The organism is Streptomyces sp. NPDC101194, from assembly GCF_044767885.1.
In the GTDB taxonomy this organism is placed as follows: domain Bacteria; phylum Actinomycetota; class Actinomycetes; order Streptomycetales; family Streptomycetaceae; genus Streptomyces.
In genome coordinates this window covers 537,826-634,301 of record NZ_JBIWOS010000004.1, presented here as the reverse complement: position 1 = coordinate 634,301, position 96,476 = coordinate 537,826, and the positions used below count along the sequence as shown (strand labels likewise).

Annotated in this window: 79 protein-coding genes, 2 tRNA genes and 5 pseudogenes; 32 read left to right on the top strand and 54 right to left on the bottom strand. The window is 70.6% G+C overall.

Going from position 1 to position 96,476, the window contains the following annotated elements:
- Positions 1–199 precede the first annotated feature (199 nt).
- Positions 200–1,894 carry a bifunctional 3'-5' exonuclease/DNA polymerase gene (locus tag ACIRP2_RS19485; protein ID WP_404251780.1) on the top strand — a complete coding sequence of 565 codons (1,695 nt, stop codon included), beginning with the start codon at positions 200–202 and terminating at the stop codon, positions 1,892–1,894.
- Positions 1,895–1,906: 12 nt separating this feature from the next.
- Here the strand turns inward: ACIRP2_RS19485 and ACIRP2_RS19480 are convergent, their stop codons facing one another.
- The 3 genes from ACIRP2_RS19480 to ACIRP2_RS19470 form a co-directional block, all read right to left on the bottom strand.
- Positions 1,907–2,152 (bottom strand): hypothetical protein, encoded by a 246-nt coding sequence (locus tag ACIRP2_RS19480; protein ID WP_404251778.1) that lies wholly within the window; start codon positions 2,150–2,152, stop codon positions 1,907–1,909.
- 313 nt (positions 2,153–2,465) lie between these two features.
- Positions 2,466–3,305 carry a carbohydrate-binding protein gene (locus ACIRP2_RS19475; RefSeq protein ID WP_404251776.1) on the bottom strand — a complete coding sequence of 280 codons (840 nt, stop codon included), beginning with the start codon at positions 3,303–3,305 and terminating at the stop codon, positions 2,466–2,468.
- Between the two features lie 221 nt (positions 3,306–3,526).
- Positions 3,527–4,897 carry an alpha-lytic protease prodomain-containing protein gene (locus tag ACIRP2_RS19470; RefSeq protein WP_404251774.1) on the bottom strand — a complete coding sequence of 457 codons (1,371 nt, stop codon included), beginning with the start codon at positions 4,895–4,897 and terminating at the stop codon, positions 3,527–3,529.
- 127 nt (positions 4,898–5,024) lie between these two features.
- Here ACIRP2_RS19470 and ACIRP2_RS19465 point away from each other — a divergent pair, with 127 nt between their 5' ends.
- On the top strand, positions 5,025–6,116 hold the full coding sequence (locus ACIRP2_RS19465) for a DUF2804 domain-containing protein (protein ID WP_404251772.1): 1,092 nt from the start codon (positions 5,025–5,027) through the stop codon (positions 6,114–6,116).
- Positions 6,117–6,154: 38 nt separating this feature from the next.
- The gene (locus ACIRP2_RS19460) at positions 6,155–6,835 is read left to right on the top strand and encodes a phosphotransferase (RefSeq protein ID WP_404251770.1); all 681 of its coding nucleotides are present in this window, start codon (positions 6,155–6,157) and stop codon (positions 6,833–6,835) included.
- A 132-nt stretch (positions 6,836–6,967) separates the two neighbouring features.
- Here ACIRP2_RS19460 and ACIRP2_RS19455 read toward each other — a convergent pair whose 3' ends face one another.
- Positions 6,968–7,576, bottom strand: coding sequence for a TetR/AcrR family transcriptional regulator (locus ACIRP2_RS19455; protein ID WP_404251768.1), 609 nt, complete (start codon positions 7,574–7,576; stop codon positions 6,968–6,970).
- Positions 7,577–7,657: 81 nt separating this feature from the next.
- On the opposite strand from ACIRP2_RS19455, the gene ACIRP2_RS19450 reads away from it, so the two are divergent.
- Complete coding sequence (locus ACIRP2_RS19450) at positions 7,658–8,068, top strand: DUF4345 domain-containing protein (protein WP_404251766.1); 411 nt, start codon at positions 7,658–7,660, stop codon at positions 8,066–8,068.
- A 194-nt stretch (positions 8,069–8,262) separates the two neighbouring features.
- Here the strand turns inward: ACIRP2_RS19450 and ACIRP2_RS19445 are convergent.
- The 12 genes from ACIRP2_RS19445 to ACIRP2_RS19390 form a co-directional block, all read right to left on the bottom strand.
- Positions 8,263–8,336: transfer RNA gene (locus ACIRP2_RS19445), tRNA-Thr, on the bottom strand.
- Between the two features lie 150 nt (positions 8,337–8,486).
- Positions 8,487–10,019 carry an alpha/beta hydrolase gene (locus ACIRP2_RS19440; protein ID WP_404251764.1) on the bottom strand — a complete coding sequence of 511 codons (1,533 nt, stop codon included), beginning with the start codon at positions 10,017–10,019 and terminating at the stop codon, positions 8,487–8,489.
- Between the two features lie 126 nt (positions 10,020–10,145).
- A complete protein-coding gene (locus tag ACIRP2_RS19435) occupies positions 10,146–11,351 on the bottom strand; it encodes a DNA polymerase III subunit delta' (RefSeq protein ID WP_404251762.1) in 1,206 nt (401 codons plus the stop codon).
- A 351-nt stretch (positions 11,352–11,702) separates the two neighbouring features.
- A complete protein-coding gene (gene tmk, locus ACIRP2_RS19430) occupies positions 11,703–14,906 on the bottom strand; it encodes a dTMP kinase (protein WP_404251760.1) in 3,204 nt (1,067 codons plus the stop codon).
- A gap of 276 nt (positions 14,907–15,182) precedes the next feature.
- A complete protein-coding gene (gene topA / locus ACIRP2_RS19425) occupies positions 15,183–18,050 on the bottom strand; it encodes a type I DNA topoisomerase (RefSeq protein WP_404251758.1) in 2,868 nt (955 codons plus the stop codon).
- A gap of 330 nt (positions 18,051–18,380) precedes the next feature.
- Entirely contained in the window at positions 18,381–18,578 is a 198-nt protein-coding gene (locus ACIRP2_RS19420) for a hypothetical protein (protein WP_351076972.1), read from the bottom strand.
- 459 nt (positions 18,579–19,037) lie between these two features.
- Complete coding sequence (locus ACIRP2_RS19415) at positions 19,038–20,552, bottom strand: methyltransferase (RefSeq protein WP_404251756.1); 1,515 nt, start codon at positions 20,550–20,552, stop codon at positions 19,038–19,040.
- Positions 20,553–20,663: 111 nt separating this feature from the next.
- Positions 20,664–21,287 carry a small secreted protein gene (locus ACIRP2_RS19410; protein ID WP_404251754.1) on the bottom strand — a complete coding sequence of 208 codons (624 nt, stop codon included), beginning with the start codon at positions 21,285–21,287 and terminating at the stop codon, positions 20,664–20,666.
- 397 nt (positions 21,288–21,684) lie between these two features.
- The gene (locus ACIRP2_RS19405; protein ID WP_404251752.1) at positions 21,685–24,156 is read right to left on the bottom strand and encodes a sodium-translocating pyrophosphatase; all 2,472 of its coding nucleotides are present in this window, start codon (positions 24,154–24,156) and stop codon (positions 21,685–21,687) included.
- Between the two features lie 59 nt (positions 24,157–24,215).
- Positions 24,216–24,428 carry a hypothetical protein gene (locus ACIRP2_RS19400; RefSeq protein WP_404251750.1) on the bottom strand — a complete coding sequence of 71 codons (213 nt, stop codon included), beginning with the start codon at positions 24,426–24,428 and terminating at the stop codon, positions 24,216–24,218.
- A gap of 28 nt (positions 24,429–24,456) precedes the next feature.
- On the bottom strand, positions 24,457–24,939 hold the full coding sequence (locus ACIRP2_RS19395; RefSeq protein ID WP_404251748.1) for an ATP-binding protein: 483 nt from the start codon (positions 24,937–24,939) through the stop codon (positions 24,457–24,459).
- 502 nt (positions 24,940–25,441) lie between these two features.
- The gene (locus tag ACIRP2_RS19390) at positions 25,442–25,795 is read right to left on the bottom strand and encodes an STAS domain-containing protein (RefSeq protein ID WP_003967428.1); all 354 of its coding nucleotides are present in this window, start codon (positions 25,793–25,795) and stop codon (positions 25,442–25,444) included.
- A gap of 78 nt (positions 25,796–25,873) precedes the next feature.
- On the opposite strand from ACIRP2_RS19390, the gene ACIRP2_RS19385 reads away from it, so the two are divergent.
- Complete coding sequence (locus ACIRP2_RS19385; RefSeq protein ID WP_404251746.1) at positions 25,874–28,354, top strand: DEAD/DEAH box helicase; 2,481 nt, start codon at positions 25,874–25,876, stop codon at positions 28,352–28,354.
- On the opposite strand, the gene ACIRP2_RS19380 is transcribed toward ACIRP2_RS19385, so the two are convergent.
- Genes ACIRP2_RS19380 through ssd form a run of 7 tightly spaced genes read right to left on the bottom strand, consistent with a single transcriptional unit; the run spans position 28,351 to position 33,428 of the window.
- Complete coding sequence (locus ACIRP2_RS19380; protein WP_404251744.1) at positions 28,351–28,842, bottom strand: Rv3654c family TadE-like protein; 492 nt, start codon at positions 28,840–28,842, stop codon at positions 28,351–28,353. The two genes, ACIRP2_RS19385 and ACIRP2_RS19380, sit on opposite strands and share 4 nt — an antisense overlap.
- Entirely contained in the window at positions 28,839–29,240 is a 402-nt protein-coding gene (locus tag ACIRP2_RS19375; protein ID WP_404251742.1) for a TadE family type IV pilus minor pilin, read from the bottom strand. The genes ACIRP2_RS19380 and ACIRP2_RS19375 overlap by 4 nt, the downstream gene beginning before the upstream one ends.
- Positions 29,227–29,427 (bottom strand): DUF4244 domain-containing protein, encoded by a 201-nt coding sequence (locus ACIRP2_RS19370; RefSeq protein ID WP_351076989.1) that lies wholly within the window; start codon positions 29,425–29,427, stop codon positions 29,227–29,229. The genes ACIRP2_RS19375 and ACIRP2_RS19370 overlap by 14 nt, the downstream gene beginning before the upstream one ends.
- 59 nt (positions 29,428–29,486) lie before the next feature.
- Positions 29,487–30,281 (bottom strand): type II secretion system F family protein, encoded by a 795-nt coding sequence (locus tag ACIRP2_RS19365; protein WP_404251740.1) that lies wholly within the window; start codon positions 30,279–30,281, stop codon positions 29,487–29,489.
- Positions 30,278–31,159, bottom strand: coding sequence for a type II secretion system F family protein (locus ACIRP2_RS19360; RefSeq protein ID WP_404251738.1), 882 nt, complete (start codon positions 31,157–31,159; stop codon positions 30,278–30,280). Before ACIRP2_RS19360 ends, ACIRP2_RS19365 begins: the two co-directional genes overlap by 4 nt.
- Positions 31,156–32,304 (bottom strand): TadA family conjugal transfer-associated ATPase, encoded by a 1,149-nt coding sequence (locus tag ACIRP2_RS19355; protein ID WP_404251736.1) that lies wholly within the window; start codon positions 32,302–32,304, stop codon positions 31,156–31,158. Before ACIRP2_RS19355 ends, ACIRP2_RS19360 begins: the two co-directional genes overlap by 4 nt.
- On the bottom strand, positions 32,301–33,428 hold the full coding sequence (gene ssd, locus ACIRP2_RS19350; protein WP_404251734.1) for a septum site-determining protein Ssd: 1,128 nt from the start codon (positions 33,426–33,428) through the stop codon (positions 32,301–32,303). The genes ACIRP2_RS19355 and ssd overlap by 4 nt, the downstream gene beginning before the upstream one ends.
- A gap of 500 nt (positions 33,429–33,928) precedes the next feature.
- On the opposite strand from ssd, the gene ACIRP2_RS19345 reads away from it, so the two are divergent.
- Complete coding sequence (locus ACIRP2_RS19345) at positions 33,929–34,768, top strand: HAD family hydrolase (protein ID WP_404251732.1); 840 nt, start codon at positions 33,929–33,931, stop codon at positions 34,766–34,768.
- 591 nt (positions 34,769–35,359) lie between these two features.
- Here ACIRP2_RS19345 and ACIRP2_RS19340 read toward each other — a convergent pair.
- Entirely contained in the window at positions 35,360–36,184 is an 825-nt protein-coding gene (locus ACIRP2_RS19340; protein ID WP_404251730.1) for an oxidoreductase, read from the bottom strand.
- Positions 36,185–36,286: 102 nt separating this feature from the next.
- Here ACIRP2_RS19340 and ACIRP2_RS19335 point away from each other — a divergent pair, with 102 nt between their 5' ends.
- Positions 36,287–37,282, top strand: a complete 996-nt coding sequence (locus tag ACIRP2_RS19335) for an ATP-binding protein (RefSeq protein ID WP_404251728.1) — start codon at positions 36,287–36,289, stop codon at positions 37,280–37,282.
- Between the two features lie 220 nt (positions 37,283–37,502).
- Here ACIRP2_RS19335 and ACIRP2_RS19330 read toward each other — a convergent pair.
- Positions 37,503–38,493, bottom strand: a pseudogene (locus ACIRP2_RS19330) (hypothetical protein).
- 285 nt (positions 38,494–38,778) lie between these two features.
- Between ACIRP2_RS19330 and ACIRP2_RS19325 the strand changes: the two are divergent.
- The 6 genes from ACIRP2_RS19325 (at position 38,779) to ACIRP2_RS19300 (ending at position 47,675) form a co-directional block, all read left to right on the top strand.
- Positions 38,779–41,829 carry a SulP family inorganic anion transporter gene (locus tag ACIRP2_RS19325; RefSeq protein ID WP_404251726.1) on the top strand — a complete coding sequence of 1,017 codons (3,051 nt, stop codon included), beginning with the start codon at positions 38,779–38,781 and terminating at the stop codon, positions 41,827–41,829.
- A 193-nt stretch (positions 41,830–42,022) separates the two neighbouring features.
- Positions 42,023–44,023, top strand: a complete 2,001-nt coding sequence (gene acs / locus ACIRP2_RS19320) for an acetate--CoA ligase (RefSeq protein ID WP_404251724.1) — start codon at positions 42,023–42,025, stop codon at positions 44,021–44,023.
- A gap of 236 nt (positions 44,024–44,259) precedes the next feature.
- Complete coding sequence (nhaA, locus tag ACIRP2_RS19315) at positions 44,260–45,666, top strand: Na+/H+ antiporter NhaA (protein ID WP_404251958.1); 1,407 nt, start codon at positions 44,260–44,262, stop codon at positions 45,664–45,666.
- Positions 45,667–45,713: 47 nt separating this feature from the next.
- Positions 45,714–46,247: a phage holin family protein gene (locus tag ACIRP2_RS19310; protein ID WP_404251722.1), complete on the top strand. Its 534-nt coding sequence runs from the start codon at positions 45,714–45,716 to the stop codon at positions 46,245–46,247.
- Positions 46,244–47,365, top strand: coding sequence for an alpha/beta fold hydrolase (locus ACIRP2_RS19305; protein WP_404251720.1), 1,122 nt, complete (start codon positions 46,244–46,246; stop codon positions 47,363–47,365). The genes ACIRP2_RS19310 and ACIRP2_RS19305 overlap by 4 nt, the downstream gene beginning before the upstream one ends.
- 106 nt (positions 47,366–47,471) lie before the next feature.
- A complete protein-coding gene (locus ACIRP2_RS19300) occupies positions 47,472–47,675 on the top strand; it encodes a hypothetical protein (protein WP_351077145.1) in 204 nt (67 codons plus the stop codon).
- 64 nt (positions 47,676–47,739) lie between these two features.
- Here ACIRP2_RS19300 and ACIRP2_RS19295 read toward each other — a convergent pair whose 3' ends face one another.
- The 5 genes and pseudogenes from ACIRP2_RS19295 to nth form a co-directional block, all read right to left on the bottom strand.
- A complete protein-coding gene (locus ACIRP2_RS19295; RefSeq protein WP_404251718.1) occupies positions 47,740–48,060 on the bottom strand; it encodes a M55 family metallopeptidase in 321 nt (106 codons plus the stop codon).
- 44 nt (positions 48,061–48,104) lie between these two features.
- A pseudogene (locus tag ACIRP2_RS19290) lies at positions 48,105–48,590 on the bottom strand (IS5 family transposase); the annotation flags it as partial.
- Positions 48,591–48,666: 76 nt separating this feature from the next.
- Positions 48,667–49,872 carry a MarP family serine protease gene (locus ACIRP2_RS19285; protein ID WP_404251716.1) on the bottom strand — a complete coding sequence of 402 codons (1,206 nt, stop codon included), beginning with the start codon at positions 49,870–49,872 and terminating at the stop codon, positions 48,667–48,669.
- 88 nt (positions 49,873–49,960) lie between these two features.
- Positions 49,961–50,800: an NUDIX hydrolase gene (locus tag ACIRP2_RS19280; RefSeq protein ID WP_404251713.1), complete on the bottom strand. Its 840-nt coding sequence runs from the start codon at positions 50,798–50,800 to the stop codon at positions 49,961–49,963.
- A 62-nt stretch (positions 50,801–50,862) separates the two neighbouring features.
- Positions 50,863–51,876 (bottom strand): endonuclease III, encoded by a 1,014-nt coding sequence (gene nth, locus ACIRP2_RS19275; RefSeq protein WP_404251711.1) that lies wholly within the window; start codon positions 51,874–51,876, stop codon positions 50,863–50,865.
- Positions 51,877–52,162: 286 nt separating this feature from the next.
- On the opposite strand from nth, the gene ACIRP2_RS19270 reads away from it, so the two are divergent.
- Positions 52,163–52,837, top strand: coding sequence for a Crp/Fnr family transcriptional regulator (locus ACIRP2_RS19270; protein WP_073756902.1), 675 nt, complete (start codon positions 52,163–52,165; stop codon positions 52,835–52,837).
- A gap of 117 nt (positions 52,838–52,954) precedes the next feature.
- Here the strand turns inward: ACIRP2_RS19270 and ACIRP2_RS19265 are convergent, their stop codons facing one another.
- From ACIRP2_RS19265 to ACIRP2_RS19250, 4 genes are all read right to left on the bottom strand, one after another.
- The gene (locus ACIRP2_RS19265; protein ID WP_404251709.1) at positions 52,955–53,788 is read right to left on the bottom strand and encodes an MBL fold metallo-hydrolase; all 834 of its coding nucleotides are present in this window, start codon (positions 53,786–53,788) and stop codon (positions 52,955–52,957) included.
- Positions 53,785–54,699: an NUDIX hydrolase gene (locus tag ACIRP2_RS19260; RefSeq protein ID WP_404251707.1), complete on the bottom strand. Its 915-nt coding sequence runs from the start codon at positions 54,697–54,699 to the stop codon at positions 53,785–53,787. Before ACIRP2_RS19260 ends, ACIRP2_RS19265 begins: the two co-directional genes overlap by 4 nt.
- Before the next feature lie 194 nt (positions 54,700–54,893).
- On the bottom strand, positions 54,894–55,364 hold the full coding sequence (locus tag ACIRP2_RS19255; protein WP_404251705.1) for a RidA family protein: 471 nt from the start codon (positions 55,362–55,364) through the stop codon (positions 54,894–54,896).
- The gene (locus tag ACIRP2_RS19250; RefSeq protein WP_003967454.1) at positions 55,364–55,522 is read right to left on the bottom strand and encodes a DUF4177 domain-containing protein; all 159 of its coding nucleotides are present in this window, start codon (positions 55,520–55,522) and stop codon (positions 55,364–55,366) included. The genes ACIRP2_RS19255 and ACIRP2_RS19250 overlap by 1 nt, the downstream gene beginning before the upstream one ends.
- Before the next feature lie 71 nt (positions 55,523–55,593).
- Here ACIRP2_RS19250 and ACIRP2_RS19245 point away from each other — a divergent pair, with 71 nt between their 5' ends.
- Both ACIRP2_RS19245 and ACIRP2_RS19240 read left to right on the top strand, forming a co-directional pair.
- Positions 55,594–56,580: an ArsA family ATPase gene (locus ACIRP2_RS19245; RefSeq protein ID WP_404251703.1), complete on the top strand. Its 987-nt coding sequence runs from the start codon at positions 55,594–55,596 to the stop codon at positions 56,578–56,580.
- A gap of 242 nt (positions 56,581–56,822) precedes the next feature.
- Positions 56,823–58,265: an ArsA family ATPase gene (locus tag ACIRP2_RS19240; RefSeq protein WP_404251701.1), complete on the top strand. Its 1,443-nt coding sequence runs from the start codon at positions 56,823–56,825 to the stop codon at positions 58,263–58,265.
- A 13-nt stretch (positions 58,266–58,278) separates the two neighbouring features.
- Here ACIRP2_RS19240 and ACIRP2_RS19235 read toward each other — a convergent pair whose 3' ends face one another.
- Positions 58,279–58,629 carry a WhiB family transcriptional regulator gene (locus ACIRP2_RS19235; RefSeq protein WP_187438703.1) on the bottom strand — a complete coding sequence of 117 codons (351 nt, stop codon included), beginning with the start codon at positions 58,627–58,629 and terminating at the stop codon, positions 58,279–58,281.
- Between the two features lie 532 nt (positions 58,630–59,161).
- Here ACIRP2_RS19235 and ACIRP2_RS19230 point away from each other — a divergent pair.
- Entirely contained in the window at positions 59,162–59,647 is a 486-nt protein-coding gene (locus ACIRP2_RS19230) for a DUF4265 domain-containing protein (RefSeq protein ID WP_404251956.1), read from the top strand.
- Positions 59,648–59,679: 32 nt separating this feature from the next.
- Here ACIRP2_RS19230 and ACIRP2_RS19225 read toward each other — a convergent pair.
- Positions 59,680–60,438: pseudogene (locus ACIRP2_RS19225) on the bottom strand (transposase); the annotation flags it as partial.
- A gap of 489 nt (positions 60,439–60,927) precedes the next feature.
- On the opposite strand from ACIRP2_RS19225, the gene ACIRP2_RS19220 reads away from it, so the two are divergent.
- A complete protein-coding gene (locus tag ACIRP2_RS19220) occupies positions 60,928–63,174 on the top strand; it encodes a transglycosylase domain-containing protein (protein WP_404251699.1) in 2,247 nt (748 codons plus the stop codon).
- 108 nt (positions 63,175–63,282) lie between these two features.
- On the opposite strand, the gene ACIRP2_RS19215 is transcribed toward ACIRP2_RS19220, so the two are convergent.
- Entirely contained in the window at positions 63,283–63,747 is a 465-nt protein-coding gene (locus tag ACIRP2_RS19215) for a GatB/YqeY domain-containing protein (RefSeq protein WP_404251697.1), read from the bottom strand.
- A gap of 79 nt (positions 63,748–63,826) precedes the next feature.
- Here ACIRP2_RS19215 and ACIRP2_RS19210 point away from each other — a divergent pair, with 79 nt between their 5' ends.
- Both ACIRP2_RS19210 and ACIRP2_RS19205 read left to right on the top strand, forming a co-directional pair.
- A complete protein-coding gene (locus ACIRP2_RS19210) occupies positions 63,827–64,765 on the top strand; it encodes a metallophosphoesterase (RefSeq protein ID WP_404251695.1) in 939 nt (312 codons plus the stop codon).
- Positions 64,766–64,877: 112 nt separating this feature from the next.
- Positions 64,878–64,951: transfer RNA gene (locus ACIRP2_RS19205), tRNA-Pro, on the top strand.
- Between the two features lie 390 nt (positions 64,952–65,341).
- Here the strand turns inward: ACIRP2_RS19205 and ACIRP2_RS19200 are convergent.
- A complete protein-coding gene (locus ACIRP2_RS19200) occupies positions 65,342–65,914 on the bottom strand; it encodes a TetR/AcrR family transcriptional regulator (protein WP_404251693.1) in 573 nt (190 codons plus the stop codon).
- 97 nt (positions 65,915–66,011) lie between these two features.
- Between ACIRP2_RS19200 and ACIRP2_RS19195 the strand changes: the two genes are divergently transcribed.
- The gene (locus ACIRP2_RS19195; RefSeq protein WP_404251691.1) at positions 66,012–67,619 is read left to right on the top strand and encodes a carboxylesterase/lipase family protein; all 1,608 of its coding nucleotides are present in this window, start codon (positions 66,012–66,014) and stop codon (positions 67,617–67,619) included.
- 52 nt (positions 67,620–67,671) lie between these two features.
- On the opposite strand, the gene ACIRP2_RS19190 is transcribed toward ACIRP2_RS19195, so the two are convergent.
- Complete coding sequence (locus ACIRP2_RS19190; protein WP_404251689.1) at positions 67,672–68,175, bottom strand: FBP domain-containing protein; 504 nt, start codon at positions 68,173–68,175, stop codon at positions 67,672–67,674.
- A 233-nt stretch (positions 68,176–68,408) separates the two neighbouring features.
- Between ACIRP2_RS19190 and ACIRP2_RS19185 the strand changes: the two genes are divergently transcribed.
- Positions 68,409–68,579: a hypothetical protein gene (locus tag ACIRP2_RS19185; protein WP_404251687.1), complete on the top strand. Its 171-nt coding sequence runs from the start codon at positions 68,409–68,411 to the stop codon at positions 68,577–68,579.
- 628 nt (positions 68,580–69,207) lie between these two features.
- Positions 69,208–70,014 (top strand): SGNH/GDSL hydrolase family protein, encoded by an 807-nt coding sequence (locus ACIRP2_RS19180; RefSeq protein WP_404251685.1) that lies wholly within the window; start codon positions 69,208–69,210, stop codon positions 70,012–70,014.
- Between the two features lie 277 nt (positions 70,015–70,291).
- Here ACIRP2_RS19180 and ACIRP2_RS19175 read toward each other — a convergent pair whose 3' ends face one another.
- Together ACIRP2_RS19175 and ACIRP2_RS19170 are read right to left on the bottom strand one after the other, a co-directional pair.
- A complete protein-coding gene (locus ACIRP2_RS19175; protein ID WP_404251683.1) occupies positions 70,292–70,681 on the bottom strand; it encodes a nuclear transport factor 2 family protein in 390 nt (129 codons plus the stop codon).
- 79 nt (positions 70,682–70,760) lie between these two features.
- Entirely contained in the window at positions 70,761–71,597 is an 837-nt protein-coding gene (locus ACIRP2_RS19170; protein ID WP_404251681.1) for a class I SAM-dependent methyltransferase, read from the bottom strand.
- A gap of 71 nt (positions 71,598–71,668) precedes the next feature.
- Here ACIRP2_RS19170 and ACIRP2_RS19165 point away from each other — a divergent pair, with 71 nt between their 5' ends.
- Positions 71,669–73,672 carry a S9 family peptidase gene (locus tag ACIRP2_RS19165; protein ID WP_404251679.1) on the top strand — a complete coding sequence of 668 codons (2,004 nt, stop codon included), beginning with the start codon at positions 71,669–71,671 and terminating at the stop codon, positions 73,670–73,672.
- 448 nt (positions 73,673–74,120) lie between these two features.
- Complete coding sequence (locus tag ACIRP2_RS19160; protein WP_404251677.1) at positions 74,121–75,002, top strand: SURF1 family protein; 882 nt, start codon at positions 74,121–74,123, stop codon at positions 75,000–75,002.
- 83 nt (positions 75,003–75,085) lie between these two features.
- On the opposite strand, the gene ACIRP2_RS19155 is transcribed toward ACIRP2_RS19160, so the two are convergent.
- The 4 genes from ACIRP2_RS19155 to ACIRP2_RS19140 all read right to left on the bottom strand — a co-directional run bounded on the left by ACIRP2_RS19155 (position 75,086) and on the right by ACIRP2_RS19140 (position 79,909).
- Complete coding sequence (locus ACIRP2_RS19155) at positions 75,086–76,264, bottom strand: hypothetical protein (RefSeq protein WP_404251675.1); 1,179 nt, start codon at positions 76,262–76,264, stop codon at positions 75,086–75,088.
- A gap of 380 nt (positions 76,265–76,644) precedes the next feature.
- On the bottom strand, positions 76,645–77,217 hold the full coding sequence (locus tag ACIRP2_RS19150) for a SigE family RNA polymerase sigma factor (protein WP_351086048.1): 573 nt from the start codon (positions 77,215–77,217) through the stop codon (positions 76,645–76,647).
- A 359-nt stretch (positions 77,218–77,576) separates the two neighbouring features.
- The gene (locus ACIRP2_RS19145) at positions 77,577–78,641 is read right to left on the bottom strand and encodes an aspartate-semialdehyde dehydrogenase (protein ID WP_404251673.1); all 1,065 of its coding nucleotides are present in this window, start codon (positions 78,639–78,641) and stop codon (positions 77,577–77,579) included.
- A complete protein-coding gene (locus tag ACIRP2_RS19140; protein WP_351086044.1) occupies positions 78,638–79,909 on the bottom strand; it encodes an aspartate kinase in 1,272 nt (423 codons plus the stop codon). The genes ACIRP2_RS19145 and ACIRP2_RS19140 overlap by 4 nt, the downstream gene beginning before the upstream one ends.
- Positions 79,910–80,416: 507 nt before the next feature.
- Here ACIRP2_RS19140 and ACIRP2_RS19135 point away from each other — a divergent pair.
- Positions 80,417–81,196, top strand: coding sequence for a DUF2785 domain-containing protein (locus tag ACIRP2_RS19135; protein WP_404251671.1), 780 nt, complete (start codon positions 80,417–80,419; stop codon positions 81,194–81,196).
- A 623-nt stretch (positions 81,197–81,819) separates the two neighbouring features.
- Here the strand turns inward: ACIRP2_RS19135 and ACIRP2_RS19130 are convergent.
- From ACIRP2_RS19130 to ACIRP2_RS19120, 3 genes are all read right to left on the bottom strand, one after another.
- The gene (locus ACIRP2_RS19130) at positions 81,820–82,479 is read right to left on the bottom strand and encodes a DUF5063 domain-containing protein (RefSeq protein WP_404251669.1); all 660 of its coding nucleotides are present in this window, start codon (positions 82,477–82,479) and stop codon (positions 81,820–81,822) included.
- 227 nt (positions 82,480–82,706) lie between these two features.
- Complete coding sequence (recR, locus tag ACIRP2_RS19125; protein ID WP_404251667.1) at positions 82,707–83,306, bottom strand: recombination mediator RecR; 600 nt, start codon at positions 83,304–83,306, stop codon at positions 82,707–82,709.
- Positions 83,307–83,367: 61 nt separating this feature from the next.
- Entirely contained in the window at positions 83,368–83,703 is a 336-nt protein-coding gene (locus tag ACIRP2_RS19120; RefSeq protein WP_266365457.1) for a YbaB/EbfC family nucleoid-associated protein, read from the bottom strand.
- A gap of 380 nt (positions 83,704–84,083) precedes the next feature.
- Here ACIRP2_RS19120 and ACIRP2_RS19115 point away from each other — a divergent pair, with 380 nt between their 5' ends.
- Complete coding sequence (locus tag ACIRP2_RS19115; protein ID WP_404251953.1) at positions 84,084–84,863, top strand: SLATT domain-containing protein; 780 nt, start codon at positions 84,084–84,086, stop codon at positions 84,861–84,863.
- Positions 84,864–84,996: 133 nt separating this feature from the next.
- On the opposite strand, the gene ACIRP2_RS19110 is transcribed toward ACIRP2_RS19115, so the two are convergent.
- The 3 genes and pseudogenes from ACIRP2_RS19110 to ACIRP2_RS19100 all read right to left on the bottom strand — a co-directional run bounded on the left by ACIRP2_RS19110 (position 84,997) and on the right by ACIRP2_RS19100 (position 88,222).
- A complete protein-coding gene (locus tag ACIRP2_RS19110) occupies positions 84,997–85,647 on the bottom strand; it encodes a hypothetical protein (protein WP_404251951.1) in 651 nt (216 codons plus the stop codon).
- 385 nt (positions 85,648–86,032) lie between these two features.
- Positions 86,033–86,734: pseudogene (locus ACIRP2_RS19105) on the bottom strand (GntR family transcriptional regulator); the annotation flags it as partial.
- A gap of 114 nt (positions 86,735–86,848) precedes the next feature.
- Entirely contained in the window at positions 86,849–88,222 is a 1,374-nt protein-coding gene (locus ACIRP2_RS19100; RefSeq protein ID WP_404251665.1) for an aspartate aminotransferase family protein, read from the bottom strand.
- A gap of 145 nt (positions 88,223–88,367) precedes the next feature.
- On the opposite strand from ACIRP2_RS19100, the pseudogene ACIRP2_RS19095 reads away from it, so the two are divergent.
- From ACIRP2_RS19095 to ACIRP2_RS19085, 3 genes and pseudogenes are all read left to right on the top strand, one after another.
- Positions 88,368–88,544, top strand: a pseudogene (locus ACIRP2_RS19095) (glutamine amidotransferase); the annotation flags it as partial.
- On the top strand, positions 88,541–89,032 hold the full coding sequence (locus ACIRP2_RS19090; RefSeq protein ID WP_404251663.1) for a MarR family winged helix-turn-helix transcriptional regulator: 492 nt from the start codon (positions 88,541–88,543) through the stop codon (positions 89,030–89,032). The pseudogene ACIRP2_RS19095 and the gene ACIRP2_RS19090, both read left to right, overlap by 4 nt.
- 259 nt (positions 89,033–89,291) lie before the next feature.
- Entirely contained in the window at positions 89,292–91,121 is a 1,830-nt protein-coding gene (locus tag ACIRP2_RS19085) for a protein kinase (protein WP_404251661.1), read from the top strand.
- Here ACIRP2_RS19085 and ACIRP2_RS19080 read toward each other — a convergent pair whose 3' ends face one another.
- Together ACIRP2_RS19080 and ACIRP2_RS19075 are read right to left on the bottom strand one after the other, a co-directional pair.
- Complete coding sequence (locus ACIRP2_RS19080) at positions 91,122–91,319, bottom strand: hypothetical protein (RefSeq protein ID WP_404251659.1); 198 nt, start codon at positions 91,317–91,319, stop codon at positions 91,122–91,124.
- Between the two features lie 24 nt (positions 91,320–91,343).
- Positions 91,344–92,090 carry a helix-turn-helix domain-containing protein gene (locus tag ACIRP2_RS19075; protein ID WP_404251657.1) on the bottom strand — a complete coding sequence of 249 codons (747 nt, stop codon included), beginning with the start codon at positions 92,088–92,090 and terminating at the stop codon, positions 91,344–91,346.
- 111 nt (positions 92,091–92,201) lie between these two features.
- Here ACIRP2_RS19075 and ACIRP2_RS19070 point away from each other — a divergent pair, with 111 nt between their 5' ends.
- Positions 92,202–93,428, top strand: coding sequence for an MFS transporter (locus ACIRP2_RS19070; RefSeq protein WP_404251655.1), 1,227 nt, complete (start codon positions 92,202–92,204; stop codon positions 93,426–93,428).
- On the opposite strand, the gene dnaN is transcribed toward ACIRP2_RS19070, so the two are convergent.
- Entirely contained in the window at positions 93,337–94,464 is a 1,128-nt protein-coding gene (gene dnaN, locus ACIRP2_RS19065) for a DNA polymerase III subunit beta (RefSeq protein ID WP_404251653.1), read from the bottom strand. The genes ACIRP2_RS19070 and dnaN overlap by 92 nt on opposite strands.
- Before the next feature lie 412 nt (positions 94,465–94,876).
- On the opposite strand from dnaN, the gene ACIRP2_RS19060 reads away from it, so the two are divergent.
- Positions 94,877–96,367 (top strand): helix-turn-helix domain-containing protein, encoded by a 1,491-nt coding sequence (locus tag ACIRP2_RS19060; RefSeq protein ID WP_404251949.1) that lies wholly within the window; start codon positions 94,877–94,879, stop codon positions 96,365–96,367.
- Positions 96,368–96,476 lie beyond the last annotated feature (109 nt).

The window sequence follows — 96,476 nt, the reverse complement described above, 5'->3', positions numbered from 1 at the left end:
CGCGGCCCGCTCGGGGGGGGGGGGGGGGCGGGGGGGGGGGGGGGCCCCCCCGGGGGGGGGGGGCCCCCCCCCCCCGGGGGGGGCCCCCCCCCCACGCCGCATCACCTGCCGCCCCGCGTCCCCATGCGGTCCACGGCCTCCCGCCGACCCGCGCCGCGCCACCGCGCCCGTGTCAGTGCCGGGTGCCAGACTCGACCACATGACCGAACGTTGGGCTCTGGCCGCCACGGAGACCGGCGGCGCCCTGCTCGCCCCGCTGGACTCCACCGGCCTGCCCACCGCCCCGGTCCTGACCGAGACGGACCTCGTGGAGGCCGTCCGCTCCCGCCCGGAGGTCACGCGCTGGGTCTGGCGGTCCACTGCCGAGATCTACCCGCGCCTGCTCTCCGCGGGTGTCCCGGTGGCCCGCTGCTACGACGTCGAGGTCGCCGAATCCCTCCTCCTCGCCCATGAGGGCCGCCTCGGCGAACCCCGTTCCGCCGCCGCCGCCCACGCCCGTCTGCACGGCGCCCCCGTGCCCCCCGATCCGCCGCAGCGCTCCGCCGAGCCCGGCTCGCAGTCCTCCCTCTTCGAGCCGCGGTCCGGCACCGGCCTGCCGTTCGACGGCCTGCTCCAGGTCTACGCCGACCAGCTCCGCCGCCATGACGCCACGGCGCACCCGGGCCGGATGCGCCTGCTGACGGCCGCCGAATCGGCGGGCATGCTGGTCGCCGCCGAGATGAACCGTTCCGGGCTCCCCTGGCGCGCCGATGTCCACCGGGACGTGCTCCAGGAGCTGCTCGGCGAGCGCTACGCGGGCGGCGGCGAGCCCCGCAGACTGGCCGAGCTGGCCGACGAGGTGTCGGCCGCCTTCGGCAGACGGGTCCGCCCCGACCTCCCCGCCGACGTCGTGAAGGCCTTCGCACAGGCCGGCATCAAGGTGAAGTCCACCCGGCGCTGGGAGATCGAGGAGCTGGACCATCCCGCGGTGGAGCCCCTCATCCGGTACAAGAAGCTGTACCGGATCTGGACGGCGCACGGCTGGAGCTGGCTCCAGGACTGGGTGCGCGACGGGCGTTTCCGCCCCGAGTACCAGCCGGGCGGCTCGGTCAGCGGGCGCTGGACGACCAACGGCGGAGGGGCGCTGCAGATCCCCAAGGTGATACGTCGGGCGGTCGTCGCCGACGAGGGCTGGCGCCTGGTCGTGGCGGACGCCGACCAGATGGAACCCAGGGTCCTCGCCGCGATCTCCCGCGACCGCGGTCTGATGGAGGTGGCGGGCCATGACGGCGATCTCTACACCGCGTTGTCGGACCGGGCCTTCCACGGCGACCGGGACCACGCCAAGCTCGCCCTGCTGGGCGCGATCTACGGCCAGACCTCGGGCGACGGCCTGAAGAATCTGGCCGCCCTGCGCCGAAGATTCCCGCTGGCCGTGGCCTATGTCGACGACGCCGCGAAAGCGGGCGAGGAGGGGCGCCTCGTACGGACGTATCTGGGCCGGACCAGTCCCCCCGCGGCCGGGAGCGGTGACGACGACGAAGCCGGCATTCCGCAGGAGAGCGCCGAACCGCCTTCCGGCGACGGTCGGTTCACGCCGGGATACGCGTCGTCCCATGCCCGCGCACGGGGCCGCTTCACCCGCAACTTCGTGGTGCAGGGCAGCGCGGCCGACTGGGCGCTGTTGCTCCTCGCCGCCCTCCGCCGGTCGCTCCTCGCCGCCGGGCTCCGGGCCGAACTGGTCTTCTTCCAGCACGACGAGGTGATCGTGCACTGTCCGCAGGAGGAGGCCGAGGCGGTCGTGGAGGCGATCCGGTCGGCGGGTGACACCGCCGGGCGAACCGTCTTCGGCGACACGCCGGTGCGCTTTCCGTTCACGACTGCGGTGGTGGAGCGCTATTCGGACGCGAAGTAGCCGGTCGGCCGCTCACGCACCGGAGCCGGGCGTGCCGGACTCCCCGCGCCCCCGCTGTTCTCCCGTACCCGGCCGCGCGTCGGGTCCCGGCGCGTGCCGGGCGCCCCGAGCGGTCTGTTCGCCGAATCCGGCCAGCCCGTGGTCGTAACGCGCGGGACGCAGATGCTGATGACGATGCCGGGCATTGAGCCGATGGATGACGAACGCCGCGATCGCGATCATCGCGAGGACGACCACGACGGTGACCAGGGTATTCATTGCAATACCGGCCCCCTTCGACACGCAGGCCGACAGAAGCGGCTCGTCGGGAGCCGTACACATCCAGGCTACTCCGCGGCCGGCCGGGCGCTCGTCGGCCGGACGGACGGGCGCAGCCGCGACCGTGTCCTCCTGGTCCGTTCCCGTTCCCGTGCCCGCGCCCGTGTCCTCCCGGTCCGTGTCCCTCTGCGGAAGGGGAAGGGTCCGGACCGGATGAGAAGCTCCGGTCCGGACCGGGCGCGGCGTGCGCCCCGCGAGGGAAACCCCGGGGCACACCCGCGCAGCGGTGGTACGCCTTTGCCGTGCTGCGTGTCTACCCGCGTTCCCACAGCGCGGGGACGTTCGGCGGTTCCCAGCCGGTCATGGCCGAGTGCGCCTGCAGACAGCGGTACGCGACCCCGCCGTAGGTGACGCGGTCTCCCGCGTTGTAGAGCGTTCCGGCCGCCCAGGTGGAGCCGGGCGGGTCGGTCGGCGGATCGGTCGGGTCGGTCGGGTCGGTCGGGTCCTGGGCGACGTCGAGGACGAAGTCGAAGGTCCCTTCCTCGGCGGAGCCGACGGCCCGGACGTTCATGAGGAGCGCCGGGTCGAAGAGGGTGTCCGTGTTGTTGCGCGGCTCGTCGGGGAAGTACAGCTGGGTGGTCAGGATGCCCGAACCGGGCGCCTGAGCCTTGACATGGATGTGCCGCGTCCGGCCGGGGTACAGCCCCGGCACGATCGTGGTCAGGGTGAAGGCCCCCGACCGGTCGGTGAACTGGTGGCCGCGGAACGCGTACCCGCCCATGTCGTACGCGCCGTTGGTGTCGGCCTGCCAGAAATCGAGGAGCACTCCGGGGATGGGCTTGCAGGCCCGACCGAAGACGTATCCGCTGACGGTCAGCCGGACACCGGGCGTGCTGCCGGTCACCAGGCTCGTACGGAGCGGGGAGTTGGGCTTGAAGTAGGGGCCTTCGATCTGCTCGTGGGTCGGTCCGTCGCCGTCGTCGCAGTTCGGGGTGGGGGCCAGGGGCCGGCCCCCGGTCCCGCCATCGCGGGCCAGCGCGACGCCACCCCCGGCGAGCAGCGGGACGGCACCGGCGACGAGAGCGGCCTTGAGGAGGGTCTTGCGGCTGATCCGGCGGTCGTCGCCGGAACCTTCGTTCACTTCTGGGGTCATGGCTGATTCCTCGGGATGGGGGAAGGGCACGTGCATGACACAGAGCGGAGCGGGGGTGCGCGCCGCCCGGCCGGGAGGCCGGAGCGTGAGCCGGGCGGGCGCGGTGTTCGGCGGCGGCCTCGCCCGGGGCCGCCGGGGCCGGGCTTCTCTTCGGATCAGACCGGATCGGTGCCACCGTTCTGCCCGGGGCGTGCGAGCGCGGTGTGATCCGGACGGAGTCCCTACAGCTGCTGCCAGAGCGCCGGCACGTTCGGCGGCGTCCAGCCGGGCTGCGCCAGGTGCGCCTGCAGGCAGCGGTAACTGCCGGAGCCGTAGGTCACGACGTCGCCCGCCGCGTACGTGGTCCCCGCCGCCCAGCTGCCGCCCGGGTCGGTCGGCGGGTCCGTCGGATCGGTCGGGGTGCCACTGGTGACCAGGGTGAGTCCGTACGCCTGGAGCGCCGGGTTCACCGGCTGGAAGTACGTCGTACCGCCCTGGGAGCAGTTGCCGGAGCCGCCGGACGTGACGCCCTGCGCCTGGCTGCCGGAGACGAACGAACCACCGGAGTCGCCGGGTTCGGCGCACACGTTGGTGCGGGTGACCCCGGAGACGGTGCCCTCCTGGTAGGTGACGCTGGTGTTGCGCTGCTGCACCGTTCCGCAGTGCCAGCCCGTCGTCGAACCCGAGCGGCAGACCGACGAGCCCTCCAGCGCCTCGGTGGATCCGGTGACCGTCACATCGCCGTTGCCGTACCCGTTGACCAGGGCGCGCGGCGTCCAGTTGGTGTTGGTGGCGACCCAGGAGTAGTCGCGGCCGGGGAAGGTGGAGCCCTGGAAGGAGCCCTGGGCCTGCTGGTTGTAGCCGCTGGTGCTGACCCCGGGTGTGCCGCAGTGACCGGCGCTGACGAAACCGGACTGGCCACTGCCGCGCTTCACGGGGAAGCCGATGGAGCAGCGCCCGGAGCCGTTCATGTAGTAGGCGTCACCACCCCGCAGATCCGTGAAGGTACGGGGCCGCTCGGCCGACCGGCTCACCGTCACCACTGCGTGCGGCACGTCCGCCGCGGCGAGGAAGGCATCGGCGGCCGAGGCACGGGCGGCCTGCACGACCACACGATTGGTGGCCACGTCGACGTACCAGGCGGGTATGTCCAGCGGGGCCTCGCGCAACGCGACCCGGTCCAACGCGGCCTTGGCGGATTCGAGTTCGGCCAGGCTGTGCTCGACGACGACGGGCCGGGCACCGGCCCGTCGGACACGGGCGGCGTCCGCGGCGTCGGTGGTGGCGACGGTCAGCGCGGCGTCGTCACCGCTCACCCGGGCCCCGGCGAAGTCCGCGCCCAGGGAGTACCGCAGACCGGCGGCGACGGCGGCGGCCCGCGACTCGTTGCCGATCCTGTCGCGCGCCTCGGAGGCGGTCAGTCCGAGGTCGCGCCGCATGGCCTTCAGCAGACCGGGCGAGAGCTGTTCGGTGCCCGCGACGGTGGGGGTGGGGAGGTGGGGAGCGGGATCGGCGGACGCGCTGCCGGTCAGGCCGGCGAGCGCGAGTACACCGACGGCCACGCCGGCGGTGCACGCGGCCAGGGCACGTCTGCGGAGGATGGTCCTCTCCACGGAACTCTCCTTGATTTCGGGGGAATTGCCGCCAACGTAGCCGCGTACACGTCACCCTCAGGAGATCCCGTCCTCCCCCTCACTTCGCGTTATGGGGCCCTCGGCCGAAAGCCCTTAGGCTCCGCGCATGGCCACGCATGAGCACGAGATCACCGAACCCGTCGACCTGTGCCTGCCGGACGGCCGGCTGAACCCGGCGGCCCGCGGCTGGTCCAGGCAGCCGCTGCACCGGGCGAATCTTCGGGGCTGGGGGCGGACCAAGCGCTGGGAGTACTGGTGCGTGACCACCCCGACCCATCTCGTCGCCCTGACGGTGAGCGACCTCGACTTCCTGGCCCTGAACACGGTGTACGTACTGGAATACGGACCGCAGGGGCGCGAGTTCGAGCGCACCTCGATCGTTCCCGGCGGGCGCAGCGTCCGTCTCCCGGAAGTGATCGCGGGCGCGGCCGGCTCGCCCGCCGTGGTGGTCGGTCCGCAGCGCCCCACCGGCGGCAAGGTCAGGATCGAGATCCATGCGGAGGACGGCGGCACCCGGCTGCGAGCCCGTTGCCTGACGCCGCGCTCACCGCAGGGCGCCAGGGGCACGCGGGGAACCGAGGAGGCTGCGGAGACCGTGGAGGTGGACCTCTTCGCCTCTCTGCCCGCCGGCCACGAGACGTTGTCCGTCGTCGTGCCGTGGAGCGGACGCCGCTTCCAGTACACGTCGAAGCACACGGCCCGCCCCGCCTCCGGTACGGTCCGGATCGGTGACAGGGTCCTGGAGTTCGGTGAGGACGCCTGGGCCGTGCTCGACCACGGCCGGGGGCGGTGGCCGCGCTCGGTCGACTGGAACTGGGGAGCCGCCTCGGGGCGCACGGGCGGCCACACGGTGGGTCTGCAGTTCGGCGGCCGCTGGACCCGGGGCACCGGCGCGACCGAGAACGCGCTCTGCGTGGACGGCCGACTCACCAAGATCGGGGAGGAGTTGGAGTGGCGCTGGTCGCCCACCGACTTCATGGCCCCGTGGACCATCACATCCGCGGGCGAACGGCCCGCGGTGGACCTGACGTTCACCCCTTTCCACAACCGCTCCACCCGCACCGACGCCGGTCTGATCGCCAACCGCACCGACCAGTGCTTCGGCCACTACACCGGCCTCGTCCGGGACGACGAGGGCCGCGAGATCACCGTGGATCAGCTCCTCGGCTGGGCCGAGGACGTCCACATGCGCTGGTGACCTCCCCGTACCGCCGCCGGTGCCCATAGGTTCGCCCCATGCGAATAGGTGAGCTTCTGGGTGCCGGACGGTCCGCTGATGTGTACGCGCTCGACGAGAAGTGGGTGCTGCGCCGTTACCGCGACGGAACGGACGCCACTCATGAGTGGACGGTCATGTCCTACCTCAGCGCCCACGGCTACCCGGTGCCCCGGCTCGGCCCCCGCGACGCCCGAACGGCTCCCCGCGACCTGATGCTGCAGCGGCTGAGCGGTCCGACGATGCTGAGGTCCCTGCTGTCCGGAGACATCTCCGCCGCCGAGGCCGGCGCCATGCTGGCCGCTCTCCTCGCCGAACTCCATACCGTCCCGGCCCGGCTCTCCCCACACCCCGGGGACCGGATTCTCCATCTCGACCTGCACCCGGACAACGTGATGCTGACGCCCCGGGGCCCGGTGGTGATCGACTGGAGCAACACCAGGGAGGGCGCACCGGCCGGCGACCGGGCCATGTCGGCCCTGATCGTCGCCCAGGTCGCGGTCGATCCCCGGTCTCTTGCGGCGGCGGGTGCCCGCGCCCTGCTGGAAGCCCTGGTCCCGCATCTCTCCGCCTCCGGCGGCATACCCGCCCACCACCTCGCCGAAGCCGCCTCCCGGCGCGCCGCCGACCCGATGACGAGCGCGCACGAGACGGCCCTCATCGACCGGGCCACGTCACTGATCACCGAGCTCACGCAGTGAACCGGCACACCGCGCCCCGGCCCGTCCGGACCGCCCTCGCCCACGCGGACCGGTCCTCCCCGACGGCATCGGCACGGATCCGGCCCGGGGTTGCACGGGGCCGGGGGCGGACGACACCGAGGCCGCCGCGTCTCAGCGCGGCCAGTCGGATGCGGGATCGACCGCGAGCAGGGGACGGATGGCGCCCAGCACGGCGCCGATGCAGACATCGCGCAGTTCGGCGCGGCTGCAGGTTTCCCGGGTGAGCCAGTCGACGCAGAGCACCTGGACGAACACCAGCCAGCTCTTCAGGACTCCGGAGACGGCCTCGCGGGCATTCTCGTCGGCCAGGGGGAGCACATTGAGCAGGCCGGCGCGCAGGGCGTCGAGCTCGTCGTTCATGATCGTCTGGATGACCGGGTCGCCGACGAGGACCCGGTTCGCGGCGAGGACGGCGTTCCTGTTCTCGATGAAGTAGTCGAGATGCGCGTCCAGGCCCTCGGTGAGCTGCTCGACGAGGGTCTGCGTCGGGTCGAACCGGGTGTTGACGAGCAGTTGGTCGGCCGCCTGCTGGTAGACCGCGGCGAACAGGTCGCGTTTGCCCGGGAAGTGACGGTAGAGCAGCGCACGGGAGACGCCCGCCTCTTCGGCGACATCCTCCATCAACACCTCTTCGTACGGACGGGCGGCGAAGAGGCGCGCGCCCACGGCGAGGAACCGGGCTCGACGGTCGGCAGGACTGAGTCGTTGACGGGGAGGCACGACCGAAGACTACTTGACACGCGTCTACTAGCCGGGCATAGCTTGGTAGACAGATGTCAACCAACGCTGGGGCGGTGGGTCATGGCCAGGACTCTCAAGGTGCTCGCACTGACGATGGGGGTCGCCTGCGTGGCGATCGGGTTCCTCCACATGGTGCTGGGAAACGCCGCGATTCCGGGCGCCCATGCGGCCGGTGCGACAGTGGACAGCCTGGGCCGCTTCTTCGGGGCGATCTTCGCCGGGTACGGCCTGGCGTGGCTGTGGGCCGCCCGCCGGACACCGATCCCGGCACGCGCGGTGCGGTGGCTGTCGGGCGTCTTCCTGCTGGGTGGACTCAGCCGTCTGCCGTCGCTCGCCGTGGCAGGGCGGCCGGACTCGTTCCAGTTGGTCCTGGCCGCGATCGAACTCGCCCTGCCGCCCGTGTACTTCTGGCTGGCGGACGCGGACGAACGGGCGTCGAAGACGCTGCCGCACGCAGCGTCCCGGGCATAGGACCGGGCGACACTCCCTGGCCACGACGCGCCACCGCCCGAGCACCGCGCCCGCGGACCGGGCCGGCCCGTCTCCCCCACCGAGGCGCGCGTCAGGGCCGGGTTCGCGGTTCACGGGTTCACCGATCCGCCCCGTCACGCCCCAGCCACGACAAAACCCCAGGTCACGGACTACGTGACCTGGGGTTTCACTTGAGCCGCCTTCGGGATTCGAACCCGAGACCTACGCATTACGAGTGCGTTGCTCTGGCCAACTGAGCTAAGGCGGCGCGCCCTGTCGCACTATGGTGCGATCAGCAGCGTCGCCAAGTCTACACAGTTTCCGGGGGTGCTCCGTACCAGCCCTGCTGCGGGCCGTTCTCGCAGGTCAGCAAGGGGGCGGTGAGGGCCGGCGGCCGTTCGGCGGCAGGCCGGCACGCTCAGGAGCACTGCTTGCCGTCGGCCGGCGGGGTGCCGTCCAGGAGATAGGTGTTGATCGCCGTGTCGATGCAGTCGCTGCCTCGGCCGTACGCCGTGTGGCCGTCGCCGCGGTAGGTGAGGAGCGTGCCGGAGGAGAGCTGGCCGGCCAGGGACCGGGCCCACTTGTACGGGGTGGCCGGGTCGCGGGTGGTGCCGACCACGACGATCGGGGCCGCGCCCTTCGCCTCGATGCGGTGAGGGGTTCCGGTGGGCCGGACCGGCCAGTGGGCGCAGTTCAGTGCTGCCCAGGTGAAGGTCCTGCCGAAGACCGGGGACGCCTTCTCGAAGCCCGGAAGTGCCCGCGCGGCGGCATCGGCGTCGGCGAAGGCGGGCGGCAGGTCCAGGCAGTTCACGGCCGTGTTGGCGGACATCAGATTCGCGTACGTGCCGTTCGGTTCGCGTTCGTAGTAGCCGTCCGCCAGGGAGAGCAGGCCGGAGCCGTCGCCCTTCTCGGCGCCGGCGAGGGCGTCGCGGAGCTGGGGCCAGGCCGACTCGTCGTACATGGCGGCGATGACCCCGGTGGTGGCGAGGGACTCGGTGAGCTCGCGGGAGTCGCCGGTGGGGACGGGCCTGGCGTCGAGGCCCGCGAAGAGCCGCTTGAGGCGCACGGCCGCGTCGGCGGCGGAGGTGGTGCCGAGCGGGCAGCCCGCCTTCTTCACACAGTCGGCGGCGAAGGACTGGAACGCGGTCTCGAAGCCGGCGGTCTGATCACGGTTGACGTCGAGAGACGAGAGAGACGGGTCCATCGCGCCGTCCAGGACGAGGCGGCCGACCCGGGCGGGGAACAGCTCGGCGTACGTCGCGCCGAGATACGTACCGTACGACGCCCCGACGTAGTGCAGCTTCTCGTCGCCGAGCAGGGACCGCAGCACGTCCATGTCGCGGGCCGTCTCGACGGTGGAGACATGCGGAAGGATCTTGCCGGAGTGCCGCTCGCAGCCGCTCGCGAACTGTTCGTAGGCGGCGCTCAGCCGCTCGACCTCGGCGGCGTCGTCCGGGGTCTGGTCGACCTGGGTGTAGGCGTCCATCTGCGGACCGGTGAGGCACTCGACGGGCTCGCTCCGGGCCACTCCGCGTGGATCGATCGCGACCATGTCGTAGCGGGCCCTGACCTGGGCGGGGTAGCCGATGCCCGCGTAATCCTGCAGATAGCCGATGGCCGAGCCGCCGGGGCCACCGGGGTTCACCAGGAGGGTGCCGATCCGCTCGCCGGGTCCGGTGGCCTTCACCCGGGAGACGGCCAGTTCGATGTCGCCGCCGTCCGGTTCGGCGTAGTCCAGCGGCGCCCGCATCGTCGTGCACTGGAATCCCTCGACGCCGCAGTCCCGCCAGTCCAGTTGTTGCGCGTAGTACGTCTTGAGCGCGGCGGGGACGGTCGGCGGGGTGGAGGACGGTGAGGCGTTCGTCGAACTTCCGCCGCTGCAGCCGGAGACGAGGAGGCCGACAGCGCCGAGGGCGATGGCGAAGATGCGGAGCGGGCGCCTGGTGTCCATCCCCGGAGCGTAGTCGCCGCTCGGCCGCTCGCCCGGTTCTCCGCCCGTACGGGTGAAAGCAGCGACATGCGGTGATGACGACGCGCAGCGGCGGGCCGTGGTGACGAGCGGCGGTGCGAAGCGGCGTCAGCCCGCGCGCAGTGCCATCGTCATCGCCTCCACCGCGAGCAGCGGCGCCACATTGCGGTCCAGCGCCCGCCGGCAGGCGATCACCGCCTCTATCCGGCGCAGGGTGCGCTCGGGCGTGGACGAGCGGGCGACGCGGTCGAGGGCGTCCTCTGCGTCCGCGTTGGCGATGGCGATCCGCGAGCCCAACTGGATGGCCAGCACATCGCGGTAGAAGCCGGTCAGGTCGGTGAGGGCGAGATCGAGACTGTCACGCTGCGTACGGGTCTTGCGGCGCTTCTGCCTGTCCTCCAGCTCCTTCATCACCCCCGCCGTACCGCGCGGCATCCGTCCCCCGGCGACTGCGCCGAGCGCGGCCTTCATCTCCTCCGTCTCCTTGGCGTCGACCTCCTCCGAGACCTGCTTGGCGTCGTCGGTGGCGGTGTCGATCAGCTCCTGGGCGGCCTTGAGACAGCCCCCGATGTCCTCGACCCGCAGCGGGAGCTTGAGAACGGCGGCCCGACGGGAACGGGCTCTCTCGTCGGTGGCGAGGCGGCGGGCCCTGCCGATGTGGCCCTGGGTGGCACGGGCTGCGGACGCGGCCCGCTCCGGATCGATGCCATCACGCCGGATCAGCACGTCGGCGACCGCGTCGACCGGGGGCGTGCGCAGCGTGAGATGACGGCAGCGGGAACGAATCGTGGGCAGCACGTCCTCGAGAGAGGGTGCGCAGAGCAGCCACACCGTGCGCGGCGCGGGCTCCTCGACCGCCTTCAGCAGGACGTTCCCCGCGCCTTCGGTGAGCCGGTCGGCGTCCTCCAGGACGATGACCTGCCAACGGCCGACGGCCGGGGAGAGCTGGGCACGGCGGACCAGCTCGCGGGTCTCCTTCACACCGATGGAGAGCAGATCCGTACGGACCACCTCGACATCGGCGTGCGTACCGATGAGGCTGGTGTGACAGCCGTCGCAGAAGCCGCAGCCCGGTGCGCCCCCCAGGGCGCGGTCGGGGCTGGTGCACTGGAGTGCGGCGGCGAAGGCCCGGGCGGCCGTGGAACGGCCGGAACCGGGTGGCCCGGTGAACAACCAGGCATGGGTCATCTTCGACCCGGGCGGCACCTGCTCCCCCGCCGCGTCGGCGGTGACCAGCGCATCGGCGTCCCGAGCGGCGGCACCGAGCTGCTCCTGCACCCGGTCCTGGCCGACCAGGTCGTCCCATACGGTCATGGGTCATCGCCCTTCCGGTGGTGTGCGGCCGCACGGCTGTGGTGCGACGCGGCCGCGCGGCTGTGATGTCACTGCTTGCCGGTCCGGCGTACCCGGCCCGGATCCGGCGTACCCGGCCCGGATCCGGCGTACCCGGCCGGGTCCCGCTTCCCCCGATCCCGTGGCCCAGGCCCAGGCCCCGCTTGCCCGGCCCGCAACCCGCTTCGCTCGTTCGGATCCGGCTTCCGGAGCCCGGCCTTCTGATCCGAACTCCCGATCCGACTTCCCATTGTGGGGGACGGGTCTGACAATCCCGGCGGCACGGCTGCCCGGCGGCACGGTTCGTCGGACCCGCCCGGCAGCCGTCGCGGATCAGCGGCGCGGTCGGCGTCCCCGGCCCGAGGGGCCCGAGCCCTCGTCGTCGCGGTGGTCGCCGAGCAGTTCGTCCGCCAGCGTGGGCAGATCGTCCAGCGGAGTCTCCTCGGCCCAGTCGGGACGAGGGCGCCGGCCCCGACGCTCCTGGCCCTCCTGATCGTCCCAGTGGTCCTGAACCGGCTGCTGGGTGCCCGCGCCCGGGTCGCCCATCTGCGGAAGCTCGCGCGTGCGCTCGTTCTCGCGCTCCGGCGCGGCGCCCGCCGGGCGCTCGTCACGGAAGATGCCCCGCGGAACCCGGTCCGACGGATTCATCTCCCGAGCGTTCCAAGCACCATGGCTGTCCCGGGTGTCCCGTACCGGAGGAAGCACCGTCGTCTCGTCCGCGGCACCGGCGGCGCCGGGCCGGTCGGACCGCTGGTCGGAGGAGTCGGCCCGTTCCGACCGGTCGTGGATCTTCGGGATCATCGCGGTTTCCGCCTCGTCGGACGGCGCGGTCGGGGTACCCGGCGAAGGCACCTGCTGCGTCACGTCGTTCGGGCTGACGATCGGTGTCGGCACCGTGATCTCGTTGTCCGGTACGGACGCCGCCGCGGCAGCCTCGGCGCGTGCCGCCTCCGCGGCGGCAGCCGCGTCGGCCTCGGCCTGCCGACGGGTCGCCTCGGCCCGCAGCAGCGCCTCCTCGGCCTTGCGCTGCTTCTCCAGTCGCCGTGCCTCGGCCTCCTTGCGCAGCCGGGCCTCCTCCTCGGCCTGCCTGCGCAGCCTGGCCTGCTCGGCCTCGCGGGCCGCCTCCTCGGCCTCCAGCCTGACCCGCTCCTCCTCGGCCTTGCGCCGGGCCTCCTCGGCACGCTGCCTGGCTTCCTCGGCCTGGCGTTCCTCCTCGCGCCGACGCGCCTCCTCCAGCTCTCGGCGCTTGCGCTCCTCCTCCTCGGCACGGAGCTTGGCGAGCTGTTCCTGCCGCTCGCGCTCCAGCCGCTCCTCCTCGGCCTTGCGGGCCGCTTCCTCCTCGGCCTTGCGCCGGGCCTCCTCCTCGGCCGCCTTGCGCGCCTCCTCCTGGGCCTTGATCTCGGCCTCGGAGAGCGGAAGGAGCTGGTCGAGCCGGTGGCGTACGACCGTGGTGATCACTTCCGGATCCTGGCCCGCGTCCACCACCAGGTAGCGGGTCGGGTCGGCGGCGGCCAGCGTCAGGAAACCGGACCGCACCCGGGCATGGAACTCGGGCGGCTCGGACTCCAGCCGGTCGGGGGCCTCGGTGAACCGTTCCCGCGCCGTCTCCGGGGCGACGTCCAGCAGCACCGTCAGATGCGGTACCAGTCCGCTCGTCGCCCAGCGCGAGATCCGGGCGATCTCGGTCGGGGAGAGATCACGGCCCGCGCCCTGGTAGGCGACGGACGAGTCGATGTAGCGGTCGGAGATGACGATCGCGCCACGCTCCAGCGCCGGGCGGACGACCGAGTCGACGTGCTCGGCGCGGTCGGCGGCGTACAGCAGTGCCTCGGCCCGGTTGGAGAGCCCGGCCGACGACACGTCGAGCAGGATCGAGCGCAGCCGCTTGCCGACCGGGGTCGCGCCCGGCTCGCGGGTGACGACGACCTCGTGGCCCTTGGCGCGGATCCAATCGGCGAGCGCCTCGACCTGGGTGGACTTGCCGGCGCCGTCGCCTCCCTCCAGGGCGAGGAAGAATCCGGTCGCGGCGGGGGCGACGGCCGGGTCGCCGCCGCGCAGCGCCTCACGCAGGTCGCGGCGCAACGGCACGCCGGAACGGTCGTCCGTTCTGGCGAGGACGATCACGGCGACGGGCAGCAGCAGGGCGCCGATCAGCATCAGGGCGAAGGCCGCTCCGCCGTGGGCGAAGACGAAGCCTCCGGAGCTCAGCCGGTGGGCGCCGATCGCCGCGGCCAGCAGCGGCCCCGCGAGCGCGCCGAGTGCGATGAGGACCCGTACGACGGCCTGGAGGTGCTCCGTGGTCCTGGCCCGGCGGAACTCCTCGGTCTCCTGGTCGACCAGGACATGGCCGGTGTGGGCGGCCACGCCCGCCGCGTAACCGGCGAGCACCGCGATCATGAGCACGGTCGCGGTGTCCGGCACGAGGCCCATGGCGAGGAGCGCGACACCGGTGACGGCGATGGCCAGGGCGAGCAGCCTGCGCCGCGACAGCGCGGGCAGCACCTTGCCGGCGGTACGGATGCCGACCCCGGTGGCTCCGGTCAGTCCGAGGACCAGCAGGGCGAAGGTGGCGGGTCCGCCGCCCAGCTCGGTGGCGTGCAGTACGGCGACGGCGGCGGCTGCGGCGATCGCTCCGGCGACCGCGGCCGAGGCGCCGACGATCAGCGGTACGGCTCCGGTGCGGCCCTTGTCGGGGCCGCTGCCGGTCGACGGCCGGCGCAGGCCCTCCAGCGGCGAGCGCGGGCGGGGCGTCTGCGAACCCGGCAGCTCCAGGAAGTACAGGGTCGAGATGGAGGCCGAGAAGAGCCCGGCCGCGACGTACGAGCCGAGGGCCGCCTGGTGGAGCGAGAACCACTCCAGCCCCGAGCCCAGCAGGTTGCCGATGAGCGTGGCGATCAGCAGGACGACCGCGGCGGCCGGGACGGCGGCGAAGTCGGTACGGAGGGAGAGCCGGCGCAATGCGTCGAGGCGGTCGGGCAGGGGACGTACCGCGGCGCCCTCGGGGGGCGGGGCGGGCAGCAGTGCCGGCGCCGCGCCGTCCTTGGCGACCGTCCACAGGCGTTCGCTCGCACCGACGACGAAGACGGTGATCAGGATCATCATGAGTGCCTTGTCGGGCATCCAGTCGATCCACAGCGGCGCGACGACCAGCAGCGCGAGCCGCAGCCCGTCCGTGCCGATCATCAGCCACCGCCGGTCCAGCGGTCCTCCTGGCGCGGTGAGCGTCGTCAGCGGCCCCAGGAGTACGGCTCCGAAGAGCAGGGTGGCAAGGATCCGGGCACCGAACACCGCGGCGACGGCGAACGCCGCCCCTCGGTACCCGGCTCCGAATGAGCCCTCAAGGACCGCCGCTTGCAGCGACATCAGCACCAGCACGAGAAGGGCGAGTGCATCGCCGATACCACCGACGAGCTGGGCGCTCCACAACCGCTTCAGCGGGGGAACGCGCAACAGGGCTCGTACGGCGCGCTCGCGTGAGTCTGCGGCAAGTGTGTCGGAGGTGGGGCTCACGACCGTTGGCTGCTCGGCTCGCGTCATCCGCCCAGCCTATCCGGAGCGGTGGGGTCCCCGGAGGCCCCGCCCGAACATATGGGCGCTTGAGGGCGTTCCTGCCCCGGCGACCGAGGCGCCGTGCCCCGCCCCTTCGAGCCCTTTCGGCGCCCGAGGGACGGGGTACCGGGCCCGGTCACCCTCCCCCTCACGGACCGGAACGGCCCCGCTGCACGGGCTCCGCCCCTCGCACACACCCCCGGTACGCAGACGCCGGAGGGGCTGGAAGACCCAGCCCCTCCGGCGATCGGACCGCTTCTGCGGTCAGTCCTCCACGGACGCCGCCGTCGTCTTCTTCGCCGCGGTCGCCTTCTTGGCGGCCGTCGTCTTCTTCGCGGTCGTCGTCTTCTTCGCCGCGGTCTTCTTCGCCGCCGTCTTCTTGGCCGCCGTGGTCTTCTTGGCCACCGCCTTCTTCGCGGTCGCCTTCTTGGCCGGAGCCTTCTTCGCCGTCTTCTTCTTGGCGGGCCCCTTGGCGCGCTTCTCGGCGAGCAGCTCGTAGCCGCGCTCCGGCGTGATGGTCTCGACGCTGTCACCGGTCCGGAGCGTCGCGTTGGTCTCCCCGTCGGTGACGTACGCACCGAAGCGCCCGTCCTTGACCACGACCGGAGCACCGCTCACCGGGTCGGTTCCCAGCTCCTTCAGCGGCGGCTTGGCGGCGGCGCGGCCGCGCTGCTTGGGCTGGGCGTAGATCGCGAGAGCCTCGTCGAGGGTGATGTCGAAGAGCTGTTCCTCGGAGGTCAGCGAACGCGAGTCCGTGCCCTTCTTCAGATACGGGCCGTAGCGGCCGTTCTGCGCGGTGATCTCCACGCCTTCGGCGTCCTCGCCGACGACACGCGGCAGCGACATCAGCTTGAGCGCGTCGGCCAGCGTCACCGTGTCCAGCGACATGGACTTGAAGAGCGAGGCCGTCCGCGGCTTCACCGCGTTCTTGCCGGTCTTCGGGGTGCCCTCGGGCAGCACCTCGGTGACGTACGGGCCGTAACGCCCGTCCTTCGCGATGATCTGGTGCCCGGTGATCGGGTCCGCACCGAGCTCGAAGTCGCCGCTCGGCTTGGCCAGCAGTTCCTCCGCGTACTCCACGGACAGCTCGTCGGGTGCCAGGTCCTCCGGCACGTCCGCGCGCTGGTGTCCCTCGGAGTCCTTCTCACCGCGCTCGATGTACGGACCGTAACGACCGACCCGGAGCTTGATCTCGTTGCCGACGGGGAAGGAGGAGATCTCGCGCGCGTCGATCGCGCCGAGGTCGGTGACGAGCTCCTTCAGTCCGCCGAGGTGGTCGCCGTCGCCGTTGCCCGCGTCGGAGGCCGCGCCCGCTCCCGCCGTGTCGTCGCCCGCACCGAAGTAGAAGCGCTTCAGCCACGGCACGGACTGGGCCTCGCCCCGCGCGATGCGGTCGAGGTCGTCCTCCATCTTCGCGGTGAAGTCGTAGTCGACGAGCCGGCCGAAGTGCTTCTCCAGCAGGTTGACCACGGCGAAGGAGAGGAAGGACGGAACGAGCGCCGTGCCCTTCTTGAAGACGTAGCCGCGGTCCAGGATCGTGCCGATGATCGAGGCGTACGTCGACGGGCGGCCGATCTCGCGCTCTTCGAGCTCCTTGACCAGCGAGGCCTCGGTGTAACGGGCCGGCGGCTTGGTGGCGTGCCCGTCGACCGCGATCTCCTCGGCGGAGAGCGCGTCACCCTCGGCGACCTGCGGAAGGCGCCGCTCACGGTCGTCGAGCTCGGCGTTCGGGTCGTCCGCGCCTTCCACGTAGGCCTTCATGAAGCCGTGGAAGGTGATCGTCTTGCCGGACGCGGAGAACTCGGCGTCGCGACCGTCACTCGCCCGGCCGCCGATCTTGACGGTGACGGAGTTGCCGACCGCGTCCTTCATCTGGGAGGCGACGGTCCGCTTCCAGATCAGCTCGTAGAGCCGGAACTGGTCGCCGCTGAGGCCGGTCTCGGCCGGGGTGCGGAAGCGGTCGCCGGAGGGGCGGATCGCCTCGTGCGCCTCCTGCGCGTTCTTGACCTTCCCGGCGTACGTGCGCGGCTTGTCCGGCAGGTAGTCGGCACCGTACAGCTGCGTGACCTGTGCCCGCGCCGCGGAGACCGCGGTGTCCGAGAGGGTCGTGGAGTCCGTACGCATGTAGGTGATGAAGCCGTTCTCGTACAGCTTCTGCGCGACCTGCATGGTGGCCTTGGCACCGAAGCCCAGCTTCCGGCTCGCCTCCTGCTGGAGGGTCGTCGTACGGAACGGGGCGTACGGGGAGCGGCGGTACGGCTTCGATTCGACGGACCGCACGGCGAACCTGGCGTCGGCGAGCGCGGCGGCCAGGGCACGGGCGTTCGTCTCGTCCAGGTGCAGCACCTGGCCGGAACCGGACTTCAGCTGCCCGTCCGGACCGAAGTCACGGCCCTGGGCGACGCGGCGGCCGTCGACCGCGCTGAGACGGGCGGCGAGCGTCGACGGATCGGAGGCGTCACCGGCGCGGCCGGTGGCGAACGTGCCGGTCAGGTCCCAGTACTCGGCGGAACGGAAGGCGATGCGCTCGCGCTCCCGCTCGACGACGAGACGGGTCGCCACGGACTGGACCCGGCCGGCCGACAGTCGCGGCATGACCTTCTTCCACAGGACCGGCGAGACCTCGTAGCCGTAGAGCCGGTCGAGGATGCGGCGCGTCTCCTGGGCGTCGACCATGCGCTGGTTGAGCTCGCGCGGATTGGCGACGGCCTCCCGGATCGCGTCCTTGGTGATCTCGTGGAAGACCATCCGGTGGACCGGGACCTTGGGCTTCAGAACTTCCTGCAGGTGCCACGCGATGGCTTCGCCCTCGCGGTCCTCATCGGTGGCGAGGAAGAGTTCGTCGGACTCGGCAAGCAGCTGCTTGAGCTTCCTGACCTGCGCCTTCTTGTCCGCGTTGACGACGTAGACGGGCTGGAAGTCATGCTCGACGTCGACACCGAGCCGACGGACCTCGCCGGTGTACTCGTCGGGGACCTCGGCGGCGCCGTTCGGCAGGTCGCGGATGTGCCCGACGCTCGCCTCGACGACGTATCCGGGGCCGAGGTAGCCCTTGATCGTCTTCGCCTTGGCAGGCGACTCGACGATGACGAGTCGGCGGCCGCCCTGTGCGGTCTCGCTGGTCGGGGACAACTTCGCTCTTCTCTCCGGTCGACACTCAGTGGGCATCCGGGCAGCGCCATGACGCTGCCGACGGTGCTGTCGCTGCGGAGTGTGACGGTACAACCCGCCCCCGTGTCAAACGGCAAAAGCCCGCAACGGCCACTCGAACGGTAACCCGACTTCCGCCATTCCTGCCGCCCGGACTGCCCGGCCCATCGCACGCGCGGCCGCTGCCTGCGGGTTTCTGGTCGCTGTGACGGCGGCGCGGGCGCAGGTGGTGAAGTGCGGTCGGTCCGGGCGTGTTCCCCGGCGCGGGCCCTCGGGCCCCCGGGCTCCCGGGCGGGTCCGGTGGGGGGTGGATCAGATGCGAGTGAAGCACCACACACCGAGGACGAGAAAAAGTACGCCGAACACAGTGGCGAGAGTGGCAGAAGCGATGGGGCTCACACCCTGCGCCACCGGCGCGCGGTGCAGCACGCGTGACCCCGTCCACAGCAGCAGCGCGGCGCCGAACAGCGCGAACGCCGTTCCGGCGAAGACCGCAGGTCCGCTCTCCATGCCCGTACGCCTTCCTGTCCCTGTCCGGCCGGGGCCCCGTGCCTTCCGGTCAGAGGGAGGCTGCCACCCCGGGGCGTCGTGGACGCGAACCCCGGGTGAATGGCCGGATTCACGCATCCAGGATCCACCGGTCCCGGCCGCGAGGAAGCGCGGAACCGCCGCCCCGGGACAACTCCGGGCCGAGGGCCAACCGGAATCAGCGGCCTCTCACGGCGGACCACGGCGGTGAGCGCAAAGACACTGATGGCAAGGCCGCTCCTTACGTCGGGCGGCACACACTCGAACCGGAACGGAGCCGAATGCCGGAGCCCGGTGCCGGGGACGGTCGGCGGACCCCGGCGACCGTGCCCGGAGCCGGAGAGGAAGCCGGAGCGGGAGCCGTGCTGATCGGCCCCCGGGCCGGGCCCCGGGAGCACTGCCTCGCCATCAGCCCACCGGCCGCCCCGGCCATCGATGCCGTCAGCTCACCGGTGCCACCGGCTCCAGGAAGCCCTCCTCGACCAGCAACCGGATCGCCTGCGGGGTGCGGTCGCGCAGCAGCACCGGGTCCTCGTTCATCAACTGGGCGATCGCGTCCAGGATCCGGCCCGCGGGCAGCGTCCCGTCGCACACTCCCGCGAAGCCCGCGCCGACGGCATCGACCTTCGTCGCACGCCGCATGCCGCGGTTCTGACGGAGTACCACGTGCTCGGGGTCCTCCGCGCCCGGCAGTCCGACCTGTTCCTGCACGACCTCGGCGGCGAGAGTGAAATGCCCGGTCAGGAGCGCCGCGTCGTCCTGTTCACGGAGATAGTCCTGACGGGCGAAGTGGGCCTGGACCGCCGGTCCCAGCGGCTGTTCCACGGCGTGCGGCCATTCCTCGATCACGACCGAGGGGTTCCCGGCCGCTGCCGCGGCGGACTTCCGCAGGGTGATCCAGCCGAAGCCGACACCCTTGGTCTTGCGGGCCTCGAACTCGTCCAGCCAGGCGTCGTACCGCTCGGCGTACTCGGAGGGGTCCGTGCGGTGGTCGCCACTGTCGCGCAGCCACAACTCCGCGTACTGCGTGACATCCTGGACCTCACGCTGGACGATCCAGGCGTCGCAGCCGTGCGGCACCCAGGAACTCAGCCGGCTCTGCCACTCCTCGCCCTCGACGTGCTGCCAGTTGGCGAGGAAGTGGGCGTATCCGCCTTCGTTCAACCGGTCGCCCGACTGCTGTACCAGGGTCCGGCACAGGTCGTCGCCGCCCATGCCGCCGTCGCGGTAGGTGAGACGGGCTCCGGGCGAGATGACGAACGGCGGGTTGGAGACGATCAGGTCGTACGTCTCCGTGCCGACCGGCTCGTACAGGGACCCCAGACGCAACTCGGCCGCCGGGGCGCCGGACAGGGCGAGCGTCAGTCGGGTGAAATCCAGCGCGCGCGGGTTGAGGTCGGTGGCCGTGACCCGGGTGGCGTGCTGCGAGGCGTGCAGCGCCTGGATGCCGGAGCCCGCACCGACATCGAGCGCGGAGGCGACAGGCGCACGGACGGTGATCCCGGCAAGTGTCGTGGACGCCCCTCCGACGCCGAGCACCACGCCCTCCTCCCGCGAACCGATGCCGCCCGCGCCGCCGACCGCGCAGCCCAGGTCGGAGACGATGTACCAGTCCTGCCCCTCGGGCCCGCCGTACGGTCGTACGTCGACCGTGGCCCGAACCTCGCCATCGGTGTGGCTCACCCAGCCGTCCTCGATGCACTCGGCCAGTGGGAGCGCGGCACGGGCCCGCTCGTACGGGACGGGGTGCTGGAGCAGGAAGAGCCGCACCAGGGTGTCGAGCGGGGAGTCGCCCCGGATGGCACGCAGCGCCGGAACCGTCTCGCTGCGGGCGAGCGCGGCGTAGGCGGGCGCACCGAGCAGGTCGAGGAGCCCGTCGGCGGTGAAGGCGGCGGCGATCAGGGCTTCGCGGAGCCGGGGCGAACGGTCGGACACGGGGAGACTGGTCGTACTCACCCACCCATTGTGGCCGTTCGCACGGACAACGGCAGCGGCCCGGTACCCGCCGGGGGGTACCGGGCCGTGCGTGCGGCGGCTGCGTCGACTACGACCGCCGCGACCGGGCGGTCACGACTTCTTGCTGGGCGGGGCGGACGGCGACGGGGACTCCGACTCCTGGGAGGCGGCGTTCGGCGGCACCGAGGCCGTCGGCTTCTGGCAGCCCTGCTGCTTCGCCATCGCGGCGCCGACCTCACCGGACTGAAGCTTCTTCAGCGCCTCGTCACCACTGGTGCTGATCTTGTTCAGCTCGTCCGCGATGCCCTTGAGGCCGTCGGCGAACTTCGCCTGGTCCTTCGTGTCGAGGGCATCGACCTTCTTCTGCAGGTTCGCGTACGCCACGGAGGAGGCGTTGAGCTCCTTCACGGCCTCCTTCTGCGTGGTCTCGCCGCCGTCGACCGGCGGCGCTCCCGCCGAGTCGACAGCCGCGCCGAGTGCCTTGTACGCCTGCGAGATCTGCTGGAAGGCGGCCGAGTCGGTCCTCTGGACGTCGGCGGGCTTGCTGTTGTCGGCGGTCTGCTGCTGGATGGCGGCGTTGGCGTTCGCGATCTTCTGCAGTTGGGGCTTGACCTGGTCGCAGACCGTCTTGGCCCAGTCGTTCACCTTGTTGCTCTTGTCGTCGCTGCTGCAGCCCGACAGCGTAAGTACCAGTACCGCACCGCCGGACAGCGCGGCCGCAAGCTTCTTGTTCACCGGATCGGTCCCTTCCAAGACTCTCGGCCCCGGAACTTACACGTCGGGCGCACTCCATCCGGGTGCCGGGCATCCGATCAGTGACCATTTGCAGCCATTTGCACCAAGCGAAATGAGGGAGATACAACTCACCCGCGCAGCCCCCGGGACATGGGAACAGGTGCACGAGAAGGTGCGTGGACGAGCGCATCGACCGGGCGGACAACCGAGCGAACCGCCCGGTGCGCCATCGGGCGGACAACCGCGTGCGCCGCCGGACAGGCAGGGCTGCCCCCGGAGGGACCGCCGGGCGGACCGCCGGACACACCACCGGGCGGACGACGCATCAGGATGCCTCGTCCGCCCGGACGTCGGGTCACGGCGGATCAAGTACCGCCGCCTTCCCCGCGTCGCCGCTTCACGAAACGGCTGCCTGATCGGGCGACTCGGCGGGCCTGCCTCCTCCCCCGTCCCCACCGCTCGGGCCCTCTTCGTCCCCCACGGCGATCCCGCGCCGCTTGGAGGCATAGACAGCTCCGACGATGACGGCGACGGCGAGCATCGCCACGAGTGCCCGCACCCCGGCGCTCGCGTCGTGCCCGTAGCTGAACTGCACCACCGCCGGAGCGATGAGCAGCGCGACCAGGTTCATCACCTTGAGCAAGGGGTTGATCGCCGGCCCCGCCGTGTCCTTGAACGGGTCGCCGACCGTGTCACCGATGACGGTCGCGGCATGGGCCTCGCTGCCCTTGCCGCCATGATGACCGTCCTCGACGAGCTTCTTGGCGTTGTCCCACGCGCCGCCGGAGTTGGCGAGGAAGACCGCCATCAGCGTGCCGGTACCGATGGCGCCCGCGAGATACGAACCGAGCGCCCCGACACCGAGCGTGAACCCGACGGCGATCGGCGCCATGACCGCGAGCAGGCCCGGCGTGGCGAGCTCGCGCAGGGCGTCCTTCGTGCAGATGTCGACGACCCGCCCGTACTCCGGCTTCTCGCTGTGGTCCATGATCCCGGGATGCTCGCGGAACTGCCGCCGCACCTCGTAGACCACGGACCCGGCGGACCGGGACACCGCGTTGATCGCCAGCCCGGAGAAGAGGAAGACGACCGCGGCGCCGAGGATCAGACCCACCAGATTGTTGGGCTGCGAGATGTCCAGGCTGAGTGTCATCTCCCCGGCCTTGGCCCCCACGCCTCCGACCGCGGTGGCGATCGCGTCCCGGTACGAGCCGAACAGCGCCGAGGCCGCCAGGACGGCGGTGGCGATGGCGATGCCCTTGGTGATGGCCTTGGTGGTGTTGCCGACGGCGTCCAGGTCGGTCAGGACCTGAGCACCGGCTCCGGTGACGTCACCGGACATCTCCGCGATGCCCTGCGCGTTGTCGGAAACCGGGCCGAAGGTGTCCATGGCCACGATGACACCGACGGTGGTGAGCAGCCCGGTCCCCGCGAGGGCCACCGCGAAGAGCGCCAGCATGATCGACGTACCGCCGAGCAGGAACGCCCCGTAGACGCCCAGGCCGATCAGCAGCGCCGTGTACACGGCGGACTCCAGACCGAGCGAGATGCCGGCGAGTACGACGGTGGCCGGGCCGGTCAGCGACGACTTGCCGATGTCCCTGACGGGACGGCGGTTGGTCTCGGTGAAGTAGCCGGTCAGTTGCTGGATAAGAGCGGCCAGCACGATGCCGATGGCAACGGCCACCAGGGCGAAGACCCGCGGGTCACCGCTGTGCGAGGTGATGGCGCTGTCGGTGACACCGTCCAGATCCGCGTACGAGGACGGCAGATAGACGAAGACCGCCACCGCCACCAGAACCAGCGAGATCACGGCGGAAATGAAGAATCCGCGGTTGATGGCGGTCATTCCGCTGCGGTCGGCACGCCGCGGGGCGACCGCGAAGATCCCGATCATCGCGGTGACCACGCCGATCGCCGGGACGATCAAGGGGAAGGCCAGTCCGGAATCGCCGAAGGCGGCCTTGCCGAGGATGAGCGCGGCGACGAGGGTCACGGCGTACGACTCGAAGAGATCGGCCGCCATGCCCGCGCAGTCACCCACGTTGTCGCCCACGTTGTCGGCGATGGTGGCGGCGTTGCGCGGGTCGTCCTCCGGGATGCCCTGCTCCACCTTGCCGACCAGGTCGGCGCCGACGTCCGCGGCCTTGGTGAAGATGCCGCCGCCGACCCTCATGAACATGGCGATCAGCGCGGCACCGAGGCCGAAGCCCTCCAACACCTTGGGCGCGTCGGCGGCATAGACGAGGACGACACAGGAAGCCCCGAGCAGGCCGAGGCCTACGGTGATCATGCCGACCACACCGCCGGTACGAAAAGCGATCTTCATCGCTCTGTGCGAAACAGCGGTGAGATCCTTTTCGGGTTCACCTTCCGCGGGAGTCGCCTCACGCGCAGCAGCAGCCACACGGACATTACTCCGTACGGCGAGTCGCATGCCGATGTATCCGGTGGCCGCCGAGAAAAGCGCACCCACCAGGAAGAACAAAGAACGGCCGGCACGCTGCGACCAGTTGTCGGCCGGAAGCAGCAGAAGCAGGCAGAAGACCACCACCGCGAAGACGCCCACGGTGCGCAGCTGCCGGGCCAGATAGGCATTCGCGCCTTCCTGGACGGCGGCCGCGATCTCCTTCATGCGGTCGGTTCCCTCGCCGGCCGCCAGCACCTGCCGCACCAGGAGCCGGGCTACGACCAGCGCGGCCACGGCGACGACCGCGATGACGATCACGATGACGCGGTTGTCATCGGTGAGCACCGCGTCGGCGAGCGACACGGGTCGGTCGAAGGGTGCGACACCGGAAGGTGCGGAACCGAAAAATGCGGAATCTTGCGTCAGTCCTGCCAGTGGGGTGTTGAAGAACTCCGCCATACGTCCTCCTTGACGCTCAGCGCTCAAGACGTGGACGGATTGTAGGGAGCGGAAGCTGATCAAAACAGTGCGCGGTAAATGTAATCGACCTTCGCGGGCAGATCGACAAATGATCGCGACAGCGGATCGACCCGAATACAGTAATGGGGCAGGCACATTTTCCGTAGATCATTGATCGGACGGAAATAAAAAGAGGCCCTGCTCAGCAGGGCCTCGAAAGGCGGATCAAGGAAATGATCCGAGAAGGCATTCGGCGGGATCGCCACAGACATGCACGCCTGCGGCGCCTGCCTGTGCGCCTCAGGGAAGCACGGTCACGGGCGTCTTCGGCCAGCTCATACGGATCACTCCGCCCTTGACTCCCGATCTGACTTCCACATCATCGACGAGGCCGCTGATGACCGCGAGACCCATCTCGTCCTCGCCATCGGCGTCGGTCTCGGGTTCCGGCTCATCGAGCCCCACGCCGGGCGTGGCGCCGCGTGCAGCGGAGGCTCCGGCGGGCCCACCGGAAGCGGACTCGGCGCCCGGTCCGGGCACCTCGTCGCCGACCTCGATGGAGAAGGACTTCTCCTCCTCGGTCAGAACGACGGAGATGGGAGCGGTGATGCCATGACTGCGATGCAGCCCGACTGCGCGGCTGCAGGCTTCACCGACGGCGAGTCTGACCTCGTCGAGCACGGCTTCATCGACACCCGCCCGGCGCGCCACGGCGGCCGCCACGAGGCGGGCCGTCCTGACGTGTTCGGGCTGGGCACTGAAGCGGAGTTCAACGGTGGCCATGCGATCCCCTTCAGACGTACGGGCGTGCACCCCGGGCACCCGGGCACGCTGCCCGGCCCCCGGCTCTTGTTCCGGTCTCTTCCCGGTCTTCATTCGGCCTTCCGGCCTTCCGGCGGTCTCGCTCCGGTCCCCTTCCGGAACCGACGAGCCGGTCGGCCGACCGAGCTGGTCACCGACCGCCGCGCAGACGGCCCGCCGACGTACAGCTGTCGACCACCGGCCGGGGAATCCCACCCGGCGGTCAGCCCACTCCCGGCGGCCCCGCACAACCGGCGACCGACCGGCCGGCATCCTGCCCGACGGGCCCTCGGCCGCCAGACGGCGGACAGACCGCCGAGCGACGGAACGCCGACGAACCACCCGGACGATCGTTCGACCGATCCGGGGTGCCGCCCTTCCGGCTCCCGACCACTGACCGCTCCGCCGACCGACCATCCGGCTGGCTGCCTGGCTGGACCGGTCTGCAGCCGATCCGACGAGCGGACCGGCCACGGACCGGACGTCAGTCGGTGGCCGCTACGGCCTCGTCGACCGTGGTGTGAATCGGGAACACCTTGGTCAGACCGGTGATCCGGAAGATCTTGAGAATGCGCTCCTGGTTGCAGACCAGGCGCAACGAGCCCTCATGGGCCCGGACACGCTTCAGGCCGCCCACGAGCACGCCGAGGCCGGTGGAGTCGAGGAAGTCCACGCCTTCCATGTCGACAACCAGGTGGTAGCTGCCGTCATTCACCAACTCGACCAACTGCTCGCGCAGCTTGGGCGCGGTATACACATCAATCTCGCCACCGACCTCGACGACCGTACGGTCGCCACCAGGGCCGGACACATTGCGAGTCGACAAGGACAGGTCCACGGATCCTCCAGCACCTTGCTATCGAGCGGTCGCCCCTCGGTCTCCCCGGCGGAGCCGGGGGACGGATCGCCAGCCGCGATGGCATTCAATCACTTACCAGCAGCCATGCACGACGCCTTGGGACCATTGTCCGTCACGCCAGTGACACACTCGGTGCCGATGGCCAAGAATCACCGCCCCAGTCGACCCGCCGGGAACAGGGACTCCCGCCCCTCTCCCGCCATGGTCCTCGACCGACTCGCCGCAGCGGCGGGCCGGTCCGCGCGCATCACTCATACGGAGCACTTGCCCCCGCGTACGGGAACCCATGCCATCTGGCCCGATCGCATCCGGCCAGAAGTGATCGCCGCGATCCAGGATGCGGGAATCGACCACCCCTGGGCGCATCAGGCCGCCGCTGCCGAGCACGCCCTGGACGGCGAGTCCGTGATCATCGCCACTGGCACGGCGTCCGGCAAGTCGCTCGCCTATCTCGCCCCGGTCCTCACCGCCCTGCTCGACGGCTCCGAGGCCCCGAACGGCCGCGGCGCGACCGCCCTGTATCTCGCTCCCACCAAAGCCCTGGCCGCCGATCAGAGGAGGGCGGTGAAGGAACTCGCCGCCCCCCTCGGCAACTCCGTCAGGCCCGCGGTCTACGACGGCGACACCCCTGTCGAGGAACGCGAGTGGGTGCGTCAGTACGCCAATTACGTGCTGACCAACCCTGACATGCTGCATCGCGGAATACTCCCGTCCCACCCACGCTGGTCCTCATTCCTGCGCGCCCTGCGCTTCGTCGTCATCGACGAGTGCCACACCTACCGGGGTGTCTTCGGCTCCCACGTCGCCCAGGTGGTACGCCGCCTTCGCCGCCTGTGCGCCCGCTACGGATCGAATCCGGTCTTCCTCCTCGCCTCGGCCACCGCGGCGGAGCCCTCCGTCGCGGCCGGCCGCCTCACCGGCCTCCCGGTCCAGGAGGTCGCCGACGACGCCTCGCCCCGCGGCGAACTGGTCTTCGCCCTGTGGGAGCCGCCCCTGACCGAACTGCACGGCGAGAAGGGCGCGCCCGTCCGCCGTACCGCCACCGCCGAGACCGCCGACCTCCTCACCGATCTGACCGTTCAGGGCGTCCGCTCGGTCGCCTTCGTACGCTCCCGGCGTGGCGCCGAGCTGATCTCCGTCATCGCCAAGGAGCGCCTGGCCGAGGTCGACCGCTCCCTTCCCGCCCGGGTCGCGGCCTACCGAGGGGGCTACCTCCCCGAGGAGCGCCGCGCCCTGGAGCGCGCCCTGCACTCGGGCCGACTGCTCGGCCTGGCCGCGACCACCGCCCTGGAGCTCGGCGTCGACGTCTCCGGCCTGGACGCCGTCGTCATCGCGGGCTATCCCGGTACCAGGGCGTCGCTGTGGCAGCAGGCCGGCCGCGCCGGTCGCTCCGGCCAGGGCGCTCTGGCCGTCCTGGTGGCTCGCGACGACCCGCTGGACACCTTCCTCGTCCATCACCCCGAGGCGCTGTTCCAGCAGCCCGTGGAGTCGACGGTGCTCGATCCGGACAACCCGTACGTCCTCGCCCCGCACCTGTGTGCCGCCGCTGCGGAGCTCCCGCTCACCGAGCCCGATCTGGAGCTCTTCGGCCCGGCCACGGCCGAACTGCTGCCGCAGTTGGAGGCTGCAAAGCTGCTGCGCAGACGAACATCGGGCTGGCACTGGACCCGCCGCGAGCGCGCCGCCGATCTCACCGACATCCGGGGCGAGGGCGGCCGCCCCGTCCAGATCGTCGAGGAAGGCACCGGGCGGCTGCTGGGCACCGTGGACGAATCGGCCGCACACACCGCCGTTCACGAAGGTGCCGTCCATCTCCACCAGGGCCGCACCTATCTGGTCCGGAAGCTGGATCTGGAGGACTCCGTGGCCCTGGTGGAGGAAGCCGACCCGCCGTACTCGACGACCGCCCGCGACACCACCGCCATCGCCGTGCTGGAGACCGACACCGAGGTCCCATGGGGCGACGGGCGACTCTGCTACGGCTCCGTGGAGGTCACCAACCAGGTCGTCTCCTTCCTGCGTCGCAAACTGATCACCGGTGAGGTCCTCGGCGAGACCAAACTGGATCTGCCGCCTCGCACTCTGCGCACGCGCGCCGTGTGGTGGACGGTCACCCAGGACCAGCTCGACGCCGCGCGTGTCAACCCGGAGATCCTGGGTGGCGCGCTGCATGCAGCGGAGCACGCGTCGATCGGGATGCTGCCGCTCTTCGCCACCTGCGACCGATGGGACATCGGTGGTGTCTCCGTACCGCTGCACCCGGACACCCTGCTGCCCACGGTCTTCGTCTACGACGGCCATCCGGGTGGCGCCGGCTTCGCCGAGCGCGCCTTTCACACCGCCCGTACGTGGCTGACCGCCACCCGCGAGGCCATCGCGTCCTGCGAATGCGAGGCGGGCTGCCCGTCCTGTATCCAGTCCCCCAAGTGCGGCAACGGCAACGATCCGCTGCACAAACGTGGCGCCGTGCGCCTGCTCGGCGAACTCCTCCGATCTGCTCCGCCGGACTCCGGGGGTTCGCCGACCGGAACCGTCTAGGACGGCGGGGCCTGCCTCTTCAGGGGGGCCGCTGCCTCCGGAGCCACTGGAGGCACCGGCTCCGGAGAATCGTGAATGGCCACCGGAGGGCCGGCCCGGGATCTGACCGTCGGCTCGTACGGCCCGAAGCGCACGCCGGCCGTCACATCGGCGATCTCACCACGCACCGTGCACAGAACCACCACCGCCCCCTGTGCCTCGGCGACCTCCTCCGCCGCCGCGCATGCGGCCTCAGGCCCTTGCAGGGCCCGGTCGGCCGCTGCCAGGGCTGCCAGGTCCGCCGCTCCCCCGGCCCTGTGCCGGGCGACCACCACCTGCCCGAGCGCCAGCACGACGGCGAACACCGCGCACAACGTCGCCGTGGTCATCGCCACCCACACCGTCGCGAGACCTCGGTCCCGGTGCGGGGCCCGGTCCCGGTCGCACCTCCCCTGCCTGTGCGACCACCCGCTGACGGTCCTCCGAGCGCCCTCTCCCTTCCGTGTCACTGCGTCGTCGCTCCCACCGTGTCCTCGGCGAGCGCAGCCGCGTCCGCATGCAGCGTCAGGGCCAACGGGCCGAGTCCGGGCATCGGTGCCGATACCCGTACCCGCCACAGCTCCCCTGCTCGTTCCATCGCGACCTCAGCCCCGTCGGGTGCCGCCGAACGAGTGACTTCCAGCGCCTGTGCCTCCGGTTCCGAGCGGGCCGCCGCCCTCGCCCCGGCCCTCGCCGCGTCCACGCACCGGATCTGGGCGGAGGCGGCCATCAGGGCCCAGACCAGCGCAAGAGCGAACACCGCCAGCACCGGAACCGCGATGGCCGCCTCCGCCGTCACCGCACCCCGGTCCCCGGCACAGCCGCAACCCACGTCGCACGCCCCGGAACCTTTCCTAGAACTTCGCATCGAGCGCATCCTTGAGCAGTGACTGCAGCGCGGACATGACCGGCTGGCTGGTGACCACCTTGTAGAGCACCGCCGCGAACGCACAGGCCGCGATCGTCCCCACCGCATATTCGGATGTCGTCATTCCGTTGTCGGACCGGACTCGGCCGACCAGGCTCCGCACCCAGCCCCTGATTCGTTGCACCATCTCGACCCCCGCGAAAATCCATAATTCATATGGAATTGATGTTTATTGGTAGTTTTCTTTCAGTTGGCGCGAAGCAGACCGGTCGCCAGGCCGATCACCACCGGAGCCACCCCGACCGCCAGGAACGCGGGCAGAAAGCAGAGTCCGACCGGTGCGGTGATCAGCACGCCGGCCCGCTGAGCACGCGCCACGGCCGCACTCGCCCGTTCGGCCCGCATCGCCTCGGCCAGCCTCGCCACCGGCTCCGCCGCCGGAGCCCCGGTCGATCCCGCCCGGTCCAGGCAACGGGCCAGCGCACCGGCGCCCGGTATGTCTCCGAACCGCCTCCAGGCCACCGCAGGTTCACCACCGAGCCTGATCTCCGCCGCCGTACGCGCCAGACGCACGCCGACCGGTCCGCCCAGCGACTCCCCCACCGCCTCCGCCGCCTCCCGCGGTCCGGCTCCGGCAGAGACGCAGGCTGCCAAGAGGTCGGCCGCCAACGGGAGTTGGCGTGCGAACTCCGCCACTTCCGTCGCCCCGGCCTCCGGTTCACGCCTACGCCGGGTCCGCTGCCACCGCCGGGCACCGAATGCCCCTGCCAACCCGATCACGCACCCCGACAGGCCACCGATCAGGATCACGCCCGCCACCACGGCGCCCAGGGCCGTGATCCATTCCTTCGCCCGCGCCCCGGGCACCGTCCACCCGCGTCGGCGCCGCTCCGAGCCGATCGACAGCAGCGCCGCACCCCGACGCAGTACCGTCCCCCTCCGTCGCCGTCCCGCGAGGGCCAGGGCCAGATACGTGACCGTGCACAGGACCGCCCACAGAGCCGCCGCCCGGTGGGCGATGTCTCCGGTGACCGCACTCACGCCGCCTCCCCCGCCCGTACGATCCGGCCGGCCCAGCAGAGCCCGGCCGCCTCCAGCGCCCCGCCCACCACCAGACAGACGAGCCCGGCCGGTGTGTGCAGCAGCACCCTCAGCGGGTCGGCCCCGAGTGCCGCTCCCAGCCCCAGGCCCAAAACCGGCAGCAGCGCCAGCACGGCCACCGTCGACCAGGCACCCGCCAGTTGGGCCCGCAACTCCTCCCGCCTGCGCCGTTCGGCCCTCAGTGCGCCCTCCAGGCGGTCCAGGCCCGCGGCGAGCCCGGCCCCGCCGTCCACCGCCACCCGCCAGCAGGCCGCCATCCCGGCAAGCCCGTCCAGCCCCGGCTCCCGCGCCGCCTGCCCGAGCGCCGCCGACACATCGCCACCGAACCGTGCCGCAGCCGACACACCGGCCTCCGCCGCCCCCATCACCTCTGTCCCGCGAACGGCTACGAGCAAGGCCTGCCCCGGCTCGCGCCCGGCCCGCAGCTCCCCCACGACGGCCCCGCACAGCGACACCACCCCAGCTGCCCTGCGTTCCCGCTCCTGCGTCAGCGCCCGTCTCCGCAGCCACCGCCCCATCAACGGCACCGCCACCGTCCCTGCCAGCACCGGCAGCACGGACTTCCCCAGTACAGCGACGGCCAGCGCCACCGGCAGGCAGAGCCACTCCCGTCGTCGGCGCAACCGTTGCCGGGCCTCTGCCCGGATCCGCTCCCAACGCGCACGCAACGGAGACTCGACCACCCCGTCGACGAACAGCACCCGGGCCCCCCGTCGCCGCTGGTCCTGCGCCACCACCAGCCAGGCCGCCACCACGACGGACAGGACCGCCGCGCAACGCGCGCTCTCCGACAGCACCGTCGTCGTACCGCCGCTCACAGCGCACCCCCGATCAGCGACCACAGCCGGTCCCAACCCCGCTCCCGCACAAATCCGTCCGTACCCCAGCTCAGCGCCGGTACGGTCACCACCAGCCCGGCCGCATCACGCTCCAGGACCTGCACCTCGGCGATCCGCCGCTGTCCTGTCCGATCCCGCACGAGATGGACCACCACCGACAGCGCAGCCGCCAACTGGCTGTGAAGCGCCGTCCGGTCCAGCCCCGCCGCAGTGCCCAGCGCCTCGAGGCGGGCCGGGACGTGCTCGGCAGCATTCGCGTGAACCGTCCCGCAGCCGCCCTCGTGGCCCGTGTTCAGAGCGGCCAGCAGCTCGGTGACCTCGGCGCCCCTGACCTCTCCGACCACCAGCCGGTCGGGCCGCATGCGCAATGCCTGCCGCACGAGGTCGCGAAGCGTCACGCGCCCCGCCCCCTCCTGGTTGGCGGGGCGCGACTCCAGGCGCACCACGTGCGGGTGATCCGGCCGCAGCTCCGCGGAGTCCTCGGCGAGCACGATCCGCTCACGCTCCCCGACGGCACCCAGCAGGCTCGACAGGAGGGTCGTCTTCCCGGCCCCCGTCCCCCCACTGATCAGATACGAGACCCGGGCCTCCACCAGCGCCCCGAGCACCCGGTCGCCACCGGGCGGCACGGTGCCCGCCGCGACCAGCTCCTTCAGTGAGAAGGCCCGGGGCCGCACCACCCGCAGCGACAGGCACGTCGAGCCGACGGACACCGGCGGCAGCACGGCATGCATACGGGTGCCGTCCGGCAGGCGAGCGTCCACCCAGGGCCGGGCATCGTCCAGCCGCCGCCCCGCCACGGCCGCCAGCCGTTGCGCCAGCCTGCGCACCGCTGCGGCATCCCGGAAGGTCACCCCGGTGAGTTCGAGCCCGCCGCCCCGGTCCACCCATACCCGGTCCGGTGCGGAAACCAGCACATCCGTCACCGCCGGGTCGGCCAGCAGCGGCTCCAACACCCCGGTGCCGACCAGCTCGCCACGCAACTCATCGGCCGCACCCAGCACTTCGGCATCGCCGAGCAGTCGGCCCTGGGCTCGCAGCGCGGCCGCGACCCCGGCCGGGGTCGGGGCGGTGCCGCTCTGCGCCAGCCGCTGCCGTACGGCGTCCAGGAGCGTCTCCGTCACGACGCACCTCCTCCGGCACGTCCGCCCGCACCCTCCGGGACGAGGGCTTGCTCCCAGAACGCCGTACAGAATCTGGCCAGCGGGTCACGCGCACGGCCGCCGGGCGGCGCGCCGTCGTCCTGGGCCGCCAGCAGCCCGCTGTCGACCGGGAGTTCACCGGCGAGCGGCAAGCCGAGCGCCTGCGCCACCCACCGCTCGTCGAGGCCTGCGGCGTACGGGCCGCGGACAACCACCCGAAGGTCGCTCAGGACCATCCCGGCCATCGACGCCACCCGTTTCGCCGCCGCGACCGCACGAAGCTCCCCGGGGACCACCAACAGCCCGAGATCCAGCTGCGAGAGGGCCTCGGCCACCGATTCGTCCACCCGGCGCGGCAGGTCGACGACCACCACCCCGCCGAGCCTGCGCGCGGCGGCCAGCACGGCCTGCATGGCCCGGGGCGGGATGACCACCCAGTCGTCGCGGCCCCAGCTGAGCACCCGCAGCCCGTGCAATGAGGGCAGCGACTCCTCCAGCGCGTGTCCGCCGACTCGCCCCTTGGAATGGGCGAAATCCGGCCATCTCATTCCCTCGGCCCGTTCTCCGCCCAGCAGCACATCGATGCCCCCGCCGAGCGGGTCGCCGTCGATCAGCATGGTCCGCAGCCCGGCCCGGGCTGCGTTCACCGCGAGGGCGCAGGCCAGCGTGGACGCGCCGGAACCGCCCCGTCCGCCGATCACTCCGACGGTGAGCGCCGGCCGGCCCACGCCTTCCGCCGCGTTGGCGATCTGGTCGACGAGCCAGCCTTCCGAATCAGGCAGCCGCAGCACATACTCGGCCCCGATCTCCACGGCGCGACGCCAGACATCCGGGACGTCCTGGTCCCGGCCGACCAGCATCACGCCACGCCTGCGCACCGCTCCACGGCACCGCTGGGCGGCATCGTCCCCCACAAGAACGATCGGCGCCCGCTCCCAGCCGTCCCTGCGTTCGGGCAGCGAATGATGAACTTCCGGTTCAGCGCCGGCGGCTGCACACAGCCTCAGCAGATCATCGAGAAGTTCCACATCCTCGGTCACGATCAGCGGTCCACCCCGCCGCACTTCGGCGATCGGCAGACGATCCCGTGCGATGGAATCAGCCACGATCTCCGCCCTCCTTCTCACTGCACCTTCATCGTGGTTCGCGATGATCTCGGCGCGTTCCGAGATCGGCGATTCCACGACCCGCGGACTTCGCGGCCGGAATCACCGTGCAGCGCTTCGGGAAATCGTGTGGATCTTGCTCGAAAACTGTGGACAACTCCGCCGTTGTGAATATCTCCGTCGCCCATACCGGCGACTTCCGGAGAGCACCCCTTCCGCTACGCACGGTGACGGTCCATGATGGCGAGAGCGGGCCGAGAAGTGGGCCGTCACGGCCGAAATGGAGGCAGAATGCTTGATTCCGAACAGCAGAAACGCGTCCGGACATGCGACGACCCCCGCCGGGGGGGAGAGCGGGGGTCGTCCCCACGGCCGACTCGGGGGGGGAGGAGCCGGACCGGGTTAGCACGGTCGCGAACGATCCGTGACTTCCATGGTGTACCCGAGAGCCTTCTCAGGCAAACCCACGCGCCAGAGTTTACGCCGAATGGTGGCCCCCTATGCTCTGCCTTGTGGAAAACCGCTTCTTGCCGCGCACAGCAGCCTTCTTCGACCTGGACAAGACGGTCATTGCGAAGTCTTCGACGCTGACCTTCAGCAAGTCCTTCTACCAAGGCGGACTGATCAACCGCCGCGCTGTACTGCGCACCGCGTACGCGCAGTTCGTGTTCCTTGCCGGGGGTGCAGATCACGACCAGATGGAGCGGATGCGGGAATACCTCTCCGCGCTCTGCAAGGGCTGGAACGTCCGACAAGTGAAGGAAATCGTCGCCGAGACCCTGCACGATCTGATCGACCCGATCATCTACGACGAAGCAGCGACGCTCATCGAGGAACACCACACCGCCGGACGCGACGTGGTGATCGTCTCGACCTCGGGCGCCGAGGTCGTCGAACCGATCGGCGAGCTGCTGGGCGCCGACCGAGTCGTCGCCACTCGAATGGTCGTCGGCGACGACGGCTGCTTCACCGGTGAAGTGGAGTACTACGCGTACGGGCCGACGAAGGCCGAGGCGATCAAGGCGCTCGCGGTTTCGGAGGGATACGACCTCTCGCGCTGCTACGCCTACAGCGATTCCGTGACCGATGTACCGATGCTGGAGTCGGTCGGGCACCCGCACGCGGTGAACCCGGACCGTGCGCTGCGGCGCGAAGCAACCCTTCGCGAGTGGCCGATTCTCGTCTTCGACCGACCGGTCCGACTCAAGCAACGACTGCCCTCGTTCTCGCTGCCACCGCGCCCCGCCCTGGTCGCAGCGGCAGCAGTGGGCGCGGCGGCCGTCACAGCGGGGCTCGTCTGGTACACCTCCCGCCGCCGCTCCACCACCCCCTCCCTCTGAGACATGGGGGGCGAACGACGCTCCGAACGCATCCCCGACCCGCCCTTCCTCGCCCTCCCCTCCCCCAGCCGCCCGACCAACGAACATCCCAGCCGATCGGCCCCTTTCATCCGCCGGGTCCATTTGACCGACTCGCCCGTAATTGAACCTAAAAGTAAAGAAGTGTGGCCAGTACTACCGCTCACCACGGGGCTGGAGTACAAAGGACTCAACGGCCCGCGAGACCAAGGACATCCGAGAGGATTACCTGTAACGCAGAGAAGGCCCCACGGACCGAGCATGAAAACCGAGCACCCACGCGACGTCGACCCGTCGATTACGGGCCAGCCGCACCAGGGAACGGGCAAAGTCCCCGACCTGATGGGCACATATCGAGGACGCATGGTAACTGGGTAGACATGCCAGCGGCGGTACCGAGGACGGTACCGCCGCAACCCTTTTACGGGGCCGAGAAGTTACTTCGGTGAAGTTATCGCGATGGAGTTACGGACCCGAGCCGGGACCTCGGAGTCCCGGCGGCGAAGCCACGCCGACGGAGCCCATGCACCACAGGCCCGCCCCATCGCGGCACCTCGACGATCCACCGCGCCATCAGGCGGCGCCGCGCTGAAGCGCCTCGCACACTGCCGTCGATTCCCTGACACCCAGCTCCACGGCGCGCCCGCAGTGCGCGATCCAGGCCGCCATCCCGGTCGGCGTCCCCGAGAGGTAACCGTCGAACGCCGCCAGGTACGCCGCACGGCCCTGCTCGGCGTGGCCCACCTCGGCCGGGCAGATCGATTTCGGGTCGAGCCCGCTCCCGATCAGCACGATCCGCTCGGCGGTCCGAGCAACGAGGCCGTTGTACGAGCCGAAGGGGCGCAGGGCCAGTAGTTCACCGTGCACGACCGCCGCCGTCACCAGTGCGGGCGCCGCAGTACCCGAGAGGATCAACCCGGAGAGCCCCTCCAGCCTCCCGGCCACTTCGTCGGCGTCCGGCAGCGGCGCTTCGATCAGCGGCTCGTCCACGGGTTCGCCCGCCAGCCGCGGCCGGCCGACAGCCTCCTCGGGCTCCGCACCTCCGGCCGCAACCAGATGCAGCCGTGCCAGGACGCGCAGCGGCGACTGCCGCCAGATGGAAAGGAGTTGCCCCGCTTCGGCGGTCAGCCTCAGGGCGGCCCCGATCACATGCGCCTCGCCGTCGCCGCTGAAATCGGTGCGCCGACGCACCTCCTCCAGGTTCCAGTCGGCGCCGGACAGCGCCGCCGAGCCACGGGCGCCGCGCAGGGCCGCTTCCGCGGTGACCTCATTGCTGCGGCGCCGCATGACGCGGTGGCCGTAGACCCGGTCGACGGCCTTGCGTACGGAGTCCACCGCGTCGGCGACTCCTGGCAGAGCGCCCAGGGTGGCCAGTGGGTCAGAGGCAGTCGTACTCATAAGTAGGGAGGCTACGCGCCCCTCACCCGGATACCGCCCGGGAGTGGCCATCTTCACGAAGTGTGACAGCAGTCCGCAATTACACCGCTACCCTAGGTGAACATGAAGATCGCTTTCGTAGGGAAGGGCGGCAGCGGCAAGACCACGCTGTCCTCGCTCTTCATCCGCCACCTTGCCGCCAATGAAGCACATGTCGTCGCGGTGGACGCCGACATCAACCAGCACCTCGGCGCCGCACTCGGTCTCGATGACCAGGAGGCCGCGGCACTTCCCGCCATGGGGGCCCAGCTACCGCTGATCAAGGAGTATCTGCGCGGCAGCAACCCCCGTATCGCCTCCGCCGAGACGATGATCAAAACGACTCCGCCCGGCGAGGGATCGCGACTGCTGAGGGTCCGCGAGGACAACCCGATCTACGACGCGTGCGCCCGCGCGGTCCGGCTCGACGACGGGGAGATCCGGCTGATGGCCACCGGCCCGTTCACCGAGTCGGACCTGGGTGTGGCCTGTTACCACTCCAAGGTCGGAGCCGTCGAGCTGTGCCTCAACCATCTCGTCGACGGCCCCGACGACTATGTCGTCGTCGACATGACAGCGGGCTCGGACTCCTTCGCCTCCGGGATGTTCACCCGCTTCGACATGACCTTCCTGGTCGCGGAGCCCACCCGTAAGGGTGTCTCGGTCTACCGCCAGTACAAGGAGTACGCGCGGGACTTCGGGGTCGCACTGAAGGTCATCGGCAACAAGGTGCAGGGCGAGGACGATCTGGACTTCCTGCGTGCCGAGGTGGGGGACGACCTGCTGGTCAGCGTCGGGCACTCCGACTGGGTACGCGCGATGGAGAAGGGCAGGCCCGACCGTTTCGAACTGCTGGAGGCGGACAACCGGATGGCCCTGCAGGCGCTGCAGAACGCGGCGGAGGATTCGTACGAGCAACGGGACTGGGAGCGCTACACACGACAGATGGTGCACTTCCATCTGAAGAACGCGGAGAGCTGGGGCAACGAGAAGACGGGTGCCGATCTGGCTGCCCAGGTCGATCCCGCCTTCGTGCTCGACGAACGGTTCGCGCAGGACGGCGCCGCTCAGCCCGCGTGATCGGCCGGCGCCCCGGCCCGGAGTACGCACTCTTCGCGCCGGGGTGCCGTTGCGCCTGCACCTGCCGGCCACGGCGGAAAGGGCGCGCCACTCACCCGCCTTGCGCAATCTCCGGGCGGTCCCGACCGGACTCACGGAGCGCGGTCGGCGAGCCCGGTCGACAGGCACGGCAGGAGAGCACGCCCGGACAGGTGCGTTCAATCAGCCACTGCTGTGCCGGTCAGATCCGCGCCGGACTCCGCGTGAGCCTTGCCGACGCCCGCTGCCTTGCCCGCATCCGACGCAGTGTCGGCAACCGACTCCCTGCCGGATTCCGCCCCCGCGTTCCCGGCTTCGCCGGGGCCTGCCCCACGTCAAGGGTGCCGAGCCTCGCCGGCGTTGCCGGGTCCTGTGCGTCCAGCCAGTCGGCCAGCTGCCGGAAGGACACACAACGGATGCCCTTCTTGGTGCGGACCGTCGCGATGGTCTCCTCGACGGCGCGCATATATGTGCCACCGTTCCAGGATTCGAAGTGATTGCGGTGATCAGCGGAGCGCGGTTTCCTTCGTGCGCGCGGTCGAAGGCCTGGATCAAGCCGTCACGCATCTGCGGACCAGGTGCCGACACCTCCCTCGGGGCCGCAGAAGTGGCCGTTGAAGTGGGTGCCGATCTCGTCGCCGTCCTCCCGGGCACCCCGCACCCCGTACCTGGGCGATGGCGTTCCTGATTTCCTCGGTGTCGTTGAAGCCGATGTCGGAACTGCCGACGTCGTGCTTCGGCGGGTCGTAGAGCTTGCGTTTGTCTTCGGGCAGCAGGTGGACGCCACTGAGGAAGTACGTCATGTTCGCGTGGTACTTCCTGCCCACCTCGCGGAAGTACGAGAACAACTTCTGACTGTCCCCTCCGGCGCCGTCCCACGAGAACACCACGAACTATGACGGCTTCCGGCCGGGCGCCAGGCGCTGCGCCACAGGTCGCTTCGACTGGATCCCCGTGAAGGCCGTGGAGCCGTCGCCAATGAGCCGGAGCGGGCCCTTGGGCGCGACTTGGGGGTTCTTCCTCCTCGCTCCGACGTCCCGCTTCGCGGCGCCGGGGCCGGCAGCTCCGACGATGGAATTTGGATCGGAGGAGCAACCGGTCGTTCCCGCGATCAGCGCAATGGCCGAGACGCCCAGGGCAACACGTCCGGCGGCGATTCCCTTCGTGACGCCCCTCTTGGCGACAGCCGGCATCCGCCCGCTCTCTTCCTCACAGGTGACTTGCGTCAGAAATATTCCGACCTGTGCGGTCAAGGTCGCACGCGGTTCCGCAGAAATTAGTACGACATGCCTTATGAAAACCTGCTTACTCACTGGAATAGGTGATTGACTCGTCCATTTGTCCTCAATGATGGACACAGGTCTTTACTCTCCATTACGATCTGTTTACTGAGAGTTGAGAAATCCCGCCGCTGCACGCCGTGACCCACGGCCGCGCCCCACGTTCCGCGACCGCGCTGCCCCGGAGGAGACGGGAACATGTCTGCCTGCGTCCCCACTCGTCATGACCACACATCCCGTAGTTCGCGCCCACACCGCGCCTCGGGAGTCAAGCGACCACACAGCCCGCCACCGCCACCACGTGGCGGACGATTCCGCATCGCGGGCGCCGACCTGTCCGCATCGATCACGGTCTTCCTGCTCGCCGTCCCCATGTCGCTCGGCCTCGCCGTCGCGATGGACGCCCCACTGGAGGCCGGCCTCATCTCCGCCGCGATCGGCGGCATCGTCGCCGGGCTGCTCGGCGGCACACCACTCCAGGTCAGCGGACCGTCCGCCGGACTGACCGTGGTCACAGCCGAGTTGATCCAGACCTACGGCTGGCGCACCACCTGCGCGATCACCATCGGCGCCGGACTGTTGCAGATCCTGCTGGGCTCACTACGGGCGGCACGCAGCGCCCTCGCCGTCAGCCCTGCCATCGTGCACGGCACCCTCGCCGGAATCGGCGTCGCCATCGCCCTCGCCCAGGTACACATCGTTCTCGGCGGTTCGCCGCAGAGTTCGGCGGTCGCCAATTCTCTTGCACTCCCGGACCAGTTGGGGCGGGTGAGTCCGGCCGCCCCGCTGATCGGTTTGCTGACCATCACGATTCTGGTCCTGTGGCCACGGCTTCCGGGACGCATCGGTCGAGTGGTACGGCGGATTCCGGCTGCCCTCGCCGCGGTGGTGACCGCGACGGCGGTGGCTGCGGTCGCGGCGCCCGGGGTCGCCCGGGTCGACCTGCCGTCCTGGCGCTCGCATGTCCTGCCGGAGATGCCGCGCGGTCCGGTACTCGCCCTGGCCACCGCGGTGTTCACCGTGATGTTGGTGGCGAGCCTGGAGTCACTGCTCGCCGCAGTCGCCGTGGACAAGCTCTCGGCCGACCGCGCCGGGGAGCGGACTTCCGCCCGTTCCAAGGCCGGCTTGGCGTCCGAACCAGCTTCGATGTCGGGGGCGCGGACGACATCGACCCGGGTCTCGACACCGGCCCCGGATTCGAAACCGGGCTCGCCACCATCCCCGCCCGGCTCGACCCCGACCTCGGTTGCGAAACCGCCCCCGAACCCGAACCCCGTCTCGGGTTCCGGCCCAGGCTCGACCTCGCCTCCGCCACCCTCTTCTTCTCCGCCTCCGCCCTCGTCCCTGGCCGCACCGACACCCTCGGCCCCGCCGACGACACCCGCTCCAGCACTCGTCGGACGATCCGATCTCGATCGTGAGCTGCGGGCCCAGGGCATCGCCAACACTCTCTCCGGGCTGGTGGGCGGGCTGGCGGTGTCCGGGGGTGCGGTGCGCAGTTCCGCGAACGTGCGGGCCGGGGCGACGAGCCGTGCCTCCACCGTGCTGCACGGTGTCTGGGTGGTGCTCGCGACCGGGCTGCTTGTCACCGTGCTGGAATGGATTCCGCTCGCCGCGCTCGCCGCGCTGGTCATGATGGTCGGCATCAAGATGGTGAGTCTCGCCCACATCCGCAACGTCCACAGGCACCGGGAATTCCTGGTGTACGGGGCGACGATCAACGGAGTGGTCCTCTTCGGGGTACTCAAGGGTGTGGCGATCGGCATCGCGGTGGCCGTGGCCGTCGCCCTGCACCGGCTGGCACGGACCAGGATCACCGTGCTCGATCAGAATGGACAGCATCTGGTCGTCGTACGAGGGCAGTTGACGTTCCTCGCGGTACCTCGCCTCAGCCGGACTCTCGCCCAGCTGCCGCAGGGCGGTGATGCCGTCGTCGAGTGGGACGGCTTCTTCATGGACCACGCGGCGTACGAGACGATCCAGGACTGGAGCCTTGCCCAAACCGCCCACGGCGGCCGGGTCGTCTTCACCGGAAGGTCCGGCGGCCGGATCGCCGAACCCGCGTCAGCGGCGCACTCCTGCTGCCGCCCCTGGACACCGTGGCGGAACCATCACTGCCACGACCAACCCGAGCAGCCGTCCGAGACCCGTCACGGCCCGGACAACCCCTTCGGCAACGAGCGCCTCTGTGCGGACCCCGCCTCGGTCGCCGCTCGGAACCCGGCCCCCGGCACCGACGACACCTCCGTCCCCGCGCTCGGAGCCCCCGGCGCTCCCGCCCCGGCCGCCTCACCCACCGCCACCCCGCGTCGGACCGGGGGCAACCGCCTGGTCAACGGTCTGAGTTCGTTCCAGCGCAACACCGCCCCGCTGGTGCGCGAGGAGCTGGCCCGGTTGGCCCGCGAGGGCCAGCGCCCCTCCCAGCTCTTCATCACCTGCGCCGACTCCCGCCTCGTCACCAGCATGATCACGGCCAGCGGCCCGGGTGATCTGTTCACCGTGCGGAACGTCGGCAATCTGGTGCCGCCGCCGGGTGCCGAGTCGGGTGACGACTCGGTGGGCGCCGCGATCGAGTACGCGGTGGATGTGCTGAGGGTGGATTCCATCACCGTCTGTGGCCACTCCGGCTGCGGCGCGATGCAGGCACTGCTCGGAGCCGAGCCGGATCCGGACACTCCGCGGACCTCCCTGTGGCGCTGGCTGAGACACGGTCTGCCGAGCCTGGAACGGATGGCGTCGCGGCATCACGCCTGGGCCCGGATCTCCGGCCGGCTGCCGGCCGATTCGCTGGAGCAGCTCTGCCTCACCAATGTGGTCCAGCAACTGGACCATCTGCGCGCCCATGAAGCAGTGGCGAGGCGGCTCGCCGAGGGCACACTCCGGTTGCACGGGATGTACTTCCACGTGGGTGAGGCACAGGCCTATCTGCTGACGGAGGACGCGAGTGCCGGGTTCGCCCTCGACGAGGTCTTCGACCGCGTGGGCCCCGACGACACCCACGCCGCATCCGATGCCCGAGCCGCAGGTGGCAAACACACCCTGGGCGAAGCCCACGCTTCCGGCGACACCAACCTCCCGGCCGGATTCCCCGCCTCCGGCGCCACCGACACCCCGGCCGAATTCTCCACCTCCGGCCACACCCGTCCCCCGTCCGAATCCCGCACCTCGGACGGCCGGGATGCCTCCGGGGACACCACCGTCCCGGGCGATCCCTCCGGTCCGGACGATCGGGCACGTACCGGCGTCTGAACCACACGCGCCTCCGGTCCGTGAGATTTTGTGGTCCCGCCTCCACATCGCACCGCGCCGTGTCGCTCCACTCCGCACCGCGGCACGCCGCACCACACCGCGCATGGAGGCGGGTGGTGTCTCCATACACGAGACACAGGTCTAAACCAATTCCGGGCAGACACTTGTCACCCGGCCTTTGGCCTGATGAGCTATGCCCCGGGACACAACGGACACCCTGGGAATGGGAGATGTCGTGAGCAACGAAAGCCTGGCCAATCTGCTCAAGGAGGAGCGGCGGTTCGCACCGCCTGCCGATCTGGCTGCCGACGCCAACGTCAAAGCGGAGGCGTACGAGCAGGCCGAGGCGGACCGGCTGGGCTTCTGGGCCGAGCAGGCCCGTCGCCTGACCTGGGCCACGGAGCCGACCGAGACGCTCGACTGGAGCAACCCGCCCTTCGCGAAGTGGTTCGCGGACGGCAGGCTCAACGTCGCGTACAACTGCGTGGACCGCCACGTCGAGGCCGGCAACGGCGACCGGGTCGCCATCCACTTCGAGGGCGAGCCCGGCGACAGCCGCGCCATCACCTACGCCGACCTGAAGGACGAGGTCTCGCGCGCCGCGAACGCGCTCATCGAGCTCGGTGTCGGCAAGGGCGACCGGGTCGCCGTCTATCTGCCGATGATCCCCGAGGCCGCCATCGCGATGCTGGCCTGTGCCAGGATCGGTGCCGCGCACTCGGTGGTCTTCGGCGGCTTCTCCGCCGACGCCATCGCCGCCCGTATCCAGGACGCGGACGCCAAGGTCGTCATCACCGCCGACGGCGGCTACCGCCGCGGCAAGCCGTCCGCGCTCAAGCCCGCAGTGGACGACGCCGTCTCCCGTATCGACGGTGTCGAGCACGTCCTCGTGGTGCGGCGCACCGGCCAGGACACCGCGTGGACCGAGGGCCGCGACGTCTGGTGGCACGAGATCACCGGACGGCAGTCCGCCGAGCACACTCCCGAGGCCTTCGAGGCGGAGCAGCCGCTCTTCATCCTCTACACCTCCGGTACGACGGGCAAGCCGAAGGGCATCCTGCACACCTCCGGCGGCTACCTCACGCAGGCGGCGTACACCCACAACGCGGTCTTCGACCTCAAGCCGGAGACCGATGTCTTCTGGTGCACCGCCGACATCGGCTGGGTGACCGGCCACTCGTACATCGTCTACGGCCCGCTGGCCAACGGTGCGACGCAGGTCATGTACGAGGGCACGCCGGACTCCCCGCACCAGGGGCGTTTCTGGGAGATCGTGCAGAAGTACGGCGTCACGATCCTCTACACCGCGCCGACCGCGATCCGTACGTTCATGAAGTGGGGTGACGACATCCCCGCCAAGTTCGACCTGAGCAGCCTCCGGGTCCTCGGTTCGGTCGGCGAGCCGATCAACCCCGAGGCGTGGATGTGGTACCGCAAGCACATCGGCGCCGACAAGTGCCCCATCGTGGACACCTGGTGGCAGACCGAGACCGGCGCGATGATGATCTCGCCGCTGCCCGGCGTGACGGAGACCAAGCCGGGCAGCGCCCAGCGCGCACTTCCCGGTATCTCCGCCACGGTCGTCGACGACGAGGCCAACGAGGTTCCGAACGGCGGGGGCGGCTACCTGGTCCTCACCGAGCCGTGGCCGTCGATGCTCCGCACCATCTGGGGCGACGACCAGCGTTTCATCGACACCTACTGGTCGCGCTTCGAGGGCAAGTACTTCGCGGGCGACGGCGCCAAGAAGGACGAGGACGGTGACATCTGGCTGCTCGGCCGGGTCGACGACGTGATGCTCGTGTCCGGGCACAACATCTCGACCACCGAGGTCGAGTCGGCACTCGTGTCGCACCCGTCGGTCGCCGAGGCCGCGGTGGTCGGCGCCGCCGACGAGACGACCGGCCAGTCCATCGTCGCGTTCGTGATACTGCGCGGTTCGGCCACCGCCTCCGACGAGCTCGTCGGGGAACTGCGCAACCACGTCGGCGCCACGCTCGGCCCGATCGCCAAGCCGAAGCGGATCCTGCCGGTCGCAGAGCTTCCGAAGACCCGCTCGGGCAAGATCATGCGGCGCCTGCTGCGTGACGTCGCCGAGAACCGCGAGCTGGGCGACGTCACGACGCTCACCGACTCCTCGGTGATGGACCTCATCCAGACCCAGCTGCCGTCCTCCTCCTCCTCCGAGGACTGAGCCCGGCCTCCCCCCAGGGCCGACCGCAGCAAGTACGTACCCGAGGGGCATCCGGCAACGCGCCGGGTGCCCCTCGGGCATTCAAAGTGAAGATCACCGCATACGGATCCGCGTACCCCGGGTACAGTGGCAAGCGCGTAAACAAAGCAATAAGAAATCTGGGTGTGCCGGGAAGTCTGGTCGGCAAGTGCATCAGCCATGCCATCGCTGCCGTACCGACCCGGAGGTCCTCGCTCGTGGCCGCGCCCACTCCCGCACCCCCTTCCTCGCGCCGTACCTTTCTGGGGCGTCTGTCCCTGCCCGAGCGGAACTATCTCGCAGATGCCCTGCGCACCGAGACCGTCGGCGGGGTCATCCTGCTGGTCGCCGCGATAGCCGCTCTGGTGTGGGCGAATACCTTCGGATCCGGTTACGCCGCCGTCAGCGACTTCCACTTCGGTCCCGGGTCGCTGGGCCTCAATCTCTCCGTGCAGCACTGGGCGGCGGACGGGCTGCTCGCGGTCTTCTTCTTCGTCGCGGGCGTGGAACTCAAGCGGGAACTGGTCGCGGGCGAACTGCGCGACCCCAAGGCGGCCGCTCTCCCGGTCGTCGCCGCGCTGTGCGGAATGGCCGTTCCGGCCGTCGTCTACACACTCGTGGCGGTGTTCGGCGGAGGCTCCACGGGCGGCTGGGCCGTCCCCACCGCCACCGACATCGCCTTCGCGCTCGCCGTCCTCGCGGTCATCGGCACCTCGCTGCCGAACGCGCTGCGCGCCTTTCTGTTGACTCTCGCCGTCGTCGACGACCTCTTCGCGATCCTGATCATCGCGATCTTCTTCACCGAGAAGATCAACTTCATGGCGCTGCTCGGCGCCTTCATCGGTCTGGCCGTCTTCTATCTGCTGCTGCGCAGGAACGTGCGCGGCTGGTACATCTACGTGCCGCTCGCCCTGATCATCTGGGGCCTCATGTACAACAGCGGCATCCACGCCACGATCGCCGGTGTCGCCATGGGCCTGATGCTCCGCTGCGTCCGGCGTGAGGGCGAGACCCACTCCCCCGGCGAGCACATCGAGCACCTGATCCGCCCGCTGTCGGCCGGTGTCGCCGTGCCTCTGTTCGCCCTCTTCTCGGCCGGTGTCTCCCTCTCCGGCGGCGCACTGGCGGATGTCTTCACCCGGCCGGAGACGCTCGGTGTCGTCCTGGGGCTCGTCGTCGGCAAGACAGTGGGCATCTTCGGCGGTACGTGGCTGGCCACCCGCTTCACCAAGGCCGAGCTGAACAAGGACCTGGCCTGGGCGGACGTCTTCGCGGTCGCCACGCTCGCCGGCATCGGCTTCACCGTCTCGCTGCTCATCGGCGAGCTGGCCTTCGCCGGCGACGAAGACATGATCAACGAGATCAAGGCCGCCGTGCTGCTCGGCTCCCTGACAGCCGCCGTGCTCTCCGGTGTACTGCTCAAACTCCGGGTCCGAAAGTACCGGACGCTGCACGAGGCCGAGGAACTCGACGAGGACGAGGACGGTGTGCCCGACGTGTACGAACAGGGTGACCCGGAGTACCACCTGCGCATGGCCGTGATCTACGAGAAGAAGGCGGCCGAGCACCGCCGTCTTGCCCAACTGGCGGGGGCAGCGAGCAGCAAGCCGGACAGTCCGGCATGATCTGACACCAGATGTGTTGAGCAGGAGAGCAGGAGAGGGAGTCAGGGATGAGCGACCCCGGCAACAACGCGGGCAGCGCCGACCGCAGTCTCGGACAGCTGGTCGCCGCGGCGACGGCCGAGATGTCCGCACTGGTGCACGACGAGATCGCCCTGGCCAAGGCCGAAGTGCGGCAGGACGTCAAGCGTGGCGTGACCGGGAGCGTGGCGTTCATCATCGCGGGCGTACTGGTTCTGTTCGCGATCCCGGTGCTGAGCTTCGCGGCGGCGTACGGGATCCACTACCTGGGGCTCGGACTGGCCTGGTCGTTCCTGATCGTGGGCGGCGCCTTCATCGTTCTGGGTGCGTTGCTCGCACTGTTCGCCGTCGCCAAGTTCAAGAAGGTGAAGCCGCCGGAGAAGTCCATCGCTTCGGCCAAGCAGACGGCGGCCGTGCTGCAGGGCGTCAAGCCGCATCCGCGGCCCGCCGTGACGGCCGGGGCGAGCCGTCCGGCCGTCACGGGCAGCACACGGACGGACAAGGCCTTGGAGAAGGCTCCGGTCCAGGACAAGGCGTCGGCTGTGGCACGCTCGTCCACATGACGGTCCCCGATTCCAGCGCATCCGACCCAGTAGGACCGGTAGGCCCGGAAGATCAGGTAGGTCCGGACGGCCGGGCTGCGGGCCTGGGCAGCCGGACGGACATGGACGGCCGGGAGGACGCGGACAGCTCCTCCGATCTCTCCGGCTCCTCCGATCCCTCCGGCCCGCCGAGTTCCTCCGCGTCACCCGACCCGGTGGGCACGGGCGGGCCCGTGCGGCTCGACGGGCCGTGGACCCACCGGGACGTGGCGGCCAACGGCGCCCGCTTCCACATCGCCGAGCTCGGCGAGGGGCCGCTGGTGCTGCTGCTGCACGGCTTCCCGCAGTTCTGGTGGACCTGGCGGCATCAGCTCACCGCGCTGGCCGACGCCGGTTTCCGCGCCGTGGCGATGGATCTGCGCGGAGTCGGCGGCAGCGACCGTACGCCGCGGGGGTACGACCCCGCCAACCTGGCGCTCGACATCACCGGGGTGATTCGCTCCCTCGGCGAACCGGACGCGGCCCTGGTCGGCCATGACATGGGCGGCTATCTCGCGTGGACGGCCGCGGTGATGCGGCCGAAGCTGGTCCGCCGCCTCGTGGTCTCCTCGATGCCGCATCCGCGCCGCTGGCGCTCCTCGATGCTCTCCGACTTCGCACAGACCCGGGCGGGCTCGTACGTCTGGGGTTTCCAGCGCCCGTGGGTACCGGAGCGTCAGCTCGTCGCGGACGACGGCGCGTTGGTGGGCCGGCTGATCCACGACTGGGCGGGCCCCCGGACGCCGGAGTTCCCCGACGAGGCGACGGTGGACGTCTACCGCCGCGCGATGTGCATCCCGTCGACGGCGCACTGCTCGATCGAGCCGTACCGCTGGATGGTCCGCTCCCTGGCCCGTCCGGACGGAATCCAGTTCAACCGGCGGATGAAACGCCCGGTGCGGGTACCCACACTGCATGTGCACGGTTCACTCGATCCGGCGATCCGTACGCGGAGCGCGGCAGGCTCCGGCGAGTATGTCGAAGCGCCGTACCGTTGGCGACTTTTCGACGGTCTGGGGCACTTCCCCCACGAGGAGGATCCGGCCGGGTTCTCGGCCGAGCTCATCAACTGGCTCAAGGATCCCGAGCCCGATCGGTAGCCGTAAGGGCACACTTGTCCGACGAACAGCCAATTGCCCGGCGCATAGGCCAATTGGCTGACGGATGGGCGGTTACCGACCATGAGGCACGGGCAGACGTCGGGGTATGGGCTGGACGCACGACTTCGGTGACGCAGCACGCAACCGTCGCTCGACCGCCACGGCGGGTCCGAGCATTCATGAGGGGGGCGGCCCCCAGGGCCGGGTGCACGATATGCATGTTCTGCATGATCCCCAGCTCGGCATTCCGCGCATTCTGCGCCGACGGGCCCGCTGGGTCTCGGCGCGACTGCGCCATCCACGCGGATGAGGCCTGCCCCGGCCGGCCGGTGAGCGTTCACCGGCCGGGCCGGACCTGCAACGCTGTCTTCCGGCTACCACCGGCCAGTACGCGGCCGGCGCACACGGACGCGCTCGCTCAGCACACATGATGCGCCCGCGCGCGGCGAATGTGCCGGGAGCGACCGCACGCACCCGGAGCTGCCGCGCACGCCTCGCGCTGCGAGCAAGAACGTCCACCGGCCGACACGCCCGGCCACCCGCACGTCGGGAATGTCGTCGCTCATGGTGTGCGCCGGCCCGCCGCCTGCACGGGCGTGGTGGCCGACCGGCATGACGGCGTCGGTGTGTTCGTCGAGCCCGCCGAGCATGCCGGACGAGCGCGATTTGCCGCGTCCGCGGACCCTCGCAATCACAGCACCAAGGGCTGTCCCGTAATCCCTGGTGGATCAGCGCGCGGGTCGTGCACAGATGCAGCCGTTACGAGCACGGCGAGGACCAGGCCGAGGGTGTCGGTGATCAGGTGCCGCTTGCGTCCTTTGATCTTCTTGCCGGCGTCGATGCCCTGACTGGTCTCGGGCACGTTTGTAGAGGTCTTCACGCTCTGGGCGTCCACCACGGCCGCGGTCGGCTGGGTGCTGCGGCCGTGGGCTCGGCAGGTCTTGTCGCGTAACAGGTCGTGGACCTGCTGCGTGGTGCCGTCGGCTTCCCACTTGGCGTAGTAGTCGTACACGGTCTTGTAGGGCGGGAAGTCGTGCGGCAGTTACTCCCACGGGATGCCGGTGCGGTTGACGTAGAGGATGGCGTTGACGATCTCCCGCAGGTCGTGCACCCGGGCCGCCGTTCCGGGACCGGTTCATCTGGACCGCCATGCAGTGAAGACCGGCTCGATCAAGGCCCAGCGGGCATCGGACACATCACTGCGGTACGGACGGCGAGTACTCACACCCCGTGCAACGACCACCAACGCCACCAGTCACAAAAACATCCCAGAACACCAACTACCTGGATCAGATGCCCTCTTAGAGCGCGCACGACTGGCTGTCGACCTGCTGGTTGGCGGAGCGGCCGTGTGCGATGTCCTGGCGGATCTCGTCGGCCGTCAGGGCGTAGCCGGTCTCGGGGTCGTCGAGCGATTTCGCGAAAACGACTCCGTACACCTTTCCGTCCGTGGTCAGCAGTGGACCGCCGGAGTTGCCCTGCCGGACCGTCGCGTAGAGCGAGTACACGTCGCGTCGAACGGTTCCCCGGCGGTAGATGTCCGGGCCGTCGGCGTCGATGCGGCCCCGGACCCGCGCGGCACGTACGTCGTACGAGCCGTTCTCCGGGAAGCCCGCGACGATGGCGCTGTTCCCGGTCCGGGCGTCGTGGTCGGTGTCGGTGAACTTCAGCGGCTTCGCATGGAGATCCGGTACGTCGAGTACGGCGATGTCCCGGCGCCAGTCGTAGAGGACGACCTTCGCGTCGTACAGCCGCCCCTGGCCGCCGATCTGGACGGTCGGTTCGTCGACGCCGCCGACGACGTGGGCGTTGGTCATCACCCGGCGGTCGGAGAAGACGAATCCGGTGCCTTCGAGAACCTTGCCGCAGCTCGGGGCCGTACCGACGACCTTGACGATGGACTCCTTGGCGCGGGCCGCCACGGGGCTGCCGACCAGCGCCGGGTCCGGGGCGCGGACCTCGGTGATCGGCTCGTTGGCGAAGGGACTGAAGACCTGCGGGAAGCCGTTCTGCGCGAGGACGGAGGAGAAGTCCGTGAACCAGGTGGAGGCCTGGTTGGGCATCACGCGGGAGATGCCGAGCAGAACCGAGGAGCTGCGGACCTCCTTGCCCAGCGTCGGCAGTGACGTGCCCGCCAGCGCCGAACCGATGAGCCAGGCGACCAGCAGCATCGCGACGACATTGACCAGGGCGCCGCCGGTGGCATCGAGGGCGCGCGCGGGTGACCAGGTGATGTATCTGCGGAGCTTGTTCCCGAGGTGGGTGGTGAATGCCTGCCCCACCGAGGCACAGACGATCACGATGACGACGGCCACGACGGCTGCGGTCGATGAGACCTCGGAGCCGTTCGTCAGCTGGTCCCACAGGACCGGCAGAAGATAGACGGCGACGAGACCGCCTCCCAGGAACCCGATCACCGACAGGATGCCGACGACGAACCCCTGGCGATAGCCGATGACCGCGAACCACACGGCGGCGGCCAGCAGCAGGATGTCCAGCACGTTCACCGTCTATAGCCTCGCAGATTCGTCACCGGGCCCGTTCGTTCGGCTGGGTCCGGGCGGGGCCGGACGGCACAGCACGGGGGTCAGCCTGTCATGCGCGCCAGTCGAGCGGCACCTGCCTGGCGGCGTCCCACGGGCGCTCCCAGCCCGCGAAGTGGAGAATGCGGTCGATCACTCCGGCCGTGAAACCCCAGACCAGGGCGGATTCGACCAGAAATGCCGGGCCCCGATGGCCACTCGGATGGACCGTGGTCGCGCGATTGGCCGGATCCGTGAGATCCGCCACGGGAACGGTGAAGACCCGGGCGGTCTCACCCGGATCGACCACGCCGACCGGGCTCGGCGACCGCCACCAGCCGAGGACCGGCGTCACGACGAAGCCGCTCACGGGGATGTAGAGCCGGGGCAGCACGCCGAAGAGCTGGACCCCGCGCGGATCGAGGCCGGTCTCCTCCCGGGCCTCCCGCAGCGCGGCCCTGAGCGGCCCTGTCGTCGCCTGGTCGCCGTCCTCCGGGTCCAGGGCGCCACCGGGGAAGGAAGGCTGCCCAGCATGGGAGCGCAGGCTTCCGGCTCGCTCCATGAGGAGCAGCTCGGGCCCCCGCTCGCCCTCCCCGAACAGCACGAGTACGGCGGACTGCCGCCCGGCGCCGCTCTCGGGCGGCAGAAAGCGGCTGAGCTGGTCGGGCTCGATGGTCCGCGAGGCACGGGCCACGGGGTCGAGCCAGTCGGGCAGGCCCTCGGCCGTGATGGTGACGGCGGAGTCGTGCGCCGCATCCGCCGTTGCAGCGGCGGCCGCCGCTGCAACGGCCGCCGCCGGGCTGACCGCCGCAGGCGCCGTCGCAGCCTCCGCGACTCGATCACGCCGCGTCTGCTCGTGCGCGCTCTGTTCGTGCGTGCTCTGCTCTTGCGTGCTCTGTTCGTGCGTCTTCATAGGCACCCCTCGTCTCACAACGCCTGTCGTCACGCATTTCGTTCCGGAGCGGGCGCCGTGCGTCAGTCGGCTCCCAGAGCCGGCGCGGGCTTGCCGGGGTAGTCCGGCGGCGGGCTCAGCCGCTGGCCGGGCTGACCGCCCATCTCGTACTTCAGCAGCTTCCTGGCCTTCTCCGGGTCCGTCTCGCCCTCCCCGTACGCCGGGCAGAGCGGGGCGATCGGACAGGCGCCACAGGCGGGCTTGCGGGCGTGACAGATGCGGCGGCCGTGGAAGACGACGCGGTGGGAGAGCATCGTCCACTCGCTCCTGGGGAAGATCGCGCCGACCTCGGCCTCGACCTTCTCCGGGTCTTCCTGCTCCGTCCACTTCCAGCGGCGGACCAGGCGCCCGAAGTGGGTGTCGACCGTGATGCCGGGAACACCGAAGGCATTCCCGAGAACGACATTGGCGGTCTTGCGGCCGACCCCGGGAAGCGTGACGAGATCAGCGAGGCGTCCCGGCACCTCACCGCCGAAATCGTCTCTGATCGCCACGGAGAGACCTATCAGCGACCTGGTCTTGGCCCGGAAGAAGCCGGTCGGCCGAATCAGATCTTCCAGTTCCTCCGGGACGGCCGCGGCCATGTCCTCGGGCGTGGGGTAGGCGGCGAAGAGCGCGGGGGTGGTCTGGTTGACCCTCAGATCGGTGGTCTGGGCGGAGAGCACCGTGGCGACGAGAAGCTCGAAGGGGTTCCTGAAGTCCAGCTCGGGGTGGGCGTACGGGTAGAGCTCGGCGAGCTCACGGTTGATCCTGCGGGCCCGGCGGACCATCGCCAGCCGCGATTCCGGTTTCGTTCCGGCCTTCGTTCCGGCCTTCGCGGCTTTCACGGTGGCCTTCGTGGTGGCCTCCGCGCTGGATTCGGACGCGGCCTCCGTGGCGGTTCTGCCGCCCGATTTCCCGGCGGCTTTCGGTGCGGGCTTCGCGGCCCGCTTCGCCGCGGACTTCGCCGTCCGCCGGGTCGCAGCCCGGGTCGCGGGCTTCTCCGCTGCCGGCGCTCCGACCTTCGGGGCACGCCCGGCCGCGGCGCGTTTCGTCACTTTTTCCGGACTGCTCCCAGCCTGTTCGCCCACAGCGGAATCACGGCCTTCCGACACCCCACCAGCCCCCTTGGCCTGCGCTCTCACCGGCGATCTGGACACCCGGCCAGCCTAGAGCCACGCGCCGACATCCGCCCCGGCCGCAATGCATCCACCCCCAATCGGCCCCCTGCCGCACGGTTCGGCACGTCCGTGCGTCAAACTGGTTTGTGATTGATCGCACTGTTTTACCGTCCGGCATGATGGGGACCACGGTTCCCGGAACAGGCCGACAAGGAGAGAACTCGTGGACGACGTTCTGCGGCGCGCCCCGCTTTTCGCGGCGCTCGATGATGAGCAGGCCGCGGAGCTCCGCGCCTCGATGAGTGAGGTGACCCTCGCACGCGGCGACGCGCTCTTCCACGAGGGCGACCCGGGCGACCGCCTCTACGTGGTCACGGAGGGCAAGGTGAAGCTCCACCGCACCTCCCCCGACGGGCGCGAGAACATGCTGGCGGTCCTCGGCCCCGGCGAGCTGATCGGCGAGCTGTCGCTCTTCGACCCGGGCCCGCGTACGGCCACCGCGACCGCGCTGACCGAGGTCAAGCTCCTCGGCCTCGGCCACAGCGACCTCCAGCCCTGGCTGAACGCCCGTCCCGAGGTGGCCACCGCCCTGCTGCGCGCCGTCGCCCGCCGACTGCGCAAGACCAACGACCAGATGTCCGACCTGGTCTTCTCGGACGTCCCGGGCCGCGTCGCCCGCGCCCTCCTCGACCTGTCACGCCGCTTCGGTGTCCAGTCGGAGGAAGGCATCCACGTCGTCCACGACCTGACCCAGGAAGAGCTGGCCCAGTTGGTCGGCGCCTCCCGCGAAACGGTCAACAAGGCGCTCGCCGACTTCGCCGGACGTGGCTGGCTGCGCCTGGAGGCACGCGCCGTGATCCTGCTGGACGTGGAGCGCCTGGCGAAGCGGTCCCGCTAGCCGCCGGTCCGCCCCTGGTCCGCAGAACGCGCCCCGTCCGCCCGGACCGGGCCGACGGACAGGTGAGGTCTCGACTGCCTCCGTAAGGCCCCGCCTCCCGGCGGGGCCTTACGCATGTCACTGGATCAGCCCGTGCTCGCCCAGGTACTCCAGCTGCGCCAGGACCGAGAGCTCCGCCGCGGGCCACAGGGACCGGTCCACGTCCGCGTACACCTGCGCCACCACCTCCGACGCCGTCCGGTACCCGGCCTCGACCGCCGTCTCCACCTGGGCGAGCCGGTGCGCGCGGTGCGCGAGGTAGAACTCGACCGCGCCCTGCGCGTCTTCCAGGACCGGGCCGTGGCCCGGCAGCACCGTGTGCACGCCGTCGTCGATGGTCAGCGACCGCAGCCTCCGCAGCGAGTCGAGGTAGTCGCCGAGTCGCCCGTCCGGATGCGCGACGACCGTGGTGCCGCGTCCGAGGATCGTGTCCCCCGTCAGCACCGCCCCGTCTGCGGGCAGATGGAACGAGAGCGAGTCGGCGGTGTGCCCGGGGGTCGGCACGACACGCAGTTCCAGCCCTCCGGTGGTGATCACATCCCCCGCCGTCAGGCCCTCGTCGCCCAGCCGCAGCACCGGGTCCAGGGCACGCACGTTCGTACGGGTCAGCTCGGCGAAGCGTGCCGCGCCCTCCGCGTGATCGGGATGTCCGTGGGTGAGCAGGGTGAGCGCGATCCGGCGCCCCGCCCGCTCTGCGGTGTCCATGACGGCCCGCAGATGCACGTCGTCCAGCGGCCCCGGGTCGATGACGACCGCGAGGTCCGAATCCGGCTCGGCGACGATCCAGGTGTTGGTGCCGTCCAGCGTCATCGCCGAGGCGTTGGGCGCCAGGACATTGACGGTACGCGTGGTGGCCGGGCCGGACAGGACGCCGCCGCGTGGCTGTCCGGGCAGCGCGGCCGCGTCGCTCATACGGCTTCACCTCCCCCGCCACCGCCACCGGCCGACCCGCGCGGGATGTGTTTGGTGAACTCGTCGTGCCCCGGCCAGCTCAGCACCAGCTCATCACCCTCCAGCCGTGCCTGTGCCAGCACGGGGGTGAGGTCCTGGGAATCCGCCGCCTTCAGGGCCTCGGCAGCCGTCCCGTACGGCCTGAGCGCCCGCAGCGTCGAAACAGTCGGCGGCATCATCAGCAATTCGCCCCTGTCGTACCCGTCGGCCGCCTCGCCGGGCCGGATCCACACGGTGCGGTCGGCCTCCGTGGAGGCGTTGCGGGTGCGCTGGCCCTCGGGAAGCGCGGCGACGAAGAACCAGGTGTCGTAGCGACGCGGCTCGAACTCGGGGGTGATCCAGCGCGCCCAGGCACCCAGCAGGTCGGAGCGCAGCACCAGACCGCGTCGGTCCAGGAACTCCGCGAAGGACAGCTCCCGGGCGACCAGCGCCTCTCGGTCGGCCTCCCAGTCGGCGCCGGTGGTGTCGCTGACGACCGTGTCGGCGGTCGGGCCGGCGAGAAGGACGCCCGCCTCCTCGTACGTCTCACGGACCGCCGCGCAGACGACGGCCTGGGCCTCGGCCCTCGTCCCGACACCGAGGCGCTCGGCCCAGCTCTCCAGCGCGGGTCCGGCCCAGTCGACGAGCCGGTCGTCGTCGCGCGGGTCGACTCCGCCACCCGGATAGGCGTACGCCCCGCCCGCAAAGGCCATGGAGGCGCGGCGGCGCAGCATGTGGACCGCGGGGCCGCCCTCGGTGCCCGGGGCAGGATCCCGGAGCAGCATCACGGTCGCGGCACGTCTCGGGGTCGCGGCCGTCAGCTCACCGGCGGCGAGTGCCCGGATCCGGTCGGGCCATTCCGGTGGGTACCACTGACCATTGGACTTGGACATGGCCGGAGGCTATCCGGAACCGCGACGATGTTCGAGAGGCATGTCGATCCGTACATGCCTCGTACACACATGATCCCGCCCGGTCGCGACGACCGGACGGGATCGGAGGGCCGCCGACGGACGATCAGCGGACGGACGGCGACCTCGCGCCGAGGTCCCGCAGCGGAACGTACGGCTCAAGTCCCTCCGCTGCCTCAGGCCCCGACCAGCTCGACCTGGACCTCGACCTCCACCGGTGCGTCCAGCGGCAGCACAGCGACGCCCACCGCGCTGCGTGCGTGCACGCCCTTGTCCCCGAGGACCGCGCCCAGCAGCTCGCTGGCACCGTTGATCACGGCGGGCTGGCCGGTGAAGTCGGCGGCCGAGGCGACGAAGCCCACGACCTTCACCACGCGCGCGATCCGGTCCAGGTCGCCCGCGACGGACTTCACGGCGGCCAGCGCGTTGAGCGCGCAGGTCTTCGCCAGCTCCTTGGCCTCGTCGGGTGTGACCTCCGCACCGACCTTGCCGGTGACCGCGAGCTTGCCGTCCACCATCGGCAGCTGGCCGGAGGTGTACACGTACACCCCGGACTGCACGGCCGGCTGGTACGAGGCCAGCGGCGGTACGACGTCCGGCAGCGTCAGCCCGAGGTCGGCGAGCTTCGCCTCGACGGAACCCGCCATTACGCCTTCTCCCGCTTCAGGTAGGCCACGAGCTGCTCGGGGTTGTTCGGGCCGGGAACGACCTGGACCAGCTCCCAGCCGTCCTCGCCCCAGGTGTCCAGAATCTGCTTCGTCGCGTGCACGAGAAGGGGCACGGTCGCGTATTCCCACTTGGTCATGGCCCGACTGTAATGCCTGGCACGCACAGCCTCGTGCGTAGGCCGTGGCCCGACTGGTTAGGCTCGAATACGTGAGCAGGTTCCAGGTCGTCAGCGGCAAGGGTGGTACCGGTAAGACCACGGTCGCCGCCGCCCTCGCGCTCGCCCTCGCGGCCGAGGGCAGGCGCACCCTCCTCGTGGAGGTAGAGGGCAGGCAGGGCATCGCCCAGCTCTTCGAGACGGAGTCCCTTCCGTACGAGGAGCGCAAGATCGCCGTCGCGCCGGGGGGCGGCGAGGTGTACGCCCTCGCGATCGACGCGGAGCGCGCCCTTCTCGACTATCTCCAGATGTTCTACAAGCTCGGCAGCGCGGGCCGGGCGCTCAAGAAGCTCGGTGCGATCGACTTCGCCACGACCATCGCGCCCGGCGTACGCGACGTACTGCTGACCGGCAAGGCCTGCGAGGCCGTACGCCGCAAGGACAAGCAGAACCGGTACGTCTACGACTACGTGATCATGGACGCCCCGCCCACGGGGCGCATCACACGCTTCCTCAACGTCAATGACGAGGTGGCGGGGTTGGCCCGGATCGGCCCGATACACAATCAGGCACAGGCCGTGATGAGGGTGCTGAAGTCCCCCGAGACCGCGGTCCATCTGGTGACACTGCTCGAGGAGATGCCCGTCCAGGAGACCGCGGACGGCATCGCGGAGCTCCGGGCCGCCGAACTGCCGGTCGGCCGGGTCATCGTGAACATGGTGCGACCGCATCTGCTGGACGAGGGCGCGCTGCGCGCCGCGGCCGGTGGCCGCCGCAAGGAGATCGCCAAGGCACTGACGCGGGCGGGTGTGACCGGCTCCGCGGGGCTCGTGCGCCCTCTGGTCGAGCAGGCCGCCGAACACGCCCAGCGGGTCGAGCTGGAGCGCGAGCAGCGTGCGGTGCTCGCCGGTCTGGAGCTGCCGGGGTACGAACTCCCGCTGATCGGCGAGGGAATGGACCCCGCCGGGCTCTACGACCTGGCGACCGAACTGCGCAAGCAGGGCGTGGGGGACGGGGCGGGCGAAGGGGTGGGTACGTGACACAGGGCACGAGTACGGGTGCCGGCGCCGGCACAACCACGGGTACCGGCACCGAATCGGCCGCAACCACCGCCTCAGGCATAGACACAGCCCCGGGCTCGGCCACCACCAAGGTCACCACCACAACCACGGGCACAAGCACGTCTGTGCCCGCGGACCGGGTCACGGACACGGACGGGGTCGAGAACGCCGTCCCGTCCGCATTCGCCTCCACGGACGTGCCCGCGTCCATGCCTGCACCCATGAACAAAGCCGCCAGAACGGACACCGGCGCAAGCGCCGCCACGGACAAGCCCACGGCCGTCACCACGTCGCCCGCCCAGGACCCCGCGCCCTCGCTCGCCCCCGTGCTGGACACCGACGCGCTGCTGGACGATCCCAAGATCCGAATCGTCGTGTGCTGCGGTTCCGGTGGAGTGGGCAAGACCACGACCGCCGCGGCGCTGGGCGTACGGGCGGCCGAGCGGGGCCGCAAGGTCGTCGTCCTCACCATCGACCCGGCCCGCAGGCTCGCCCAGTCCATGGGCATCGACTCGCTGGACAACATCCCGCGCCGGGTGCCGGGCATCACGGGCGAGGGCTCCGGGGAACTGCACGCCATGATGCTCGACATGAAGCGGACCTTCGACGAGATCGTCGAGGCGCACGCGGACGGCGAGCGGGCCCGCGCGATCCTGGAGAACCCCTTCTACCAGTCCCTGTCGGCCGGTTTCGCGGGCACGCAGGAGTACATGGCGATGGAGAAGCTCGGCCAGTTGCGCGCGCGCAACGAGTGGGACCTGATCATCGTCGACACACCACCGTCGCGCTCCGCACTGGACTTCCTGGACGCGCCCAAGCGGCTCGGTTCGTTCCTGGACGGAAAGTTCATCAAGCTGTTGATGGCCCCGGCGAAGATGGGCGGTCGCGCCGGGATGAAGTTCCTCAACGTGGGCATGTCGATGATGACCGGCACCCTCGGCAAGCTGCTCGGCGGTCAGTTCCTGCGCGACGTGCAGACCTTCGTGGCGGCGATGGACACCATGTTCGGCGGCTTCCGGACCCGGGCCGACGCCACGTACAAACTCCTGCAGGCGCCGGGTACGGCGTTCCTCGTCGTCGCGACACCGGAGCGGGACGCGCTGCGCGAGGCGGCGTACTTCGTGGAACGGCTGGCCGCGGAGGAGATGCCGCTGGCCGGCCTGGTGCTCAACCGTGTCCACGGCAGCGACGCCGCCCGGCTCTCCGCCGAGCGCGCCCTGGCAGCCGCAGAAAATCTTGACGGGGTCGGCATTGTGGATCAGACGGCCGGGAAGGCTGGACTTCGTGACCCGGCCGACTGGTCGGTAGCTTCTCCCGAAGCCGTCGCCGCCCCCGTTGCCGCCCAGAAGGACATCGAGGAACGCGAGTTGGACCCCGAAACGACCCAAGACTCCGAAACGGATCCGGAAACGGCTTCCGAGACTGCTCCCGGTCCCGAGACCGCTTCCGTCGAGCAGCTGACCGCGGGCCTGTTGCGGTTGCACGCGGAACGTATGCAGGTGGTCGCGCGCGAGCGGCACACTCGCGACCGCTTCACCGCGCTGCATCCCGAGGTCGCCGTGACCGAAGTGGCCGCGCTGCCCGGTGATGTACATGACCTCGCAGGGCTCCGGGCCATCGGGGACCGGCTCGCGACCGGTTCCGCCCCGGCCGGAGCTGCGTAACCGCCCGCTCGCCCTATCCCACCGCGGCGTACCTCTCGTGCAGTTCGTCGTCGTCCAGTCCGATCGCCACGGGCAGGATGCCCGCGGACTGCTCGTACTCGCTGCGCGCGGTCTCCAGCAGTCGGCGCCAGGACGTGACGGTGGGCCGCCTGCGCAGCAGTGCCCGACGCTCACGCTCCGTCATTCCGCCCCACACGCCGAACTCGACGCGATTGTCCAGCGCATCGGCCAGGCACTCGGTCCGCACCGGACATCCGGTGCACACCGCCTTGGCCCTGTTCTGCGCTGCCCCTTGTACGAACAGTTCATCCGGATCAGTAGTGCGGCAGGCTGCCTGCGCACTCCAGTCGGTTACCCAGCCCATCACGGCGCCGTCCTCTCCCGAATCGAGGCTCCCCCACGGCGGTAGCGGCATATTCACCGCTGCCAGTTGAGGACGTTACGGAAGGCGGCGACAGCACAACACCCCCTTCGGGCCCAATCTTGGATGGCCCGAACGGACTATGCGTATGCGGCAGATCACCCAGGGGAGTGAGGTGAGGACATACGTGATTACCCCCCTGAATTCGGGACAGTTCTCCTGGATCACAACGGGCGTTCGATGACACAAGGGGTGAATTCGGGAGCGCCTGAACGTGTGGCCGGATCGTGCACGGGGGTTGATGCGAAACGGGACTGCTGTGACAGTTGAGAGCAGCTTAGGCCAAGGCATATACGTGTGTCCGGCGAATGAGAACGTAGACACCTCTCGTTGCTATGCCGTCAAGTTCTTGAGGTGTGCCCTCCGGACACCGCGCGGTCGTGGGGCCGCCTGTGACGACTGCGTAGCTCGTGCCGTCGAGGACGGATCGAGCAGCTCGGACCCGATACAGAGCACGATGGCCGGTTGGCGCAGGATGATGGCCATGGAGAGCGCGGTCGAGAAGATCAAGGTCTGGTTCCGTTTCGTTCCCCGAGAGGGATGGCTCCCGCAGGACACCGAGGGCCTGTGGGCGACGAGGCTCGACGTCGACACGGCCTGTGTGCAGAACGCCCCCTTCCTTCAGGACGGAGTGTCCGAGGGCGACGTCGTGCGGTTCCAGACCGACTCCGACGGCCTTCACTGGGCTGCCGAGCGGATCAGCGCTTCTGGCAACTGCGCGATTCGCGTGGTGCCTGTCCCCACCGGTCCCCTGGGGCGCAGCCCTCAGGCGGTGCATCAGCGCCTCGCGGCATTCGGACTCGGTGGCGAGGTCTTCAGCGATGACTTCCCCATGGTGGCCTTCACCGTGCCGTCCGGCGCGGACTTCGCCGGGATCAAGGCCCTCCTGGCTCAAGGGCAGGAGGAAGGTTGGTGGCATTTCGAGGTCGGCTGCGGCACGGACGAGTGGTGGAACGCCTGAGCGCTGCGGCCAGTCACCCTCACGGCAGCTGATCATGCAACCGCTGCCTCGGGCGTCAGTGATGGCGTGGGAAAGGCGAATTCTTCGGCGAAGAGCTCGCGCTTCTGGAGGCAGTGGTAGAGCTGTCCGATCAGGCGATTGAAGAGGTTGCGCTGGGCGGCCGCGTGCCAGTCGCCTTGTTCACGTCGGCGCCGGTAGTGGGCGTTGGCCCCGGTGGATGCCCGTAGTGAGGCGAAGGCCCAGAGGTAGCCCGCGTGGTTGAGCCTGTCGTTCTTCACCCAGCGTCTGGTGATGGCGGACTTCTTGCCGGAGGCACGGGTGATGGGTGAGGAGCCGGCATAAGCCTTGAGGCCGCGGGCGTCGGCGAAGCGGGTGCGGTCGTCCCCGATCTCGGCCAGGACGCGGGCGGCGAGTTGGGGGCCGAGTCCGGGGAAGCTCAGCAGGATCTCGGCGTCTGGGTGCTGTGGAAAGGCCTCTTCGGCGGCTTCGGAGAGCTGGTCGGCGGCGGTGCAGGCTGCGTCCAGCTGGATGAGGAGAGCGAGCATCTGCTTTCCGAGCGCGTCCTCGACCAGCGGAGGCTGATGGGCCCACTCGGCGCGGAAGACCTCGCGAAGGCGGTCAGCCTCGGCTTCGATGCCGCGCTGGCGGCCGGCTCGCTTCAGCGCGGCCTGGATCTGGGTGCGGGTCAGCCGTGCGGCCCGCGTCGGGTTCGGTGCGGTCCTGAGGAGCTCACGGGCCTCCGGTCGGCACAGGCCGTTGGTAATCCCAGGCCTCGACCGCAGTGCGGTCGGGCCGCCACCTCACTATCCGTTCGTGACACCAGCGCACCCCACGGGCCTCGGTCTATGCGGGAGCTCGGACGGCTCGGGCATATCGAGAGGTCACCGTGGGACGGGCTCGCACCACCAACACAAACGCGTGATCAAGCCGAGAGGTGTTGACGCACGACGACCCTGGACGCCACCGCTCTCTTAATAGGCGTCGATGCCGGGTGAGATCTAGGCGTACGTCCAGCGCCGACGGGCGCCAACACCGCTCGTGGTGGCGGCCACGGAGGCGCCGGATGCCGCGCGCTCTGTTGCTAGGTCTTGAAGGCCAGGCAACTCCAAGGCGTCCGCCCGACGCCCACGTGACCGCCACCACTCGCACCAGACCGTGCACCGATCTACGTTGAGGCCTCGACAGCCCGGCTGCACCTGGATGTCACGGTCTGGTACTCGAACGCTCCGAGAAGCCCATGCTCCTGCGGAACGCTCATAACTACGGATTAGGCTGCCCCCATGCCAAAGAAGCGCTCGGGCGGGGGTCTCACGACGACCCAGCAGGCCGCCAAGTTCCTCGGTGTCGCCGCCCTTTCCGGAGTTGTGCTCGCGGGCATCGCGCTGCCGGCCGCCGGAGCTCTGGGTCTTGCCACCAAGGGGACGGTCCAGGGATTCGACGAGATCCCGGCCAATCTCCAGACCCCGCCGCTGAGCCAGCGCACCACGATCCTGGACAGCAAGGGCGGAACGATCGCCACGGTGTACTCGCGCGACCGCACGGTGGTCAAGCTGAAGGACATCTCGCCGTACATGCAGAAGGCGATCGTGGCGATCGAGGACGCCCGCTTCTACGAGCACGGGGCGATCGACCTCAAGGGCATCCTGCGCGCACTGAACCGCAATGTGCAGACGGGCGGGACCGCGGAGGGCGCCTCGACCCTCACGCAGCAGTACGTGAAGAACGTCTTCATCGAGGAGGCCGGTGACGACCCGGACAAGGTCGCGCAGGCCACTCAGCAGACCATGGGCCGCAAGATCCAGGAGTTGAAGTACGCGATCCAGGTCGAGGAGAAGCTCGGCAAGAAGCGGATCCTGGCGAACTACCTGAACATCACCTTCTTCGGGCAGCAGGCGTACGGCGTCGAAGCCGCCTCCCAGCGCTACTTCTCCAAGTCGGCGAAGGACCTGAAGCTGGAGGAGGCCGCGCTGCTGGCCGGCATCGTGCAGTCGCCGAGCCGTTACGACCCGGTCAATGACACGGCGGAGGCGACCAAGCGACGCAACACCGTGCTCCAGCGCATGGCCGAGGTCGGTGACATCACACAGGCCGAGGCCGACAAGGCGAAGGCCACCCCGATCAAGCTGAAGGTCAAGAAGCCGAAGAACGGCTGCATCACGGCCGTCAGCGGCGCGGGCTTCTTCTGCGACTACGTACGCAACGTCTTCCTCACCGACCCGGCCTTCGGCAAGACCAAGGAGGACCGGGCCAAGATCTGGAACCGGGGCGGTCTGACGGTCCGGACGACGCTCGACCCTCAGTCCCAGGAGTCGGTGCAGAACTCGATCAAGAGCCACGTCTACAAGTCGGACAAGGTCGCGACGGCCGTGACGCTGGTCCAGCCGGGCACCGGCAAGATCATGGGAATGGGCCAGTCGAAGCCGTACGGCTTCGGGCCCGACGAGACGCAGTACAACTACTCGGTCAACAAGAGCATGGGCGGGTCGAACTACGGCTTCCCGACCGGTTCGACGTTCAAGCCCTTCCTCGCCGCGGCGGCCATAGAGGGCGGCAAGCCGGCCACCCAGGTCTACCCGTCCCCGTACGAGATGGACTACCCGGACACGGTGCAGTCCTGCGGAAAGCCGTGGGTCAACGACGGCGTGCCGAGGTATCACCTGGAGAACGAGAACGAGTCCGAGAGGGGGCCGTACGCGCTGAGGGAGGCGATGGAGAAGTCCGTCAACACCTACTTCGTGCAGATGCTCCAGGACATCGGCATGTGCCCGGTCTCGCAGATGACCGACAAGCTGGGCGTGGTGCAGGGCGACGGCACCAAGCTGCCGCAGAACCCGTCCACGCTGACCCTCGGTTCCAACGGCCTGTCGCCGCTGACGATGGCCAGCGCGTACGCCGCCTTCGCCAACCGCGGCACGTACTGCACGCCGATCGCCATCGAGTCGGTCAAGAAGGCGAACGGCACCTCGCTGCCCGTGCCGAAGACCACCTGCTCACAGGCGATGTCGCAGACGACGGCGGACACCATCAACACCCTGCTGCGCGGCGTGGTCGACTCCGGTACGGGTCAGGAAGCCGGCCTCCAGAGCCGCGACAACGCGGGCAAGACCGGTACGACCGACGCCCGTAAGAACGCCTGGTTCGTCGGCTACACGCCGAACATGTCCGGCGCGGTCTGGGTCGGCAGCCCGTCCCAGAGCGTCGAGATGGAACACGTCACCATCGGTGGCGTGTACCGGGACAAGGTGTACGGCGGACAGGTCCCCGGACCCATCTGGCGGGACGCGATGACGGGCGCCCTCGATGGAGTGCCCGCACCCGCGTTCAACACCATCGACATCCCGGACCCGCCGAGGGGCCACGACCGCGGGGACAGGGAGAGGGACCGGCGGGGCGCCGGGGGCAGCAAGCCCGGCAAGAAGCCCGGCAACAAGAACCCGTTCCCCGGCATCAGCATCCCGCCGGACCTGACCGGCGGGAACCAGGGCGGCCACCGCGGTCAGAGCAACGCCGGCACGCAGGGCCCCTGACCCGCACGGCACATGCGCACGAAGGTGGGGCGCCCCGGATCGATCCCGATCCGGGGCGCCCCACCTTTTCGCGTACAGCCCTGTCCGCAGTCCGTGCGGCGCGCCGCCTCAGCCCGCGAGGAGCTTCTTCACCGCGGCGGCCACCCGGCCGCCGTCCGCGAGCCCCGCGACCTTCGGGTTCACGATCTTCATCACGGCGCCCATGGCCCGCGGCCCCTCGGCCCCGGCGGCCCTCGCCTCTTCGACGGCGGACGCCACGATCGCGCCCAGCTCGTCGTCGCTCAGCTGCTTCGGCAGGTACGCGTCGAGCAGCTCGCCCTCGGCCCTCTCGCGCTCGGCCTGCTCGGCCCGGCCGCCCTTGGTGAAGGCCTCGGCCGCCTCACGGCGCTTCTTGGCCTCCTTGGCGATCACCTTCTGCACCTCGTCGTCGGAGAGTTCACGCGCCGTCTTGCCGCTGACCTCCTCCTTCGCGATGGCGGTGAGGGTCAGCCGGAGCGTGGACGAGGTCAGCTCGTCACGCGCCTTCATGGCCGTGGTGAGGTCTTCCTTGAGCTTGGACTTGAGCGTGGTCATGTGCTGATTGTGGCAGGTACGGGGCGGCAGGCGCCCGCCGGTTTTCTTCGCGCCGCACGACGTCTGCGACGATGGGCGCATGCGCGCACGCTACGGAGTACCCCTGAAAGTCACGGCAGTCGGCGCTGCGGTCGGCGTGGCCGGCCTCGCCTACGCCGCCGGATTCGAGGCCCGCTCGTTCCGCCTGCGGCGGGTCACCATCCCCGTACTCCCCGACGGGGCACGCCCGTTGCGCGTACTCCAGGTCTCCGACATCCATATGGTGAGCGGTCAGCGCAAGAAGCGCGCCTGGCTGCAGTCACTGGCCGGGCTGCGCCCGGACTTCGTCGTGAACACCGGCGACAACCTCTCGGACCCCGAGGCCGTGCCCGAGCTGCTCGACGCGCTCGGTCCGCTGATGGAGTTCCCGGGCGTCTACGTCTTCGGCTCCAACGACTACTACGGCCCCAAGCTCCGCAACCCGGCCCGCTACCTCTTCGAGAAGGCCCAGGGCCGGCACGGCCTCAACGGGAACACCCCGGCGGTCGGCGTCGTCCACAACCCGTGGGAGCCGATGCGCGACGCCTTCGACAAGGCGGGCTGGCTGGGGCTGTCCAACACCCGTGGCCGCCTCGAGATCGATGGCCTGGAGATCGCCTTCACCGGCCTGGACGACCCGCACATCAAGCGCGATCGCTACGCGGAGGTGTCCGGCGGCCCCGAGACGGGTGCCGACCTCTCCGTAGGCGTCGTCCACGCCCCCTACCTGCGCTCCCTCGACGCCTTCACGAGGGACGGTTACCCCCTGATCCTGGCCGGTCACACCCACGGCGGCCAGCTCTGCATCCCCTTCTACGGAGCCCTGGTCACCAACTGCGACCTGGACACGGACCGGGTCAAGGGCCTGTCCACCCACTCCGTCGAGGACCGCCGCGCCTACCTCCACGTCTCCGCGGGCTGCGGCACCAACCGCTACACCCCGGTCCGCTTCGCCTGCCCCCCGGAGGCGACCCTGCTGACCCTGACACCCCGTGGCTGATCGGCCACGGCCTCCTCACCCCTCCCCCGCCCGCAGCGACGCATAAACCGGATTTCGTCTGCGGGCGCGGGTGGGCTAAAGTAATCGATGTCGCCGGGACACCGGCGGCGATCGGGGTGTAGCGCAGCTTGGCAGCGCGCTTCGTTCGGGACGAAGAGGTCGTGGGTTCAAATCCCGCCACCCCGACAGCTGAAACACCAGGTCAGGGGCCTGATTCACTGAGTGGATCAGGCCCCTGACCCGTTTCCGTAGATCGTTCGGGAGAAATCCGGGAGAAGGTCCTGGTCGGGCCTCCCGGTTCGCAGCCGCGCCTTGACCGCCTTCGGCTCGACCGGCCGGAGGCCGCCACGGCCCGGCGGTCATCGACTCAGGGACCCGGCGGCGAACCCGAACCAACCCGCCGACAGGTCTGCCGCGGCCCTCTCGCAGGCCTTCTCGAAAGGACTCGTGCCGGGCACCTCGGCCAGGGCTGCTCCGAGGCGTCCGCGGTGCGCCGGCAGGACCCCGATGCGGGTGACAACAAGGCGTCGGCTGTCGGGGGTCGGCATCACGAGGTCCACGCGTTCCGTTGCGGCGTCAGCGCGCGAGGTCGGCCAGACCGCGGAGCCCTTCGAGAACCTCGTCGGCAGTGGGGGCGGCCGCCGGGTCGCTGAGGTGCTGGATCAGCATGCCCGACATCAGGGCGACTTGGACGCTGCCGATGGTTCGCACGGATTCCTCGGGGACCTGGTCCTCGGGTACGCCCCTGAGTATCGCCGCCATGCCCCGGCGCCCCTGGGCGGTGCCGTCGGCCAGGGCCGCACGCAGTTCCGGCTGCCGCTGAGCCTGCATGAACAGCTCCACCGAGGCCAGCCACAGATCGGGGTGGGCCCCGAAGTCCGCGATCAGCCCCTCCCACATCTGCTCGAAGTGACGCTTCGTGGAGCCGTCGGCATCGGGGACCAGCGCCCGGCCCATCGCGTCTCCCCATTCATCGAGCATCTCGAACAGGGCCTGATTGAGCAGCGCTTCCCGGGAGCCGTAGTGGTAGCCGATGGCGGCCATGCTGACGCCGGCCGCAGTGGCGATGTCACGGACGCTGCTGCGGTCGTACCCCTTCTCCCGCAGACACTCCTTGGCGCCGACAAGCAGGGCTTCGCGGTTTCCCATGCCCCGGACCGTAACACCGGGCCCGCGCGAACGCCTCAGGCGATCGATCTATACATATGTATTGCACGATCGCGCAAAGTCTTCTACGGTCCTTGCCATGACACGCGCCAAGAACTTCTCCAAGTGGTCTGCCGCCGCACTGTCGTTGGGGCTGGGGATGGGGCTGGGAGTCGTCCCGGCCACCCCTGCCTCCGCACAGCCGGGGCCGACCGGCAGTACGGTCGTCAGCACGACCCATGGCAAGGTGCGCGGCAGCGTCGACGGACACGTGCGCAGCTTCCGGGGCATCCCGTACGCCGCCCCGCCCGTCGGCGAGCGGCGCTGGCGAGCGCCCGAGCCCGCCGCGACCTGGACCGGGGTCCGCGAGGCGACCGCCCCGGGCGCCGCCTGCGCGCAGCCGCAAGGACTCCCGGTCGGGGTTCCCAGCACGGACGAGGACTGCCTCTATCTGAACGTCACGACCCCGACCGAGACGGACGGCAAACGCCCGGTGATCGTGTGGATCCACGGTGGGAGCCTGATGTACGGCACCGGCGACATGTACGGACCCGAGCGGCTGACCACCGGCGGTGCGGTCGTCGTCTCGATGAACTACCGGCTCGGCGTCATGGGCTTTCTGAGCGATCCCTCCCTGCCCGGCGCGGACGGCCTCGGAATTCAGGATCAGCAAGCCGCCTTGCGCTGGGTCCGCGCGAACGCCGCTTCCTTCGGCGGCGACCCGAAGAACATCACGATCATGGGCCAGTCCGGCGGCGGCTACAGCGTCTGCGACCACCTCGCCTCCCCCCTGTCGGCAGGACTCTTCGACCGGGCCGTCGTACAGAGTGCGCCCTGCGCCACCGGCGGCACCCGGACCGAGGCCGAGGCAAAGGCCGATGCCGAGCGGGTCGTCGCCGCGGTCGGCTGCGAGAAGGACAGGGCGGCCTGTCTGCGGAAGACGCCGGTGACCGAACTGCTGAAGGCGTACGGAGCGTTCAACGAGCCCCGCCCGGTGGCCGGGACGACGCTGCTTCCCCTGTCGCCCGCCGAGGCCCTGCGCACCGGAAGGTTCCACCGGGTGCCCGTGCTCGTCGGGGTCAACCACGATGAGGAACGCGGTCGCGTCCTCGGCCAGGAACTGGCGCCGGGCGCCTCACCCATGAAGCCCGAGGAGTACGAGCCCGCCATCCGGGAGCAGTTCGGCGACCGGGCCGACGCCGTGCTGCAGCGCTACCCCCTGAGCAGGTTCACCTCGGCGGGCGAAGCCCTGGCCACGGTCCGCACCGACGCGACCTGGTCGGTCCCGACACTCGACACCGCACGCCTGCTGTCGAGGTGGACCCCGACGCGGATGTACGAGTTCAGCGAACGCGACACCCCCTGGTTCAAGGGATATCCGGCCCCCAGCTTCGACCCGCGCGCCCAGCACATGGCCGAACTGCCCTACCTGTTCGACCTGGCCCTCTTCGAGAACGTCAAGGACGAGCAGACGGGGTTCCGCGACCGGATGCTCCGCACATGGGTGGGCTTCGCCGCTTCGGGCAGGACGAGTTGGCCGGCCTTCCTCGGCGGGCGCGGATACGTGCAGACGCTGTCCTCCGAAGCCTGGCAGCGTGCGGACTTCACGGACGACCACGGCTACACCTTCTGGAAGAGCTTCGGTGATCCGGTTCCGTCACTCCGGTGCGCCCCTCCCGATTCCGGGACGGTCTCGCGGCGGGCCTGATCCGTCGCTCACGCGGACCTCCCCGAGAGGTGGCGGGGAGACCCGGCAGCAATCACGCCGCGGCGACCTTGGCCACGAAGGCATCCAGGTTGCCCCACATGCGCGCGCGACGCTCGTCCAGGGTCAGGGACTCCTCGTACCGCCCGGAACGCAGTTTCGGTTGCCGCTTGCCGCGCAGATACAGGGGGCAGGCGAGGTCCGCGCACATGTAGACACCGACCGTGTTCCCCTCGCGACCCCGGGCGCCCGCCAACGGAGCGGCGAGCAGAGCGACCCCGGAGGAGGCGTGGCCCGTCAGGCAGATCTGGCACATGCTGGACTTCACCGCGCTGGTGCGGCCCACCGAGGGCACACGCAACGAGATCCCCGACGGACCCTGCTCCCGGGGCAGCACGAGATGCGCCCGCAGCGGCGCTCCCGGGTCCACCCAGCCCAGGAAGTCCAGCTCCTCCCACGGCAGTTCGGCGAAGTCGAGCGGCAGTCGCAGCCGCGCCGCGTCGCCCTTCGTGCAGTTCACGAAGGACGAACGGATCTGTGTCTCACTGAGTGGTTCCACGGGCATCGACCCTAAGTCCGCCCTGTCCCGGCCGCACCCCAATATCTGCGTGATCCGGCCCCACGCGGCAGGCTCCGTCCGGCCCCGCGCGGCACCACGTCATACGCGCATCAGCCCCTTCTCCGTGTCGACGCGAGCACACCCGGCAACAGCTACCCGATATGCACAGTTCGCACTCATATGCGAATCTAGTAGTGGCCCATCGTCCGAGATCCGCTACAGGAGGCACGATCGTGGGCAAGAAGCAGAGTCGGCAGAACCGGGGTGCCCGCACCGGCGGCCACGAACGCAGCGCTGTTCCTGAGACCAAGGAGCAGACGCCGCGGACGACGGCCCAGGACACGGTGCACTCGATCTCAGAACAGGTCTCCCACCGGAAGCAGCGGAGGTTCGGCCACAACTGACCCCCGTAGATCCACGAGAACGCCCCCTGCGGCGGCAACCCCGTAAACCCGGGGCCGACCGCCCACAGGGGGCGTTCTCGTGGGGCCTACGGTTCGGTCGCAGCGCGTGGCGTCCGGATCCACGAGGACATGGAGACGAGGGGGTCCCTGACGACCCCACCGGCCGCGCGCAGCCCCCGCCGCCCCCGGCGCCCAGCCCGCCGACCCCGCAGTCCCGCATACCGGGCAGCGGGGTCGGCGCCATTTCCTCCGCACGGAGAACCGATCACCGCCGCCGGACGCTCCGGTTCGAGGCGAGAGGGCCCACCGCGCCCCGCCGCATGAACACGTCGAGCACGCGCCGAGCGGCTCGGGGGGACGCGAACGGCTGAGGCATCACCACCCCGCCCGGCCCTGAGGTCCCCGCACCCACAGACCCGACTCCGCTGCCCGGACGCGCGCTCACCACACGAAGATCCGGACGCGTCGAGAGGTTTATCTACGCGCGGAGCTACTGCCACCGAACGATCATTCGGGCATATCAGACCAGTTCTTGCTCAGCCATTACCGGCGAGTACCAAGAGCTGCTAGAAACGTGGCGCTCAATCAACCCCCCACCCACCCCCCACACTTCGGAGGGCTGACAGCCATGTCAGTACGGAGATTCTGGGCGTCCGCATCCACTCTGGTCCTCGTCGCCGCAGCCGCCCTGGGCATCGCCCAGCCGGCCTCGGCATCCTCCTCGGCCGCCGCCGGTGGGTACGTCGCTCTCGGCGACTCGTACTCCTCCGGCGTCGGCGCGGGGAACTACCTCTCCGACAGTGGTGACTGCCGCCGCAGCACCAACGCCTACCCCTACCTCTGGGCAGCGGCGAACTCACCTTCCTCTTTCGCCTTCGTCGCCTGTTCGGGCGCCACGACGAGTTCCGTGGCCGCCGGCCAGCTGGGCGCACTGAACTCCTCCACCGGCCTGGTCAGCGTCACCGCGGGCGGCAATGACGTCGGCTTCGCCGATGTCATGCAGGCCTGCGTGCTGTCCAGCGAGGCCACTTGCCTGAACAGCGTGAGCACGGCCGTTTCGCAGATCCAGAACTCTCTTCCGTCCGGGCTGAGTTCGCTCTACGGCTCCATTCGCTCGCGGGCCCCGCAGGCGCATGTCGTGGTGCTCGGCTACCCGCGCTTCTACCAGCTGAGCGGCAGTTGCATCGCCGGGCTCTCGGAGAAGGAACGGTCGGCCATCAACAACGCGTCCGATGTCCTGAACGGCGTCATCGCCAAGCAGGCGGCCAATGCCGGATTCACGTTCTCCAGCGTGGTCGACGAATTCACCGGACATGAGCTGTGCTCCGGCGACGCCTGGCTCCACAGCGTGTCGATCCCGGTCTACAACTCGTACCACCCCAAGGCCGCCGGGCAGTCGGGCGGCTACCTTCCGGCCTTCCGCTCGGCCGCGTAGGACGCGGGCGAGGGAGGTAACAGGAGTGCGGCGGGCCGCCGGGACACTTCCGACGCCCGCCGCGCTCCTGTCGCGTTCGGGCGCGGCCACGTCGTTCGAGACCCGGGCGCGTCGCCACGCCCCACGGGCGGTTCGCTCCGGATCCGGGCGGCTGTGCCCGGTCGGTACGGGGCAAGGGCGAGCGGTGGCGAGCACGGCGGACGACTCCGACGTGACGGACGACCGGCCGGACGCCAAGCGGAGCACAGTCGGCGTCTCCTGTCTCCCGTCGGGCGGTTCAGTACCGTTCGACGAGGTGCTCACGGCCCGCCGGAGGCTCGTACGGCTCGGGCCAGAAGTCGGTGATCCCGCTTATCCGGCCCTCCTCGTCGAACGTGAAGAAGTGGATGGCGTGCAGCTCCTGCAGGCCGACCGTGAAGAGCGTCCGGGCAGCGGCCTGCCGCCCTTCCCGGTCGGCCACGACCTGTTCGACACGGACGCGCCAGTCCCCCGGGTACTCCCGGTTGAAGCGCACGTACCGCTCCTTCCCGCGGATGCGTTCGCGAGTCTGCGGCAGGTCGTACAGCACCTCGTCGGCGAGCGTCGTGGCGAAGGTGTCCCAGTCGCGGGCGTCGGCCGCGGTCCAGTACGTCTCCACCGCGGTGCGCAGATCAGCAGTCGTGGTCATGGTTCGAGTCTGAACCCCACCACTGACAATCGGTCTTGAGCTCTGGGTGTCGACCCTGTGCCCTGGTGTCGGCCTTCGGTCAGGAGTCGGCCGGCCGCGACGCCTTGATCGAGTACATCAGCGGGATGCGTGGACGATCGGCGGGGAAGCGGTAGGAACCGTCGCCCTGTCGCTCCAGCGACGAGAAGCGGGCGAACAACGAGATGTCGTGCTCGTGCAGGAACTCGATCCGCAGCCCGGCCGCCGCCAGTGCCGACACCACGTCACCGATCGGATGCTGCCACTCGACGCTGCGGTTGTGGACGGTCGGTGCGTCGAAGTCCGCGTACGTGCCCGGTGATTCGTCCACCCACGCGTCACGGCTGAAGTAGTCGTGCACGACCTTCGTGCCGGTCGAGTCGTCGAGGCAGTCCGTGATCGGATGGAATTCCGCGAGGTAGAGGAAGCCGCCGGGCGCCACCAGCGATGCGGCGGTCTCGGCCCAGCGATGGGTGTCGGGCAGCCAGTTCAGCGCGCCGACACCGGTGTAGACGATGTCGTACGACGCGTCCGGCACGGCCTCCGCCGCGTCATGGACGTCGGCCGCGACAAAGGCCGCCCGGTCCTGGGTGAACCCGAGCTCGCGGGCCAGGCCGCGCGCGGTCTCGACGGCCGGTTCGGAGAAGTCCAGACCGACGACGTGCGCGGCACCGTGCCGGGCCCAGGAGAGGGTGTCGACCCCGATGTGGCACTGCAGATGCAGCAGCGACTTGCCGGTGACGTCCCCGACCTCGGCGAGTTCGAAGTCGCGCAGGGCGTCCTTGCCTGCCCGGAAGGATTCGAGGTCGTAGAAGTCGCTCACGGCATGGATGGGGACCCGTTCGTCCCAGTGCGCGCGGTTGGCCTCGTGCCAGTCGGCGGGGGTCGGTGCATGCATGTCCGGGAGGTTATCCACAGGCTGCGGACGATGCGAACGGATTGTCGGCGTTCCGGCGCAGAATGGGGGACATGACTGAGATCACTGGTTCGACGGCCCCTTCCGCCCCGGCGACCGCTTCCGCGTCGGCTCCGGCCCCGACTCCGGCATCGGCGTCGGCTTCCGTGCCCGAGTGGGAGCAGCGTTTCCGCGCGTCACGGGTATCACTGCCCGACTGGGCGGAGGACGCACCGGACCGCGCGCTGTTCGTCTCCAATGCCACGGGCACCTACGAGCTCTACGCGTGGGACCGCGCCACCGGCGAGCAGCGTCAGGTGACCGACCGGCCGAACGGGACGACGGACGGCGTGCTGGCACCGGACGGCGAGTCGATCTGGTGGTTCGACGACACCGACGGGGACGAGTTCGGTGTATGGATGCGGCAGCCGTTCCGCGTCGGCGAGGGCGGGGAAGCGGTGGACGAGCCGGCGGCGCCCGGTCTCGGCGCCTCCTACCCGGCCGGGCTCGCGATCGGGCGGGACGGGACGGCGGTGGTCGGCCGTTCGACCGACGAGGACGGGACGACGATCCATGTCGTACGGCCCGGTTCCGCGCCGGTCGAGATCTACCGGCACCGGGAGTCGGCCGGCGTCGGCGACCTCAGTCATGACGGCACGCTGATCGCCCTGGAGCACACCGAGCACGGCGACGCGATGCACTCCGCGCTGCGTGTGGTGCGGCCGGACGGGACGACGGTCGCCGAGCTGGACGACACCGAGGGCGGCACCAAGGAACTCGGCCTCTCCGTGCTGGGCTTCGCCCCCGTCGCAGGGGACACGAGGCTACTGGTGGGGCATCAGCGCCGGGGCCGTTGGGAGCCGATGGTCTGGGACCCGATGACGGGGACGGAGACGGACCTCGCGATCGATCTGCCCGGTGACGTGGGCGCCGAGTGGTACCCGGACGCCTCCGCGCTGCTGATCGTGCACGGCTTCGAGGCCCGCAGCGACCTGTGGCGGTACGAGCCGGGGGCGGGAGGCGCTCCCGTCCGGGTGGAGACCCCCGCGGGTTCGGTGTCGGGTGCCACGGCCCGGCCGGACGGCACCGTGGAGTACCTGTGGTCGTCGGCCGCGCAGCCTCCCGTCATCAGGTCCACCTCGGGTGCGGTGGTGCTCGATCCGCCCGGCCCCAAGGCGCCCGCATCCGTGCCCGTGGAGGACGTGTGGGTGGACGGGCCCGGAGGCCGCGTCCACGCGCTCGTCCAGCGGCCAGCCGCACCGGCCGAGGGGCCGTTCCCCACGGTCTTCGAGATCCACGGCGGTCCGACCTGGCACGACAGCGACGCCTTCGCCTCCGGCCCCGCCGCCTGGGTGGACCACGGCTACGCGGTCGTCCGGGTCAACTACCGCGGCTCCACCGGATACGGCCGTGCCTGGACGGACGCGCTCAAGCACCGGGTCGGCCTGATCGAGCTGGAGGACATCGCCGCGGTACGGGAGTGGGCGGTGAAGTCCGGTCTCGCGGACCCGGCGAAGCTGGTCCTGGCCGGTGGTTCCTGGGGCGGCTATCTGACCCTGCTCGGCCTCGGCACGCAGCCGGAGGACTGGGCCCTGGGCCTGGCGGCGGTTCCGGTCGCGGACTACGTCACGGCGTATCACGACGAGATGGAGGACCTGAAGGCGATGGACCGGACGTTGCTGGGCGGCACTCCGGAGGAGGTTCCCGAGCGTTTCGAGGCCTCGTCCCCGTTGACGTACGTCGACGCCGTCCGTGCGCCGGTCTACATCTCGGCGGGCGTCAACGACCCGCGATGCCCGATCCGCCAGGTCGAGAACTATGTGGACCGGCTGAAGGGACGTGACGCGGTGCACGAGGTCTACCGGTACGACGCGGGGCACGGTTCGCTCGTGGTGGAGGAGCGGATCAAGCAGGTCCGCCTGGAACTCGACTTCGCCCGACGCCACCTTGCCGCGGATGGCGCCCCCGCAGTCCCCGCCGCCTCCGCGGTCCCCACCTCCGCCACCACCGTCCCCTCTCCCGCCCCTGCCGTCGTTCCTTCGAACCCGTCCGGCGAATCGATGCCGTCCGGCCAGTAGGGACGCCCGCCTCCTCCTCTCGCCCGGCGCCGCCCGTCGGCCGTCTCGAGCACGTCGGGCGACGGAGAGCGAAGCGGAAACGGCACGCGACGGCCGACACCGCGGGGCGGGGGCTGGGGCCGGGCGGTGGTGGGCGGTGGGCAGGACGGCCGGTGGGAACACCACGCGGAGACCCGACGGGCGTCGTCGTACGGTCGCGGAGGCCCCGACGAGGGCGCCGCAGTACGGTCGGCGGGGGCCCTCACCCCGCACCGCAACGCAACACCCCGCGCCGTCCCGCAATGCCCCCGCCAGGAGCGCGCCGCACCGCAACGCCCGGCCCCGCAATGTCCCCGCCCGCGGCGCGCTCTCACCGCGGCGGTCCCTCCGGGGCTCCGTCGGCGGCGCTGCCGCTCCCCAGTCGGCACCCCGCGCCGAGCGACCGGGGCGGGGACCGTACCGTGGAGGGGTGTACCGGTTCCTGCTGACCCCGCGATGGTGGGGGATCAACCTTTTCGTCGTGCTGGCCATCCCGTTCTGCATCTTCATGGGTACCTGGCAGCTCGGCCGCTTCGAGGACCGCGTGCAGACGCACGACGCCGCCGAGAAGCAGCCTGCCCCGGGCACGAGGGCCGCCAAGCCGATCGATGACCTCCTGCCCGTCGACACGGTGACCTCGGGCCGCCCCGCCACCGCCACCGGCCGGTACGCCGACCAGTTCCTGGTGCCCGGTCGGAAGCTGGACGACAAGAGCGGCTTCTACGTCCTGAACATGCTCCGTACGGACGGGGGCAAGGCCCTGCCGGTGGTCCGCGGCTGGCTGCCCGGTCGGCCCGGACACACCGCCGTACCCGCCGCGCCGACCGGCGAGGTCACGGTCACCGGCGACCTTCAGGCATCCGAGAACGCCGGAACCACCGGCGTCGACTCGGGCGGCGGGCTCCCGCCCGGCCAGCTCGGCATGATCAGCGCCGCGTCCCTGGTCAACCTCGTCCCGTACGACGTCTACGACGCCTGGGTGACCCTCCAGGACACCGACGCCACCGGCTCGCTGCGTCCCGTACCGGCCGCCGTACCGCAGGGCACCGGGCTCGACCTGAAGGCCTTCCAGAACCTCGGCTACACCGGCGAGTGGTTCGTCTTCGCCGGGTTCGTGCTCTTCATGTGGTTCCGGCTGGTCCGCCGCGAGGCCGAAGCGGCGCGCGACCTGAAACTTGGTCTCGTCTCGGACGCGAATGAGGGCACGGGCTCGACCGCGGACGCCGAGGCGGACACCCGGCCCGCGGACGCCACCGACGCAGCCGACACAACCGACGCGGCCGATCCCCGTGTGAGCGCCGACGCCGGCTGAGGGCATACGTGTGAGGGGGCCGACCGGTTCGACCGGTCGGCCCCCTCACATGTGTGGCGTGCGTCGTACGCCGTATCCCCACGTCACGTCGCGGGGGCGAGCACCCCGGTCCGGTAGATCGTGCCCGAGCAGGCGTTGGCGATCTTGGCCTCCGCGACCGGCGCCCCGGCCTCCGGCGTGTGTGTGACGGCGACGCTGCCGTCCAGCGTTCCACCGCCGTCCTCGCCGCCGAGCTGCGGGGCCGTCTCCGTGTTCCCGTCGGTGCTACCCGCACCGGAACCGGCGACAGCGGCACCGCCCGAGCCGCCCGACCCGCCCGCGCCTTCCGTCGGTGTCGGGCTCGGTGAGCCTCCGACGGTCGGACAGGTGTCCTTCGGCACCCAGGCGAACTTCACCTCGTACGCCATGGACGGCTTCAGCAGCACCGTCCCCTGCTCCTGCGAGGGGTCGGGCAGCCCGGACGCCGCGTCACCCGCGGTGTGCTGGACGACCATGATCCTCGCCGGGTCGGCCGCGCCCATCGCCTGGAAGCCCACGCTGCCGCTGCTGCTCACCGAACAGTCCGTGCCCGAGACATTGGCGATCCGGAAGGTCCCGTACACCGTGCCGTCGGCTCCGGCAGCGCCCGTCTCGGCCGAGGCGACGGCCAGTTGGCCCGGGTCGCAGGTCGGCATCGAGGCCGCCGCGGAGGCGACCGGGTCGGAGACGCCGCCGGCCAGACTGCCGTCGGAGCCCTGACCACGGCTGTCGGACGGGCTGCTCGTGCTCGTGGGCTGGTTCCGGCCGCTGCCCTGCTCGTCGCCGCTGCCGCCGTTGCTCTTCCCGCCGGTTCCCGCGCCGCTCTCGGTGCCGTTGCCTCCCTGTGCCTGCTCGCCGTGCCCGGCTATCGCCGGATTGGCGTTGTTCGAGCCGTCGGAGTTCGCGACATGGACGAAGGCGGGGATCGCGGTGCCGATGAGCAGCGCCGCCGCCGCCATGCCGACGACGGCCTGCCGCCGCCTGGCACGCCGGGCGGGCACCGCTCGGTACAGGTGGTCGAGGGTGCCGTCGCGGGGTTCGATGTGCTGGACGGCCCCGTGCAGCATGCGGCGCAGTGCGACCTCGTCCATGTCCGCGCCACCACCGTCTCCCGCGCCGGACCCCAGGCCCGTACCGGCCCCCGTACCCGTGCCGGAGCCCGCGCCGAAGAGGCTGCTCAGTCCCCCGAGCTCAGCCGTCACAGCTGTCCCGGCGGCCTCGGTGACCTCGTCCGTACCTTCCACGGACACGAGGCCCTGACGCCCACGATCCGCACCGTCCGCACGGCGCACATCCGCAGCCGCACCATCCCTGTCCGAACCGTTGCTGTCCGAACTGTCACTGTCCGAACTGTCACTGTCCGAACCGCCCCTGTCCGAGCTGTTCCCGTCCGAGCCGTCCGCAGCCGGTTCCTTCACGACCGTGCCGACCGTGTCCGAATCATCCGTGTCCGAGTCGTTCACGGGCGGTCCGCTCATGTCCGAGCCGTCCATGGTCGAATCGTCCGTGTCCGCATGCACGTCCGGGGTGTTCTCCGGCCCGTCGTTCACAATTCCGTTTCCAGTCCGGTCAATCCGAGGCTCGCGCTCGTGGCCGTTGTCGTCCCTGCGGTCGCGTCGGCTCATCACTGCGCCTCCATCACAACGCGCAACGCCGCGATCCCGCGGGAGCCGTAGGCCTTGACCGAGCCCAGGGATATGCCGAGCGTCTCGGCCACCTGAGCTTCCGTCATGTCCGCGAAGTAACGCAGCACCAGCACCTCCCGCTGGCGCCGTTGCAGCCCCCGCATCGCCTTGATCAGCGCGTCCCGCTCCAACTGGTCGTACGCGCCCTCCTCTGCACTCGCCATGTCCGGCATCGGCTTGGAGAGCAACTTCAGCCCGAGGATGCGGCGACGCAGCGCGGAACGCGACAGGTTGACGACGGTCTGGCGCAGATACGCGAGCGTCTTCTCGGGGTCCCGTACCCGGTTGCGCGCCGAGTGCACGCGGATGAACGCCTCCTGCACCACGTCCTCGCACGAGGCGGTGTCGTCCAGGAGCAGCGCCGCGAGGCCGAGCAGCGAACGATAGTGGGCGCGATAGGTCTCGGTGAGATGGTCGACCGTGGTTCCGGCAGCCACGCTCTCCTCAGCGCCCTCGCGCTGCGACGGCAGCCGCGCGGGACGCGCAGCGGGCATGGGCGCGATCACCGGCATACCGCCGGGTGCGCGGGGCCTTCTGAGCGGACGCACCGAAGCGCCGCGCAGGGGGCCCACCACTGTGATATCGAGAACCTCTGCCACGCCAGTTGGACACGTTTCCCCCCGTCAGGGTTGTACGCGCGCGGCACCGCGTTTGGCGCGGTGCGACATGCCCTCATACGTACCTGCTCTTCCACAAATGCCCCGAACATGCGCCCCGCCGCGCAAGAGGTGACCGCAAAGACGCGCGCTTTCCGGCCAACGGTTGCAGTGGGCCGGAAGGTCATCGTCGGACACCTCAACACCCCAGCTCAAGAGGCTCAGACCTTCAACTTGCTCACAGGTCATTCACAGAGAGTACAAAACAGGTTCGATCAGGACCGAGGGAATTCGGCGGCCACCGACTCGGCGATCTGCGCCACGTTCAAGGCCGCGCCCTTGCGGAGGTTGTCGCCACAGACGAACAGTTCAAGACACCGGGGATCGTCCAGTGACCTGCGCACCCGCCCGACCCAGGTCGGATCGGTACCGACGACGTCGGACGGCGTCGGGAAGTCCCCTGCCGCCGGGCTGTCGTAGAGCACGACACCCGGCGCCGTCGCCAGGATCTCGTGGGCCCGGTCGACCGCGATCTCGTTCTCGAACCGCGCGTGCACGGACATCGAGTGCGTCGCGATGACGGGCACGTACACACAGGTCGCCGCCACCCGCAGGCTCGGCAGGTCCAGGATCTTGCGGCACTCCTGGCGGATCGCCAGCTCCTCCGACGACCAGCCGTCCCCGGCCTCGGTCCCGGCCCAGGGCACCACGTTGAGCGCCACCGGCGCGGCGAAGGGACTGCCTTCCGTGTCCCCCACGGCCCGGCGTACGTCCCCGGGCTTCGTCCCCAGCTCCGTACCGGCCACCATCGACAGCTGTTCGCGCAGCGCCGCGACGCCGTCGCGGCCCTCCCCGCTCACGGCCTGGTACGAGGAGACGACCAGTTCCCGCACCCCGAATTCGGCGTGCAGCGCGCCGACCGCGACGATCAGCGAGAGCGTCGTGCAGTTCGGGCTCGCGACGATGCCGCGCGGCCTGATCCGTACCGCATGCGGATTGATCTCCGGCACGACCAGCGGAACGTCCGCGTCCAGCCGGAACGCGGCGGAGTCGTCGATGACGACCGTGCCCTTGGCGGCGGCGATCGGCGCCCACTGCGCGGAGACGTCGTCGGGCACCAGGAACAGCGCCACGTCGACGTCGTCGAAGACGTCCTCGGTGAGTGCGAGGACCTCGCTCTCCTCACCGCGCACGACCAGCTTGCGGCCGGCCGAACGCGGCGAGGCGATCAGCTTCACCTCGCCCCAGACATCCGCGTGCTGCGAAAGGATCTGGAGCATGACGCCGCCGATCGCCCCGGTCGCTCCGACGACCGCGAGCGAAGGGCGGCGGGAAGTCATCGGCCGGTGCCCCCGTAGACGACGGCCTCGTCGGAGTCGCTGTCGAGGCCGAAGGCGGTGTGCACGGCGCGCACGGCCTCGATGACGTCGTCGGCGCGGGTGACCACCGAGATACGGATCTCGGACGTGGAGATCAGCTCGATGTTCACCCCGGCGTCCGACAGCGCCTCGAAGAAGCCCGCAGTGACGCCCGGGTTGGTCTTCATACCGGCGCCGACCAGGGAGATCTTCGCGATCTGGTCGTCGTAGCGCAGCGACTCGAAGCCGATGGTGCCGCGGTTGCGCTCCAGGGCGTCGATGGCCTTGCGGCCCTCGGCCTTCGGCAGCGTGAACGAGATGTCCGTCAGCCCGGTCGACGCGGCGGAGACGTTCTGCACCACCATGTCGATGTTGACCTCGGCGTTCGCGATGGCGCGGAAGATCGCGGCGGCCTCGCCCGGCTTGTCGGGCACGCCGACGACGGTGATCTTGGCCTCGGAGACGTCATGGGCGACTCCGGAGATGATCGCGTGCTCCACCTTCTGGTCCCCTTGCGGCTCGTTGCTGACCCAGGTTCCGCGCAGTCCGGAGAAGGACGAGCGGACGTGGATCGGAATGTTGTAGCGGCGTGCGTACTCCACGCACCGGTGCAGCAGCACCTTGGAGCCGGAGGCGGCCAGCTCCAGCATGTCCTCGAAGGAGATCCAGTCGATCTTCCGGGCCTTCTTGACGACCCGCGGGTCGGCGGTGAAGACACCGTCCACATCGGTGTAGATCTCACAGACCTCGGCGTCCAGCGCGGCGGCCAGCGCGACCGCGGTGGTGTCGGACCCGCCGCGACCGAGGGTGGTGATGTCCTTCTTGTCCTGGGACACACCCTGGAACCCCGCGACGATCGCGATGTTCCCCTCGTCCAGCGCCGTGCGGATACGGCCCGGCGTCACATCGATGATGCGCGCTTTGTTGTGGACCGAGTCGGTGATGACGCCTGCCTGGCTCCCGGTGAACGACTGGGCCTCGTGGCCCAGGTTTTTGATCGCCATCGCCAGCAGGGCCATGGAGATCCGCTCTCCGGCGGTCAGCAGCATGTCGAACTCGCGCCCGGCAGGGATCGGGGATACCTGCCCGGCGAGATCGATCAACTCGTCCGTCGTGTCGCCCATCGCTGACACCACGACAACCACCTGGTTGCCGTTCTTCTTGGCATCGACGATTCGCTTGGCGACGCGCTTGATGCCTTCGGCATCGGCTACGGAGGAGCCTCCGTACTTCTGCACGACAAGGCCCACGTGCGCTCCTCGCTCAGTCCATTACTGCGGTCGGCTCAGTTTAACGAGCAGTCCGGAAACGCCCCGCTGATATCACATGGTGAGATGTCCCGCTCAGCACGTGATCATCGGCGTGTCGCTCCGAACTGCTCGTACGGGGCTGCTGCCCGCCGATCGGGCACGCACTCCCGTATGTGGTCCAGCCCACACGTGCGGCGAGCCGGCCCACGATTCAGGGGCCACTCCCTCCAGCGTGGACCGGAATCCCACGGTCCGCCCTTCGGAGGCCCCCACCATGCGTAGGACGCCCCGTGTGTGCTCACCGCACTCCCGTACTCACTGCACTCCCCCTGCCCCTCGCACCGGCCGTCGTCCCCCTGTCCCGTCTCCCGCCCCTGCGGGCGGGTGGCCTTCGGTCCGAGACGGGAGGGGTGAGCGGGCCCCCTCCCCGACACGCGTCCATGCCGCCGCCACGTCCGTCCGAGCCGCCCCCGAGCGCCTGACGGGGCAAGCCTTAGGCTGACCGGCGTGACGGACTGGCGGAACCTCCTTCTCGACGACACCGTTCGCCCCACACCGGAGTTGGTCGCCGAGCTCAGTGCCGGCCTGCGCTGTGCCGACCCGGTCGTCCGGGACGAGCAGGCATACGTGCTGCTGAGCCGCTGGATCCCCGATCTCCCGGCGGCGATACGGGCTTCCCTCGGCTCCGAGATGGCGACCCGTTTCACCGACCCCGAGATTCAGAGCAGGACGTTCGCACCTCTGATCCTCACGGCTCTGGTACGGCAGGGTGACTACGACCGAAGTTGGGAGACGGCGTTCGCCCGCTGGTATCCGGCCGAGACGGACCTTCGGGAGTACGACGCGAAGCTGGGCTGGTTGCACGCCGTCGCCCACGGGGCCGATCTCCTGGGCGCCCTCGGCCGCAGCCCCCGAACCGACCCCGTGCCCCTGCTGGACCTGGCCTGCGCACGGCTGATCGCGCCCACGACCCATCTCTTCGACGCCATGGAGGACGACCGGCTCGGCCTCGCGATCGCCCTGACCCTGACCCGACCGGAGCTGACCGAACAGCAGTCGGTGGAGTGGCTGAAGCCGATCGTGGCCGACTTCGAGGCCGGAGAGCCCGGCCCCGTTCCCGCGCACGCCTCCAACACCATGCGGACGCTGCGGGTGCTCCATCTGCTCGCCGGCAGAGGGGTCCGGCCGCACCCGTACACCGGCGAACCGCTGCCCCTCGGCCATGCCGGGGCGGTACGCGAGGCCGTGGCAGCGGCGCTCGCCGTCACTTCCCCGTACGCCGGATAGCCGGATGGCCGCGAGGCGATCGGCACCCGGGGCGTACGGCCCGGTACGCACGGGCCGGTCGTGCGGGGACCGTGCCGCGCGCCGGAGGCCGATCTGCCCGGATCTCGGCCCAGGGGCCGGCGCTCCCGGCCCGGAGATCCACGGACCGGGCCCAAGGACCCCGTCGCTCCGCCGATGAACGTCGAGGGGGTGGGGGCACGTCCCCCGGTACGTGCCCCCACCCCCCTCGACCGCCTCCTGATCGCGCCGCTACGTCAGCACGGCGATCTCCCTGTCGGTGAGCGCGCCGGCGAAGGGGCGTACCACCCACGGTGAACGACCAGGCGGGCCGGCCGTCGGCCTGCCGCAGGCCCAGCGTGAACGCGGGCCCCTGCCCGGCGTCCTGACTGAGAACGGCCCGACTGCCGTCCACTGCGGCACGCCCACCCATCGCGCTCTTCGTCGACCCACACCTCTGGTCACACGCACAGCCCTCCCCTTCACGGTCCGTGATCGTCACAGGCCGCAAGGAGGTCAACAACGCGCGCTGACAGCAGCACAGGCTTTTTGTGCGGCCGAGGTGGTGGCCGGAGGCATCCCGGCCCGCAGCGCCCGACAGTCGGCGGGCACTGCCGTCCACCGGCCTACTGCACCGGCCGCAGGCCCAGCGGGCCCGCGATTTCCGCAGCCATCACCCGGCCCGCTTCCTCGGCCAGTTCGTCGTCGACCGTCTCCGAGTCGGTGTCCAGGCCGTCCAGCTCCTGGAGGGGCTGGTTGAGGCGGATGTGGGCGATCAGGGACTGGAGGGCGCGCAGGGTGGCGGATGCGGTGGAGCCCCAGTTGGAGAAGTAGGAGAACTGCCACCACCACAGGGCCTCGGTCGTGCGGTCCTCTTCGTAGTGGGCCAGGCCGTGGCGCAGGTCGGTGACCAGGTCGGCCAGGTCGTCGGAGATACGGGCCGGGACCGGGGCCTTGCGGGGCTCGTACGGGTCGAAGACCTCGGAGTACACGTCGATCGGCTCCAGCAGCGCGGCGAACCGCTCGCGCAGGCCGTCGGCGTCCGGCTCCGCTCCGAGGTCCGGCTCGTAGCGCTCGTCCGGGACGATGTCCTCGTACGCACCGAGCCTGCCGCCCGCCAGCAGCAGCTGGGAGATCTGGAGCAGCAGGACGGGGACGGCCTCCTCGGGTTCCTCGACCTTGGACACCTCGGTGACCGCGACGATGAACGTCTTGATCTGGTCGGCGATCTGGACGGCGAAGTCGTCCGGGTCCTGCGTGACGGAGTTCAGCGTGGCGTCAGACATCGAGGGGACCTCCCGTGGGCACGGTCGCGAACGGTGAGTAGAACATAGCGTCGCTGAACGTAAAGCCGTCGTGAGTCGATGCAAGAACATCGGGCGCAGCGGTCGTGCATACGGCGGACGTCGCGGTCGCGAGTGCGCCGGATGCGGCGGTCGCAAGCGCGGCGTGCGCCGTGGTCACGAGTGCGCCGGATGTCGCGAGTGCGGCGCGCGTCGTGGTCGTGAGCGCATCAGACATCGAGCAGGCGCCTCCCCTCGAAGGCGCGGCCCAGGGTGACCTCGTCCGCGTACTCCAGGTCGCCGCCCACCGGCAGCCCACTGGCGAGTCTGGTGACCCGCAGGCCCATCGGCTTGATCATCCGCGCCAGGTACGTCGCGGTGGCCTCGCCCTCCAGGTTGGGGTCGGTCGCGAGGATCAGCTCCGCGATCGAGCCGTCGGCAAGACGGGCGAGCAGCTCACGGATGCGCAGGTCGTCGGGGCCGACGCCCTCGATCGGGCTGATCGCGCCGCCGAGCACGTGGTACCTGCCCCGGAACTCACGGGTCCGCTCGATCGCGACGACGTCCTTCGGCTCCTCCACCACACAGATGACCGTCTGGTCGCGGCGCGCGTCCCGACAGATGTTGCACTGCTCCTGCTGGGCGACATTGCCGCAGACCGAGCAGAACCGGACCTTGTCCTTGACCTCCAGGAGGGCATGGGCGAGGCGGCGCACATCGGTCGGCTCGGCCTGCAGGATGTGGAAGGCGATCCGCTGCGCGCTCTTGGGACCGACGCCGGGCAGCCTGCCCAACTCGTCGATGAGGTCCTGAACAACGCCTTCGTACAACGGGAACGCCTTCCTTCACCTGATCCTGGATGAGCTGAACGCCGAGTTCGTGGTCGCGCGGTCAGAAGGGGAGGCCGGGCATGCCGCCCAGACCCTGGGCCAGCGGGCCCAGCTTCTGCTGCTGGAGCTGCTGCGCGTTCTCGTTCGCCGCCTGGACCGCGGCGACGACGAGGTCCGCGAGCGTCTCGGTGTCCTCCGGGTCGACGGCCTTCGGGTCGATCACCAGAGCGCGGAGCTCACCGGAGCCGGTCACGGTCGCCTTCACCAGACCGCCACCCGCCTGGCCCTCGACCTCGGTCCTGGCCAACTCCTCCTGGGCCGCGGCAAGATCCTGCTGCATCTTCTGCGCCTGCTGCAGCAACTGCTGCATATTGGGCTGACCACCACCGGGAATCACGGTCACTCCTGGCAATTCGACGACAAAATGTTTCGGTACGCCGAGCCTACGTGGTCACCGCGCAGTGCGCCCCACCCACTGGCGAGCAACTCTTTCGAGTGAGTTTCAAACAGCGTCGGCTGGACTCCTATACCTGATCACAGGCCCCGCACACCCCGGAATGTCGCGATTCCGACCCCGCAGCCCACCATTCGGCGGTAGGAAGGGCATGCGCATCAGGACACCTAGGCGCTCCGCCCGTCACGCAAGGTTACGTACCCGGGACAGTCGGCCACGCCGGAGAGCAGTGATCAGCCCACCATCGAAAACACACCACCACACATCAGGCGTCGCTACGCAGAATGCAGAATGCAGAGGAGTACCCGGTGAGTCAGCCGGAGATGCAGCCCGAAGGGGCGCCCCGCAACGAGCCCGGCCCGGCCGGCTCGGCCGGTCCCTCCGGTTCTGGCTCCGGCGCACGCGGCCGGGGTGCACGGGGCGGGGATCTGACCGCCAAACCGTTCCCGCTCGGCAACTGGGGGGAACCGGCCGAACGCCTCGACGAGCTGTACCGCTGGGTCGAGGCCGATGCGCTGCGCACCGCCGACTGGTATCTGGGCGACCGGATCCGGAAGCGGCGCGGGGCCAGGATGCTGCGGATCGGCACGGCGGTCGGGGCCGTCGCGGGCGCCGCACTGCCGTTACTCGATCTCACCGGGGCGCTGAGCGGGGCGGCGGGCTGGGGCTATCTGTCGCTGCTGCTGGGCGCCGCGTGCATGGCGAGCGACCGGTATTTCGGCCTGACCTCGGGCTGGATAAGGAACCTCGCGACCGCCCAGGCCGTGCAGCGACGCCTTCAGGTGCTGCAGTTCGACTGGGCGTCGGAGTGCGTACGGGAGGTGCTCGGCCCGACCGAGGGGACGGCCAGCGAGGCGGCCGAGCGGTGTCTGGGGGTGCTGCGGCGGTTCTCGGAGGACATCACGGAACTCGTACGGACCGAGACCGCGGACTGGATGGTGGAGTTCCGGGCCGGGCCCGCGCCGATGGGGATGCAGGCGCTGTCGTCGGGCAGCGGGAACGGGGGGCGTACGGACCAGGGGGCGCTGCCGGGACGGTTCCCGATGCAGACGATGACCCGGCCCAACATGCCGAGGCAACGGCCTCCGGAGTCACCGCGGTGATCCCACCGCGGTGACTGCGGAGCTGTGCGGCCCGTCCCGCACCACGGCCCGCCGCCTCCGGCCGTCAGCGTCCGGCTGTCGTCTTCCGGCCGTCATCGTCCGGCCGCTGTGCTTCTTCCGGCCGCTCCGCGTCTCAGCTGAAGATGATCATTGAGCCCTGGGCGAGGCTGCGCGTGGCCGCCGCGTGCAGGCCCAGCCAGACGTGCCGCTCACGCGCGAACGGACCGTCGCCGGACAGAATCGGGCCCGCCGGTTCCTCCAGGGAGGTCGGCCCGATGGGCGGCAGCGGGGCGGTCGGCGGATTCGCCGGGTCGATGCCGATGGACGGGGCGACGAACTCCAGCTCCCGCAGCAGCCCGTGCGCGGAACCGAGCGGGCCGCCGCCCGCGAGCAGGTCGTCGTCGGAGAGCGGAACGGCGAAGTCCAGCGGGACGTACGCCCCCGCGTGGTCGTAGTGCCAGACCAGGTGGGACTGCTGGGCCGTCACCTCGAACATCTCCAGCAACTCCTGGTAGTCCCCGCCCAGTTCGTCGACGGGTGTCACGGCGAGGCCGCTGATCTGGAGCAGATAGGCGCGACGCAGGAAGTGCAGTGCGTCGTAGTCGAACCCCGCGACCGGGGCGACGTCTCCGGTCAGGCCCGGCATGTAGGCGTACACGGGAACGGGCGGCAGACCTGCCTCGCTCAACGCCTTGTCGTAGACGGCGATCTCTTCGGCGAACGGGTTGTCGGGGCTGTGGCACAGCACATCGACGAGGGGGACCAGCCACAGGTCACAGGCCACGAAGTCTCGCTCTCCCACGGGTGCGCATCGAAATTTTCAGACGGTCGGGCCAGCGTAGTGCGGCGGGCCCGTCGCGCACAGTGGCCGATGGTCACGGATGGGGGGCGGTGGAGGCCGGGTGCCCCGCGACCCCGGTTCGCGCGCCCCGGACACGTCCGCGCGGCCGACACCGGCGGCGCGGTCAGCCGGCCGGGGGCCGCGGCTCCGGCCCGGTGGCCGCCGAGGCCCGGGACTGCCCGGTCGGGGCCTGTTCCGTCGCCCCCGTCGGCCCTGCCGGTCCCGTCCGCCCCGTCGAGGACCGCACGGCCGAAGTCCCTCCCACCGATGGCCCTGCCGTCGGTGGCTCCCCCGCCAAGGGCTGTCCCGCCGGCTGCGCGTCACGGTCCGGCTGTCCGGGAGTTCCGGCCGCGAGCCGGTCCGCCCAGCTCAACGCGTGTGCGTTGAAGTCGTCGATCACCGCGCGCACCGCGTCGTGGTCGCCGAGCGTGAGCGCCGCGACGAGTTCCGGATGGCCGTGCCAGAGCCAGTCCCGGGCCCCCACGTCATGACGCAGATACGGCACGGCGAACACCCAGGCCTGCACGCGCAGCCGGTGCAGGAAGTCGTTGATGTACGAGTTGCTCATGAGCGCGCCCAGCTCTCGCCAGAAGCGCAGGTCGTAGCCGATGAGGATGTCGAGGTCGCCGCCCCGCGCCGCGCGTGCGGCCTCCTGGGCCCTGCGGCGTACGGGGACCAGACCCTCCTGGTACGTCATCACCTGTGCGGCCGACGGTGCCGGCTCGCGGAACAGGGCGCGGATGACTCCGTCGATGACCAGTGCCCGCGCCTCGACCATCGACCGGTAGTCGTCGACGGTGAACCCACGCACCCGGAAACCGCGGTGCTGATCCGATTCGAGCAGTCCCTGCGCGGAGAGGTCGAAGAGCGCCTCGCGCACCGGTGTCGCGGAGACGCCGTACTGCTCGGCGATCTGTTTGACGGTGAACTCCCGTCCCGGCTGCAGACGCCCGGCGAGCACCTCGTCACGCAGCGCGTCCGCGATCTGCTGCCGCAGCGTACTGCGGGTCACAGCTCCGCTCGCGCACATGGCGCCCCTCCCCTGTTTCGCTTTCGGTCACCTTAAGGCAGGGCCGACCTGCCCGGATCCGGGCAGGGGAAAGGGGGAGGGGCGTCGCACCGCCGGGCCGCGCGGGCCCTGCCGCTACACCGTGTACTCGTCCGCGACGGAGAGCGCCACGTCGAGAGCCGCGAGGCCCTCCTTGGCCTCGGCCTCGGTGACGTTGCAGGCCGGAACGGCGTGGGTGCGGTTCATGTTGACGAAGGGCCACAGGCCGTTCTTCTTCGCCGCCGCGCCGAAGGCCGCCATCGGCGCGTTGGCCTCGCCCGACGCGTTGTACGGGACCAGCGGCTCGCGGGTCTCCTTGTTGCGGACCAGGTCCAGCGCCCAGAACGCGCCGAGGCCGCGGACCTCGCCGACCGAGGGGTGGCGGTCGGCGAGCTCGCGCAGACCGGGCCCGAGCACCGTCTCGCCGATGCGGGCGGCGTTCTCGACGACCTTCTCGTCCTCCATCACCTGGATGGTGGCGACGGCGGCCGCGCAGGCCAGCGGATGACCGGAGTAGGTCAGTCCGCCGGGGTAGGCACGGGTCTCGAAGGTGGCGGCGATCTCGGCGGAGATGGCGACACCACCGAGCGGCACGTAACCGGAGTTGACCCCCTTGGCGAAGGTCATCAGGTCCGGCACCACGTCGAAGTGGTCGGCGGCGAACCACTTGCCGGTGCGCCCGAAGCCGGCCATCACCTCGTCCAGGATGAAGACGATGCCGTACCGGTCACAGATCTCGCGGACGCCTGCGAGGTAGCCGGGCGGCGGGGTCATGATGCCCGCCGTGCCGGGGATCGTCTCCAGGATGATCGCGGCGATGGTGGCGGCGCCCTCGAACGCGAGGGTGTCCTCCAGGTGCTGGAGCGCGCGGGCGCACTCCTCGGCCTCCGTCGCGGAGTGGAACGGCGAGCGGTAGAGGAACGGGGCCCAGAAACGGACGACGCCCGCCGAACCGTTGTCGGACGGCCAGCGGCGCGGGTCACCGGTGAGGTTGATCGCGGTGGAGGTGGCCCCGTGGTACGAGCGGTAGGCGGAGAGCACCTTCGTACGGCCGGTGTGCAGCCGGGCCATCCGGACGGCGTTCTCGACCGCCTCGGCGCCGCCGTTGGTGAAGAAGATCTTGTCCAGGTCGCCCGGGGTGCGCTCGGCGATGAGGCGTGCGGCCTCGGAGCGCGCCTCGATCGCGAACGCGGGGGCGAAGGTGGCGAGCTTGCCCGCCTGCTCCTGGATCGCGGCGACGACGGTGGGGTGCTGGTAGCCGATGTTGGTGTAGACGAGGCCGCTGGTGAAGTCCAGGTAGCGGTTGCCGTCGTAGTCCCAGAAGTACGCCCCCTCGGCGCCGGCGACGGCGAGCGGGTCGATCAGGCCCTGGGCGGACCAGGAGTGGAACACGTGCGCGCGATCGGCGGCCTTCACGGCCGCACCGGCAGCGGGGTCGACATGCGGGGCATGAGGGGCATGAGGGGTCATGCGGCGAGCGTAGGCCGCGCCGGGAGCGGCCCGACATGGCCACCTTGTATGGAGTGAGGCCCTCAGGTGGGCAGGGTGTCTGGTCGGCGCGCCACCGCATCATTGACAGCGGATTGTCGTCATGACAGCACGCTGACATCATGACGTCGACGCGGACGCGGTGACGGACGGCGACCGCATCACGGCCGGCCCGACCGAACCGGTCGCGTTCGCCCGTGAGGTCTTCGCCCGGCTCGGGGTGCACGAGGGCGCGAAGCTGGATGCCTGGTACCGGCTCTTCCACGACTCGGACGCGCGGGCGTACGAGGTGTTGCAGGGATGAGCCATGAGCAGCGCGGGAAGCAGGACTCGCTCAGCCGCACCGCCCTCGGGGTCTTCCGGCTGAATGGTCAATTCCTCGCGGTCTCGGAGGCGTTGGCCCGGCCGGTGGGGCTGACCGCGGCGTGGTGGCAGGTCCTCGGAGCGGTGCCGGCGGAGCCGTTGTCCGTGTCCGGGATCGCCCGCGCCATGGGGATCACGCGGCAGAGCGTGCGGCGGATCGCGGATCTGCTGGTCGAAAGAGGGCTCGCGGAGTACGTACCGAATCCGGCCCACCGTCGCGCGAAGCTGCTCCGCCCCACGGAGGAGGGCCGGACGGCGGCGTCCCGGATCGATCCCGGCCACGCGGAGTTCGCCGCACGGCTGGCAGCGGAACTCGGGGAGACCGAGTTCGCGGAGACGGCACGGGTTCCGGAGCGGTTGTCGGCGGCCGTGGAGGCGGTGACCGGGAACGCGGGCGGGGCCGAAGGCGCGGACGAGCGGTCCGGGTGAGCAGCGGGCCCGAGCGGTGGGGCGCGGCGCGCGGTGGGAACCGGGACCGCCGGGCGGCCGTCTCTCTCCTCGGCCGCCGAACGGACCGAAGAGGGCGCGGGCGGGCGCTCCCGGCCCTCGCCGCGGCCGCGGACAGAACGGGAGAAGAGCCGACGGGTACCCACCGACGGCCCCACGATTCCGGGACCGCCGGGGCGCGACGCACGCCGCTATTCTCGACGCGTTCCGGCGTATCGCCGCACGGGGGAGGACGCACGCCATGGAGAAGCTCGGGCCCGCCGATCCGCAGCGCATCGGCTCCTACCGTCTGCTGGGCCGGCTCGGCGCGGGCGGCATGGGTCAGGTCTATCTGGCCCGGTCCGACCGCGGCCGGACCGTCGCGATCAAGCTGGTCCGCGGGGACCTCGCCGAGCAGCAGGAGTTCCGCGACCGCTTCCGCCAGGAGGTGCGGGCCGCCCGTCAGGTCGGTTCTGCCTGGACCGCCCCCGTGCTGGATGCCGACACCGAGGCGGCCGTGCCCTGGGTCGCGACCGGGTACGTCGCCGGGCCCTCCCTCCAGGCCACCGTCACCGGCCGCGCGGGCGCCCCCGTGGGGACGGCCTCCGGGGCGTACGGTCCCCTGCCCGAGCGCTCGGTCCACATCCTGGGCGCCGGTCTCACCCACGCTCTCCAGGCCATTCATGCCGCCGGGCTCGTCCATCGCGACCTCAAGCCCTCCAACATCCTGCTGACCATCGACGGACCGCGCGTCATCGACTTCGGCATAGCCCACGCACTCGACACCGTCACCGACGGCGGACTCACCCGCACCGGGGCCCTGTTGGGTTCACCCGGCTTCATGGCACCCGAGCAGGTACGGGGCGAGCGCGTGACCCCGGCGTGCGACGTGTTCTGTCTGGGCTCGGTCCTGGCGTACGCCTCGACCGGCCGCCAGCCGTTCGGGACGTCCGACAGCGGCGCGCACGCGCAGATGTTCCGGATCGCACAGGAGGAACCGGACCTGACCGGCGTCCCGGTGGACCTCGTCGAACTGGTCCGGGACTGCCTGCACAAGGACCCGGCCGCCCGTCCGACCACGGACGCCATCCTGGAACGCCTGGCCGACGGAGATACGGCGGAGCCCTGGCTGCCGGGCGCGCTCATAGCCCAACTCGGGCGCCACGCCGTGGAACTGCTGGACTCCGAGGACCCGCAGGAGACGGCCGGACCGGACCCCGTCCCGGGCAAGGCGCCCGCGGCGCCCGCACCGCCCGCCGACCACCCCGCCCCCGAGCCGCCCGCCGGCACCGTCCGCACGCCCCCCACGACGGTCGGCACGCCGTCATCGGCCTCGCCTCTCGGGCCGCCGCGCCCCTCCTCCTCGTACGGCTGTCCACAGCAGCCGCCCGCCGGGCAGGGCCGAGCCGGTCACGGACATCCGCAGCACAATCCCCAGCAACCGCCGCCTCAGCACCAGTTCGGTGCCACGCCCGCGTACGGCCCCTTCCACCCCGGCGCAGCTCCGCAGCCCGGACCCGAACCCGCCCGGCGCGGACAGGCTGCGACGATCGCCCTCATCGTGATCGCGATAGTCGTCGCCATCGGAGCGGGCGGGTCCGTGTACGCGCTCATGAGCGACAAGGGCCCGGTGCCCGAGCCGTCCCCCACCACTTCCTCGGACTCCCCCGGCACCGACGATCCGTCGCCCCCGGACGCGGACGCCTCCCCCTCCGACAAGAAGAACAGCGACGGCCCCGTCCCGGCCGGCTACCTCGGCACCTGGTCCGGCTCCATCGACAACGCCGCGGGCCGCTCCACCCGGCAACTCGTCATCAAGCAGGGCACGGTCGGCCGGCCCGTACTCACCCTCACCGCGGACGGCCCGCTCGACAACGGCGGCTCCTACCACTGCGTCTTCACGGCGGGCCTGGCCTCGGAACCGACCCCGAACGGACCCGTCCAGATCTCGCCCTCCACCGTCACCGTCGGCAAACCCATGTCGTCCTGCACCCCGGGAAAGGCCACCACACTGACCTTGCTCCCGAACGGCACCCTGAGCCGGGAGATCCCGGAAACCGGCGAAAGACTCACGTACACCAGGACCGACTGATCAACCCAGCAGCGCGTACGCCGCGTTGAACAGCAACAGGGCATGGACGAACCTGTCGGGTGCCGTCGGCGGAAAGTGCCACGCCAGCGGCCAGGTACGGCCGGTCAGGGCGGAAATCGGCACGTAACCGATCCGGCCCACCGCCGCGTCCAGCGGGAGATGAGTCTGCTGATCAGCGAGCCGGGGGCCCTCCCCCACGTCCTCACCACGGCACCCCGTCCGTCACGGGCGGCGGTTGTGGGTGCCGGGGGTGTAGCCGAAGGCGTGACGGAAGACGTCGATGAAGGCGCTGGTGGAGGACCAGCCGCAGCGGTGGGCGACCGTGGTCACCGGCAGGTCCTCGGCCAGCATGCGCAGGGCGTGGTAGAGGCGCAGCTGGGTGCGCCACTGGGGGAAGGTCATGCCCAGCTCGCGGCGGAAGAGTCGACTGAGGGTGCGCTCGCCGGCCCCTGTCCCGGTTGCCAGTGCGGCCAGGGTGCGGGGGTCCGCCGGGTCGTGGTGCAGGAGTTCGCAGACCGCCGCGAGGCGGGCGTCGGCGGGGGCGGGCAGCTGGACGGGTTGCTGGGGTGAGGCGCGCAGCTGGTCGAGAAGGACCGCGCGCAGGCGGCGCCGTTCTGGGGTGTCGTCGTGCGGGCCGCGCGTCGAGGCGAGGATCAGTTCACGCAGCAGGGGACTGACGGCGAGGACGGTGGGTGCGTCCAGGCCCAGGGGGTTGGTGTCGGCGGGCAGGCCGAGCAGATGCAGATCGAGGCGGCCGTGGGCGCGGTGGGCGTGGACGCATCCGGCAGGTACCCAGATGGCGCGGGTCCCGGGGGCGAACCAGGTGCCCGCCGTGGTCGTCACGGCCAGGACACCCGAGCCCGCGTAGACGATCTGGTGGTCGTCGTGGTGGTGCGGGTCGATGCTCTCCCCGGGGGCGAGCGTCTTGTTTCGGGTGGGCGCCTCGGGATCGTGGCGGATTTCCGGCATACTTTGGCATTTTATCGGAAGCGCGCCAGCTCGCGCCCTGGCGACGATGGCCAGGTGCCGACCATCCGATCCCGTGTCCCCCGTACCCGTGCTCCCCGTACCCGTCCGATCATGCTGCTTTCCCTGGGCCATGCCTGTGTGGACGTCTACCAGGGGGCCGTGGCCTCGCTGGTGCCGTTCTTCGTCTCCGAGCGGGCGTACACGTACGCCGCCGCCTCCGGTGTCGTCCTGGCCGCCTCCCTGTTGTCCTCGGTCGTGCAGCCGCTGTTCGGTGCCCTGACCGACACGTGGGCGATGCCCTGGCTGCTGCCGGTGAGCACGCTGGTGTGCGGGGCGGGAGTCGCACTCGCCGGTGTCGGCGGTTCCTATGCCCTGACCCTGGCGGCCGTGGCGGTGTCGGGGATCGGTGTGGCCGCCTACCACCCGGAAGCCGCTCGCGTGGCCCGCAGGGCCGCGCGAGGCAGCCACACCGCGATGGGCTGGTTCTCCCTCGGAGGCAATCTCGGTTTCGCCACCGCGCCCCTGATGGTGTCCGCGGTCGTCGCCACCGGCGGCCTGGGTGCCTCGCCGCTGCTGGTCGTCCCGGCCCTCGCCGGCGTGGTGCTGTGCGTGGCCGCGCTGCGGGGCGTCGACGTCCCGGCCGCCACGGCTGCCGACACTCCTGCGGCTCAGGTCCCGGGCCGGGACGACTGGGCGTCGTTCCTGAGGCTGTCAGGGGCCATCGTGTGCCGCTCGATCGTCTTCGTCGGCCTCAGCGTCTTCATCTCGCTGTACGTACGGCTGCGCACCGGAGGGGGAGAAGTCTCCGGTACGGCCGCGCTGTTCGTCCTCTACCTCGGGGGCGCCGTCGGCACCGTGATCGGTGGGAGGCTCGCCGCCCGCCACGGCCGCATCCCCGTCGTCCAGTGGTCCTACGCGCTGAGCGTCATCGCCGTGGCCGGTGTGGTCTACGTCCCCGGCCCGCTGGTCCATGCGTTCGTCGCCCTCGCCTCGGCCGGCCTGTACGTGCCCTTCTCCCTGCACGTCACTCTCGGCCAGGACTACCTGCCCCGGCGGGTGGGCACCGCGAGCGGCATCACTCTGGGCCTGGCCGTCAGCATCGGCGGTGTCGCGGGCCCGCTCATCGGCGCCGTCGCCGACGCCACGTCCCTGCAGACCGCGCTCGCGCCGCTGATCGCGCTGCCCGCCGTCGGCTGGCTGCTCCTGCGCACCCTGAAGGAGCCCGGGACACCCGGGCCCGGCCGTCCTACACCAACGGGCGGGCCGACATCAGCAGATGCCGGTGCGCCGGCTGCGACGCTCCCGCCACTGCGGCCTCCCGGGAAGCCCACCCGGTGACCATCGCACGCTGACCGGGGCCCAACAGCTCGAACCGGATCACAGGCGCGTCGAACGAGCCCAGGGCGTCCATCAGGTACGAGGGGTTGAAGGCGACCGCCAGCTCGTCGGAGCCGTCGAGGACGGCCGGGAGGCGCTGGGAGGCGACATCGTCCTCGTAACCCGCCTGCAGCAGCACCGAGTCGCCGGAGAAGGTCAGTTGGAGCGGGCTGCCGCCCTCCGCGACCACGGCGACACGCTTGACGGCCTCGACCAGGGGTGCCCGGTCCGTCAGCGCGGAGACGGGGTCCGCCATCGCGAACAGCTTGTCGTGGCGCGGCAGTCGGCCGTCCAGCAGACGCACCGTGGTACGCATCCCGGCCGGCTCGAAGCCGACCGAACCTGCGTCCAGCGCGATTCGGACCATTCCGGACCCGCCGAAGGAGCGGGCGATCTCGGTCAGTCTGCGGGCGGAGACCACGACATCGGCCGCGACGCCGTCCTTCCCGGGCTTCCACGGCAGGGTGCGTACCGCGAAGCGGTAGCGGTCGGTGGCTGCGAGCGTCATCGTGTCGCCGTCGAGGGCCAGCCGGATACCGGTCAGGATCGGCAGCGTGTCGTCCCGGCCCGCCGCGACCGTCACATGGGCGACGGCCGCGGCGAACTCCTCGGCATCCACCGCGCCGAGCACCTCCGGCAGGGACGGCAGCGACGGATAGTCGTCCAACGGCAGCACCGAGAGTCCGAACCGGGCGGTGTCACCGGCCAGCGAGAACCGTGAGCCCTCGACCGCGCACTCCACCGCGCCCTCGGGCAGCACCCGGCAGACATCGAGCAGCCGGCGCCCCATCACCAGCACCGTCCCGGCCCGTACGGTCTCCGCCTCCACCTCGATGCACGCGGAAGCCTCGTAATCGAGGCCCGAGATGCGCAGCCGGCCGCCGCCCGCCTCCAGCAGCAACCCGCCCAGCACGGGAACGGGCGAGCGCGTGGGCAGTACGCGGGCCGCCCAGGCCACGGCGTCGGTCAGTGCGCTGCGCTCGATGCGGAACTCCATGGCGGCGGCCTCTCCCGGTCGTCTCTGATCGTGGTCCTGATCGTGAGCCGACCCTAGGGGCCACCACTGACAACGGGAGGAGGACCGACAACGGGAGTAAGGAGAAAGGGAGAAGGGGGGACCGGCCGCGGCCGACGACAGCGGCCACCCCCGTGAGCCGCTGCCGTCGTCCCCGTGCGCCCTTCCCCCGAAGGGCCCCGCAACCGTGTTCGGACTCTAGAACTTCGGGTACGCGACAGGAAGGTTCGGTTCGCACTGTGTGAGCCGCCGGAGGTATCAGTCCGCACAGCCAGAACCGGTACGCTGCACTCCGGTTTTTTCGGATGCGCGGAAGCATGGGGCGCACAAGCGCGGAAGCGCAGGGATCGGAGGGCGCGTGCACGCGCGGGAGCGGGCCGACGACGTACTGCGGATGCACCGCCTGGCCCGTTCCGGCGGATCGCGGGAGCTGCTGCGCTGGGTGTCCGGCCGGGCGGAGGGCTGGGCCGGGCTGCTCGACGGGGACGGCACCGTCCTGCACGGCGTGGTCCGGGACCCGGGGAGTACGGTCACCGATGCCGCCGAGGCCGCCTCGCTGGCCACCGAGGGCGCCAGGGAACTGGCATCGCTCGACGCACGCTCCTTCTCGTTCGACCGGGGTGCGCGAACCGTGCTGCTGTTCCCGCTGCACGGCCCGCACGACATCTCTCCCCCGGTCCTGGCCGTCGTCGCCCCGCGCCCGCTGCCGGACGGTCTGGTCGGGCTTCTCTCCGACATCGCGATGCCGCTCGCCACGTGCTGGACCGCGGAGTCCGTGGAACGCAGGCGCCGGCGCGTCGACCTGGCGGAGTCGCGCAACCGGGAGGCGGTGCTGCATCTGCTCATGACCGGCCAGCTGTCCATCGCGCATCAGGTGGCGGGCGCTCTGAGGCCCACGTTGCCCGACCCCGTACAGGTGTGTGTCGTGGAATGCCCGCCAGGCCGCCGGGACGAGGTGGCACGGAACTGCGCGGAGCTCTCCGGCGGCCGGTCCTGGATCGTGCGCTGTCCGGTGTACGCGCGTCATCTCATCCTTGTCGTGCCCGCCGGTCCGGACGCCGCCGAGCGGCAACTCGGCCTTCGGGTCGCCGACGTGGTGGACGAGTGCGTCGTGGGCGCGAGCGAGGACGTACCGCTGTCCGACACCGCCACCGGCTACCGTCAGGCCTTCCACGCCCTGGCCGTGGCCCGCGGGCTGCCCGTACGGCACGCCCGCTTCGGCTCGGCGCCGGAGGCCGCCCTGGTGGTCGGTGCGGCCGGCGCGCGGTGGGCGGACGCGCTGCTGAACCCGCTGCTCACCCACGTGCCGCGGCGCAGCCACGACCCGGGCAGCCAGGAACTCGCGGCGACGCTGACCTCCTGGCTCGCGTTCTCCTCGCACGCGACGCAGCACCTGAAGATCCATCGGAACACCCTGACGGCACGCCTCCGGCTGATCGGCGAGCTGCTCGGCCTCGACCTGAGCCGACTCGCCGACCAGGCCGCCCTCGATCTGGCCCTGCGCGTCCGCGCCACACCCTCCGTACTGCGGACGGTCCCCCCGGACGAGGCGGCACCCCGGCCGTCCCACCGGCTCGACGACATCCTGCGCGGACCGGCCGTCCAGGAGTGGGCGGCCCAGCAACTGCGCCCGCTCACCGCGTCCGGCACCGCCCGGAGCACCGCCGATCCGCGCACGACGCTGCGCACCTGGCTGGACTGCGAGGCCCAGCTCGGGTCCACAGCCGCCGCGTTGGGCCTTTCGGTGCCGGGGGTCCGCAAGCGCCTCACACGCCTCGAATCCACTCTTCAGCGCTCGCTGCTGCAGGCGCCGAGCGCGCGGTACGACCTGTGGCTGGCCTTCCGGGCACTGGACGTCGCGGGAGCCACCGCCGCCGCCCCGTGAACCGAAACGGGGGCGGGGGGCGGCCCCGCCGGCCCGCCCCCCCCCCCCCCGGGGGGGGGGGGGGCGGGGCCCCCCCCCGGGTGGTACACGCGGGGGGGGCGGGCGGAAG

What these genes read in the sequence shown, in the direction of transcription:
- ACIRP2_RS19260 (WP_404251707.1), bottom strand. Translation starts at nt 54,699, where the DNA reads ATGTCCAAGTCCAATGGTCAGTGGTACCCACCGGAATGGCCCGACCGG.
- ACIRP2_RS19405 (WP_404251752.1), bottom strand. Translation starts at nt 24,156, where the DNA reads ATGGCGGAGTTCTTCAACACCCCACTGGCAGGACTGACGCAAGATTCC.
- ACIRP2_RS19220 (WP_404251699.1), top strand. Translation starts at nt 60,928, where the DNA reads ATGCCAAAGAAGCGCTCGGGCGGGGGTCTCACGACGACCCAGCAGGCC.
- ACIRP2_RS19240 (WP_404251701.1), top strand. Translation starts at nt 56,823, where the DNA reads ATGAACAAAGCCGCCAGAACGGACACCGGCGCAAGCGCCGCCACGGAC.
- ACIRP2_RS19420 (WP_351076972.1), bottom strand. Translation starts at nt 18,578, where the DNA reads ATGGAGAGCGGACCTGCGGTCTTCGCCGGAACGGCGTTCGCGCTGTTC.
- ACIRP2_RS19210 (WP_404251695.1), top strand. Translation starts at nt 63,827, where the DNA reads ATGCGCGCACGCTACGGAGTACCCCTGAAAGTCACGGCAGTCGGCGCT.
- ACIRP2_RS19280 (WP_404251713.1), bottom strand. Translation starts at nt 50,800, where the DNA reads ATGAAGACGCACGAACAGAGCACGCAAGAGCAGAGCACGCACGAACAG.
- ACIRP2_RS19475 (WP_404251776.1), bottom strand. Translation starts at nt 3,305, where the DNA reads ATGACCCCAGAAGTGAACGAAGGTTCCGGCGACGACCGCCGGATCAGC.
- ACIRP2_RS19175 (WP_404251683.1), bottom strand. Translation starts at nt 70,681, where the DNA reads ATGACCACGACTGCTGATCTGCGCACCGCGGTGGAGACGTACTGGACC.
- ACIRP2_RS19400 (WP_404251750.1), bottom strand. Translation starts at nt 24,428, where the DNA reads ATGTCTGTGGCGATCCCGCCGAATGCCTTCTCGGATCATTTCCTTGAT.
- ACIRP2_RS19200 (WP_404251693.1), bottom strand. Translation starts at nt 65,914, where the DNA reads ATGGGAAACCGCGAAGCCCTGCTTGTCGGCGCCAAGGAGTGTCTGCGG.
- ACIRP2_RS19480 (WP_404251778.1), bottom strand. Translation starts at nt 2,152, where the DNA reads ATGAATACCCTGGTCACCGTCGTGGTCGTCCTCGCGATGATCGCGATC.
- ACIRP2_RS19450 (WP_404251766.1), top strand. Translation starts at nt 7,658, where the DNA reads ATGGCCAGGACTCTCAAGGTGCTCGCACTGACGATGGGGGTCGCCTGC.
- ACIRP2_RS19085 (WP_404251661.1), top strand. Translation starts at nt 89,292, where the DNA reads ATGGAGAAGCTCGGGCCCGCCGATCCGCAGCGCATCGGCTCCTACCGT.
- ACIRP2_RS19305 (WP_404251720.1), top strand. Translation starts at nt 46,244, where the DNA reads ATGACGGTCCCCGATTCCAGCGCATCCGACCCAGTAGGACCGGTAGGC.
- ACIRP2_RS19395 (WP_404251748.1), bottom strand. Translation starts at nt 24,939, where the DNA reads ATGGCCACCGTTGAACTCCGCTTCAGTGCCCAGCCCGAACACGTCAGG.
- ACIRP2_RS19150 (WP_351086048.1), bottom strand. Translation starts at nt 77,217, where the DNA reads ATGCCGGTGATCGCGCCCATGCCCGCTGCGCGTCCCGCGCGGCTGCCG.
- ACIRP2_RS19115 (WP_404251953.1), top strand. Translation starts at nt 84,084, where the DNA reads ATGCAGCCCGAAGGGGCGCCCCGCAACGAGCCCGGCCCGGCCGGCTCG.
- ACIRP2_RS19180 (WP_404251685.1), top strand. Translation starts at nt 69,208, where the DNA reads ATGTCAGTACGGAGATTCTGGGCGTCCGCATCCACTCTGGTCCTCGTC.
- ACIRP2_RS19060 (WP_404251949.1), top strand. Translation starts at nt 94,877, where the DNA reads ATGCACCGCCTGGCCCGTTCCGGCGGATCGCGGGAGCTGCTGCGCTGG.
- ACIRP2_RS19370 (WP_351076989.1), bottom strand. Translation starts at nt 29,427, where the DNA reads ATGGTGCAACGAATCAGGGGCTGGGTGCGGAGCCTGGTCGGCCGAGTC.
- ACIRP2_RS19255 (WP_404251705.1), bottom strand. Translation starts at nt 55,364, where the DNA reads ATGGCGGGTTCCGTCGAGGCGAAGCTCGCCGACCTCGGGCTGACGCTG.
- ACIRP2_RS19230 (WP_404251956.1), top strand. Translation starts at nt 59,162, where the DNA reads ATGATGGCCATGGAGAGCGCGGTCGAGAAGATCAAGGTCTGGTTCCGT.
- dnaN (WP_404251653.1), bottom strand. Translation starts at nt 94,464, where the DNA reads ATGGAGTTCCGCATCGAGCGCAGCGCACTGACCGACGCCGTGGCCTGG.
- ACIRP2_RS19385 (WP_404251746.1), top strand. Translation starts at nt 25,874, where the DNA reads ATGGCATTCAATCACTTACCAGCAGCCATGCACGACGCCTTGGGACCA.
- ACIRP2_RS19165 (WP_404251679.1), top strand. Translation starts at nt 71,669, where the DNA reads ATGACTGAGATCACTGGTTCGACGGCCCCTTCCGCCCCGGCGACCGCT.
- ACIRP2_RS19325 (WP_404251726.1), top strand. Translation starts at nt 38,779, where the DNA reads ATGTCTGCCTGCGTCCCCACTCGTCATGACCACACATCCCGTAGTTCG.
- ACIRP2_RS19090 (WP_404251663.1), top strand. Translation starts at nt 88,541, where the DNA reads ATGAGCCATGAGCAGCGCGGGAAGCAGGACTCGCTCAGCCGCACCGCC.
- ACIRP2_RS19440 (WP_404251764.1), bottom strand. Translation starts at nt 10,019, where the DNA reads ATGGACACCAGGCGCCCGCTCCGCATCTTCGCCATCGCCCTCGGCGCT.
- ACIRP2_RS19335 (WP_404251728.1), top strand. Translation starts at nt 36,287, where the DNA reads ATGAAGATCGCTTTCGTAGGGAAGGGCGGCAGCGGCAAGACCACGCTG.
- ACIRP2_RS19300 (WP_351077145.1), top strand. Translation starts at nt 47,472, where the DNA reads ATGGGCTGGACGCACGACTTCGGTGACGCAGCACGCAACCGTCGCTCG.
- ACIRP2_RS19235 (WP_187438703.1), bottom strand. Translation starts at nt 58,629, where the DNA reads ATGGGCTGGGTAACCGACTGGAGTGCGCAGGCAGCCTGCCGCACTACT.
- ACIRP2_RS19145 (WP_404251673.1), bottom strand. Translation starts at nt 78,641, where the DNA reads ATGACTTCCCGCCGCCCTTCGCTCGCGGTCGTCGGAGCGACCGGGGCG.
- ACIRP2_RS19435 (WP_404251762.1), bottom strand. Translation starts at nt 11,351, where the DNA reads ATGACCGTATGGGACGACCTGGTCGGCCAGGACCGGGTGCAGGAGCAG.
- ACIRP2_RS19070 (WP_404251655.1), top strand. Translation starts at nt 92,202, where the DNA reads ATGCTGCTTTCCCTGGGCCATGCCTGTGTGGACGTCTACCAGGGGGCC.
- ACIRP2_RS19310 (WP_404251722.1), top strand. Translation starts at nt 45,714, where the DNA reads ATGAGCGACCCCGGCAACAACGCGGGCAGCGCCGACCGCAGTCTCGGA.
- ACIRP2_RS19340 (WP_404251730.1), bottom strand. Translation starts at nt 36,184, where the DNA reads ATGAGTACGACTGCCTCTGACCCACTGGCCACCCTGGGCGCTCTGCCA.
- ACIRP2_RS19265 (WP_404251709.1), bottom strand. Translation starts at nt 53,788, where the DNA reads ATGAGCGACGCGGCCGCGCTGCCCGGACAGCCACGCGGCGGCGTCCTG.
- ACIRP2_RS19250 (WP_003967454.1), bottom strand. Translation starts at nt 55,522, where the DNA reads ATGACCAAGTGGGAATACGCGACCGTGCCCCTTCTCGTGCACGCGACG.
- ACIRP2_RS19130 (WP_404251669.1), bottom strand. Translation starts at nt 82,479, where the DNA reads ATGTCTGACGCCACGCTGAACTCCGTCACGCAGGACCCGGACGACTTC.
- tmk (WP_404251760.1), bottom strand. Translation starts at nt 14,906, where the DNA reads ATGACGCGAGCCGAGCAGCCAACGGTCGTGAGCCCCACCTCCGACACA.
- acs (WP_404251724.1), top strand. Translation starts at nt 42,023, where the DNA reads ATGCCCCGGGACACAACGGACACCCTGGGAATGGGAGATGTCGTGAGC.
- ACIRP2_RS19375 (WP_404251742.1), bottom strand. Translation starts at nt 29,240, where the DNA reads ATGCGAAGTTCTAGGAAAGGTTCCGGGGCGTGCGACGTGGGTTGCGGC.
- ACIRP2_RS19215 (WP_404251697.1), bottom strand. Translation starts at nt 63,747, where the DNA reads ATGACCACGCTCAAGTCCAAGCTCAAGGAAGACCTCACCACGGCCATG.
- ACIRP2_RS19100 (WP_404251665.1), bottom strand. Translation starts at nt 88,222, where the DNA reads ATGACCCCTCATGCCCCTCATGCCCCGCATGTCGACCCCGCTGCCGGT.
- ACIRP2_RS19465 (WP_404251772.1), top strand. Translation starts at nt 5,025, where the DNA reads ATGGCCACGCATGAGCACGAGATCACCGAACCCGTCGACCTGTGCCTG.
- ACIRP2_RS19460 (WP_404251770.1), top strand. Translation starts at nt 6,155, where the DNA reads ATGCGAATAGGTGAGCTTCTGGGTGCCGGACGGTCCGCTGATGTGTAC.
- ACIRP2_RS19170 (WP_404251681.1), bottom strand. Translation starts at nt 71,597, where the DNA reads ATGCATGCACCGACCCCCGCCGACTGGCACGAGGCCAACCGCGCGCAC.
- ACIRP2_RS19075 (WP_404251657.1), bottom strand. Translation starts at nt 92,090, where the DNA reads ATGCCGGAAATCCGCCACGATCCCGAGGCGCCCACCCGAAACAAGACG.
- ACIRP2_RS19195 (WP_404251691.1), top strand. Translation starts at nt 66,012, where the DNA reads ATGACACGCGCCAAGAACTTCTCCAAGTGGTCTGCCGCCGCACTGTCG.
- ACIRP2_RS19485 (WP_404251780.1), top strand. Translation starts at nt 200, where the DNA reads ATGACCGAACGTTGGGCTCTGGCCGCCACGGAGACCGGCGGCGCCCTG.
- ACIRP2_RS19345 (WP_404251732.1), top strand. Translation starts at nt 33,929, where the DNA reads ATGCTCTGCCTTGTGGAAAACCGCTTCTTGCCGCGCACAGCAGCCTTC.